This is a genomic window from Kitasatospora sp. NPDC048286 (assembly GCF_043201735.1).
In the GTDB taxonomy this organism is placed as follows: Bacteria; Actinomycetota; Actinomycetes; order Streptomycetales; family Streptomycetaceae; genus Kitasatospora.
Map to the genome: position 1 here is coordinate 460,341 of NZ_JBICZE010000001.1, position 115,343 is coordinate 575,683.

A 115,343-nucleotide genomic window follows, 5' to 3' on the forward strand; every position below is an offset into this window, starting at 1 on the left:
CCGCCCCCCCCCCCGGTCAATTACCCCAACCACCCCCCCCCCCCCATGCCCACCCCCTCCAACCCCCCCCCCCCCGGCCGCGCGCGCCCGCCGGCCCCCGCCGGGCCCCCCCCCCCCCCCGCGGCCCGGGGCTCAGAACTCGGTCGGCGTCCAAGCCTGGACCGGGGTGCGCAGCAGCAGGTCGACGGCGGCCGCCGCGCCCGGGCGCAGCTCGGTGACCAGGGCGGCCGCGGCCAGCCCGGACGCGGCCTGCCCGCCCAGGTAGAGCGAGCCCAACTCGGAGGCGCCGAGCGCCAGATCGGCGTCGTCCGCGCTCCTGACGCAGCGACCGGTGCCGTCCTCGGCCACCTCCAGGGCCCAACGCCCCGACGCGTAGCCGAGCTTGTCGTCGACCTCCAGCACCACCCGGCCGGAGGTGTTGTACGTCCGGGCGCCGAACGCGGCCTCGACGTCCAGCACCCGCAGCCACACCTCGTCGCCGTTGCCCTCGTACGGGGTGGCCGCCCGCGGCTCCTGGAGCAGCAGCGGCAGCGGGTCGTCCGGGCCGAGCCTGGACACCGTGACCCGGCCCACCCAGTCGACGGACAGCACGAAGCGCCACAGCTCGACCGCGGTGGGCAGGTCCAGCGCGATGAACTCGCCCACCTCGAGCGTGCTGTCGGGGTAGGCGCCGTCCCACTTGCTCTCGATCCGGTAGAGCACCAGGCCGGTGACCGTCCCGTCGGCGTCCCGGTGGACGGCGGCGAATGGCTCCTTGAAGTCGACACCCGGCGTCCGGAGCTCGCCGGTGGTGCGCAGCCACCACAGCTCGTCGCGCTCGATCGCGCCCGGCTGGGTGCGCCGCCAGCGCTCGTACAGGTCGGCGCCCAGCTCGCGCAGCTCCGTCATGCCCACGAAGTCGATCCGGCCGCCGGGGACCCCCGGCAGGCCGTCGCGCAGGCCCCGGGTGCGGCGCAGGTTGACGTGCAGGCCCGCGCCCCACGTCGCCGGGCCGAAGCCGAACCGGCCGTAGATGTTGTACTCGGCGGCCATCAGGACGGCGACCGCCCTGCCGCGCTCGGCGGCGGCCGCGAGGTCCCGGCGCATCATCGCGCTGAGCAGGCCGCGGCGGCGGTGGGTGGCACTCACCGTGACGTTGGTGATGGCGTCGGCCTGGACGACGGCCCCACCGGGGACGGTCAGTTCGGTGTCGAAGCTGCGGAAGGTGGCGATCTGGCGGTCGCCGTCGAAACCGGCCAACAGCCGGCCCGGCTGCCACTGCCGGCGGCGGATGTCCGTCGCCGGGGGCAGGTGCGGGCGCAGGAACCCGAAGGCGAGCGCCTTGTCCCAGTCCTCCACCTCGTCCTGCGAGACGGCTCGGACCAGGATCCCGTTCACGGTGTCGACGGCCGCGTGATCGATGCTGTTGCCCATGCGGGCCACCGTACGGCGGCCCTCCCGGGGCGGCATCCGAATTAATCCGTGCCCGATCCCAGGTGCTCACCCGGCACCACCACCCAGTGGTTGGTGCGCAGGACGCGGTCCGCGAAGTCCAGGTCCCGTTCGCCGAGCAGCCGGAAGCCGAGCGCCCGGCAGATCCCGTTGGACGGCCCGTTGCCCGCCCCCGGGTTGGCGTGCACCTCGCCCCAGCGGCCGTCCTCGGCGGCGGCGTCCAGCACCTGGCGCACGGCCGCCTTGGCGAGGCCGCGGCCCTGGTAGCCGGGCAGCACCATCCAGCCGATCTCGGAGACCGTCACGCCGTCCTCCTGGTCCGACCAGAGCGTGACCGTGCCCACCGCCTCGTCGTCCGCGGCGCCGTCGGGCACGATCATCCTGATCCAGGAGGCGTCCGCGGCCACCAGGGAGAGGTCCTTGCGCAGCCGCGCCTCCACCCGCTCCCGGGGCAGCGGGCCGCCCAGTTCGGCCATCATCACCGGGTCGCAGCGCATCCGGACGTACGCCTCGACGTCCCCCGCCCGAACATCCCGCAACCGCATGACGCCTCCTCAGTGCCGGTCCGAGCGGCCACGCTAGCGCGGCCCACCGACAGTGGCGTCCGGACGGCCCGGGCTGGCATCCTCGTGCCGGTTCAGGCACAGACGATCCGCATCCCGGGGGAATCCATGGAGGACGAGTACTTCCGCAAGCTGAAGGAGTACGAGGGCCGGTCGTCGACCGCGAAGCTCGTCGGCGCGCCGGCCGTCGCCGGCTGGCTCTGGGCGCTCTGGCTGGTCTTCGTCCCCGGCAACGGGCTCTGCGGCTCGCCGGCCTTCTACGAGCCGACCGGCTTCCACATGCAGGAGGCCTGCGACTCCGAGATGATCGGCCGGATCGGCGGCGCGGTCGCCGTCCTGCTGGTGTCGCTCCCGCTCGCCGCCGCCTGGGGCTGGGCCGTCCTGCGGCTGCGCGACAGCCGCAAGGAGCTGGCCGCCGCCCTGAACGACCGCTGACCGTCCCGCGCCGCCGCGGCACCCGACGCCGTGGACCCGACGCCGCGGGGCCCGGCGGCGCCCCGCCGACGCGAGTTCGAAGACAGGCGCTACGGCCTGGCGTAGAAGTTCGGGGTGCCCATGATCCAGAGGCTGGCCTGCTTGATCGGCATGCCGACCCGCGGGGCCTCGATCATCTGGTCGTCGCCGATGTAGAGCCCGACGTGGTGGATGTCGGCGGCGCGCCCGGTGTCGGTCCAGAAGACCAGGTCGCCGGGGCGCAGTTGGCGGTAGCCGATCGGGGTGCTCTGGGCGTACTGGTCGGCGGCGAAGTGGTTGAGCTGCCGGCCGCCCTCGCGCCAGGCCATCATCGTCAGCCCGGAGCAGTCGTAGCCGCCCGGGCCCTCACCGCCCCAGACGTAGGGCAGGCCGATCTTGGACCTGGCGAAGGCGACGGCGGCGGCCGCGCGCTCGGCGGACCACGGACGGGAGGGCGGCGGCCCCTGGGCCCTGGTGCCGGCCGGGGCGGCCTCCGCCTCCCGGGCGGCCTGCTCGGCGGCGGCCCGGGCGGCGGCCTCGGCCTCGCGGACGGCGATCGCCTCCAGGGCCTCGCGGCGTTGGCGCTCCAGCTCGACGGTGGTGTCCCGGGCGGCGGCCAGCTCGACGAGCAGCTGCTCGCGGCGCTGCGCCGCGGCCGTCACCTCGGCCTGCTGGGCCGCCAGCCGCTGTTCCGCCCGGACCTTGGCCGCGCCGACCTCCGCGGCGGCCCGCCCGGCGGCCTCGGTGGCGGCCCGGGCGGCGGCGGACGCGCTGCGGGCGGCGGCGGCCGTGGAGGTGGCGGCGTCCAGGATCTGTCGGGTGCGTTCGCTGACCTGGCCGATCGCGGCGGCGCGGTCGCCCGCCTCGCGCGGACCGTGGGAGCCGAGCAGCGCGTTGAGCGCGGAGAGTTCGGCGCCCGCGCCCTGCCGGTAGGTCTCGGCCGCGAGCCGGGCCGCGTCATCGGCGGCGGCCGCCCGCTCGGTCTCGGCGATGGCGGCGCGCCGCGCGGCGGCCGCCTCCTCGGCGCGGGCCCGGGCGAGCGCGAGCTGGGCGCCGTTGTAGGCCTCGACGGCCTGCTCGGCGGCGCGCCCGGCCCGGTCCAGCTCGGCCCGGGCGGCGGTGAGCGCGGCCTCCAGGGCGGCGGCCGAGGAGGCCTTGCCCTCGGCCTCGGCCCGGGCCCGGTCGATCTCCTCGGTGCTCGGGTACGGGTCCTCGTCCGCGGCCCGGCCGACCGTCGGCGCGGGGGCCGCGGGGACCGCGGGGGCGGCCTGGGCGGCGGGGAGCAGCCCGAGCAGGGCGGTGAGGGACAACAGGAGGGCCGGCAGGATCCTGCGCGCCACGCGGCATCCCTTCTGACGGGTCCGGAGGGGACGGCGTCGGACGGTGCACGGCCCGCGGGCGGACGGCGGCCGGGGCGGCGGGAGGTCCGATGAATCGTCCCATCACGTGACAGAACGGTCACATGACGCTCATGTTCTCAATTCCGGCGGCCTTCACACCTGGAAAATGCTCGGCTGGTCGGGTGACTATCAGATGATCTGACCAACCTCGGCATTGGCTGAGCGAACAGGCCGAGCGCGACAACCGAGCGAACAGCCGAGCACGCCGGGCCGTCGCACCGGTACGCCGGCGCGCGCGGAACGCCGCGGGCTACCGGCCGATCCGTCGGGTGTGCTTCCGCAGCCGGGGCTGCCGCTCGGGCCGGCGCTCCGGCCCGGTCGGCGCGACGGCGAAGGCCCGGCTGCGCCCGGCCCTGACGGTACGGCGGCGCTGCTGCGCCTGGCGGGAGCGGGCCGGACCGGCCTCGGCCACCCCGGGCGCCGGGTCCGCCGCACCCGGGCGCCGGTCCCCCGCCCCCGCCGCGGCCGCCGAGCGGCGGTCGGCCAGCCGGGCCTGTCGGCGGGCCAGCGCCCGGGCGGCGTGCGCGTCGAGGTGGGCGGTGGCCCGGGCGGCCATCCGCTCGGCCACCCGGTGCGCGGCCGGGTGGTTGGCCGGCACCTTGTCGGGAGCCCCGGCGATCAGGTCGAAGAGCCAGGTGCGGGCCAGGTCCGCGCGCCGGTGCAGCAGGCGCTCGCGCCGGAGCGCACGCGCCCGTCGGCGGGGGCGCGTGGCGTACCGCCAGCGGGCCCACGGGCTGCTCGGGCGGGCCAGCCGGATCGCCCCGATCCAGGACAGGCCGGGGACCATGATCCCGAGCAGGCCGGTCCACACCTTCCCCTTGATCAGGGTGATCACCGAGGCCAGCGCGTTCACCGAGAGGATCGTGACCAGGCCCCACCTGGTCTCCTCGCCGGGCACCACGCCCAGCGGCACGTACCCGACCAGCAGCAGGGAGGTGAACAGGATGCCGAAGATCACCGCGTCCACCGACTTGCGGCCCTGCTCGCTCCAGTACACGTCGTCCAGGTGCAGGATCAGCGCGAACTCGTCCAGCACCAGGCCGCAGCCGATGCCGAAGGCCAGCCCGAACCAGTCGATCCACGGGTGCCCGCCGTAGGTGGCGAACACCCCGATGCCGCCGAGCAGCAGGAAGCCCAGGCCGAACACCATGTGGTGGATGTGCAGGCCGCCCGGGGTCACGTTGCCCGGCCACCAGCTCACCTGGGCGCGGATCATCCGGACGCTGAACCGGATGCAGACGAAGGAGGTGATGAATCCGACCAACAGCAGGAACAGCGGTTGCTTGTGCGCGGCGACGATGTGCTCGCGGTAGCCGTCCAGCAGTGTCGTCATGGGTCTTACCTTCGTTCCTGGTCCTGCGTCCTGCCTGCCGTGACGTGGCCCGGGGCCCAACTCGCCCCCAACACCGGCCGACGTCCGGTCAGAATCCTCGGGTGCGCTTGGCCGCCCGGCGCGGCATGGCCGGGTAGAGCGACGGGAGTTCGGCACCGACCGGCAGCTTCATGAACAGCCGGGCGATCTCCCCGCCCAGGTTCACCCCGACCGCCAGCGCCATCGCGATCGCCGCCGCCCGGAAGACCGACACCAGGCCGGCGCTGGAGTGGCCCTGGGCGAAGGCGAGCATCCCGAGGTAGAGCGCCGAACCGGGCATCAGCGGGCCGATCGCGGCGGTCACGTACGGCAGCGCCGAACCGTTGCGGTAGCGCGCCATCAGCTGGCCGAAGAGGCCGACCAGGCCGGCCGCCACGCCGGTCGCCGCGATCGGGTTGACGCCCGCGTTGTACACCAGCGCGCCGTAGCTGGCCCAGCCGATGCCGCTGTTGACGGTGACCAGGGCCAGGGTGCGGCGGTCGGTCTGGAGCAGTGTCGCGAAGGCCAGGGTCAGCACCATCGCCGCGACCATCTGGACCGGCGGGTAGTTGACGCCCACCAGGCTCTCGTCCGGGCGCAGGTTCGCCTCGAAGCCGACGCCCAGGTAGAGGATCACCATCACGCCGATCACGATGCCCGCGACCAGGTAGACCACTTCCAGCAGGCGGGCGGCGGCGGTGATGTAGAAACCGGTCAGGCCGTCCTGCACGGCGGCGACCAGGGCGCGCCCGGGCAGCAGGGCGAACAGGCCGCCGGTGATCACGACCGAGCCGCGCAGGCCCCAGTCGTTGAACGAGAGGATGATCCCGGAGGCGGCGGCCGGCATCGCGGCCGCCACGAACTGGTAGAACTCCGGCAGCCGGCGCTTGGCCAGCGCGGAGGCCAGCCGGTCGCCGAGGACGGCCGCGACGAAGGCGCTCGCGAACACCAGCCAGCCCTTGTCGTCCATCTTCCCGCCGACCAGGAAGGTCGCCGCGCCGGCCAGCAGGCCGGTGGTCAGGGCGAGGAACCAGGCCGGGTACGGGTGCCGGTTGCGGCGGATCACCGCGAGCCGGCGGTAGGCGTCGTTGACCGTCACCTTCTCCGCGGTGATGTCCGCGACCAGCTCGTACACCGCGTCGAGCCGGGTGTAGTCGGAGGTGCGGCGGCGCACCACGCGGTCGGCGGTGACCGGCGGCTCGACCAGCGAGGGCTGGTACGAGATGCCGATCAGGGTGAAGGTGACCTGCGGCTCGCAGCGGTCCAGCCGGTAGGCGTGCGCGATGCCGAGCATGGCCGCCTCGACGTCCTCGGCGGCCTCGCCGCTGGCCAGCAGCAGCTCGCCGATGCGCAGCGTGAGGTCGAGGATGCGCGGGACGTTGCGGGTGACGGCCGAGGAGGGGTGCATCTCGCGGGCGGTGCGCTCGAAGGCGGGCCGCTCGGACATCGGGGTGCGCAGCAGGGTGCGCATCCGGTCCGGCCAGGGCGCCTCGCCGGGAGCGCCGGCGGTCAGCTCCGGAATGGGGATGCCGGTGGGCGGGGTGTAGCCGGCCGCCCGCCACTCCTCGGGGGTGAGGGTGTCCTCGGCGACCGAGCGGCGGCGGACCGGGCGCTCGGCCTCGGTCCGTCCGGCCTCGGCCCGCCCGGTCTCGGGGCGGGCCGCCGACGCGGGCACCGACGCGGGCTCGGGGGCCAGCAGTCCCTTGGTCTCCGGGACGGGCGGGGCGAGCGGGACGACGGTGGTGGGCTCGACCGGCGGGGCGGCGTGGCCGAGCAGGCCCTCGGTCGGCGGGGCGTCGGCGGGGTGCACCGGCGTCGGGGGTGCCTGCCGCGCCTGTCGGACCGCCCGGCCTCCCCTCGCCCGCTTGCCCGCTCCCGGTCGGCCCCGCTTAGGCACTTCCGCTCCTCGCCACCCCTGGCGGCCGTCTGCCGCCGCTCGATCTCGGGTTACACCTTGCCTGATCGAACAGCTCGACGCACATGTACGCGGCGTCCCGTGGCCGGAGCGGCGGACGCCTACCCGGCGCGGTGGTGGGCGGCCCGCTCCGCGCCGGAGCGGCGCGCCCGCAGCAGCTCGATCGCCACCGGGATCACCGAGACCAGCACGATGCCGACCAGGATGGCCTCGATGTTGTCCCGGACGAACGGGATCTGGCCGAGGAAGTAGCCGAGCACGGTGACGCCACCGCCCCACAGCACCCCGCCGAGCACGTTGAACACCACGAAGCTGCGGTAGTTCATCCTGCTCACCCCCGCGACGATCGGGGTGAAGGTGCGCACGATCGGCACGAAGCGGGCCAGCACGATCGCCTTGGGTCCGTGCCGGTCGAAGAAGGCGGCGGCCTTCTCGACGTTCTCCTGCTTGAAGACCCGGGAGTCGGGGCGGCGGAAGAGGCTCGGGCCGACCTTGCGGCCGAAGAGGTAGCCGACCTGGTCCCCGGCCACCGCGGCAACCACCACCAGCGCGCAGACCAACCAGAGCGGCTGGTGCAGGTAGGTGCCGCCGGCCACCAGCAGGCCGGTGGTGAACAGCAGCGAGTCACCCGGCAGGAAGAAGCCGATCAGCAGACCGGACTCGGCGAAGACGATGGCCAGGATGCCGATCAGGCCGAAGGTGGAGATCAGGGTGGTCGGATCGAGCCAGGACGGGCCGAGGGCGAGGCTGGTCACGGTGCGGCACTCCGGAAGGGTCGAGTCTTGGCAATGAAACAGTAAAGCATTGACAAAGACTCGGCGCGGGGCCGGATGGTTCCCGGGCCGGGAACGCGGACGGGACGCGGACGGAAAGCGCGCGGCCCCGGCGGGGGCCCGGGAGGGCCGGCCCGCCGGGGCCGCGTGGTCGGGGGCGGTCAGAGCCCGTAGCGCTCGACCGTCTCCTCGTGCCGGGCGAGGTCCGCGCCGGCCGCCTTGGCCAGCACCGGCCAGGCGAGCGGGTGCGCCAGGCCGTCGGTCAGCCGCAGCAGCAGGGCGTCGGCCTCGGCGGCCGAGGCGGTCGGCGGCACGCCGAGGGCCGCGTAGACGCCGGGCAGGGTGTCGCCGCCGTCCGCCGGGTCGGTGATCCGGTACTGGTCCCCGCTGTACACCCAGACCGCGTACCCGGCGTCGTGCAGTTCCTCGCGCAGGGCCGACCACCGCTCGTCCCCGGGCCAGGCGCCGTCGATCCAGTGCGTGGTGTACCCGGCCGGGTCGAGCAGGGTGAGCAGCTCGAACACCGGGCGCCAGTGCCGCCGCTCCTCCTCGGGCGCGTCCTCGGCCGGCGGGCGCTCCAGCAGGGCCGGGGCGAAGACCACCACGTCGCCGTGGTTGAGCGTGAGGTCGTCGCCGAGCACCGGCAGGATGCGGGCGGTGGCCGGGCCCGTCCGGAGCGCGGGCAGGTCGGACGTGGCGCCGTTGGTCCGGGTGGCGCGGATGGTGACGAGCTGCCACTCCTCGTCCACCGGGCCCTCGGGCTCGTCGAACTCGATGTCGAGCAGCGCGCCGGTGGAGCGGACCACGGCCCAGTCGCGGTTGGCGGTGGCCGCGGTGATCAGGTGCCACAGGTCCGGCTCCTGGACCTGCCGGTGGCCCTCCTCCTCGGCGGCGCCGTCGGCCGGCGCCGCGCGCTCCAGCAGCTCCAGGTACATCCGCTGCGCGGTGGCGTGGTCCCCCAGCTCGGTGGCGGCGTGGGCGGCGAGTCGGCGGGTGTTGATCACCTCGTCGTCCAGGGCCAGGATCGTCCGGCACCGCTCCAGCGCCTCGGCCCAGCGACCCTCGGTGGCGGCCCAGCGGGCGCGTATCCAGTGCCCGTCGGCGGGGGCGGTGACGGACACCCGGTCGGCGAGGCGGCGGATGCCCTCGGCGTCCCCGGCCTCGATCAGCATCTCGCCGAGCGCACCGGTCAGCTCGCGGTCCGCCGCGTCCTGCTCCACGTACCGCCACAGCAGCTCGGCCGCGGCCCGGGCGTGGCCGAGGCCGCCCAGCACGGTGGCCAGGAGCACCGCCAGTTCGGTGGCGCCGGCCTGCTCACCCCGGTACCGGTCCAGGGCGACGGAGAGCAGGTCGGCGCCGGTCTCGTAGGGCACCCCGGTCTCGGCCAGGTGCGCCGTCAGCTCGCCCGGCGGGACCGGCAGCTCGGGCTCCGGCAGTGCCTCGGCGGCCGCGCGCAGGGCCGCGACCTGCTCCGACACGCCGTCGGTGCGGCGCAACCGGGTGAGCTGACGCTCCCCCGTCGCGGCGAGCGTCAGCGCCACCGTGCGGGCGCCCCGGGCGAGCGCGAGCCGACCCGCCGCCAGCAGCAGGTCCACGCACGGGCGGTGCGCGCCGACGCCGTCCAGGTAGCCGACCCAGCCGGCCAGGACGGCGCCCAGCTCGGCGTCGTTCTCCCGCGCTCCGGCCGCGACCAGCAGCTCGACCGTCTGCGTCCAGGCGGGGCGCAGGTCGGCGTGGCGCTCGGCCTCGGCCCGCTCGGGCAGCAGGGCGAGCGCCTCCTCGGTGCGGCCGAGCGAGGCGAAGGCGCGGGCCCGCAGCAGGGCGCCCCAGCGCTGGTCGCGCTCGTCCAGCCGGCGCCCCCGCGCCTGCTCGGCCCGCTCGGCGGTGTCCAGCAGCTCCAACACCTCCTCGTGCCGGCCCAGCAGGTGCAGGGTGCCGGCCCGGGCCTGGTGGAAGCGGAGCGAGACCGACTGGCCGGCCGCCCGCATCCGGTTGGCCGCGGAGTCCAGGTGGTCCAGCGCCTCGCCCGCCCGGCCGTCGTCCTCCAGGGCGTCGGAGTACTCGCGGGAGAGGCAGTCGTAGCAGGCCCGGTCGGGCTCGATCCGGCCGAGCGTCTCGCCGACCACGGCGAGGCGCTCGGCCACGTACCCCGGTCCGTCGACCCGGGCGTGGCAGATCGCGAAGTCCTGCACCACGCAGACGGACTGCGGGCAGCCCGCCGTCTCCTCCCGGTGCGCGAAGTCCAGCAGGTCGACCGCCTCGGGCAGCACCGCCTCGCCCTGCTGGCGCTTGTTCAGCAGGTTCTGCATCCGCCAGTGCCGCAGGTAGACCTCGACCCAGGGCAGGCCGAGCGCCCGGGCGGCGGCCACCGCCTCCGGGTAGAGCGCGTCCAGCTGCTCGTTGCGCCCCTCGGTGGCGTGCTCGGGCAGCTCGACGATGGCGTCGGCCAGCCGGTGGTGGCCGGCCTCGGCGAGCTGCCGGTGGGTGTCGCGCACCCAGGCCCAGATGTCGGTGGTCATGCCCGTTCCCCCTGCGTCGTGCTGATGAGTTGTCTACCGCACCCCACTGACAGTCCGTCCGTCACGGCTCCTCCGAGAGGACGCCGGGGCTGTCCGGGACCTCCGGCAGACCGGCCGGGACGGCGGCGGTCAGGGCGGACACCGCCGTGCCGATGCCGCTCAGCGCGGTGGTGAGGTCGCCCTCGGACGGACCGGACGAGGCCGCGGCCATGATCACCTTGATCGAGCGGAGCAGCCCGGCCGCCGTCGCGCTGCCGGTGTGCCCGGCGCGGTAGGCGGCGAGCAGGTCGTGGACCGCCGGACTGTCCAGGTTGAGGTACAGCCGGGCCCGGACCTGGCCGTCGGTGCGGGCGGTGAAGGCGCGGGCCAGCCGCAGGGCGGCGGACGGGATCCGGGCGTCCGCCTGGTCGTCCTCGATCCTGGCCTTCAGCTCGGCCTCGCGGTCCGGCACCAGCACCAGCGGCAGGCCGGGCGGGTCGAAGCGGGCCGGGACGAGTTGCTCGCCCGGGTCGGCGAGGGCGCCCGCCAGCCAGGCCGCCTCGTGCTGCGGCAGCGGGTGCTCCGGGTCGCGGAACAGCTCGCGGTCGCCCTTCTCGCTGCCCAGCTCGACCACCCGGCAGCCGCGCAGCTCGGCGTAGCGGTGCAGGAACGGCCGGACGGCGTAGCGGTCGCCGCGCGCGATCGGCACCCGCATCGCCCGGTACAGCATCTCCTCGAAGCCGCCGCCGCTGCCGATCGCGAGGTGCACCGCGCCGCCGCCCGCCGCGCGCAGCGCGCCGGCCGTGAGGTCGCCCTGGGAGGTGGGCACCGGGACGTCGTCGGCGAGCAGGGTGAACAGCCGCTCGTCGCAGAGCGCGGCACCGAGCAGGTCGGTGCCGCGCCGGGTGAGGATGCGGCGCCACGCGGCGGGCCGCAGCCGGGCGGTCTCGTAGAGGCCGTCCACGATGGCGTCGGCGAGGACCTTCCGGAGCGCGTGGTAGTGCTCGTCGCGCTGGAGGTCCTCACGGCTGGCGGTGGGGGTGAGCCGGTTGGACTCGACCACGCCGCCGACGAACCCGGCCCAGCGGGGCAGCAGGTCGCGGGCGTCCTCGGCGAGCAGCATGCCGCGCAGGTAGACGGCGAGGTCGCGGTTGTCGCTGGTGCCGTAGCTGCCGCCGTCCTGGACCCAGAGCAGGCCGACCGCGTCGGTCACGCCCTCGACCGGCTGGACCGGGAAGGCGGTGAGCGGCTCGAAGCGGCGACCGAACGCGGCGGCGAAGCGCATCCGGGCAGCGTACTGGTCGCCGTCGGAGGGGCGGCGCGAAGCGTCTCGGCCGAGGGTGGCGGTGGGCGACGGGAGGGCCTGCTGCCGCCAGGGCACCTCGACGGAGTTGACCGGCCGCTCGTCCGCGCCGACGTACACCGGGATCGACAGCAGCACGCAGTAGCGGCCGAGCACGTCGCGCAGGACGTCCTCGTCGGCGAGGTGGCCGTGCTCGGGCTTGAGCGCCAGCTCGACCACCGTGCCCGGGTGGGGCCGGGCGGGCACCGGCTCGACCTGGTACTGCTCGCCGCCGCGGCTGCGGTAGCGGTGGCCGAGCCACGGTTCGCGGTGCGAGGTGGTGGTGACGGTGACTTCGTCGGCGACCGAGAAGGCGGAGAGGAAGCCCAGGCCGAAGGCGCCGATCAGCTCCTGGTTCCCGGTCAGTTCGCGCAGCATCCGGGTGTAGCCGGTGCCGACGGTGGCCAGGTAGGAGTGGATCTCGGGTTCGGTGAGGCCGGCGCCGGTGTCCTCGATGGCGACGGTGCGCCGGGCGGCGTCGGCACGCACCCGGATCAGCGGGCGGTGGTCGCCGTCCGGGTCCTCCAGGAGCCGGCGGGTGTGCGAGTCGTGGGCGTTCTGGACGAGTTCGCGCAGGGCGACCAGCGGGGTGGAGTAGAGGTGGGTGGCGAGGACGTTCACCAGGCCGCCGAGATCGACCTCGGTCGTCCGCAGCTCCTCGTCGGGGGTGGGCTCGGGCGGGGCACCATCAGACATGGGTCCTCAGTGTGCCAGTGCGACTATCCGTCGACCATTTCTTTCTCCTCGGCTCCTTCCTGACGGAATGGCGAAATGACGGAATGCGGTCAATTTTGAATTGACCGCCCCGCCACCATCGGGGGATTCGCCACCCGTTCGGTGGAGTTCGTCCACATCACTGGTGAATGCCGAACGGACGACGCCAGGCCACGGCGCCCGGGGCGGCCACTGCGGGCGGCGCCACGATTCGCACTTCTCGCCAGGGAGACCACCGTGTCCCGTATTCGCGCAGCCGCCGCCGTCACCGTCCTCGGCGCCTTCCTCCTCGTCGGATTCGGTGCCGCCACCGCGCACGCCGGCAACGGCGCCGGCCCGGCCGACCACTCCGGCGGCAGCGTGGTGGGCAACGCCGGCTCCGGCAACATCGTCGGCAACGTCCACGGCACCGTGGTCAACACCCAGCAGACGGCCACCGGTTCGGGTGCGGGCAACCAGCACAACGGCCTCGCGGTGACGGGCAACAGCGGGAGCGTCGGCGCCCAGCAGAGCAACGGCGGGACGGCCGGCCCCCGACAGGGCGACGACGGGAACGCGGGCACCACCCAGTCCGACCGCGGCGTCGACGCGCGGGCCCACTACCCCCGCGTCCTCCACTAGCCCCTGCGCCGCTCGCCCCTCAGGGCGCCCCTTCCCCGGGAACACCCAGCACCGCCCGGCCGAGCCGCAGCAGGCAGTCCCCGAGGTCCGGCCGGGCACTGTGCGGACGGTTCCGCACCCCGTCGTTGACCAGCGCGAACAGCGCGTGCACCCGGATCCGGGCGGTCGCCGCGTCGTACCCGGGGTGCACCTGCCGCAGCAGTCCGACCCAGGTGCGCAGGAAGTCCCGCCGGAAGTCCACCGCGGCCCGGCGGTCGGGCGGGGCCAGCCGCTCCGTCTCGCTGAGCATCGCGCCCAGGTAGTCGCCGTTGCGCAGCGCGAAGCCGACGTACGCGCCCAGCCCGGCCTCCAGCGCCGCCCCGGGCCCGGCGGCGGCCGCGATCGCGCCGTCCACCTCGTGCCAGAGCCGTTCGCGGCTGCGCACCAGCGAGGCGGCGAGCAGCTCGGCCTTGCTGTCGAAGTGCCGGTAGACGCTCGGGCCGGATATGCCGACGGCGGCGCCGAGTTGGTCGGTACTGACGTTGTCGAAGCCGCGCTGGTGGAACAGCCGCACGGCCGCCGCGAGCAGCTCCTCCCGGCGCGCCCGCGGCCTGGCCTCCGGTGCCGGCCGCGTCACCGGCCGCGTCATCGGTACGCCGACGGACCCCGTGGCCGCACTGCCCAGGGGGACCGCGCCGTCCAGGGGGACCGCGAGGACGGCCGCGACCATCTCACGCAGCAGCGCCTCGGCCCGCCGGGGCTGCGGCGCCGCCGACTGGTAGGACAGCCCGGCGCAGGCCGAGAGCGCCGACCAGCAGAGCAACTCGGCGTCATCATCGGCCAGTTCGGGCCGTTCCGCGCGCAGCACCGCGGCCATCAGCGCGACGTCGGCGCGCAGTTCACGGCGCAGCGCCGCCCGCCGGGCCGGCGGCAGCAGCCGGGCGTCGCGCTGCACCAGGGTGCCGAGCGGACGGTGGCCGACCGCGACGGCGGCCAGTGCGGTGCCGAGGTCGGCGGTGGTGCGGGCCGCGCGCAGGCCTTCGGCGAGCGCGTCCAGGCCCAGGCGGACGGCCCGGTCGAGCAGTTCGGGCTTGCCGCGGAAGTGCCGGTAGAGCGCCGGCGCGGTGATCCCGACGCCGGCGGCGACCTCGGTCATCGAGACCTGGTGGTAGCCGCTGCGGTGGAAGCGGTCGGCGGCCACGGCCAGGATCTGGGCGCGCCGCCCGGGCGGCCGTCGGACCACCATGGCGGGCCCCCTCTCCTGCGAGCGTCGACGGAAGGCTAGCAAGGATTCACTTCACGCCCCTCCAGGCCGTTCCCCACGGGCTTTTCACCCCCGGCCGACTCTGGACAGCCGAAGCTACCCCCGATTAACTTGTGGGGCCATCACCAGGCACGTTCCGCTCCGGTCGGCAGCCCCGGCCGGTGCCGTCGAAGGGAGCGCCGCCGTGCGCCGCACCGTGTTCAACGAGGACCACGAGGCCTTCCGGGAGACCATCCGGGACTTCATCGCCAACGAGGTCGTCCCGGTCTACGAGAGCTGGGAGGCCGAGGGCCACCCGCCGCGCGACTTCTACCGGCAGCTCGGCGCGCTCGGCGTCTACGGCATCGAGGTGCCGGAGGAGTACGGCGGCGCGGGCGAGAGCGGGTTCAAGTACCAGGCGGTGATCGCCGAGGAGACCGCCCGGGCGGGCGTCAGCTTCGGTTCCTCCGGCGTGCACACCGGCCTGGTGCTGCCCTACCTGCTGGAGTACGCGAACGAGGAGCAGAAGCGGCGCTGGCTGCCCGGCTTCGTCTCCGGCGACATCATGACCGCGATCGCGATGACCGAGCCGGGCGCCGGCTCCGACCTCGCGGGCATCTCCACCACCGCGCGGCTCTCCGAGGACGGCACCCACTACGTCCTGAACGGCGCCAAGACCTTCATCACCGGCGGTGTGCTGGCCGACCTCGTCCTGGTGGTCTGCCGCACCGCCCCGCACGACCCGGAGAACCGCCGGGCCGGACTGTCCATCCTCTGCGTGGACACCGCCTCCGAGGGCTACACCGTCGGCCGCAAGCTCCAGAAGATCGGCCTGCGCACCTCGGACACCGCCGAGTTGGCGTTCGACGACGTCCGGGTTCCGGTGGAGAACCTGCTCGGCGAGGAGGGCCGGGCGTTCTCCTACCTGACCCACAACCTGGTGCAGGAGCGCCTCGCGATCGCCGTCGGCGCGTACGCGGCGGCCGCGGCGGCGGTGCGGTTCGCGGTGCAGTACGTCAAGGACCGCAAGGTGTTCGGCAAGGCGGTCGCCGACTTCCAGAACACCAAGTTCACCCTGGCCGACTGCGAGGCCCAGGTGGTGGCGCAGCAGTCGATGGTGGACCGGGCGCTGGAGCTGTACCAGAACGGCGAGTTGACCGTCGCGGACGCGGCCGCGGCGAAGCTGTTCTGTACCGAGTCGGCCTCCACCGTGATCGACAAGTGCCTCCAGCTGCACGGCGGTTACGGCTACATCCTGGAGTACCCGATCGCCCGGCTCTACACCGACAACCGGGTGTTCCGGATCTACGGCGGCACCAGCGAGGTCATGCGCAGCATCATCGCCAAGTCGCTCGGCCTGTAGGGCCGTTCAGCCCGTTCAGCCAGTTCGAACGCTGCGGCGGGTCGCCCTCGGGCGGCCCGCCGTACCCGTACCGGCACCCTCACCGGCGGCCGTCCCGGCTCAGTTGGGCGAGCTGTGCTCGGCGCGCCAGGCCTCCCAGCCCGCCGTGGACGCCACCCGCGCCTCGCGCAGGGCCCGTTGGGCCATCGCGGCCGGTCGCGCCTCCAGGCCGCGCACCCACGTGCGCCCCGCGGTGAGCAGGGCCACGCAGACCATCGTCGCCCCGGCCGCGCTGAGCACCGTGCCGATCGCGGTGAGCGCCAGGCCGCCGGCCAGCACCGGACGGTTGACCTGGAAACCGCTGAACATTCTCTGGTTGGTCGCCATGCCTCCACGATGCGGGCAGTCGGCGGGGGCCGCACCTCGGACTGCTCGGGCGGGACGGCCCCGGGCCGGTCTCCTGGATTTCGTCGGATCAGGGCGCGGCGCCTCCGGGTGCGGGCCGCCCGGGCGTCCGCGACCCTGGGCACACGGAGTGCGCCCGGACCCGGAGCGAGGAGGAGGCGCGATGCCCGATCTCGAACAGCTCACCGTGGAGCACGCCGCCCGGGCGGCCGAGAGTCCGCACGGGCGCAGCGCCCACCTGGTCCTGCACGACGGGATGCTGCGGCAGACCGTGATCGCGCTGACCGCGGGCACCGCGCTGGACGAGCACAACCCGCCCACCGCGGGCAGTGTCCAGGTGTTGCGCGGCCGGGTCTCGCTGACCATCGCCGGCCGGCGGCTGGAACTGCCGGCCGGCCACCTGGAGCCCGTCCCGCAGGAGCGGCACGGGCTGCTGGCGCACGTCGACTCGGTGGTGCTGCTGACCGCCGTCACCGCGTAGCGGGCGGGGGCTCCACGGGGTTGAACACGCTGTCGCTGACCAGCCGCAGTCCGCGCAGGAAGTCCTGCCCGCTGGGCGCGAGTTCGGGCGCGGCCAGCCACTGGGCGCAGTAGCCGGCCAGCAGGGTCTGGTAGAAGGCCCCGCGGGCGACCTCCTCCTCGGTGTCCGGCACCTCGGGCACCCCCTGGAACACGGCGGCCAGCCCGAGCCGCCCCTCCTTCTGCGCCGCCGCGAAGGCCTGCGCCAGGTCGGGGGCGTGCCCGGCCTGGGCGAGCGCCTCGAACTGGGCCGCCCAGAGCCCGCGGTGCTCGACGAAGACGCCCCGCAGGCCGTCCCAGACGGCGGCGAAGCGCACCTCCGGGTCGTCCGACACCTGGTTGGCGGCGATCACCACCGCTCCCATGGCCGCCCCCATCTCCCCGATCGCCTCGACCATCGCCGCGTTGAGCAGCGCCTCCTTCGAGCCGAAGTGGTAGCCGATCGCGGCCAGGCTGACGCCGGAGGCGGTCGCGACGTCACGGGCGGTGGTGCGCCCGTAGCCCTTCTCGTACAGGCAGCGCTTGGCGCCGGCCATCAGGTCTTCGCGGTTTCCCATGCCCTGATCCTACGGAAGCCCTGGACGGATGTCTTGCACATTTGTACTAGACAAGCGTCTGACACATCCGTACCGTCTTCCCCATGACCGCAACCACCGGCCGCGCAGGCCGTCGCGAATGGATCGGCCTGGCCGTTCTCCTGCTCCCGACCCTCGTCCTCACCATGGACATGGGCGTGCTCTTCTTCGCCGTCCCGTACATCTCCACCACGCTGGCGCCGAGCGGCACCCAGCAGCTGTGGATCATGGACATGTACTCGTTCCTGCTGGCCGGGCTGCTCATCACGATGGGTGCCCTGGGCGACCGGATCGGCCGCCGCCGGCTGCTGATGATCGGCGCCGCCGGCTTCGCGGGCGCCTCGCTGCTGGCCGCCTGGTCGCACGACGCCGGCCAGCTGATCGCGGCCCGCGCGGTGCTCGGCGCGGCCGGGGCCACCGTGATGCCCTCGACGCTCGCGCTGATCCGCAACATGTTCCACGACCCCAGGCAGCGGCAGATCGCGCTCGGCGCCTGGGGCGGCGTCCTCACCGCGGGGGCCACCCTCGGCCCGGTCGCCGGTGGCCTGCTGCTGGAGCACTTCTGGTGGGGCTCGGCCTTCCTGCTCGCCGTCCCGGTGATGGCCCTGGTGCTGCTGACCGCGCCCGTCCTGCTCCCCGAGTACCGCTCCCCCGGCCGCACCGGCCGCTTCGACCTGCTCGGCGCCGTACTCTCGCTGGCCGCGATCCTGCCGCTGGTCTACGGCGTCAAGACGGTCGCCGTCGACGGCTGGAGCCCGCTGCCGGGGCTCGCCATCCCCGCCGGGCTGCTGCTGGCCGCCGCCTTCGTCCGGCGCCAGCGCACCGCCGCCGACCCGCTGCTCGACCTGAGCCTGTTCCGGATCCGCACCTTCAGCGGCGCGATCAGCGTCAACAGCATCGCGATGTTCGCGATGATGGGCTTCTCGCTCTTCACCTCGCAGTACCTCCAGCTGGTCAAGGGCATGAGCCCGCTGACCGCCTCGCTCTGGTCGCTGGTGCCGAGCCTGGGCGTCGGCGCGGCGGTCGGGATCAGCTCGGCGCTGGCAGGGAAGGTCCGCCCGGCGGTACTGATGGGCGGCGGGTTCCTGGTCGGTTCGGCGGGCTTCGCGATGATGACCCGGGTCGGGGCGCACTCCCCGCTGGCGCTCATCCTCACCGCGGCGGGCGTGCTGGCCGCCGGGACGGTCGGCACCATGACGATGACCGCCGAGATGGTCGTCTCCGCCGCCCCGGTCGAACGGGCCGGCGCCGCCTCCGCCACCTCCGAGACCGCCGTCGAACTCGGCAGCTCGCTCGGCATCGCCCTGCTCGGCGCGGCCGGCGCCGCGGTCTACCGCCACCGGCTGGACGGTGCCCTCCCGGCCGGCGTCGACGGCGAGGCCGCCCGGGCCGCCCAGGACACCCTCGGCGGCGCGGTCACCGTCGCCGGCCACCTGCCCGGCCGGGTCGGCGCCGACCTGCTGGAGACCGCCCGCACCGCCTTCACCGACGGCCTGCACGTCGCGGCCGTGGTCGGCCTGGTCTTCGCGCTGGGCGCCGCGGCCCTGGCCTACCGCCTGATGCGCCACCTCCCGGCCGCCACCACCGCACCCACCGCCGAGCCCGAGACCACCCCCGTGTGACCCACCCGGCCCGATCCACGCGAGTCATCGAGAGCCCCCGCCCACCCGGCCGGGGGCTCTCCGCCGTTCACGGGCGCCGATCATCCGCCCCCGACCCCGCCCGACCGACCGCCCGACCGCCCGAGGCCACGACAGACGCCGAACACCGCCGCCCGGGGCAACGGAGACTCCCCACCGGTCGGCACGCCCGGCCCACAGCCCCCGCCGCCACCCGGAACACCCGGAACACCCGGAACACCCGCGAGACGCCTGCCTCGGCCCGGCCGGGCGAGTCACCCGGGGGCCCACGCCCCTGCGGGACGCCCAGCCGTCGTCATCCGATCAGTCGTGGTCACCGTCCAGCATGATCGCCATTTCCTCCAGGGTGACGCAGCCTTCACGGCCCTCCGCCGCCGACTCGTCCGCGAGCCGGTTCAGCCACTCGTCCTCGGTTTCCGCAGGGCCCCGGCTCACGGTGTCCCCGGCGTTCTTCTCGCGTGTGGCCCGACGGTACGGCCTGGAGCCCGGGTGCACGTGGCCGTTGGGACCAGCCTCCGGCCAGGAGCCGTGTTCAGCGCCGAGGGCCTTGCCGACGCGGCGGCGCGGGGACTCCACCCGGAGGTGGAGCGCGGCGGGTCCACCCCCGGGTGGGTGTGCCGGCGGCCCGGTCGGAGGACCGTGGAGGCACACCTCGGATCCGACCGCCGGGAGTCCTGATGCCCCTGCCCTCCCTCCTCTCCCTCCTCGGCCTGCTCTGCTGGATCGCCTACGAGCTGCTGCTGCGCCGGCGCGAGGACGCCTCCGCCGGCACCTGGCACGCCGACCGCCGCGACCGCGGGTCGACCCGGCTGCTGCTCGGCTGCTACGCGGCCTCGGTCCTGGTCGTGGCGCTGTTCGACCGCGCCGGGATCGGCGAACTGCCCGCCTGGGCGCGCTGGTTCGGGGTCGCCATGGTGGCCGCCGGGCTGGCCCTGCGGGCCTGGGGCATGCGCACCCTGGGCCGGTACTACACCCGCACCCTGCGCACCGTGGAGACCCAGCAGCTGGTCCGCGGCGGCCCGTACCGGCTGATCCGGCACCCCGGTTACACCGGCAGCCTGCTGGTCTGGGGCGGCTACGCGGTCGGCACCGGCAGCTGGGTGGCCGCCCTGGTGGTCGCGGCGCTGCTGCCGGCCGCGTACGGCTGGCGGATCTCCGCCGAGGAACGGCTGCTGCTGGACGCCTTCGGGAGCGAGTACGAGGAGTACCGTCGGGTGTCGAAGCGTCTGGTGCCGTTCGTCTATTGAACGCGCCGAACGCACCGGCACGAGCGGCGCATGTGAGCTTCGGCACCTGTAATTCGGCCAGCTGGGCACCGCGGTCCTCGCGATCCGCCTGCACGGCACCTGGTTTTTGGCCAGCGTTTCCCGGCCGGTGTATCCGTTCGCCGTCAGGGCCAGGCATACTGGCCAGCACGGGCGCTAGCGCCCGCCATGACTCTAGACAAGAAGGGACCGGTGGCCAGGGATGCTGCGGAACGGTCTTGAGCCCTGGCACATTCTCGTGGTGCTGGCGGTCGTAGTCCTGCTGTTCGGATCGAAGAAGCTGCCCGAGATGGCCCGTGGTCTGGGCAAGTCCATGCGCATCCTGAAGGCCGAGACCAAGGCCATGCGCGAGGACGACACCCCGGCGGACGCCGCCGGTACCGCGCAGAGCACCGCCGGTACCGCGCAGAGCACCGCCGCTCCCCAGCAGAGCGCCGACCGCCCGGCCGTCACGCCGACCAACGTGACCAAGGCCACCGAGACCAAGCGGCCCGAGACGACCGCCTGATCCTCACTCCTTGACTCCGGAAAGCCCCTGGTGACCCACCAGGGGCTTTCCGCGTTCCGGGGCCGTCCGGGCACCCGGGCCCTCCCGACTGGCCGTCCGATCTGATCCGTTGTCTCCTGGTATGCACCCACCGGAGGAACGGAGTCCCGGCATGCCCACCGACGAGCCCGGCGGCGAGCGCGACGGTAAGCGTGACGGCGAGCCCGGTGCCGGCTCCGGTCCCGGCGACGGTCCCGGCGACGGGTCCGGTGACGGACTGGCCGAGCTGCGGGCCCGGCTGAGCGCCGTCGAGGCCCAGGAGGCGCGGCTCGCCGAGCAGTTGGCAGCCGGGCCGGCAGCGCGCCCGCCCCGGCACCGGGTGCGCTCCTTCTTCGCCGCCCTGCTGATCGTGCTGGCCTGTGTGCTCACCCCGCTCGGCGCCCTCGCGCTCTGGGCGAGGTCCGAGATCAGCGACACCGACCGCTACCTCGCGACGATGGCCCCGCTGGCCGAGGACCCCCGGATCAAGGCGGCCGTCACCGACCGGGTGACCGCGGAGATCATGAAGAAGCTCCCGCTCGACTCGCTGCTCGACGGCCTCGCCCCGGACGACAAGCCCAAGCTCGGCGCGCTGCTGGGCGGCGTCGGCCAGGCCCTGGAGGGCGGGCTCAGCGGCTTCGTCCACACCCAGGTCGAGCGGCTGGTGGACAGCGACGCCTTCGTCACCCTCTGGACGGACGTCAACCGGGACGCGCACGCCGCCGTCGTGCAGATGGTGACCGGGCAGGGCGGCGGCGCCGTCGAGGTGCACGGCAACACCGTGGTGCTCGACCTCGCCCCGGTGATCGCCCGGGTGAAGTCCAAGCTGGTCGACCAGGGGATCCCGCTGGCCTCCCGGATCCCGGAGATCCACACCTCCTACCCGCTGGTGCAGTCCGACGCCCTGCCGGAGATCCGCACCGCCCTGCGGGTCCTGAACCTGGCCGGGTTCTGGGTGCCGGTGCTGGCCGGCGCCTGTGCGCTCGGCGGGGTGCTGCTCGCCGCGCGGCGCCGCCGGGCCGTGGTGGTGGCGTCCCTCGGCATGGCGGGCGGGGCGCTGCTGCTGGGCGTCGGGCTGAGCGTGTTCCGGGCCGTCTACCTGGACCGGCTGCCGGCCGACGTCGACCAGGCGGCCGCCCAGGCGGTGTACGACACCCTGGTGCGGTACCTGCGCTCGGCCGTCCGGGTGGTGGTCACCCTCGGCCTGCTGGTCGCGCTCGGCGCCTGGGTCATCGGCCCGGGGCGCTGGGCGCGCACCGTCCGGGGCGGCTGGCGCGCCGGGCTGGGCGGGGTCCGGCGGGCGGCCGGACGGGCCGGCCTGCGGCTCGGGCCGGTCGGCCGGTTCGTCCACCGCTGGAAGGCCCCGCTGGGCTGGCTGGCGGTCGCGCTCACGGCACTGGCCTTCGTGCTGTGGAGCTACCCGACGGTGCTGGTGACGCTCTGTCTGGCGCTCGGGCTGCTCGCCGTCCTGGCGGTGCTGGAGCTGCTGGACGAGCCGGGGGCGGGGCGGGCCGAGCAGGCCGGGCCGGTCGGGCCTTCTCGGCCGGTGGCCTGAAGGGGAGCCCGGGGTCCGGCGGGGGCCGGCCCGATCGGAGCAGGCGGGAGGGCGGGCGGGAGCGGGTGCGGCGAGGCTGGACGGGATGTCCGAGAACCCGCCGCCGCCTACCGACCTGAGGGCCTGGTTCTGGCTGCTGTGCGCGTCGACGCTGCTGATGGTCGGGTACTTCACCCTGCCGTTGGAGTGGCTGGGCGAGCGCCGGCCGCGGCTGAGCTGGCTGGCCTTCGTGGGGGCGCTGGTCGGGATGAGCTGGCTGATGCTGGCCAAGATCGTCGGCGTGATGCGGGGCACCGCCAAGCGGCCGGTGGTCTGGCTGATCTTCCTGATCTTCCTCGCGCTGACCATCTTCGCGGGGACGTACTTCGTGCTGGGCTCGCACAAGGCGGAGTTCGACGGGCTGGAGACCCGGCTGGACGCGCTGTACTTCACGGTCGTGACGATGGCCACCGTGGGGTACGGCGACATCACCCCGGCGGGGCAGACGGCCCGACTCGTGGTGACGCTCCAGATCGGGTACAACTTCGTGTTCCTCGCGGCCGCGGCCGGGACGGCGTCCCGGGCGATCCGGGGGAACGTCGAGCAGAGGATCCGGAAGCAGGAGTGAACCCGCCGGCGTCGGCGCGGGCGGGCCCGTACCAGCGGACGGCGCGGGCGACGACCGCGTCGAACCGCGGGCCGTGGGCCGTGGGCCTGGGCCGAACCCACCGCCTTGTCCACAGGCTGTGGACAAGGCGGTGGACTCAGGAACGGCTGGTGTCGATCACGCAGAAGCGGTTGCCGTCCGGGCAGGCGAGGACCGTCCAGTCGTCCCCGACCAGGCCGCCGCGCGGGACGTAGTCGAGGGCGGCCGTCCGGAAGGCGACGGCGCGGGACATGTCGCAGACGCCGAGGGCGAGGGATCCGATCGTCAGCACGGGCCCGTTCTGGCGGGCCGTCAGTCGTCCTGGAGGTCGGCGGCGGTGTGGAGGGTGGCGAACAGGGCCGAGAGGCGGGTGTTCCAGTTGGCGTACGTCGGGACGTCGACGGCGTGCTTCTTGCCCATGTCCCGGACCACCTTCTGGGCGTTCCTGAGCTCCTGGGCGGCGTCGTCCGGGTTGCCCTCGTTGAGGCGCGCGGCGGTGGCGTCGAGGATCCTCAGCAGCTCCGCCTGCTTGTCCCGTTCCTTGCCGACCTGGGCCTGGGCGACGGCCTGGCGGAAGGACTGGATCTGCAGCGCGGCGGGCTGGTTGCGCGGGACGGCCGAGGTGGGCGTGGAGGGCGCGGTGGTGGTGGGCGCCGCCGAGGTCGGCGTGGAGGCCTTCGGGGCGGGGGTCGTGGCCTGGGTGGTGGGCGTCGCCGCCGGAGCGGTGGCCGCGGCCGGTTTGGCGGCGGCCGCACCGTCGGCCGGTCCGTCGAAGGCGGTGAGGGCCAGCGCCGTGACCCCGGCGAGGCCCGCCACGCCCAGCGCCCCGAGCACCAGCGGCTTGCGCCGGCTGCGGGCGGGGGCGGGGACAGGGGCCGGCGCCGGGGCGGGGGCGGGGATCGGCGCCATCACCGAGGTGGCGGCCGGCGGCTGGGGCGGCAGCACGGTGGTGTGCTGCTGGTTCGGCGAGGGGGCGGCGGCAACGGGCGGGAGGAACCGGGTGGCAGCCCCGGCGGTGTTCGCGAGCAGCTCGGCGGTCGGGTCGCCGACCATCAACCCCGGCACGGTGGTGAGGAGTTCGGCCCGCGCGGCGGCCGCGTCGGCCGGGCGGTCGGCCGGGTTCTTGGCCAGCAGCCGCAGCACCGCCGCGTCCAGCGCGGGCGGCAGGCCGGGGCGGCGGACGGACGGCGGCAGGGGCTGCTCGCTGACGTGCTTGAAGGCGATCGCCACCGGGGTCTCCGCGGTGAACGGGGTCGCGCCGGTGAGCATCTCGGTGAGCACGCAGCCGACCGCGTACAGGTCCGTCCGCCCGTCCAGCGCCGAGGCGGTGGCCTGTTCGGGCGAGAGGTAGGCGGCCGTACCGAGCACGCTCGCGGTCTGGGTGAGGTTGCTGGAGGAACCGGCCCGGGCGATGCCGAAGTCGACGACCTTCACCCCGCCGTCGTCGGTGATCATGATGTTCCCGGGCTTGATGTCCCGGTGCACCAGTCCGGCCGCGTGCGCGACCGACAGCGCCTCGCAGACCGCCGCCGCGATGCCGACGGCGCGCTCCACCGGCAGCGCCTGCCGCTCCGCCAGCAGGGCGGCCAGCGAACGGCCGCTGACCAGCTCCATGACGATGAACGGGGTGCCCTGGTCCACGCCGGAGTCGAAGACCATGACGATCCTCGGGTGCGCCAGCATGGCCGCGTGCTGGGCCTCGCGGCTGAAGCGCTCGGCGAAGCGGGGGTCGTCGGCGAGACCGCCGTTGAGCACCTTGACGGCCACCTGACGGCCCAGCACCCGGTCGACGCCGCGCCAGACGGTGGCCATGCCGCCGACGCCGAGCAACTCGACGAGTTCGTAACGCCCGTTCAGCGCCCGTCCGATCACCTGGAGCTCCCCTCACGTGCCCTGCCCGGGGTCCCGGGCCGCCTCGTGCACCTGTGCACGATAGCCGCACCGCCGGTCGGGCCGAACGCCCCGACCAGGGGCGGAGGGTGGCGGTCGGGGGACCGGGCAGCGGTCCCCCGGCCGCCGGCACGGGGGTGCGGCCCGCCCTGACTGCGGGCGGGCGGGCCGCACGTTTCCGGGCCGGCCGGGCCGGCGGCGCGTCCGGGGGGTGCGCCTACCGGTCCGGCCGGGGCCGGCCGGGTGGCCGGTGGGCACGGGGGAGCCGACCGGCCACCCGGGGTCTTCGGGTGGTACTGCTTCCCGCGGGTGGTGCGGGATGGTGCGGGTACTGCGGGTGGTGCTGTTCCGGGTGGTGCTGTTCCGGGTGGGCGGCGAGCCCGGGGGGAGTCGCTCGCCGCCCACCCGGAGTTCTCGGGGTTACCTCTCGGCCGACTGCTGGTTCTCGGACCGGTCGGGCTTGCTCGGGCGGACGTCCTGCGTGCCGGGGACGGTCGGGGCGGGCGGGAGGGTGACGCCGGACTTGCCCGGCCTGGTGCCGGCGCCGCCGGTGTCCTGGCCGTTGCCGTTGCCGCCGCCGTCGGCGTTGCCGTCTCCGGCGCCGCCGCTTCCGTTGCCGTTGCCGCTGCCACCGGTCCGGCCGCCGTCGCTGTTGCCCTTGCCCGCTCCCGCACCGGGCACGGTGCCGGGGCGGCCGGGCCCCCGCGTCGAGGTGGTGGCGCCCTGGTGGTCGCCGTCCTCGTCGCCGATCGCGGCCTTGCAGTAGTCCGTCACCTGGTCCGCGCCGCCGGCCGCCGTGACCAGCGGGCCGTACAGCGGGTCGCCGACCAGCTTGCTCGGGCGCTCGCCCTTGGCCGCTCGGTCGGTGAAGCCGGTGCAGAGACCGAGCAGCGCGGGCGGGGCGGCGGTTCGCAGGCCGCGCCCCTCGGCCGAGGGGGTGCCGGGCGTCGTGGGATCGGACGGGACGACCGCCTGCGGTCCGCCGGACGGACGGGCGGCGCCGGACGTCACGGCACCGAACGGGGCCACGCCCGCGGACGGACCGACGGTCGACGAGCCCGGCACGGGACCGCCGGCCGCGTCCCCACCCGCGAGCCCGTGCTCCGGCGCGGACGGGCCGCCGCCCAGCGGGGACGGCAGGTTGCCGGTTCCGGCGGCGACGGCGACCCCGCACAGCGCGGTGGTGCCGAGCACGACGGCAGTGGCCTTCGTGCTGAAGGCCCTGGCCAGCGCGGCGGTTGCCATCGATCGTCTCCGGACGGGGGTCACTGTCGGGTCGGGCGCGAGACTCGCCTTCCGGAACGCGGCCAGGGCGGCCTCCTCCCCGGCCAGTTCCTCGACCGTCGCGGGAGCGGCGGCCGCGGCGAGCACCCGGGCGAGCTGCCCGGGACCGCCGTCCGGTCCGGTGAGCGAGGCGTCCTGCCCGGCCGACGGGCCGCCCACGGCACCGCCGAGCAGCTGCTCGGCGGCATCACGGTCGATCCGACGGGATCGGTTGGTGCTCATCTCATGTCCTTCAGCGTCGCGGCCCGGCGTTCTGTCACACCCTGCGGAGAACTTTTTTTCGCGGGTTTCCCCGTGGGTCGCCCGGCGGCCTCGCCCGCGCTCACTCCGGCGGCTGTTCCGGGGGCGGTCCCGGCAGTGGTTCCGGCGGCCGTTCCGGCGGTTTCGGGCCCCGTACCGGCCTCGGCGCGGGCCGCCCGTCCGCCAGCCCGGGCAGCCGGGATGCCGCCCCCGGACGCGAGCGGCTCGACCAGCTTGGCCAGCCGCCGCAACCCCCGGTGGGCGGCCATCCGGACGCTGCCGGCCCGCTTGCCGAGCACCCGGGCGGCGCTCTCCGCGTCCAGCTCCATGACCACTCTCAGCAGCACGGCCTCGGCCTGGTCGCGCGGCAGCCGGGAGATCAGGGCCAGCGCGTCGGCGGTGCCGACCGTGGTCAGCGCGGCCCGCGCGGTGTCGTCCCCCGCCGCCAGCTCGGCCAACTGTTCGACGGGCAGGTCGGCGACCGGACGGCGACGCCGGGCGCGCAGGTGGTCGAGGGCGCGGTGGCGGGCGACGGTGGCGGCCCAGCCGCGGAAGGCGTCCCCGTCCCCGGAGAAGCCGCGCAGGTCCCGGGAGATCTGCAGCCAGGCCTCGGACGCGATGTCCTCGGCGTCCTGCGCGTCCTCCGGCCGACCTCCGACCAGCACCCGCAGGTAGCGCAGCAGGCCCGGCTGCACCGTCCGGAACAGCAGCCGGAACGCCTCCTCGTCCCCGCCCTGCGCGGCCCGGACCGCCTCGGTCAGGTCGGGGCGGGCGGAGGCCGGGCCCGGTGGCGGGCCGTCGGGTGGTACTGGTCCGGACCGGCCGACGGGGCCGTCGGTGCCCGCTCCGGGGCGCTCTGCACTCTGCACCCGCCACATGATGCGCCATTCGGGCGAACACTTCGGCTCCGGCCGAACGACCGGCGCGACCGGGGCCAAGGTCCCGAGGACTGCTGCCGTTCGCCCACGGCCCGGGCGGGCCCGTCCGCCCTACGTTGTCGGTAGGCGAAGCAACCCGGCCGCCGCCGCACCCGGACGCCGGGTTCGACGGCACTCCCGGCCCGCCACCGCGACCCCGCCCCGTTCGAGGGCGCACGCACGACCCGTACCGGCCCCGGTCGCACACCCCTCCCGGGTTTGGGCCGGCCCTCCGGAGACCAGCACCGACGGGGAACTCCCACCGGCGGGCCTCTCCCCCAGCGCAGGGGCCCGTCCCCGGCGGAGAGCACCACCGACGGGGCGCGGCTCCCCGGCGGGGACCGCCACCGGCAGCACGACGAGCAGGGAAAGACCACGATGACGACCGCCCACGAGCTCCACGAGCACCACGGGCTCCACGCGAAGGGCCTGCGCGAGCACCTCGCACCCGCCCTGCGCGCCCTGGGCCTCACCGGGTGGCGCCGGACCTTCAGCCTGCCGGACGCGAGCCACTGGCTGCTGCTCGGCCTGGTCGAGCGCCCCGCCGCCGACCGGGTGCCCTTCACCTTCGACCTCTCCGTGGTCCGCCGCACCGACTGGGCCGTCGCGGACCTCCCCGGGCACCGGCCCGACCCGCGCACCCGGTACGGCATCGAGACCTGGCGGGCCCGGATCGGCGAGGTGCTGCCGGTCGGCGAGGACGTCTGGTGGGAGGTGCTGCCCGGGCCGCGCTGGCAGCTCCCGCTGGACGACGCCGTCGCCGCCGTCCGCCACTACGGCCTGCCGGAGCTGCGGCGCCGGGCCGAGGCGGACCGCGCCCCCACCGGGGAGACCTACCTGCTCCCCGCCGAGCTGGAGGCGGTCAACGCCGCGCTGCTGACCGCCTCGGTGGCCCGGGTGCAGCGCGCCGAGCTGGCCGACCAGGCACTGGTGCTGACCGGCGCCTGGACCTCGGGCGACGGCGTCGCCCGGACCGTCCTGGCCGGGGTCGCCCGGGGCTTCCTGTCCGCCGGGGACGAGCGCTTCGGCACCGTCCGCTGCCTGGACACCCTGGGCCGCGAGCTGTGGACCTTCCCCGTCGGGGAGTAGCCCCCGGGGGCACCCCACTTCCCGGGCAAGGCAGGGAAAGCAGCAGGTCGGAGGCGGTGTCACGGCGCGCACCATGACAACTGTCACGCGGATGACGCAACGGACGGCACTGCTCTGACGGAGGGTCCGGCGGAAAGACTGGAGGCACGACGCGGGCAGTGGCCCGCGGCCACCAGCCGGGGAGGAACCCACCGTGAGCCAGACCGTCAGTGCCGCCGCCGTCACCAGCACCGCCGCTCCCGTCCTGGCCGTCACCGCCGCCCACGCCAAGACGCCCAACCCGCTGGTCTCCGGGCTCCGCCCGCTCGCCCTCGACGTGGCCGCGCCGCTGGCCGGCTACTACCTGCTGCACTCGGCCCTCGGCCTGAGCGAGTTCGCCGCGCTGGCCTGGAGCAGCGCCTTCCCGGCCGCCCGGACCGTCCTCGGCCTGCTGGGCGAGCGCAGGCTGAACCTGTGGGCCGCCCTGATGCTGACCGTCAACCTGGCGGGCCTGGCGCTGACCTTCGTCACCGGCGACGCCCGACTGATGATCGCCAAGGGCGGCGGCCTGAGCGGCACCGTGGCGCTGGCGATCCTGGTCTCCGCGCTGATCGGCCGGCCGGTGATGACCCCGATGCTGATGCCCTTCCTCACCAAGGGCCGGACGGAGCACGCCGCCGCCTGGCAGCGGCTGGTCGAGGGCCGGGCGGCCGGATCGCGGGCGTTCCGCCGCCACGAGCGGCTGTTCTCGGGCATCTGGGGCACCGCGCTGCTGACCGAGTGCGCGGCCCGGGTGGTCGGCGCCTTCACCCTGCCGGTGTCGACCATGGCCTGGCTGTCCACCGTCCTCATGATCGGCGCGATCGTGGCCGGTTCGATGCTCGGCCAGATCGCGGTCGAGCCGATGGAGCGGCTGGTCCGCGCCGAGGCCGAGGCCCCGACCGCCGCCTGAGCGCGCCGCACCCTCCCCTCCCCGTCGCTCCCCTCCCCGCGGCTCCCCTCCCCTCCGGCTTCGCTGAACAGCCGGTTCCGAGGACTCGAACAGCGAGGAACCATCCGGATCCCCCGGGAGTCGTTCATAACGAGGGGGTAACGGGACCCCCGACCGAGGAAAACGGGGACCCCATGAACCGGACGACGTACGCGCCGAGCAGCACCGAGGAACGCACCCTCGTCTGGGACGGCTGCCTGAACGTCCGCGACCTGGGCGGGCTGCCCACCGCCGCCGGCCGGCTCACCGCCCGCGGCGCGATGGTCAGGGCGGACAACCTGGACCGCCTCACCGCCGAGGGCTGGGACGCCCTCCTCGACCACGGCGTCCGCACCGTGGTCGACCTGCGCAACACCGAGGAGTACAAGCCGCTCCTCCCGCTCCCCGAGGACGTCGAGCTGGTCCGCGTCCCGCTGGACGAACTGGCCGGCCCCGCCTGGTGGGAGGCCCACGGACGACTGGACGGCACCCCGCTCGCGCTCCGCCCGTACCTGGACCACTGCCCGCACGCCGCCGCCGCGCTGGTCTCCGTGATCGCCGGCGCCCGCCCCGGTGGCGTGGTCGTGCACTGCGGCGCCGGCCGTGACCGCACCGGCCTGGCCACCCTCCTGCTGCTCTCCCTGGCCGGGGTCGACCGGGCCGCGATCACCGAGGACTACCTGATGAGCGGCCCCAACATCCGCCCGCTGTACGGGATGCTGGGCCTGCCCGACCCGTACCGCCGGATCGACACGGTGCTCGCCGAGGCCGGGACCACCGCCGAGGCCGCCCTGGCCGCCGCGCTCGACGGGTTCGACCCGGTCGGCTACCTGCTCGCGGCCGGCGTCACGCCCGAGCGGATCGCCGCCGTCCGGGAGCGGCTGCTGCCCGCCGCGTAGCGCGGGCCGCCGGAGCCCCTTCGGCGCGTCGGGACTCGTGAAAAGACCTTCGAAACCATCGTCAACCGATGGTTGACGATCCTCGGATCGACAACCTACGGTTGACGCATGGAGAATCCCGTTGTTCCCAACACCACTCCGCTGCGCCTCGACGACCTGATCGCCGCGATCAAGCAGGTCCACACCGACGCGCTCGACCAGCTCTCCGACGCGGTCATCGCCGCCGACCACCTCGGCGAACTCGCCGACCACCTCATCGGCCACTTCGTCGACCAGGCCCGCCGCTCCGGCGCCTCCTGGACCGACATCGGCCGCAGCATGGGCGTCAGCAAGCAGGCCGCCCAGAAGCGCTTCGTCCCCAAGGACCCGGGCACCCCGAACGACCTCGACCCGAGCCAGGGCTTCAGCCGGTTCACCCCCCGGGCCCGCAAGGTCGTGGTGGCCTCGCAGGAGGAGGCCCGGAAGGCGAGCAACGCCGAGATCACCCCGGTGCACGTGCTGCTCGGCCTGCTCGCCGAGCCCGAGGGCATCGCGATCAAGGCGCTCGCCGCCCAGGGCGTCACCCCGGAAGCCGTCCGCACGGCGGCCACCGCCGCGCTGCCGACCGCCGTCGAGCAGACGGTGCCCGCGCTGATCCCCTACGACGCCCAGGGCAAGAAGGTGATGGAGCTGACCTTCCGCGAGGCGCTCAAGCTCGGGCACAACTACGTCGGCACCGAGCACCTCCTGCTCGCGCTGCTGGAACTGGAGAACGGCCAGGGCGTGCTGGCCGGGCTGAAGGTGGACAAGGCCAAGACGGAGGCCTTCGTCTCCGAGGCGATCGCCGCCATCATCGCCGCCCGGAACCCGGAGTCCGAGTCGCAGGAGTGAGTCGCCCCCGATGTCCTGACCCGGGCGCGACGACCGCCCGGGGCAGGGCACTTGCGCTGCGGCTGCGGCTGCGGCGTCCGCTTCGGTGTCCCGCGCGCGCTTCCGCGTGCGCTTCCGCGTCCGCGTCCGCTCAGAACCCGGAGACGTTGGTGGTGACGATCCGGACCCGGCCGGCCTCCGCCGCCTCCAGCGCCGCCCGCAGCCGGGCCGAACGGGCCGGCCCGAGCAGGCCCATGGCCTCCTCGGTCGACACCCAGCGGTAGTCGTCCAGCTCACCGGCCGGGACGGTCACGGGGGTGTCGTCCGGGACGGTGCCGAAGTCGAACAGGAAGTGCTGGGCGGGGTGGTCGAGTTCGGCCGAGGCATGGGTCCAGGAGATGGCCAGCAGCTCGCCCGCCTCCTGGACGATGCCGGTCTCCTCCTCCAACTCCCGTACGGCGCACTCGACCGGGCCCTCCCCGAGGTCGATCGTGCCGCCCGGGAACTGCCAGTGCTCGCGGTACCCGGCCTTCACGATCAGGATCCGGCCGGACTCGTCCCGCAGCAGGCAGCCCGCCGCCGCGTAGATCCGGGGCAGGGACGCCAGCCACTCCTCGCGGGACTTCAAGGGCTCGGTCGTCACGGTGCTCCTCCTGGGGCAGGGTGGGTTCGGTCGCCCCCACTCTGCCACCCGACCGATGACTCCCGGCCGCCTCAACGGTCCTATCCGCCATGGACACCATGACGACCGCACCGCGCCGTAGCGCCCTCCTGACCTGCGACCTGGGCGCACTCACCGCCCCCGACCTGGCCGTCGTCGACGCGCTCGCCCGGCTACGGCTGGCCGCCGCCCGACACGGGGTGGCCGTGGTGCTACGGAACGTCGGCGGCCCGCTGCGCGAACTGCTGGCGTTCAGCGGGCTCTCGGCACTGCTGCCGGGCCCGGCCGACCTCGCCGACCTGCCGGGCCTGCCGGGCCTCCCGGACCTGCCGGAGCTGCCGGAGCTACCCGGCGGCGGGCTCGGCCGGCACGGCGGGCTCGGCGGACTCGGCGTCGAGCCGGGGCGGGAGGCCGAAGAGCGGGAAGAGCACGTCGGTGTCCAGGAAGTTGGTGAAGCCGGTGATCTTGTCCCCTGACACCTCCGGCACGATCAGCGCCCACGGTTCGTGCCCGCCCTCCGGGCTCGGCCGGTACTGGCCGAAGGCCGGCCCGCCGTTGGCCGTCACCGGGAGCAGCCGGGAACCGCGGCAGCCGTGCCCGGGGCCCAGCATCCACTCCCGGAGCTCGTCCCGACCGCGCAGCCACATCGCGAACGGCGGCATGTTGAGCGTGACGTCCTCGTGCAGCAGCGCGGCGAGGCCGTCCATGTCGTACGCCTCGAAGGCGCGGACGTAGCGGTCCAGCAGCGCGCGGTGCTCCTCGTCCAGCTCCGGGGCCGGCCGGACCGCCGAGCCGTCGGCGGCGAGCCCCGCCCGGGCACGCTGGAGCGCGCTGTTGACCGAGGCCACCGTGACGCCCAGCAGTTCGGCCACCTCCGCGGCCTTCCAGCCGAGCACCTCGCGCAGGATCAGCACCGCCCGCTGCCGGGGTGCGAGGCGCTGGAGCACGGCGACGAAGGCCAGCTTCACCGACTCGCGCTGGGCCGCCACGTCCGCCGGATCCCCCGTCTCGGACAGCACCCGGCCGTCCGGCGCCGGGCCGATCCACGTCACCTCGGGCAGTTGGGTGTCGTACGCGGTGGCCACCGTGACCGGCCCGGCCAGATCCATCGGCCGGGCCCGGCTGTTGCGGCCGTTCAACGCGTCCAGGCAGACGTTGGTGGCTATTCGGTACAGCCAGGAGCGCAGCGCGGACCGCCCCTCGAAGCCCCCGTGCCCGCGCCAGGCGCGGACCATCGTCTCCTGCACGGCGTCCTCGGCCTCGAAGACCGAGCCGAGCATGCGGTAGCAGTAGCCGGTCAGCTCGGTGCGGTACCGCTCCAGCTGGAGCTCGACCGGCTCCTCCGTGATCACGTCGGTCATGGTGCGCCCCGCCCCCGTCGTCCTGCCGTGCCGTGTGCCCTGGTGAACGGGAGGAACGTAGCGCACAGCACTGACAACCGCCCCTCCGGCACCACGCGGCCCAGCGGGGGCGAGGGTGGCGGTGGCGGTCCTCCTCGCGGCCCGACCCGGCAAGGCCCCTGACCGCGCGTCAGGGGCGGGCGGCCACGAACCGGCCGCCCGCCCCGCGGTGTGCCGCGACTCAGTGGGCGGAGTGCTTCTCCGCGCCGCGGTGCCGGTGCCCCTTGAGCTCGGCGTGCATCGCCGGGGTCGCGTGCATCGTCGTGCCCGGCGCGTCCCTTCCGCCGTGCCGGAAGGCCCCGCCGGCGCCGAACCCGGCGGCGGCGTGGGTCATCGCGCCGGCGCTCGGCTCCGGTGCCAGCCGGGTGGGCGGGCTCGCCATGCCCCGGCGCTCCAGCAGTTCCTGCGTTCCCTGGCGGAACTTGGCGGTACTGCCGGGCATTCGCTTGGTCATCGTCGACCTCCCTTCGTCGGCCACCGGCCGGACGGATGCCGGCCGGAGGGGCCACACGGGCGTTATGTCCGGATTTTATCCGGGTTGCGGGGCCACGCCACCGCAGAGAAGCCGTGCGGGGAGGGGAGAGCGCCTCAGTCGCCTCAGTCTCCTCAGCCGCCTCAGCCCATGAGCTCGTGGACGAAGCACCAGCGCCAGTCCTCCCCCGGCTCGTACGAGCGGATCACCGGGTGGGAGGTGTTGTGGAAGTGCGCGGTGGCGTGCCGCTGCGGCGAGAAGTCGCAACAGCCGACATGCCCGCAGTCCAGGCAGATCCGCAGGTGCACCCAGTCCCGACGGCCCTGCGCCAGGCAGTCGGCGCAGCCGTCCGCGGGCGGCCGGGGCTCGATGTTCCGAGGGGCCAGAGCGAGGTCTTCGCAGGCGCTCATGACTGAAGGCTATGCCGCCCCGGTGCGGGGCGCCCGCTCTGGGCGAGGGGCGCGGCGCCGGCCCGGGGCGCCGGCTGGTCGCGACGGCCGATGGCGACGGCCGGTGGCGACGGCACCGGTCGAAATCCGCGCCACCCGGCGGCAGTTCGCCCACCGGGGCGCGCCCGGGTCCGGGTCCTCCCGGCGCGGTCCGGCGACGGTCCCGGCAGGGCGTCCCGGGGGCGATCCCGCCGATCCCCCTGCCCCCCGATGATCCACCCCTCCCGCACCGCCGACGCCACCGGCCCGACAGGCGTGGCGCCCGTCCCGGGGACAGTGCCGAATCCCCGCTCCGTGCCCACGGACGGCATGGGAGCATGCCATCCGTGGCGATCGTGACGGGGAGAACGAACGGCGACACCGGCGGCGACCCCGGCGGTGCGCCCGCGCGGCAGCGCGGCGCGGGGACGCGGGACGGCGACAACAGCGGCGCCGACGTCAGAAGCGGCAGCCGCGACACCGGGGCCCCGGCCGGCGGCAGCGCCGCACGGGCCACCACCCGGATACCCGGGCAGAGCGGCGGCGGCCGGTTCCGGACCCGCCCGCTGCCCGCCACCAGTCGGGTCCGGCAGCCCGTCGCCCTGATCAGGCTGCTCGGCGGCCTGTTCGCCATCGCCCTCACCCTGTTGCTCGCCGACTACGCCCGCGCCACCACCAGCGGCATCGCCGCCGACGTCGCCGAGGCGGCCGCGCTGGTGCCGCGCCCGCTGTCGGGCCTGGCCGCCGGGCTCACCACCGCCGCCGTCCTGCTGCTCCCGGTCGGCCTCGCCGTCCGCCGCCTGCTGGGCCCCGACCGGCGGCGCGCCCTCCAACAGGTCTCCGACGGGCTGCTCGCCGCCGTCCTCGCCTACGGCGCCACCCTCGGCCTCGGCCTGTGGGCCGACGACCTCGCCCCGGTCTCGCTGCTCACCGCGCTCACCCAGCCACCGCCCAGCGGCGGGCTGGGGCACACCGAACCCGTCTACGGCTACCTCGCGCCCGTCCTCGCCTTCATGACCGCCTCCGGCAGCCGGGAACGCCGCCTGTCCTGGACCGTCCTCGCCCTCTCCGGCCTCGCCGGGCTGACCGGCGGGTACGCCACCCCCACCGCGCTCCTGCTCGGGCTGCTGATCGGCTGGACCGGCGCCCACGGCACCCTGTACGCCGTCGGCACCCCCGACCCCTGCCCACTACCCGGCGAGGTCCTGCGCGCCCTACGCGACAGCGGCCTGCGCCCGGTCGAGGCCAAGCCGGCCGGACCCGACCGCTACCGGGTCCGGCAGGCCGACGGCCTCCCCGAGCTCGACGTCCAGATCCTCGACCGGCAGGCCGTCACCGCGGCCGCCGTCCAGCGCGCCTGGCGCCGACTGCGCCTGCGCACCGCCCCCGACCCGCGCGTCCTGCGCTCCCCGCGCACCGGGCTGGAGCACGAGGCACTCGTCACCTACGCGGCCCTCGCGGCCGGCGTCCGCACCCGCCGCATCGCGGCCACCGCCGGCCTCGGCCAGGACACCGCCCTCATCGCGTACGAGCGGCTGGCCGGACGCACCCTGGACGAACTCGCCGACGAGGAGATCACCGACGATCTGCTCACCGACGCCTGGCGGCAGCTCGCCCTGCTCCAGCGCCGCGAGATCGCCCACCGCGCCCTCGTCCCCTCCTCCCTGCTGATCGACGACTCCGGCGCGGTACACCTGGTCGACTTCGCCGACGGCGACATCGCCGCCACCGAACTCGTCCTCTGCTGCGACCTCGCCCAGCTCCTCACCACCCTCGCCCTGCGCGCCGGCGCCGCCCGCTCCGTCCACACGGCCACCGCCGTCCTCGGCCCCGACCCCGTCGGCGCCGCCCTCCCGCTCCTCCAGCCCATCGCCCTCACCCACACCACCCGCCGCGCCCTCAAGCAGCACGCGAAGCACGCTGCCGCCGGGGCGGCCGGGGGCACGGGTGCGGTGAAGGACGCCCACGCGGCCGGCGGCGCGGCCGCAGGGGCGGCCGGGGGCGCAGGAACCGGCGCGGGCGCGGGCGCGGTGAACGACGCAGGCACGACCGGCGACGTGGCCGGGGGCGTCGGCACGGCCACCCTCGCGGCCCCGCGCGGACACGAGGCAAGCGACGCGGAAACAGCCACCGTCACGGCCGGGCACGACAACGCAGCCGACACCGACGCGGCCGACCTCGACGCCCGCGCGGCCAGCGACGCGGCCGGGGACACCGGCACAATCACCGTCGCGGTCCCGCGCGAGCGCGAGGCACGCGGCGCGGGCGCGGCAACCGTCACGGCCGGGCGCGACGACGCCGGCGCGACGGATCGCGACGCCCGCACAGCCGGCGGCGCGGCCGGAGGCACCGTCGCCGTCCCACGCAAACGCGAGGACGCCGACGCAGCGGACCGTGACGCCCGCGCGGCCGGGGGCACCGTCGCCGCCCCGGCAGGCGACGGGTCCAGCGCCCGCGCCGACGCCCGCCCGGAGCCCGGCCCGGAGGCCCCCGCCGCCACGCCCGGTGGCCTGCTCGACGAGATCCGCGCGGAGGTCCTGCGCACCCGCCCGCAGGTGGTGGGCCGGCCGGTGCGACTGGAGCGGTTGCGGCCGCGGACGCTGCTGGTCGTGGTGGGTGGGGTGATGGCCGGGTGGCTGTTGCTCCCGCAGTTGTTCGCCGCGGAGGACAACCCGGTCTCCGCCCTGGCGGACGCCGATCCCTGGTGGCTGCTGCTGGCGGTGCTGGCGGCCGCGACCAGCCACGTCGCGGCGGCCATGGGCTTCGTCGGTTTCGTTCCGGAGCGGCTGGACTTCCGCAACGCGGTGCTGGCGCAGGTGGCCGGGTCGTTCGTGAAGCTGGTGTCGCCGGGCGGTGTCGGCGGGATCGCGCTGAACACCCGGTTTTTGCAGCGGGCCGGGATCCCGACCGCCCAGGCGCTGTCCAGCGTCGGCGTGGGGAACCTGATCGGGCTGGCGCTGCACCTGTTGCAGCTCGGCGCCTTCGTCTACCTGGTGGACTTCGCGCCGGGCAGCTCCGAACTGGACGCGCTGTCCGCGGTGGTCGGCGGGCTGGCGGGTGCGGTCGCGCTGCTCGCGGTGGTGTCGGCGATCCCGGTGGCGCGGCGATGGCTGGCGACGCGGCTGCGGCCGCTGACGGCGGAGGTGCTGCCGCGGCTGCTGGACCTGCTGCGCAGCCCTTCCCGGCTGGCGGTGGGGGTGACCGGCCAGCTGCTGGTGTCGCTCTGCCTGATCGCCTGCCTGTACTGCAGTGTCCGGGCGATCGGCCGGGAGCCGTCGTTCGCCGCGGTCGCGGTGGTGTTCCTGGTGGGCAACGCGGTGGGCAGCGCGGCACCGACCCCGGGCGGGGCCGGCGCGGTGGACGGGATGCTGCTCGGGCTGCTCCAGCAGACCGCGTCGATGGAGCGGGGCGGCGAGCTGGCCGCGGTGGCGCTGTACCGACTGCTGACGCTGATCCTGCCGGTGCTGCCGGGGTGGGCGGCCTTCGTCTGGTTGCAACGCCGCCGGGCCCTGTAGCCGCCGGGGGGCACTCGCCCGCTACTCCCGGTACTCCTCCTCGTCGTGCCGCACCGGCCGGGTCTGTTCCACGACGTCGGCGACGTTGGTCGCCGGGTCCGCGCCGAGGGCCCGGCGCTCGGCCACCTCGTCGTAGGTGTCGCCCTCGGATGCCTTCTCGTCGGGCTCGACGGTCTCGGTGGTCTCCTCGATCAGGTATTCCTCGTGCTGTTCCTGCGGCATGGCATCCGTCCTCACTGTTCGGAGGCCTTCACGGGCCCGGCTGGCGGTACTGGCAGTATCCGCCGCCCGGCGCCCGGACGCGACGTGCCGACACTGCTCCGGCGTGTTGCCGGGGCTTGCGGGATTCCCCGGCCGACCGGGCGGATTGACCCACGAAACCACCTCCTGAATGACCCAGAGAGGGGGTTCATTTCGCACCTAGGGTCGTAGCCATGACGACGAACGAGAACACCGTGACCGCCCGGGCCGCCGAGATCACCGAGGCCCCCGCCCGCCTCGAGTACGCCCGCACCGTCCCCAAGGTGTTCCGCGCGATGATCGCCCTGGACGCCGCCGCCCGCGAGGGCCTGGACCCCGCCCTGGTCGAGCTCGTCCAGATGCGCACCTCCCAGCTGAACGGCTGCGCGTACTGCCTGGACATGCACGCCAAGGACGCCCGCAAGGCCGGCGAGACCGACGAGCGGATCTACCTGCTGCCGGTCTGGCCGGAGGCCCCGGCCGGGGTGTACACCGAGCGCGAGCGGGCCGCCCTGGCGCTGGCCGAGGAGATCACCCGGATCGGCGGTGGCGTCTCGGACGCGGTGTACGCCCGGGCCGCCGCGCACTTCGGGGAGGCCGAGCTGGCGCAGCTGATCTCGGTCTGCTTCACGATCAACGCCTGGAACCGCATCAACGTGGCCACCCGCAAGACCCCCGGCACCGCCTGACCGCACCACCCGGCCGCAGCTCCGTCCGGGGCGGCGGCCGGAGCGGCGAGCGGGGTGGCGAGCGGGGCGGCGGCCGGAACGCCGTCCGGGCCACCGGGGGTACGATCGGTGCCGTACAAAGGGCTAACCCACACCCACCCGGTGGCCCCGAGGCCCATACGAACGACGGGGAAATCATGTCCGGCTCGCACTACTTCACCGGTGCACCCGAGGTCGCCAGCGACCGCCGGCCGATCACGGTCTCCCTCCCGGACCTCACCCTGGAACTGACCACCGACACCGGGGTGTTCTCCCGCAGCCGGCTCGACCCGTGCACCCGGATCCTGCTGGAGCACGCCCCGCAGCCGCGGGTGCGCGGCCCGATCCTGGACATCGGCTGCGGCTACGGTCCGATCGCCCTGACCTGGGCGAGCCGCCGCAAGCGCCTCCCGGTCTGGGCGGTGGACGTCAACGAGCGCGCCCTGGAGCTGGTCCGGCTGAACGCCGAGGCGCTGGGGCTCGGCAACGTCCAGGCCTCCCTGCCCGACGACGTCCCGGAGGACGTCCGCTTCGCCACCATCTACTCCAACCCGCCGATCCGGATCGGCAAGGCCGCGCTGCGCCGCCTGCTCACGCACTGGCTCGACCGGCTCACCCCGGACGGCTCGGCGTTCCTGGTGGTGCAGAAGCACCTGGGTTCGGACTCGCTCCAGAAGTGGCTGAACGAGCAGGGCTACCCGACCACCCGGGTCACATCGGTCAACGGGGTGCGGATCCTGGAAGCGCGGCCCCGCCCCGAGGTGGGCGAGGGCTCCGAGAGTGGACGAGGTACGACGACGTGAAGCAGCTGCGCGGGACCGAACTGAAGCGTCTGCACCGCTCGTGGCGGCGCAGCAACGAGTTCCGGCTCGCGATGATCCTGGAGAACCTCCAGTCGCCGTTCAACGTCGGCTCGGTGGTCCGCACCGGCGCGGCGATGGGCGCCGAGAAGCTGTACCTGGTCGGGGACACCCCGTCGGTGCGCTCGTCCGGCGCGCAGAAGGCGGCGATGGGTACCGACAAGTACCTGAAGGTGGAGCACTTCCCGACCGTCGCCGAGGCCGTGGCGGCGGCCAAGGCGGACGGCTACAAGGTCGTCGGCCTGGAGCTGGCGGACGAGGCGGTGCCGATGTTCGCCGCCGAGCTGACCCCGGCGGTGGCCTTCGTGCTCGGGCACGAGGACCGCGGGATCACGCCCGAGGCGCTGGCGCTGTGCGACCAGGTGGTGTTCGTGCCGCAGCTGGGCCGGGTCGGCTCGCTGAACGTCTCGGCGGCCGCGACGGTGGCCTGCTACGAGGCGCGCCGGCAGGGCTACGCGATCAGCGGCACCCCGGACGGCGACCTCGCGGGTGACCTCGGCGACGACGAGTAGCGAGCAGCCGACGAGCGGCGAGCAGCGAGCAGTCGAACAGGCGGGTCGCGCGGCCGGGTGGCCGCCCGAAGCGCGCGTGGAGCCCGGTCCGTCTTCCGACGGGCCGGGCTCCCGGCTTCGGTCGACCCTTCAGTCCTTGACGTTCCGTCGGACGGAACCGACCAGGAACACCACCGCGAGCATCGCCGCGGACAGCGCCCCGACCGGCAGCGGCCCGGGCCCCGCCGGACTGCCGTTCACGCGTATGGCGCCCATGAAGTCGACGGCGGAGACGTTGTTGACGAGCATCCACCAGAGCGGCAGGTAGATCGCCTGGAAGAGCCGGTGGCTCCGACTCACCACGCCGAGCGCCATGGCCAGCGAGGGGACGAACAGCGCGCCGCCGAGCCAGCAGGCCGCCCCCGCGGCGTCGCCCGCCACCAGGATGCGGATCAGCGGGGCCACGCCCGTCACCGCGGTGAGCACCAGCCCGGACGCCCATTCGGCGAGCAGCCGGCGCCGGGCCGACGGGTAGGCGCCGAGCAGCACCTCCAGACCGTTCTCGACCTGCTGGCTGCCGAGCCGGGACCAGACCAGGACCGGCCACAGCCACGCCAGCGGTAGAAGCAGGCCGGTGACGGCGTTCAGCGGCAGCGCGAACCCGGCCACCGTCAGCCCGGCCGCGACCAGCCACCACCAGCGGGAGACGCCCTGCACCAGGATGCGGAGCTCGCCCGCGAGCAGCCGGCCGAACGCCCCCGCCCGCCGCGGTTCGGTCCGCGGCAGGGCGCCCGGCGCGGCCGCCCAGCGCGCCCCCGCGGGCTCCGGCCCGTCGAGCGCGGACGGCCCGCCCGCCGCCTCGGCGCCCGTCGGCACCGCGACCGTACCGGCCGACCCGCGCGCGGGGTCGAACCTGCCGAACCACAGGGCCGGCAGCAGCGCCACCGCGACCGCCGCCAGGAGCAGCGCCAGCCGGGCGAGGACGAATCCGGCGGACGGGTCGAAGCCGCCCCAGTGGAAGGTTCCCAGCGGGGTGTCGACCTTGGTCAGGCCGAGGCTGAACCCGCCCGGGTCGGCCGTCCCGTGCTGGGCCTCCAGTGTCGCGCCCATCGACCGCGCGACCTGGTGCACCCCGAGGCCGTCCAGCGGTGCGGAGGCCGACTGCCCGCCGATCGCGAGCACCATGGCCAGCACGAACCAGACGACGTTCCCGAAGCCGCTCCGCAGCAGCGGCACCATCTCGAACAGCAGCGCCGCCGCCGCGGTGAGCGCCATCAGGGGCAGCGAGAGCAGCAGGAACGGTTCGAGCAGGCGGATCGGGTCGACCGTGCGGTCCTCGCCGCGGGCGAGTTGCATCAGCAGCGCGGTGACGGCCAGCACGCCGACCATGGAGGCGAGCACCAGGAGGTTGCTCAGGAACTTGGCCAGGAGGTACCGGTAGGTGCGCAGCGGTGTCGCGGCGAGGATCTGGCCGACCCCGGTCGTCCCGTCCCGGGCGATGCCGCTGCGCACCACGTAGAAGCCGCCTAAGGTGAGCCAGAGCGCACCGGCCAGGGCGGTGACGACGCCGACGTAGGCGCTGTTGTAGACGCCCCGGTTGCCGCCCACGTCCATGATCGTCCAGTGGCCGCCGGCGTCCGGTACGGCCAGGTAGCCGAGCCCGACCGCGGCGAGCAGCGTCACGGCGTACACCGGCCGGCGCACCCGGTCGCGGAAGTCGCCGACCGCCAGTGCGACGAGCAACGACCCGGGCACCGCCCTCCCGGGCGCGTTCACCGCCGCGCTCATCCCCGCACCGCCCGCCGACCGGCCGGCCACCCGGCACCGCCCCGCTCCCCCGCCCCGTGGATGACGCCCAGGTAGGCGTCCTCCAGGTCGGGCGGCACCCGGACCGCGTCGGGCCGCGGCTGCTCGGCGGCGAGCAGCCGCAGCCTCACGCCGTTCCCCGTCCGCACCATCCGGCTGACCACGTGGCGGGCCTGTACCTCCAGGAGGTCCGCGGGGGCGACCACGGCCTCCCAGACCTGACCGTCGATCTCGCGGAGCAGTTCGTCGGGCGCGCCGCGGCGCAGCAGCCGGCCCCACGCGACCACGGCGATGTCGGTGGCGACGGACTCGACGTCGGAGACGATGTGGGTGGACAGCATCACCACCCGGTCCGCCGCGAGTTCGCTGAGCAGGTTGCGCAAGCGCACCCGCTCCTCCGGATCCAGACCGGCGGTGGGTTCGTCGACCACGATCACCCTCGGGTCGGCCAGCAGGGCCTGCGCGATGCCGACCCGGCGGAGCATGCCGCCGGAGTACGCGCCGAGCGGACGCTTGACCGCCTCGGTCAGGTTGACCAGTTGGAGCAGCTCGTCGATCCGGGCCCGGGCGGAGCGGACGCCGATCCCCTTGGCGGCCGCCAGGTAGGACAGGAACTCCCGCGACGTCAGGTTCGGGTAGACGCCGAAGTCCTGTGGGAGGTAGCCGAGTTCCCGGCGCAGCCGGTCCGGTTCGGCCACCGCGTCGGCGCCCAGGTAGCGGACCCGGCCGGCCGTGGGCCGGGTGACCGTCGCCACGATGCGCATGAGCGAGGACTTCCCGGCGCCGTTCGGCCCCAGCAGGCCCAGCATCCCGGGGCCGAGGTGCATGCTGATGCCGTCGACGGCCCGCTTGCCGCCCTTGTAGTCCTTGGTGATGTCGATCAGTTCGAGCATGGTCTCCGTCTTCCCGGCCTTCCCCGCGGAAGGGCTCGTCGGCTTCAGCCCTTGAGGTCCGTCTCGCGCCCGTCCCGCAGGACCGCGACGCCCTTGGGGACCTCGACCCGGTACTTGGTGTCGCAGTTCGCGAGCCCGGAGCAGCCCGCCCGGAGTTCGAGGACGCCGTCCAGCAGTGTCCAGGACTCCTTGGCGGTGCCGAGCTTGCCGCTCGTGTCGAACCAGCGGGTGACCTTGACGTCCTGGCGGTCGGCCGCGACGAGGTCGGCCGGTGCGCCGTGCGCCTTGACGTTCAGGCTGGTGCCGGCGAACGCGAAGGTCTTGTCCTCGGGCGTGGCGTCCGTGGCGTCGGCGCACCCGGCGAGCGGGACGAGGGCGGCCACCGCGAGGGCGAGCAGGACTGGTGCGGACGGGCGTCGATCCACCGGGGCCTCCTTGCGGCCGGGTTCGGCTTCGGGGCGCGCTCCCTGGGCAGGTGAGCACGCTCGCAAGCCTGGCCGATCCGCGGCCTCCTGCCATCTGCCGTTCGGCAGATATCCGGTGGGGGCGAAGGCGGTCCGCTGTGCCGAAAGGGGGAGTTCGGCGCGCCGAGAACAGCGGACGGCCCAGGGGAACAGCGGACGGCCCGGGGGAACAGCGGACGGCCCGGGTCGGATGCCGTCCGACCCGGGCCTCGCCCAACCGCCCGCCCGTGCGGGGATCCGCCCGACCGCGCGGGAACCGCCCCGCTACGCGGCCCCGGCGGGCTGCTCGGCCGGCCGCTCCTCTGCCGCCGCCGAGGCGACGGTGAGCCGCCGCAGGTCGCGGCTGAGCAGCGCCGCCCCGGTGGCCAGCACCACCAGCGCGGCACCCCACAGCAGCGCGGCCCGCACACCGATCCGGGTCGCCACCGGCCCCGCGACCATCTCGCCGATCGGCAGCGCGATGAACGACCCGAGCGCGTCGTAGGAGTACACCCGGGCGAGCCGGTCGGCCGGGATGTTCTCCTGGAGCGACACGTCCCAGGCCACGCCGAACTGCTCCAGCGCCACACCGTTCAGGAACATCGCCACCCCGAGCAGCAGCGCGCCCGGCGCCTCGGCGAGCACGACCAGCGGCGCGGCCTCCAGCACCACCAGGGCCACGCCCAGGAACAGCGCGTGCCGGGCGCGCGAGCGCGCCGCGAGGAAGCCGCCCGCGACGGCGCCCGCCATCTGCGCGGCCAGGACCGCGCCCCACAGGCCGCGCCCGAAGGTGTCGTCGGCGACGCCGAGTCCGAGCACCTGGACGCCGCCGGCCACGACGGCGTTCACCACGGTGAACTGGAGCACCACCGCCACCACCCAGGTGCGGGCGGTGAACTCCCGCCAACCCTCCTTCAGTTCGTGCAGCGGACGGGAGCGTTCGGCGGGCTCGGCGGCGTCGGCGGGCTCACCGGAGTCGGTGCCGCTCGCCGTGATCCGGACGCCGCGGAAGCACAGCGCGGCGAGGAACAGGCAGAGCGCGTTGCCGGCGAGCCCCCACCCCGGACCGATCAGCGCGGCGACCACACCGCCCAGCGAGGCGCCCACGATCATGCCGAGGTTGGTGGCCATCCGCATCAACGCGTTGGCCGGGCGCAGCACGTCCGCGGGCACGGTCTGCGGGGTCAGCGCCGCCGAGGCCGGCAGCGAGAGCGCGGACAGGGCACCGTTCGCCACGCTGAGGACGACCAGCAGCGGGATCGAGGTCCAGCCGGCCAGGACGCTCAGCGCGACCACGGCCTGCACCAGGGCGGCGCCGACCGCCGAACCCTGGAGGATCAGGGTCCGGGAGAACCGGTCGGCGACGACGCCGCCGAGGAGCAGCAGCACGACGTTGGCCAGCGAGCGCGCGCCCACGACGAACCCGAGGTCGGTCGTCGACCCGGTGAGGTCGAGGACCGCGAAGCCGAGCACCACGGGTGCCATCGCGTTGGCGAAGTAGATCAGCAGCCGCCCGCCGGCGAGCTGCCGGAACGCCCGGTGCCGGAGCGGTAGGAACGTCTGGCTGCCTGCCGGGGACAGACTCATGCGGTCGGGCTCCCAGGGCTTCGGCCGGTGCCGGCCGAAGCCGGCGGGGAGGACGGGGAGGACGGGGAGGACGGGGAAACGGTGAAGTGCACGCGCCGGGTGGAGATGCCGAGGTCGTGCACCGCGTACGGGGTGAAGTAGTACGCCTGGGGCGTGGCCTCGGCGGCGATCTCGACCTCGAAGTCGCACCGGGCGCTCTCCCCGGCCCGAACTTCCTTGCGGCTCAAGGCCGGACGCGCACGGGCGTTCAGGTACATGGGCAGCACGATACCCGTGTTGACGGTGCCCGCCCGGTGCGGAGCGACGGTGATCGAGACGCGCAGGGTCGTCCCGGCCTCGACCGTGTCGGGCGCCGACACCCGCAGTTCCGTGCCGTCCACCGGGGAGTTGACCACGTCGCCGCACCGCGCGCAGAGCCCCTGCACCGTGTCGGCGATGACCGGGACCAGTCCCCGCCGGGTGTAACTGCGCAGCGGACGGCCGCAGTTGCACAGCCAGTCGAGGTCGACGGGCTCCTCGGCGAGGCTGCGCTCGCCGAAGTAGGTCGGGAACTGCAGCACGGCGTCGTCGTGGTGCTTGGCGATCCGGTGGGCCAGGGCGAGGTCGAGGGACTTCGTCTCCTCGGCGATCGCGGCCAGCGCGGGCGGGCCGTCCTGGGGCGACAGCGCGACGATGCGCGACGCGTAGCGCAGCACGCCGTCGGAGAGCTGCCGCAGCCGCGGGCGCAGCGGGTAGTCCTCGCCCAGCAGGCCGCTGTCGAGCAGGCCGGACAGCCGGGCCCCGACGGCGTGCAGCGGGAAGTCGGTCGCAGCGGAGACCCCGGCCGAGGCCACCGGGGCCGCCTCGACGCCGGCGGCCGGCTCCGCCCGCTCGGCGACCCCGCCGGACCGCAGCCCGATCTGCACGAAGGACGGGTAGGGGTTGATGTCCTTCAGCCGTTCGTTGATCGCCCTGGCCGCGTTCCGCTCGCCGGAGCTCTCGGTGAGCCAGGCGAGGTTCTCCGGGCGCGCGCCGTCGCAGGCCGTCAGGGTGGCGACGACGGTCTGGGCCGGGCCGTCCAGCGCGTCGAGCAGGATCACGTACTTCGGGTCGTACATCGCGTGGTCGGTGAGCGGGCCGCTGAAGCAGTTGGCGAGCACCAGTTCCGCGGCCCTGATCCGCCGGGCGGGGATCAGCTTCTCCTCGGGCTTGGTGCAGCCCAGCCCGTAGGCGCACTTGGGGCCCGCCAGGTTCGGGTCCCGCTCGCCGACCGGGCTCAGCCCGCAGAGGGTGAACTGCCCGAGGTTGAGCTGGTCGTCCTTGCCGTTCCCGTGGAACAGCACCCGGCGCCAGACCCGGTCCAGGGCGATGCCCTGGATGTCCTTGTGCCGGACGTCCTCGGCGCCGAACCAGACGGTGCCGGGTGCCGCCGGCAGGGCGTCCAGCTCCGAGATCACGCCGATCCCGCCGTCCGGCGAGGCGTCCGCGTACTGCTTGGCGACGACCCAGCTGACGGTGTGGGCGTCCCGGCCGGTGAGCAGGAACAGGTCCCGGCCCTGGGCGTAGGTCTGCTCGACGACGTCCTGGACGTCGTCCGCGCGCAGGTCGGCGTAGCTGCCGAGGACGAGGACGGAGCCGGTGTCGGGCAGGTCCTCCACCTTCGTGACCCAGGTGCGGGCCAGCGGCCCGGCGAGGCGGCGGACCTCCTCGGGCAGCGAGGCGCCGACCACCACGCCGGTCCCGGCGGGCTCGGGGGTGCGCCGGCCGGCGTAGACGGACCGGGCCAGCGCGATCCCGTCGAGCAGGTCGCGCCGCGCGCCGGTCCACACCGGGATCGCGGCGGTGCCGGTGCCGTCGGCCAGCCACGCGGTGACGGCCTCGGCGTAGCCCGGCAGGGCCTCGTGGGCGACGAACGGGGATTCCTGTGCCGGCTCGGTCACGCGTCCGCCACCTTGAGCTCGAAGTGGTCGAGCACGGCCTGCATGCGCTGCTCGACCTCGTCGGCGGTGGCGCCCTCGACGTGGACGTAGCCGGTGCTGGCGTGCGAGGCGCGCGGCGGGTCGAGCAGGTCGCCCGGCTGGGCGGTCAGGTGGGCGCCGATGACTCCGGGCAGCCGGAGCAGCTCCTCCTCGGTGCTGATGCTCACCAGGAGGCCGGGCCGGGTGGGCAGCAGCAGGTCGCCGACCGCGCGGTCCAGGGTGTAGTCGGGCACCGGGACCCGGTCGATGTAGGTGTCGAGGATGACGCGCAGGAAGTCGAAGCCGTACGCGAGCCCGTGGTTCATCGGCACCTCGCAGCCGCTGAGGCGGGCCGCGACCTCGCTCATGTGGAACTCGCCCTCCTCGGTGAGGAAGAACTCGCCGTGCAGGTAGCCGTACGGGATGCCCAGCCCGTCGGTCAGCCGCTGGGCCAGCTCCTTGGCGTCGACCGGGAGTTGCTCGCTCGGCGCGTAGGTGATGTTGGCGTTGATCGCCCCGTCCAGGACCTCGATGATCGGGCGGGGGTTCTTGGACAGGTAGGCGTCCACGACCCGGCCGCGGGCGATCACCGCGCAGAGCTGGAACTCCCGGCCGGAGATGTACTGTTCGACCATCCACTCCAGCTGCGGGTCCAGCGGCGGGACGTCCGCGAGCCCGGCCGGCGAGTCGATCCGGTAGGTGCCGATGCAGGAGTCGGAGTCGATCGGCTTGAGGATGACCGGCCAGCCGTGGTCGGCGCCGAAGGCCTCGACGTCCGCCAGGACGGTGACCGGGCGGTAGGCCGCGTGCGGGATGCCCAGCTCGGCGTACCGGTCCTTCATGGTCTTCTTGTTCCGCACCCAGGCGACCTGCTCCTCGCTCAGGTGCGGCAGGCCGACGAGGGCGGCGAAGCGCTGGGCGGAGGCCTGGAGGGCCTCGTTCGGGTTGCAGAAGTACTGCGGGCGCTCGCCGACGGTCTCGATCCAGGCCAGGTAGCGGGCGGCCTCCTCCTCGAGCGGGGCGGCGGTCGCCAGGGTGAAGGTCGGCACGTCGGCGGTGCGCTCGACGTACTCCGGGGTGAGCTGGACGGAGTCGAACCGCAGCAGCACGACCGAGACGTCGTCGCGGCTGAGCACGCTGTCGGTGAAGGTCGCTCGACGGCTCTCGACCAGAAGGACGACGGGGCGCTGGGGCGTGGTCATATGGCTTCCTCGCTGGAGCGTTGCTGGGGAGGGGAGTTTGGGGACGGCGGGCCGGTCAGCCGATGACACGGGTCGAGCCGTCCAGGCGCCCGGGGCGGGTGCGCCGCAGGTCGCGGACGACGTTGACGCGCTTGAGCCACCGGTCCTCGCCGTCGTAGTCGGCCCGGAACGCGCGGCGGCCGTGCACCACGTTGCGGTTGTCGACGAAGCAGACGTCGCCGGTGCGGATGAAGACGTCCGTCAGGTTGGCGTCCAGGTGCGCGATCACCCAGTCCAGGGCCCGCGCGGCCTCGGTGTCGTCCGCCCGGGCCCGGAAGAAGTCACGGTCGATGCGCAGCACGGGGGCGTCGGCGTGGCCGCTGAGGATGGCGACCGGGTCCGCCGGCGCCTCGTCCTCGGCGAACTCGTGCGAGGAGTCGGGGATCGCGACGAACCTCGGCTGGGCGAGCACCCGCGCCACGTCCGCGGGCATCCGCCGGACGTCGACGTGCGAGACGGTGGTGGCCACCTCGGTGCTGTTGCGCAGCGCGAACAGGCCGACCCAGTCGGCGCGGTGGGGGGAGAAGGCGTCCTCGGTGTGCCAGCCCAGCTCGAGTTCGCTGGAGGCGGAGACCAGGCTCTGCTCGTAGCCGCGGCTGGGCAGCACGTCGGTGACCAGCCGGCCGGACTGCTGGGTGGCCCAGCCGATGATGTCGCCGAGCAGGGCGGAGTACAGCACCAGCAGGGCGCCGTAGACGTGGCTCGGCTCGGTGTCGGCCTCGCTCCAGTGGGCGGGGGTGTGGCCCAGTGCGCGCTGGTCGACGATGTTGCCGCTGATCATGGTCGCGTGCGTCCGCTCGTCCCGGCGCGCGGCGTTGAGGTGGCGGCGCACCGCGAGCGGCAGCTCCTGGGCGAGCACCGGGGCCTCGTCCAGGAAGCGCAGGTCGTTGGCGGCCTTGAAGGTCCTGACGCAGTCCGCGGCCAGCTCGTGGGCCGCGCGGGCGTCCTGCTCGGTCAGTTCGAGGATGTGGTGGAACCGGCCCTGGGTGTCGGCCTGTCCGTCAGCTGCAGGGATGTGTGCCATCGCAGTCATGGATGAACCTTGTGTTCGTGAGGGGTTTGGAGCGCGGGAGGCGGGAGGCGGGAGGTGTGAGGCGGGATCAACCGCCGGGCCGGAGGCCGGCCGCCGCGTGCTCGTTGAGGAAGTCAAGACACAGGTCGCGCAGGTCCTCGGGGTGAACCACCCGCCAACCGGTCGGCACCGGAACGGAGTTGGGCCACAGGGCCGGAAGGTCACGGTCGTCGGCGAGGACGACGAAGGTCCCGTACTCGTCCTCGAAGGGGTCCTCGGACCACGGCTCGTCGAGGATCTCCAGGCTCCCGTCCGAGCCGTGCCGGGCGGCGCGGGCGGCGCGCCACATGCGCTCGCCGGAGGCCTCGAAGGGGTCGGGGACGAAGCGGTCGCCGGTCGCGTCGGGCCGGCCGGCGTACCCGAGCGCGAGGCTCGCGCCCGCCAGGTACAGCGCGCCCGTCCCGCCCGGGGGCACCGGGCGCAGCTGGGCGTCGAGCACGTGGACCCGGTGGTTCCAGGCCGGACGCGCGACGGCGCCGGACCGGTGGACGACCACCGTACGGGCCTCGGGGCGGCCGGCCCGGACGGTCAGCGTGAGGCCGTGGGCGTCGGCGAGGGCGTGCGTCCCGGGGCTCGCGCCGTCCCGGTCGGTGGACACCGTGAGGAAGGCCGGCGAGCCGGCGGCGAGGCCGGATTCGGCGTACGCGTCGACCAGTGCGGCCGGCAGCGGGTCCGTGGACACGACGTGGTCGGCGCCGCCGTCCCGCAGCCAGTCGGCCAGTCCGGACGGGTCGTCGTACCGCTTCGCGTCCGGCACCAGCACCGTGGCTCCGGCGGCGAGCGCCTCCAGCAGGTCGTGCGCGGCGGCGAGGCCGGGGTAGCCCGGGTGCAGCCAGGCGCTGCGCGTGCCCGGCTGCTCGGCCGCGCGCCAGGCGGCGGCGGTGGCGATGCCCTCGGCGCCGATCAGCACCTCGCCGACCTGCGGGGTGCCGGTGGCGGCCAGCAGCACCGGGCGCTGCGGGGCCGGCTCCCCGACCGGCGTCCCGACCGGCGTCCCGACCGGCTCGACGGCCTGGTCCGGGCGGCCGTCGTCGAGGGCGTCGCCGAGCACCAGTCGGACGGCCGGGGCGCCCTGCTCCGGCACGGCCCGCTCGGCGTCGGCGTCGAGGAGGAGCACCCCGGCCCGCTCCGCGAGCGCCGCCGGGAGCGCCGCCGGGTCGACGGGCCAGCAGACGGCGCCCGCCTTCGCGACCGCCAGCACCGCCGTCGCGAACCCGAGCGGGGAGGCGATCGCGGTGGCCACCACCGTGCCCGGCCCGGCCCGGTGCCCGGCGAGCGTACGGGCGAGCCGGTCGGAGCGGCGGTCCAGTTCCGCGTACGTCAGCATCCGGGAGCCGTCGTCGAGGGCGACGGCGTCGGCCTGCTCCCGGACCCGGTCCGCGAACAGCTCGGGCACCGTACGGAGCGGGACGGATCGGCGTTCCCCGGCCCACGAGGGCCGGGAGCGCTCCAGGGCCTGGTCCGAGAGCAGCCGCAGCGCTCCGATGCCCTGCTCGGGGTGGTCGAGGGCCGAACCGAGCAGCGTCACCAGGCCGTCGAGCAGCGCCGAGACCGCCCCGGAACCGATCACGTCGGAGCGGTACGAGGCCTCGACCTCGATCCCCAGCGGCTCGCCGGTCGCGCTCTGCCGCTCGGTCAGCACCAGCGCCAGCTCGGCGTCCGGGTGCGGCCGGCGGGGCTGTTCGGCCCGGACCACCAGGCCCGCGGTCTCGAAGGTCGCACCGGCCTGCGGGGCGACGGAGAGGACCACCCCGCCGGGACGGGCCGGGACGGGCTCCTGGCGGAACGCCGCCAGCTGGGCCGCGTGGACCCGCTGGAGCAGTGCGCCGAACGACGGGTCGCCCGAGGTGTCCGTCCGCAGCGGCACGGTACGGGTGTACTGGCCGACGGCGTGCCGCAGGTCGTCGTCGCCGCGCACCGGGACGGGGGTGGCCAGCACCAGGTCGGTGCCCGCGTCGAGCCGGGTGAGCAGGGCCGCCAGGGCGGCGTGCGCCACCATCAGGGCGGTGGCGCCCCGCTCGGCCGTGAAGAGGTCCAGCCTGCGGTGCAGTTCGGCGTCGATGGCGGCCGCCGCCCGGCCGACCGGGGCGTGGTCGACGACATCCCGCGTCGCGTCCGCCGACGCGGCACCCGCCTGCGCGGCGCCGAGCGCGGCCGTCGGCAGCGGGGTCGGCTCGGGGGCGTCCGCCGTCGGCTCGGGCCTCACGGCGCCGCCGGGAAGGACGGCGGTCGGCCAGCGCGGCGCCTCGTCCACCGAGCGGGCCTCGTACGCCCGGACCAGGTCCGCGGCGAGCGGCAGGTACGAGGAGGCGTCGACCAGTTCGGGGCGGAGCGTGAGCAGCAGCAGGTGGTCGTCCGGCGCGAACGCGAACAGCCGTGCGGTGGCCGGGAGTTCGTCGCCGAGCGGGCGCCGGGCGGCGTCCGCCACCAGCTCGTCCTGGCCGGTCTTCCCCGGCGGCTCGGCCGTCAGCGCGTCGACCCGCAGGCCGGCCAGCGGCCGGTGCCGGTGGGCCAGGTCCTTCAGCGCGGCTTCCAGCGCCCTGACGTCCAGGGCCCGCTCGAAGCGCACGGGCAGCACGAGGTTGCCGGTCCCGCCCCCGGCCCCGACCGGTCCGCCGGAGCGGTCCGGGTCACCGGAACGGTCCGGGTCGCCGGCCAGGGCGGCCAGCCCCCGTACCGTGGGCGCCTCGTAGAGCGCCCGGGTGCCGGGGTCGACCTTGAGGGTGGCCCGCAGGCGGGCGACCAGCCGCGCGGCGATCAGCGAGTGCCCGCCGAGGGCGAAGAAGTCGGAGTCCGCGTACACCGCGCGCTTCGGCAGCCCGAGGACCTCCGCGAACAGGTCGCGGACGATCTCCTCGATCGGCGTCCCCGGCAGGGTGCCGGGCATGGCGGCCGCGAGGGTCGGGGCCGGCAGGGCGCGCCGGTCGACCTTGCCGTTCGGGGTGAGCGGCAGGGCCTCGACCGTCATCAGCGCGGCCGGGACCATGTAGTCCGGCAGTTGCCGCTGGAGGTAGCCGCGCAGGGTCACCGCCAGGTCGACGGTGCTGTCGAAGGCGGTGGGGGTGTTGGCGCAGTCGCCGACCGCGGGGGTCGCGGCGGCGTCCGGGGCGTAGCCGTCCGCCAGCGGGCCGGCCTCGGTGCCGGGGGCGAGCAGGAGGACGTCGACGGCCTCGGCCGTGTCGGCCGACCAGGTCGCGAACGCCCGGTACCCGGCGCGCTCGCCGAGGGCGCACAGCTCCTCCGGATCGGGCCCGGTGTCCGTCCGCGTCGCCCGCTCGACGGCCTCGGCGAGGCCGAGGCCGGAGTCGAGGCCCCGCATCACGGTCCACTCCCGGTGGATCCGGGCGTTGGGCACCCCGGCGATCCGCAGGGCGGCGGGCGCCTCGGCCCGCAGGTGCGCCTCGAGCTCGGCGGTGGAGCGCAGGTCCGTGCCCCAGTCGAGCCGCGGCGCGTCCCGGAGGTCCGCGGCCGGCTCGCCGGTGCTCAGCACGGCCTCGTAGCGGTAGCGGCTGAGCTCGTTGTGGTGGGTGCCGCGCTTGATCCGGACGTCGACCGCGCGGATCGCCGGCAGCTCGCGGGCCAGCGCGGTGAACAGCGAGGGGGAGAGCAGGAGTTCGGTCTCCAGTTCGATCCGCTGGCCGATCGACCGGCGGGTGCTCTCGACGTCCCGGTCGCGCCCGGCGGCGCCGGAGCGGGCCAGCTCGACGCCGGTCTGCATGCAGCGCAGCAGGTCCAGGTTCCGCAGGTCACCAAGGAAGAACGAGCCGCCGGGGGCGAGCAGCGGCAGCACCCGCTCGACGACGGTCCGCAGGTACTCGACGTTGGGGAAGTACTGGACGACCGAGTTGATCACGACCGTGTCGAAGTGGCCGGCGGGCAGCTCGTCCACGACGTCCGCGGCCCGGCAGAACAGCTTGACCCGGCCGCGCAGGCGGGGGTCCGACCCGGTCTGGGCGCGCAGCGCCTCGATCGCCGCCGGGGAGAAGTCGCTGCCCCAGTACTCCTCGCAGTCCGGGGCGAGTTCGGACATCAGCAGGCCGCTGCCCACGCCGATCTCCAGCACCCGGCGCGGCCGGAGCTCGCGGATGCGGTCCACCGTCGCCGCGCGCCACTCCCGCATCTGGTCGAGCGGGATCGGCAGGTCGTCGTAACTGCTGTTCCAGCCCACGAAGTTCTCGCCGAGGTCGGTGGACCCGGCGTCGTCGTAGAGGGTCTCGTAGATCTCCCGCCACTCGGTGACCTGGCTGTCCGACTCCGCGGCGGCGGCGGCCGCCGGCACCACGTGGGCGACCAGCCGCCGGTCGTCCTCGGCCTGCTGGTACACCGAGACCACGGCCTCGGAGACGGCGGGGTGCGCGGTGAGCACCGCCTCGATCTCGCCCAGCTCGATCCGGAATCCGCGCAGCTTGACCTGGTTGTCGACCCGGTCGAGGAACTCGATCGCGCCGTCCTCGCGCAGCAGGACGTGGTCACCGGTGCGGTAGAGCCGGCCCGTACCGGGCTCGACCGGGTTGTCGACGAAGCGCTCGGCGGTGAGCTCGGAGCGGTTGAGGTAGCCGAGGGCGACGCAGGGCCCGCCCAGGTACAGCTCGCCGGAGCCGCCGGGGGCCACCGGCCGGAGGTCCTCGCCGAGGACCAGGGCGACGGTGGCGCCGATCGGCCGGCCGATCGGGATCGTCCTGGTGTCCTCCGCGACCTCGGTGATCTCGTACCAGGTGGCGAAGGTCGTGGTCTCGGTGGGCCCGTACACGTGCAGCAGGTGCTCCGGCGGCTCGGCCGCCAGCACCTGGCGCACCCGCCGGGGGTTGCTCGCCTCGCCGCCGAACAGCAGCACCCTCAGCGGCCCGAAGGCCCACGGCCGGTCCCGGGCGATCTGGTTGAACAGCGCGGTGGTCAGGAACAGCACGGTCAGCCCGTGCTCCTTGACGGCCAGCTCGAACGCGGCCGGGTCCACCACCGCCTCCTTCGGCAGCCCGACCAGCCGGGCGCCGGCGGTGAGGGCGCCCCAGATCTCGAAGGTGACCGCGTCGAAGGCGGGGTTGGCGGCCTGGGCCATGACGTCCCGCGAGGTCAGCTGCACGTAGTCGGTGGAGTGCAGCAGGTCCAGTACGGCGCGGTGCGGAACGACGACTCCCTTGGGAGTGCCGGTGGTTCCGGAGGTGTAGCAGACGTAGGCGGCGTCCTCGGGGCCGGGCGTCACGTCCGGCAGGTCGGCCGGCAGCGCGGCGATCTCCCCGGCGAGGGCGTCCACCGCGACCACGTCCGCGCCCAGGCCCTCGCAGTCCGCCGCGTAGTCGTCCCGGGTCACCACGGCCCGCGCGGCGCAGTCCGCCAGGATCAGCCGCCGGCGCTCCACCGGGTGCGACGGGTCCAGCGGCACGTAGGCGGCGCCGGCCCGGACGATCGCGAGCAGGGCGACCACCAGCTCGGGGCCGGCCGGCAGACAGGTGACCACGTGGTCGCCGATCCCCACGCCCCGCGAGCCCAGGTACGCCGCCAACCGGTTCGCCCGACGGCTCAACTCGCCGTAGCTCAGGACGATTCCGGTGTCCGGATAATCCACGGCCGGCGCCTCGGGGTCGTGGACCGCATGCCACTCGACGAGGCCTGAAAGAGAGTCGGCGACAGAGCCATTCCCAGCAATTCGCATACCAACTGCCAAGCCAGTCATACCCGTATCCCCCATGGCAAAAGAATTGCACCCGAACGTGCGCGGACTCCCGCGGTTCGATGACGCCCCCCAGCCGCTGCGTGAGCAGTCGCCGCCGGAGGCCCAGTGCCCGATTTCGGTGCTGCCTCGTCAGGCTATGCGCTGAGGTGGACATGGTCAATGGTCAAAAATCTTGCTCTCGAAGGCGCCGAACCACCCCGCCCGCGGCGCGCCCACCCGGCCTGGATGGCCGCCAAAACCCGCCCCCGAAACGCGAGTTGGAGCCAACTCCCCGGCATCCCCGGCAGTCGACACCCCCGTCGCCCCCACGCCCCCGCACCCCGGGGCACCCGATCCCCATGACCACGGGCCCGCCCCCGCCCGCACGGAAAGACCCCTCTCCCCGAGGCTCCCCCCCCCCCGGTGGTCTACTCCCGGATCCCGACGAGCCGAGGAGGACCACCCGGGAAATCGGTCCGGTGGATCCGGGCTCAGTGGTCGAGGTAGGCGAGGACGGCCAGGACCCGGCGGTTGTCGGTCTCCGAGGGCGGCAGGCCGAGCTTGGTGAAGATGTTGCCGATATGCTTGGCCACCGCCTTCTCGGAGATGTAGAGCTCCTCCGCCGTCCCGGCGTTCGAGCGGCCCTGCGCCAGGCACTCCAGCACCTCCCGCTCGCGCGCGGAGAGCGCGGTCAGGCGCTCGTCGCGCACCTTGCGGGTGAGCAGTTGCTGGATGACCTCCGGGTCCATCGCCGTGCCGCCCGCGGCCACCCGCTCGACGGCGTCGATGAACTGGTCGCCGTTGGTGACCCGGCTCTTGAGCAGGTACCCGACGCCCGAGGAGCCGGTGGCCAGCAGCTCGTGGGCGTAGAGCGGTTCGACGTACTGCGACAGCAGCAGCACCGGCAGGTCGGGGATCCGGGTGCGGGCCTCCACCGCCGCGCGCAGCCCCTCGTCGCTGAGGCCCGGCGGCAGCCGGACGTCCACCACCGCGACGTCCGGACGCTTCTCGGTGAGCGCGCGCAACAGCATGGGGCCGTTGTCGACCGCCTCGACCACCTCGTGACCGTAGGCGGTGAGCAGTTGCACCAACCCGTTCCTCAGGAGGAAGTGGTCTTCGGCCAGGACAATTCGCACGGCAGCTCCATGGTGATCAGGGTGGGTCCTTCCGGCGGGCTGCTGACGGCCAGGATGCCGTCGAAGGCCGCCAGCCGACGTTCGATCCCACGCAGTCCGGTCCCCCCGGCCGGGTCGGCACCGCCGCGCCCGTCATCGGTGATGTCGATGCGGAGCATGCCGCCCTCGTGACGGACGTCGATCCAGGCGCGCTCGGCACCGGAGTGCTTGGCGGCGTTGGTGAGGATCTCCGAGACGGCGAAGTAGGCGGCGGACTCGACGGGAGGCTCCGGCCGGCCGTCCAGGTCGATGCTGACCTCCGTGGACAGCGGGCAGAGCAGGGCGAGGGAGCGGATCGCGTCGCCCAGGCCGCGGTCGGCCAGCACCGGCGGGTGGATGCCCCGGACCAGGTCCCGCAGTTCGTCCAGCGCCTTGGTCGAGGACTCGCGGGCCTCGGCGAGCAGGGCCGCCACCGCGTCCGGGTTGGTCTTGAGCAGTCGTTCGGCCGCGTTGAGGGTCATGCCCATCGCGACCAGGCGGGCCTGGGCGCCGTCGTGCAGATCGCGCTCGATGCGGCGGATCTCGGCCATCTGGGTGTCCATCGCGTCGGAGCGCGTGGTGGTCAGGTGCTCGATGCGCTCGGCCATCGCCTCGTCCGCCCCCGGCGCCAGCATCCGGAACACGTACCGGGCGTGGCGCGACGCGGTGCGCGGCGCGTCCCACAGCGCGAACAGCGCGACCACGACGGCCAGCAGTCCGGCGAGCACCGCGGTGACGGGGCCGTCGACCGGGATGAACAGGTACCAGATGCTGCCCAGGTCGTGCGACAGCCGGGTGCCGAACACCGCGGTCGTCAGCCCCCACAGGCTGCTGAGCAGAAGTGCCGCCGGAACGAACGCGATCACGCCGCCGAGCAGCGGGTCGATGACGACGAACCGCCAGTCCCGCCACACCTGGTTGTCCCGCGCGACGAGGAGGGCGTGGAGCGCCTGGCCCTGCCGGCTGTCCGGGAGCGGCGGATAGCGCGCGGGCACCGACACCCCGGACCACTGCGCCGCCAACTCCCGCTGCCGGTCGACCAGTCGGCGGACGGCGCGCTGGGTGCCCGGCAGCAGCGACACGCCCAGGCCGACGGGCAGGAAGACGTACAGGCTCGACAGCCACAGGCCGAGCACCAGCCCGCGCATGGAGAGGCCGAACAGCACGAGGGAGCGCCGCAGGCCGGTGACCGAACCGCCCGGCGATGGGGGTGCCGGCGTGTGTGCGGTCATCGATGCGCCCTGCTGCCTGGTGTTCATCCGGTGCCCCCTGGGGTTCCGCATCCCTGATTGATGCGCCGCCCTCCATTATTGGAACGGCGACCGCCCGCCACAGGGGAGGAATATCCACTTTATGGCCAAGGGACGGCCAGCGAACGGGTTTCGGCCACACAGGCCACACCGGACTCACCCTCCACCTCGACCTCCATGCGGAGCCCGAACAGACAGCCGGACGGAAGCCGTCTCGCGGTCAGCAGGGTGGCGTCCGCCCTGATCCGCCGCCCGACCCGCACCGGACGGTGGAAGCGCACGGAGTCCAGGCCCACGTTGAGGATGTGCCGGGTCCCGCCGATGGACAGGACGCTGTCCGTCATGGCGGTCAGCAGGCTGAGCGTCAGGTAGCCGTGGGCGACCGTCCCCCCGAAGGGGCCCTCGGCGGCGCGCTCGGGGTCGGTGTGGATCCACTGCTCGTCGCCGACGACGGAGGCGTACCGGTCGACCAGGTCCTGGGTGATCGGGATCCAGTCGCTCCGGCCCAGGTGCCGGCCGGCGGCGGCGGCGAACGCTTCGACATTCGGGAAGGCTGTCACGGCGCACATCCTCATGGGCCGTCCCGGGCGGGGCAAGCGTCCGCGGCGGGCGGTCAGCGCGGGATCAGCGCGGGGTCAGCGCGGTGTCAGCAGGCCGGTGGAACGTGTTCCCATGACGGCGATATCGGCGGTTGCCAGCCACCGCCCCACCACGGTGCCGCTCGCCCGGCTGCAGCGGGACGTCGGCATGTCCGACGGCCAACTGCGCCAGTACGAGCGGTACTACGGCCTTGCGGAGATCTGCCGCGAGCCCGGCGAGGGCGAGACGCGACTGCTGCGACGGGCCGTGGCGGCACTCGCGGAGCTGCGCGGGCGGGAGTCCGACGTCCGCTACGTGCTGCAGGCGCGGACGATGCCGTCCCCGATGCCCTACCCGCACACCTCGACGGCCCCGCTGCTGGAGGAGCTGGGCCTGCGGCACGCCACCGGTTTCGTGGTCTCGCAGCACGCCTGCGCATCCGGCCTGCTCGCCCTCGACATGGCCGGGACACTGCTGACGGCGGACGGCGACCCGGACGCCCTCGCCCTGGTCCTGGCCGGCGAGAAGGTCGGGTCCAGGCAGTCGCAGTCCATCCCGGGCGTCACGGTGATGGGCGAGGCCACCGCCGCGGTGCTGCTGAGTGCGAGCGGAACCGGTGACCGCCTGCTCGGTTACGCGGCCCACACCCACAGCCGCTTCCACGACCAGTTCCTGATGGAGGACCCGGAGGCCGCGAAGGAGTTCCAGGCGCTGTACGCACCGGCGCTCTGCGAGGTGGTGCGCGCCGCCCTCGACCAGGCCGGGTGCACGCTGGACGAGGTGGCACTGGTGCTGCCGCACAACGTCAACCGGCTCTCGTGGGTGGCGGTGTGCCGGATGCTCGGCATCCCGATGACCCGGGTGTACCTCGACCTGGTCGCCCGAACCGGGCACTGCTTCTGCGCGGACCCCTTCGTCAACCTGCAACAGGCCACCCGGGACGGCCGGTTGGCCGCCGGGGACCGCTACGTGATGACCAGCGTGGGTCTGGGAGCGACCTTCGCGGCCATGGTCCTCGAACACTGAGAGCGCTCCGGCACCGCCCTCTCAGGCACCCCCTCCGACGCCACCCTCTCCGACACCGCCCCGTCCGACACCGATCCCTCCGGCACCGACAGTCCTCCTGACAGCCGTCCACCCACGCAAGAAAGGCAAGGTCGAGCCTTGGACGAGACCGACAGCGGCTTCCGCTCCCGACTCGGGCGGGCGGTCACCGGCTCCGCGGACACCCCACTGCTGTTCCTCGGCAACTTCGAGGTCGAGAACAACTGGGCCGAGGGCGAGCCCGCGCTGCCCCGGGTCGCCTCCCACGCCGGGAGCGCGGTGGTGAACCGGATGGACGAGTTCGCCCTGCTGCTGGGCGGCGAGCAGGACCACGTCGTGCTGAAGGCGGCACCCGATCCGGACTACCTCGACCAGTTGCGCGGGCTCGGCATCGGCACGCCCACCGTGCACGTTCCGGCCCGGCAGGACCCGCTGCGCGCGGTCACCGAGGACGTACTCGCCGACGACGCCCTGCTGGACGCGCTGCGGCAGCGGCTGGCACCGCTCGGCGTCCAGGTCGTCGCACACGGCGTGTCCGAGGCCGAGGAGCGGCTCGCCGCGCGCACCGCACTGCGGCTCGCCGCGCCGCCCGCCGCCCTGTGCAAGCGCGTGAACAGCAAGGTGTACAGCCGGAAGCTGGCCGACGAGCTGGGGCTCCGCCAGGCCCCCGGCCGTACCTGTGAGACGACGGCGGAGCTGGCGGAGGCGGTGGAGTGGGCCGGCGGACGGCTGGCCGAGGGCCGCCGGATCGCGGTCAAGGACGCCTACGGGGTGTCCGGCAAGGGCATCGTGGTGCTCGACGACCCGCGGCGGCTGGAGCGGCTGCAGCGGATGGCCGCGGGGCAGGCCGCGCGGGCCGGCGGCGACCGGCTCGCCCTGGTGCTGGAGGAGTGGGTCGCCAAGACCGCCGACCTCAACTACCAGTTCACCGTGAGCCGCGACGGCTCGGTGCGGTTCGACTTCGTCAAGGAGGCGCTGACCGAGCGCGGCGTGCACAAGGGCCACCGGATGCCGGCCAGGCTCACCGCCGCGCAGGACGGCGAGGTGCGGGAGGCGGCGGCGCGGCTGGGCGGGAAGCTGGCCGCCGACGGCTGGTTCGGTGTCGTCGGCATCGACGCCATGGTCGACCCGGACGGCGGCCTCTACCCCGTGGTCGAGATCAACGCGCGCCACAACATGTCGACCTACCAGGCCGTGCTGACCGAGGGACTGATGGCACCGGACGGCATCGCCGTCGCCCGCCAGTACCCGCTGCGCATCGCCCGGCCGATGTCGTTCGCCGAGCTGCGGGACGCGCTCGACGGGCTGCTGCTGACGGAGCGCGGCGGCACCGGGCTGTTCGTCAACAACTTCGCCACGGTCAACGCCGCCGCCGCGGCGGGCGGCGAGGGGCCGTTCGAGGGGCGCCTGTACGGCGTGGTGGTCGCCGGCGACGACGACGCGGCCGCGGCCCTCGACGAGGAAGTGTCCCGCCGGCTGGCGGGGCTGCTGCACACCGTGGAAGGGAGTCCGGCATGAGCCGGGAGTTCGCTGTGCAGGGCGTGGGGATCACCGCCCTGGCCGAGGAGTTCGGCACCCCGCTGTACCTCTACGACGGCGACGGGATCGCGGACCGGTTCCGGGAGCTCAAGTCGCTGCTCCATCCGGCGCTGGAGATCTTCTACTCGCTCAAGGCCAACCCGAACATCTCCGTCTGCGGGCTGCTGCACTCCGCCGGCGCCCGCGCGGAGGTCTCCTCGCTGACCGAGCTGGTCACCGCGCTCCGGGCCGGCGTCCCGCCGCACGACATCCTCTTCCTCGGCCCGGGCAAGAGCCGGGCGGAGCTCGCCGCCTGCCTGGACGAGGGCGTCGCCGCCGTCGTCTGCGAGTCCCTGGACGAGCTGGAGCTGATCGACGAACTCGCCCGGGAGCGCGGTGTCCTGGCCCCCGTGGTGCTACGGGTCAATCCGGAGTTCACCGTCAAGGGCTCGGGCCTGACCATGGGCGGCAAGCCCCGGCAGTTCGGCATCGACGAGGGGCAGCTGCTCTCCGCGCAGGAGGTGCTGGACCGCTGCGGCGCGGTCCGGGTGCACGGCGTGCAGGTCTACCTCGGCACCCGCATCCTGGACCCGGCCGTCGTCGCGGACAACGCCCGCCGCATCTTCGAACTGGCCGAGCTGCTGTCCGCCAAGCTGGGCTTCCCGCTGGAGCTGGTGGACATCGGCGGGGGCCTGGGGGTGGCCTACTTCGACAACGAGCAGGACCCCGACCCGGCGGTGCTGGCCGAACTGCTCAACCCGCTGGTCGCGGACTTCGCCGACCGGCACCCCGGCGTCCGGCTGATCATGGAGCTGGGCCGCTACCTCGTCGCGGTGCACGGAACCTACGTGGTGCGGGTCCGCTACACCAAGAGCTCCATGGGCGAGCGCTTCGCGGTCGCCGACGGCGGCACCAACCACCACATGGCGGCGGTCGGCATCGGCTCGTTCGTCAAGCGCAACTTCCCCATCACGGCGCTCCAGAAGCTCGACGAACCGGACGGCGGCCCGTGGAACATCACCGGCCCGCTGTGCACGCCCAACGACCTGCTGGGCAAGAAGGTGTCACTGCCCGAACTGCGCCCCGGCGACCTGCTGGGCGTGGAACGGTCCGGCGCGTACGGCCCGACCGCCTCCCCCGTGCACTTCCTCAGCCACGGCTATCCGGCCGAGGTGCTGATGCTCGGAGGGCGGCCGCACCTGGTCCGGGAACGCGACGACACCGAGTCGATGCTCGCGCGCCAGCACCTCCACCTGCCCGCGGACGCCGCGGGATCGACCCCGGAGAGGAACCAATGACCAACGACATCGCAGCCGTGTCCGCCCCGGAGAAGCGGGCGGCCTGCCTCGCCGCCGTGCGCGAGGCCCTGGCACAGGTACTCAACCAGGACACCGCGGAGATCGGTGAGGAGGCCAGGATCTTCGACGACCTCGGCCTGGACTCCAGCAGCGCCCTGGAGATGCTCATCGTCATCGAGGACGAACTCGGCCTGCAGTTCGACGTGGAGAGCCTGGACATGGGCGACTTCGCGACGGTGGGCACCCTGGTGGACTTCGTCGTGAACGAGGCGGGCTCGTAGCCATGTTCCGCGCCACCGCGCCGCTTTCCCGAACCGTGCCCGCCACCGCCGACGCGGTCGCGGGCACGGTCCCACGCCTGCTGCGGGCGGGCTGGTACCGGCCCACCGACCAGGGGGGACTCCGCGGCGCGCCACGTCCCGCGGTCCAGGAGGTGCACCGGCGGACGGCCGAGCTGTACGGGACGCGGGTGCTGCGCGAGGGGTTCACGGACTCCCCGCTGCGGCCGATGCCCCGGCTGGCCGCCGGAGCCCTCGACGCGCTCGGTCCGCTCGCACCGGCCGAAGTGCCGCAGGTGGCCGTACTCGCCTACACGACACCGGACTTCGAGCACACCACGCTCACCGCGTCGCTGCTGCAGCACCGGCTGCCCGGGGAGCCGCTCTGCTTCGCGGTCTCCGACCAGGGGGTGCTGGCCCCGTTCACGGCGCTGCGGATCGCCGTCGAGTACGCCCGCCGCTCGCACTGGAGCCGACTGCTGCTGGTCGTCGTCGACCAGAGCTCGCAGCCGTACCCCGGGCCCGCGTCCGGCCAGTACGCCGCCGAGCACGACTCGGCGGTGGCACTGCTGCTCGCCTGGGACGGCGGGGCCGCGCCCGTCGCCGGAATGGGACAGGGCCGCGCCGACCAGGCGCTGCCCGGGCTGCGCTCGGACCTCTCCGGGGCCGCCCTGCTCGCGGCAGGCACCGGGCTGGCCACCGGCCCCGGGCTCGCGCCGTCCCCCGGCACCCGGCGCCGCGACGCGGAGCCGGGGCTGCCGTGCACCGGGGTCTGGGCGGCACTGCGGGAGGCGCCGGGCGGGCGGGCGGTGATCGCCGACCACGACCACGAACTGGACCGCCTGGCCCACTGCACCCTGGAGCTGCCGGCCGGAGAGGGCGGAGTCCGATGACGGCGCCGGTCGACGTCAACCGCTGCTGGCGGGAGTGCCGCGCCCGTGCCCGCCGCGACGGCATCGTCGAGGCCGTGCGCGGACTGAACACGGCGCTGTCCCCGCACGCCCCGCCCCGGGGCCCCGGCGGCCACGCCCTCGTCCCGGCCGACGCCGTGCCGCTGCCGGGGGGCCAGGACGGTCCTGGCCTCGGCGCCGCGGCCGCCGAACCCGCGGCCGCCGCCGGAGCCAGGGCCTCGGTGGAGTGGCAGGCCGGACTGGTGTGGGTGCGGCTCGGCACGTCGGAGGGCCTCCGGGACGCGGTCGTCGCCAGGCTCGCGAAGCGCACCACCGACGGCACCCCCCTCCTGATGAAGCAGCTGGTCCAGGGCGCCCTGGCCGACGTGCTGATGGAGCAGTTGGAGGCGGAGTGCGTGCTCTCCGAGTCCGACGTCCCGCCGGACGCCGCCGCGATGGGGCGCCTGCACGACCGGATCACCCTGGCCGACCGGGCGCTGCTGCGTCTTCTCGGCGCGCACGGCTTCACCGTCCCCGGCCCCGGATGGGACGCCCACCTCTCGGAACTCCTCGCCGACGTGCACCGGGAACCCCGCTCCACCACGCCCCCGGAGGAATCATGACCCGGCTCCCCGCGCACCTGGAGGAGCTGCGCCACCTCGCGCGCGGCTGGGCCGGGGACCTGCGTGCGGCGGCCCTGGGGCTGGACCGCGACCCGGAGGCCGTCCACGACCTGCTCCACCTGCCGGCCGTGCGCCACCTGGCCGCCCGGGTCCGGTCGGCGGACTCCGGCGACACCCTGGAACGGGCGGTGCTGGTCGAGGAGCTCGCCCGCGGCGACGCCGCCCTGATGCTGGCGTCACCCGGTCCGTCGATGACCGGTGTGCTGGTGGACGTGCTGGGCAGTCCGGAGCAGCAGGACTGGTTCCGCGACCGGCTCACCCAGGGGCCGACCTGGACCTGCTTCGCCCTCACCGAGCCCGAACGCGGCTCGGCCATCGGCGAGATGAGCACCTCGCTCACCCCCCTGGGCGACGGGTCCTTCCGGCTCGACGGCGCCAAGCGCTACGTCGGCAACGCCACCCGGGCGTCGGTCGCGGCGGTCTTCGCCCGGGTCGCCGGCGCCGACCGGCTCGGGGTGAGCGCCGTCCTGGTGGACACCGCCGACCCCGGTTGGACGGCCGAACCGCTGCCGACCCTCGGCCTGCGCGGCGTCCGGCTGGGGGCGATCGCGCTGGACGGCGTTCGCGTCCCGGCGGACCGGGTGCTGGGACGCCATCTGCCGCCGACCCGCCGCGGCATGTGGGGCGTACTCGCGGTCTTCAACCGGCTCCGGCCCAGTGTGGCCGCCATCGCCCTAGGGATCGCGGGTGCCGCACACGACTACGTGGCCGAGCACCGACGGGAGTTGCGGGGCACGGAGCTGGCGCTGTTCGAGGAGCTGGGCCGGCGGATCCACGCGACCCGGCTGCTCACCCACCGCGCCGCCGTCGCCGTGGACCGGCGCCCGGCGGACGGCCACCTCGCCTCGGCCGCGAAGGCCCGGGCCTGCGAACTCGCGGAGGACGCCACCCTGTCGGCGCTCTCCTTCTTCGGCCCGGCGGCCCGCCTGGAGCATCCGCTGCTGGACAAGTACGCCCGCGACGCCCGGGGCGTGGAGTTCATGGAGGGCACCGGCACCATGCAGCGGCTCAACCTGTTCCAGGGCCTGCACACCGGCCGGGTGGGACGAGCCGAAGCGTGCTGACGCCGCCCGTCCCCGAGGACGTGGAGGTGTGGACCGTGCCCCTGGGCGCGGCACCGGGCCCCGTCCCGTCCGCTCTCGGCGCGCTCCTCGACGACGAGGAGCGCGCCCGCGCCTGTCGGCTGCCGGACCCGCTCCGCAGGTCCCGCTTCGTCACCGCGCACGCGGCGCTGCGCACTGTCGTGGGCGCGCGGGTCGGCCGCCCGCCGGAAGCCGTACGGTTCACCAGGGGGCCGAACGGGAAGCCCGAACTCGCCGACGGCAAGGGGCTGTTCGTCAGCCTGTCGCACTCGCACGGGATCGCGTTGGTGGCGCTGGCGGAGCGGCCCGTCGGAGTGGACGTGGAACGGCTGGCCGACGCGTCCGCCGCCACCCGGATCGCCGAACGCTGCTTCCCGCCGGGCGAGTTCAGGTCGGTGGCGGCCGCTCCGGCGGGCCGCGGGCCGGACGGCCGGGCGGCGGTCTTCGCCCGCCTGTGGACGCGCAAGGAGGCCTGCGTCAAGGCGGAGGGCGGTCGGCTCGGCCAGGGCCTCGGCCTGTGGGTGCGCGGCCTTGGCCCGCTGACGGTCCACGGCCGCGGCGGGGCCCTGGCCGGCCCCTGGCGCGTCGCGGATCTGACCCCGGCGCCGGGTTACGCCGGCGCCGTGGCCCTGTCCGGACCAGGGCCGTTCCGGGTCGCGTCCCGATGCTGGCAGCCGCCGGCCGGCGACGGTGGGGGAGAAAAGTCCACCAGCATCAGGGAACTTTCCCCCGCGATCACATGACGGTCCGTCGATAGCTTGGTGACACGAAGGCGGAAGCCGGGACACCGAACGGCCGGCACGTGAAGCACCTGGTCCCGTTCTGCTTCTCCACCGCCTGGGTGCGGATCACTTCTGGATGCAGATCTCTTCGCGGGAGTCCGCGAGAATGAGGAGAGGGACGTGGGAAACCGAAATGTGCTGACGAGGTCGGCGCGGTGGAGTGCGACCCACCCGTGGTGGGCGCTGGTGATCTGGGTCGTCTTCGTGGTGGTCGCGCTGGCCGTCGGCGGCAGCACCGGAACGAAGGTCGCCACCAACACGGACCTCTCGATCGGGCAGTCCGCGCAGGCCACCGCGATCGCCAAGAGCGGTGGTCTGGCGCAGCCTCCGACCGAGGCGCTGCTGGTGACCGCCCTCCACGGCGAGCTCGACCGGCAGGCCGCCGACCGTGCCGCCACGGACGCGGCGAGCCGGCTCAAGGGCCTGCCCGACGTGGCCTCGACGGGTGAGCAGGTGCCGGCCTCGAACGGGCAGGCGCTGCTGGTGCCGGTGGTCATGACCGGCGACCAGGACACCGCTCCGGACCGGGTGCAGCCGCTGGTCGACGCGGTGCAGGCCGCGCAGCGCGACAATCCCGCGGTGCGGGTCGAACTGGTCGGCCCCGACACCGTCCGGGCCGCCCTCAACACGATGCTGGGCGAGCAGGTGCAGCAGGCGACCGTGCTGAGCCTGCCGATCACCCTGCTGGTGATGATGTTCGTCTGCGGCGCCATCGTCGCGGCCGGCGTCCCCGTGGTGCTCGGCCTGTCCGCGGTGCTGGCCGGCCTCGGCCTGTGGGGCGCCGCCTCCCAACTCGTCCCGGACCCCGGTGCGGTGAGCGAGCTCATCGTGCTGATGGGCATGGCCGTGGGCGTGGACTACTCGCTGTTCTACCTCAAGCGCTTCCGTGAGGAGCGTGCCCGGGGCCTGGGCAAGGTCGACTCCGTGGAGCTGGCCGCCGCCACCTCCGGCCACTCCGTGGTGGTCTCCGGCACCGTCGTGATGCTCTCCATGGCGGCGCTCTACCTGGGCGGGAACCTGGCCTTCACGGCGATGGCGACCGGCAGCATCCTGGTGGTGGCCATCGCGATGTCCGCCTCGCTCACCGTGCTGCCGGCCCTGCTGGTGCTGTTCGGCAGGGCGCTGGAGCGGCCGCGGGTGCCGCTGATCTGGCGGCTGCAGGGCCGCGGGGACCGCGGCAGGGTGTGGTCGGCGCTGCTCCGGCCGGCGCTGCGGCACCCGCTGATCAGCCTGCTGCTGTCCGCCGTGGCGCTGCTGGCGCTGGCGGCTCCCGCCCTCAACCTGAAGCTGAAGGCGACGGGCGTGGACGACCTGCCCCGGAGCATGCCCGCCATGCAGGCCGAGGCGCGGCTGACGCAGTTCTTCCCGATCCAGTCCGACACCCAGCTGGTGGTGGCCCAGGTGCCGGAGGCCGGCGTCGGGCAGCTCCGCACCGCGCTCGAGACCCTGGTGCAACGCACCGGCCAGGACCCGCTGTTCACCTCCACCCCCGCCCCCGAGATCATCACCTCGCACGGCGGCCAGTACGCCTCCGTCGGCATCGGCACCCGCCTCAGCAGCGGTTCCGCGGAGGCCAGGGAGTCGCTCAGCCGGCTGCGGAACGACCTCGTGCCCGCCACGGTGGGACAGGTGCCCGGCGTGAAGTGGGCGGTCGGCGGCAGCGACGTGGCCTACGACGTGGACTACCGGGCCCAGGTGGTGGACAAGATGCCGTGGGTCCTGGGCTTCGCCCTGGCCCTGACCTTCGTGGTCACGGCGCTGGCGTTCCGGTCGATCGTGCTGGCCGTGGTGACGGTCGTGCTCAACGTGCTCTCCGCGGCGGCCTCGTTCGGCGTGCTGGAGCTGGTCTTCCAGCACACCTGGGCCGACGGGCTGCTGCACTTCCAGTCCACGGGCAAGGTGGTGGCCTGGCTGCCGCTCACCCTGTTCGTCATCCTGCTCGGGCTGTCGATGGACTACCACGTGTTCGTCGTCGGCCGGATCCGTGAGGCGGCCGCCTCCGGGCTGTCCGTCCGGGCGGCCGTCGAGCAGGGCATCACCCGCTCCGCGGGCGTGGTCACCGGCGCCGCCCTGGTGATGATCTCGGTGTTCGCCCTGTTCGCCTCGCTGACCTTCATCGAGATGAAGCAGCTGGGCGTGGGCATGGCCTGCGCCGTGCTGCTGGACGCGACGCTGATCCGGATCGTGGTGCTGCCCTCGGTGATCGCCCTGCTGGGCCGGTGGGTCTGGTGGCCGGCCCGGCTGGGGCAGCGGCCCGAGGCCCCGGCCGGCCCGGTCGCGGGAGACGGCGAGCCGGTCGGCACCTCCGCCCTGGCAACCGCAGGGGAATCGGTGTGAAACCTCGCGTGGGGCGGGTACCGGACCTGGTCCGGTACCCGCCCCACGTGCGGTCAGCGCGACAGCGACGCGTCCTGACTGATGATCGCCTGGTAGAGCCGCTGCAGTTGACGGCTGGGCAACAGCCCCATCTCGTCGTCGAGTTGCTTGCGCGTGCGGTGGAAGGTGGCGATCGCCTCGGACTGCCGGCCGGTCCGGTACAGCGCGAGCATCAGCTGCTCGCTGAACCGCTCCCGCTCGGGGTGTTCGGCGTGCAACTGCTTCAGCTCCGGTACGACCGCCCCGGCCTCGCCGGCCTCCAGCTGGGCGGAGATCAGATCCTCCTGGACGAGCCTGCGCTGTTCGTCGAGGCGCAGTGCGGCGGCACGGCAGCGCTGACCGTCGCCGACGTCGACCAGCGCCGGTCCGTACCACATGGCGAGCGCGCCGCGGAGCAGTTCGGCGGCCTTCTGCGGCGACCGTCCGATCAGGCCGCGGCCCTCCGCGGCCTGCCGCAGGAAGCGGTCGGCGTCGAGCCGGTCCGCGGGCATGTCCAGCACGTAGCCGTTGCCGACGGTGCGGACGGCGCCCTGGTCGGTCGGGTCCAGTTCGATGCGTCCGAGCGATCTTCTCATCCGGGCCACAATGCCCTGGAGTGAGTTTCTCGTGTTCTTGAGCGGGGCCTCCCCCCACAGTTCGTCGATGAGTTCGTCGAAACTGACCACCTGGCCCGCGCGCAGGGCCAGCACGGCCAGCGCTATGCGGACCTTCTTGGCATCCAAAGCGGCAGATCCGGTTCCGCTTGCGGCGCGCAGCGGTCCCAGCATTGTGATGTACATGAAATTCCCCCGCGTCCCAGTGGCACCCCTGGAGGGGCCGAATCAATGGGCGACCTGACGGCGAACATTACAGCCGAAATCAGATGGGACGCCAAGGCACCTGTGCGATTTCCATGGCGCACGGAAGCAGCGCAGGGGGCGTCCTGTCCCGCCGGCGGGACAGGGCGGGGCGGCCGCCGCCACGACAGCGAAGGGCGTATAGGACCGTATGGCCGCTTTTAGGCACGCCTACTGGCGAGTATTCACGGCGGCGGGCGACTTCGCCCGCCGCCGATCGAGCGCGATTGGCGGATCGGGCGGAATACCACGGCCATTCCAAGATCGTGGATCTTGGAATGCGGGCATTCACCCTGCCAATCGGTGAACGGGAACGTGCGGTAGCGGAAACTGCCTGGTGGAGAGCCGGGCTTACGAGGGGCGGGGAAGCGAAATTGACTGCAATCGAGAAATGGAACGCAGGCTCTCGGATCCTGATGACGAAGGTGGGACTGCGGGTTCCCGGGGCGGTGTCGTTCGAGGACTGGGAGCGGGCCGGCGTCGGCCTCGCGCGCATGGCCGACTCCTCCGCCTGGTGCCTCGGCGACTGGGTGCTCTTCGGCCGGAACCGTTTCCCCGATCGCTACCGGCGGGCCATGGAGGCGGCGGGGCTGGACTACCAGACCATCCGCAACTACGTCTGGGTGGCGAGGCGGTTCGAGCCGCCGCGGCGCCGGGAAGGACTCAGCTTCGGGCACCACGCCGAGGTGGCCGCCCTCCCCGACTACGAGCAGGACCTCTGGATGGCCCTCGCCGAGTACCACCAGTGGTCGAGGAACCGGCTGCGTTCGGAGATCAAGGGCGGTCGCCGGGCCGTCCCCGAACCGCGCGAGACGGCCTCGCTCCCCCGGATGGTGGTGGACCGCGACCGCCTGGGCCAGTGGCAGCGGGCGGCCGAGCGCTCCCAGGTGACGCTGGGGGAATGGGTGGCCCGCCAACTCGACTCGGCCGCGGCGGAGTTGCTGGGACGAACAGACGTCGGGGCGGATGGCCCCCCCGGCCCCTCATAGCGGTCCGAGCGTCGATGACCGAACGCCCGAAGCGGAGGCGGTTCCCGTCACCCGTGCCGGTGTGAGCCTCCGAGGAACACGCCACGCACCCGGTGGGGGCACCGCCTCCGGGCGCGCGGACAGTGGACGTCCGGGCCGCTCGGCAGGCCCCGGCGACGCCACGTCAGCATCGTGTCAGCGCCCGGTCAGAGCCCGGTCAGAGCCCGGATGGAAGCTCGAGGCTGTCGACGTCACGACGTACCGCCGACGGCCGGGAGCTTGCCATGCCTGTCATATCTGCGCCGCACGAATTCGACGTCAGCGATCTGTTCGTCGATCTGCATCCGATCTTCGCCCGACAGCTCTACCTCAAGGTGGAGGGGTTCAACTTCGCCGGATCGATCAAGCTGAAGGCCGCCCGCGAGATCGTGGCCCAGGCCGAGGCGGCAGGGGTCCTCGGCCCCGGCTCGACCCTGGTCGAGTCCTCCTCGGGGAACATGGGCGTCGCCCTCAGCATGCTCGCCGCCGACCGCGGCTACCGCTTCGTGTGCGTGACGGACTCCCGCTGCAACGCGGCCACCCGCCGCACCATGAAGGCGTTCGGCGCCGACGTCCACGTCATCACCGAGGCGCACCCCACCGAGGGCTACCTCGGCGCCCGGATCCGCTACGTCCAGGAGATGTGCGCCGCCGACGAGAAGGTGGTGTGGCTCAACCAGTACGAGGCGCCGGGCAACTGGATGGCCCACTACCGCACCACCGCGCCCGCCATCGCCGACCGCTTCCCCGCACTCGACGTCCTGGTGATCGGCGCCGGCACCACCGGCACCCTGATGGGCTGTGCCCGCTACTTCCACGAGCACCGGCCCGGCGTGCGGGTGGTCGCCGTCGACTCGGTCGGCTCCGTCACCTTCGGCGGGGCCCCGGGCCCGCGGCACATCCCCGGTCTCGGCACCAGCATCCGGCCGGCGCTCCTGGACGAGTCCTTCGTCGACTCCGTCGTCCACGTCGACGAGGAGGAGACGGTGCGGATCTGCCGCCGGCTGGCCGCGCACGGCTACCACTTCGGCGGATCGACCGGGACCGCGGTCGGCGGCGCACTCGCCTGGCTGCGGGAGAACGGCGCCGACCGCCGCACCACGGCCGTCACCATCGCCCCCGACCTGGGCGAGCGCTACCTCGACACCCTCTACGACGACAACTGGGTCCGCGGCACCTTCGGCGACGCGGCGCTGGCCGGCGGCGAGGACCGGAACGAAGGGCGGGCAGCGCGTTGACCGTGTCCCCTGGCGGCAACCTGCCGCTCACCGCCGCGCAGTCCGAGATCTGGTACGACGAGCAGTTCACGACCGGGCCGCTCGGCTACGCCATGGGCGACTACGTCGACCTGCGCGGCCCCCTCGACCCGGCACTGCTGGAACGCGCCCTGCGACGGCTGTCGGTGGAGGCCGAGGGCCTGCGGGTGCGCTTCACCGAGCACGACGGGGTGGTCGGCCAGTCCGTCGCACCGCCGGCGGACGGCTCCCTCGCGCTGGTCGACCTCGGCGCCGAACCGGACCCGGTGGCCGCCTCCGAGGCGTGGATGCTCCGCGACCTCGACCTGCCGATGAAGGCCGCCGAACCGCCGCTGCTGCGCACCGCGCTGCTCCGCCTCGGCCCCGAGCACCACCGGCTCTACCTGTGCATGCACCACATCCTGTCCGACGGGTACAGCCGCAACCTGGTCCACCCGCGCCTCGCGGCGATCTACGGCCACCTCGCGGCCGGCGGCGACGAGGCGGGTCTCGCCCCGTCGGCGCCGCCGCCGTTCCGGCTGCTGCTGGACGCGGAGACCGCCTACCGGGAGTCGCCGCGCCTCGCCAAGGACCGCGCCTACTGGACCACCCGGCTCACCACCGGCTCGCCCGAGCCGTCCTCGCTCTCCACCCGCGAACCCGCCCCCGGCCTCGTCGCCCTGCGCCGCACCGAGGTGCTGGACGCCGCCGACGCGGACCGGCTGCGCGCCGCCGCCACCGGGGCCGGGGCCACCCCGGCCGTCCTGGTGGCCGCGGCGATGGCCGCCTACGTGCAGCGGATGACCGGCCTGGAGGAGCCGCTGCTCACCCTGCCGGTCACCGCCCGGGTCGGTGCGGCCGCCCGCGGCGTCCCCGGGATGGTCGCCAACTACCTTCCGCTGGCCGTACCGGTGCGCCACGGCGCGACCCGCGACGAACTGCTGCGCGCCGCCTGGGTCGAGATCGCCAACGCGCTGCGGCACCAGCGCTACCGGGGCGAGCGGATCCGCCGCGACCTCGGCCTGCGCACGGACGACCGGCGCCCCTTCGGGCCGTTCGTCAACGTGCTGGACCAGGAGCCGGTGCTGGAGTTCGGCCCGTGCCGCGGCCAGGTGGTGAACCTGTCCACCGGCATCGTCAACGACCTGATCCTGACCGTCCTCAACACCGGCGACGGCTCCCTGGAACTGCACCTGGACGGCAACAGCGAGCTGTACGACGGCGACGAACTGGCCGCGCACGCCGCCCGGTTCGGGGCCTTCCTGCGCGCCTTCGCGAGCTGCCCGCCGGACACGGTCGTCGACCGCCTGGACGTGGTGCTTCCCGGGGAGCCGGGCGGGCTGCTCACCGGCCCCGCCGCCGGGGCCACCCGGGAGGACACGATCGCGCTGGTGCGGGCCGCCGCCGCCCGTACGCCCGACGCCGTCGCCGTGGTCGACGGCGCCCGCCGGCTGACCCACGCCGAACTGCAGCGCCGCGTCGAGGGCGTGGCCGCCCGACTGCGCGCCGCGGGCTGCGGCCCGGACACGGTGGTCGCCCTGCTGACCCGGCCCGGCGCGGGCTACCTCGCCGCGATCCTCGCCTGTCAGACGGTGGGGGCGGCCTGGCTGCCGCTGGAGGTCGCCGCGCCCGCCGCCCGCACCGCCTCGCTGCTGGGCGACGCCGGGGTCACGGTGCTGCTCACCGGCGACGGCTTCGACGAGCAGGGCCGGGAGGCCGCCGAACTGGCCGGAGCCGTCCCGGTCCTGCCGCTGGAACCGGCCTCGGACGGCCGGACGGCGCATGGCCGGGCCGTGCCCCCGGTCGGATCGGGCCAGGACCTCGCCTACGTGATGTTCACCTCGGGCTCCACCGGCCGCCCCAAGGGCGCGATGGTGCACCGGGACGGCATGCTGAACCACCTGCGGGCCAAGGTGGACGACCTGGCGCTGCGCCCCGGCGAGGGGGTCGTCGCCAACGCCCCGCTCACCTTCGACGTGCACGTCTGGCAGCTGCTGTCGCCGCTTCTGGTCGGCGGCTGCACCGTGGTCGCCGACCCGGAGACGGCCGCCGACCCCGACGCCCTGTTCGCCCTGGCCGTCGACGAGGACGTCGCCGTGCTGGAGGTGGTGCCCTCCCTGCTGCGCGCCGCGCTCGACCTGTGGGACGCCCGCGGGGAGGCCCCCCGGCTTCCGGGCCTGCGCCGGCTGATGGTCACCGGGGAGGCCCTGCCGGCCGACCTGTGCTCCCGCTGGTACGCCCGCTTCCCGGGGATCGGCATGGTCAACGCCTACGGGCCGACGGAGTGCTCCGACGACGTGACGCACGCCTTCGTCACCCCGCAGGACGCGGCCGCCGGGCGGGTGCCGATCGGGCGCCCGGTGCGCGGCACCCGGCTGTACGTGCTCGGGGACGGGCTGCGCCCGATGCCCGTCGGCGTGCCCGGGGAGCTCTGGGTGGGCGGTGTCGGGGTGGGCCGCGGCTACGTGGGCGACCCGGTCCGCACGGCCTCCGTCTTCCCGGCCGACCCGTTCGCCGGCGGCGGCACCCGGATGTACCGCACCGGCGACCGCGTGGTGCTGCGTCCGGACGGACAGCTGGAGTTCGTCGAACGGCGCGACTTCCAGGTGAAGGTCCGCGGCCGGCGCGTCGAGCTGGGCGAGATCGAGGCGGCCGTGCGCGCGGTACCGGGTGTCCTGGACGCCGTCGTGGTCGCGCACGGCTCCGGACTGGCCGGCTACGTGGCCGCCCCGAGTGGCGTCGACGCGGCCCTGCTGCGGGACCGGGTCGGCGCGGTCCTGCCGGCCTGGATGGTGCCGGGCTGGTGGGTCGTCCTGGACGCGCTTCCGCTGACCGCGAACGGCAAGGTCGACCGCAAGGCGCTGCCCGCGCCCGGCGGAAACGTTTCGGCACCGAGCGGCCCGGCCGTGGGCGACGCCATGAACGCCACCCCCGCCGACCCGGCGCACGGGCCGCACAACGGTGCCGAGCAGACCCTGGGCGCGGTGTTCGCCCAGGTCCTCGGCCTGCCCGGGGTCGGCGCGGACGACGACTTCTTCGCCCTCGGCGGCGACAGCATCCGCGCCATCGAGGTGGTCGGCGCGGCCCGCCGCGCGGGCCTGGTGCTCAGCACCCGCGACGTCTTCACCGGGCGCACCGCCCGCGTCCTCGCCCGGATCGCCCGACCGGCCACCGGCGCCGGGCAGGACGGCGGGCAGGTGGAGCCGGTGGGCGTCCTCGACCTCACCCCCATCGCCGCCCGCCTCCAGGAGGACACCGGCTCGACGACCGGCCCCGCCGCCGCCTTCAGCCAGCACATCGCCGTCCGGGTGCCCGCCGGGCTGGACGCCGACCGGCTGACCGCCGCGCTGCAGTCCCTGATCGACCACCACGACGCCCTCAGGACGCGGCTCACCGAGCCGGCCCCCGGCCTGTGGCAGACGGAGGTGCTCCCGCGCGGCGCGGTCCCCGCCGACGACGGCCTGGTCCTCACCCTGCCGGACGAGCGGCCGCCCGCGGACCGGTCGGCGCTGCTCCGGCTGATCGACCGGCAGGCCGCGGCCGCCCGCAGCCGGCTCGACCCCGCGACGGCCCGGATGGTCCGCGCCGTCCTGATCCCCGGCCCCGCGGCGGCGCCGGACGAGCAGGTCCTGCTCCTGGTCGGGCATCACCTGGTCGTCGACGGAGTGTCCTGGCGCATCCTGCTGACCGACCTGTCGGCCGCCTGCGCCGCCCTCGCCGAGGGCCGCCGGCCCGAGCTCCAGGCGGTCGGCACGTCCTTCCGGGCCTGGAGCAGGCTGCTGACCGACCGGGCCCGCACCGAGCTGCGCGGCGCCGAACTGGCCGTGTGGCAGCGCGTCCTGACCGGCCCCGACCCGCTGCTCGGCCCCCGCCGGCTGGACCCGGCGCGGGACGTCAGGGCCACCGCCGGCACCCTGCGCACCGAGCTCCCGCCCGAGGTCACCGGGCTGCTGCTGAGCACCGTCCCCGCGGCCCTGCGGGCCGAGGTCAACGACGTCCTGCTGACCGCCCTGGCGGTCGCCGTCGCCGACTGGCGGCTGCGGCGCCACGGCGACGGCACGAGCGCCACGCTGATCGAACTGGAGGGCCACGGCCGCGAGGAGATCGCGGACGGCCTGGACCTGTCCCGCACCGTCGGCTGGTTCACCAGCATCCACCCGGTCCGGCTCGACCCGGGCCCCCGGCCCCACGAGGCACTCGGCCGGGCGGTCAAGCTGGTCAAGGAGCAGCTGCGGGAGGTGCCCGAGCACGGGATCGGCCACGGCCTGCTGCGCCACCTCAACCCGCAGGCCGCGCGGCTGCTCTCCCGGTACCCCCGGCCGCAGATCGGCTTCAACTACATGGGCCGCTTCGACGCCCGGGAGGACGTGCTCTGGTCACCGGTCACCGGGGACGGCATCGTCGGCACCGGCACCCAGCCGGCCATGCCGCTGGAGCACGTCCTCGCGCTCACCCCGGCCACCGAGGACCGCGCCGACGGCCCGCACCTGGTCGCCAACTGGACCTTCGCCGACGGCATCCTCGACCGGGAGTCCGTCGGGGAACTGGCCGACGCCTGGTTCCGGGCGCTGCGCGCCCTGGCCGAGTACGCCGCGTCGCCGGACGCCGGCGGCGCCACCCCGGCCGACTTCCCGCTGGTCGCCCTCGACCAGGAGGAGATCGAACGGTACGAGGCCGAGCTGGCCGGGTCGAGCCCCGCGCTCACCCCGGGGCAGGCGCTCTCGGACGTGCTGCCGCTCACCCCGCTGCAGCGCGGGCTGCTGTTCCACCACGAGGCCGAGCAGGACGGGGTGGACGTCTACACCCTGCAGATCGCCGCCGACCTGGAGGGCGAGCTCGATCCCGCGGCACTGCGGGCCGCGGGCCGGACGCTGCTGCGGCGCCACCCGGCGCTGCGGGCCGCCTTCCTCCACCGCGCCTCCGGGGACCCCGTCCAGCTGATCCCCTCGGACGCCGAACTCCCCTGGGAGGAAGTCGATCTGACACATCTTCCGGAGTCGGAGCGGGCAGCCGAGACGGAGCGCCTGACCGACGAGGAGCGCACCCGCCGGTTCGACCTGGCGGCCCCGCCGCTGCTGCGCTTCACCCTGCTCAGGACCGGGCCGCAGCGGTACCGGTTCCTGTGGACCAGCCACCACCTGCTGGTCGACGGCTGGTCGATGCCGATCCTGGTCGAGGAACTGCTCGCCCTGCTCGCCGAGTACAGCGAGGGCGGCGAGTACAGCGACGGCGGCGAGGGCGGCGCGGGCGGCGCGGGCGCCACCGTCACCGAGAAGGCCGAGCTGCCGGGGCCCGCCCCGCACCGCCGGTACCACGCCTGGCTCGCCGCCCGCGACCGCGAGGCGGCGCGCGAGGCCTGGCGGCGCTCGCTCGCCGAGCTCCCCGGCCCGACCCTGGTCGCCCCGGCCGCGGACGCGGCGGCGCTCTCCCTCCCGGAGTCGCTGCACCTCGACCTCGACCCGGAGCTCACCGCCCGGCTCCTCGCCACCTCCCGCACCGCCGGCCTGACCGTCAACACCGTGGTGCAGGGCTGCTGGGCCCTGCTGCTCGGCGAGCTGACCGGCTCCCAGGACGTGGTGTTCGGCGCGATCACGGCCGGCCGACCCGCGGAGGTCCCCGGGATCGAGTCGATGGTGGGCATGTTCCTCACCACCGTCCCCGTACGGGTCCGGCTGCACCCCGACGCCACGCTCGGCGGCCTGCTGCGCACCCTGCAGGACGAGCGCGCCGAGCTCCTGCCGCACGAGCACCTCGGGCTGGCCGAGATCCACCGGGCCGCCGGGCTCGTCGGCGAGGCCTTCGACACCGTGCTGCTGTTCGAGAACTTCCCGATCGGCTCCGGTGCGGCCTCGGGCGGCGCCGGAACGGACCGGGTGCGGGTGCTGCGCGCCGAGGCCCGCGACGCCCGGCACCACCCGCTGAGCATGGCGGTGCTGCCGGACGGCGACCGGCTGCGGCTGCGGCTGGACTACCTGCCCGCCGCCTTCCGGCCCGAGCGGGTGGCCGCGGTCGCCGAGCGGTTCACCGCGCTGCTGCACCTCGCCGCCACCGCCCCCGGCACCACGCTGGCCCGCACGGGCTCGCCGCTGCGGCCGCGGGCCGGTGCGGCGGCCGCCCCGGCGCCGGCCGCCGCACCGGGCGGCCCCGCCGCCGCGCCGCGCGCGCCCCGGACCGCCCGCGAGGAGGCCCTGTGCGCCGTCTTCGCGCAGGTGCTGGGCGTCGAACGGGTGGGCGCGAACGACGACTTCTTCACCCTCGGCGGCGACAGCATCCGGGCGATCCAGGTGGTCAGCCGGGCGCACCTCGAAGGCCTGGTGTTCGCCGTGCGGGACGTGTTCGCCGGCCGGACGGTCGCGGCCCTGGCCGAGGTCGCCGAGGCGCACCGGCCCGCGCCGCCCGCCGCGCCGGAGGAGCCCCTACTGGCCCTCGACGACGACGAACTGGCCCTGATGGAGAACGACTTGAACGAGGACATGCTGTGACGGGCAAGCCGAGGATCGTCGAAGCACTGCCGCTCTCCCCGCTCCAGCAGGGGCTGCACTACCTCGCCGCCGAGGGAAGCGGACCCGACCCGTACGTCCTCCAGCTGTCGGTGCGGGTCGAGGGCGAGCTGCCCGTCGACCGCCTCCGGGAGGCGGCGGCGGCGCTGCTGGGCCGCCACCCGCACCTGCGGAGCTGCTTCCGGCCCCGCCGCAACGGCGAGATCGTCCAGGTGGTCCTGGACGAGGGCTCGGTCCACGCCCCCTGGCGGGAGGTGGACCTGGCGGGCCTCCCGTACCGCAGGCGCCGCGCCGAGTCCGACCGGATCGCCGACCAGGACCGGCTGGAGCGCTTCGACCCGGCCCGGCCGCCGCTGATGCGGTTCACCGCGATCCGGCTCGGCCGGCGCCGCTACCGGCTGCTGTGGTCGGTGCACCACCTGCTGCTGGACGGCTGGTCGATGCCGCTCGCCGCGCGGGAGCTGCTCGCCCTGGCGGGCCTCGCCGGGGCCGAGCCGCTGCCCGAGCCCGCCCCGTACCGGACGTACCTGCGCTGGCTGGCGGGGCAGGACCGGGAGGCCGCCCGCGCCGCCTGGGCCGAGACCCTGGCCGGCCTCGACGGCCCGCTGCGCCTCGCGCCGCACTCCGTCGGACAGGACGCCGGTGCGCTGCCCGAGGTCCGCTCGGCCGCCCTCTCCCCCGCGCTGACCCGGGCACTCTCCTCCTGGTGCGCGGCCGAGGGCGTCACCCTCAACTCGGCCGTGCAGGCCTGCTGGGCGGTGGCGATCGGCTACCTGTCCGGCCGCCAGGACGTGGTCTTCGGCACCGTCACCTCCGGCCGTCCGGCCGAGCTGCCGGGCGTCGAGACGATGATCGGGCTGTTCGCCAACACGGTGCCGGTGCGCGCCGAGCTGCGTCCCGACCGGACCGTCGCCGAGCTGGTCCGCGCCCTGGCCCGGCAGCAGGTGCACCTGCTGCCGCACACCCACCTGCCGCTCGCCGAGGTGCAGGCCGCGGCCGGCCTGCGCGGCGAACTGTTCGACACCGCGGTCGCCTTCCAGAGCTACCCCATGGCACGGACGGCGCCCTCCGACGACCGCGCCCTGGTGCTCGACGACATCAGGGTGCGCACCGCCACCCACTTCGCGCTGGGCCTGACCGTGACCCCGGGCGACGGGCTCGACTTCTCCCTCGCCCACGCGCCCGGCGCGTTCGACGGCGACGGCGCCCGCACGGCCGCCCGCGCGCTCGACCTGTTCGTCGACGCCCTGGAGCGGACGGCCGCGGCCCCCGACACCCCGCTGGCCCGGATCGTCGGCGGCGGCGAGGCCCCCGAGGGGCCGGGCGCCGGCCCCGACCTGCGCGACGACCGCACCCGCGGCGCCACCCTGCACGAGCTGTTCCGGGGGCACGCGGAGCGGAACCCCGGGGCACCCGCCCTGATCGTCCCGGACGAGGACCGGCCGGACGACCCGGCCGCGGCGCGCACCCTGGACTACGGGCAGCTCGACACCGCCTCGGACCGGCTGGCCGAGCGGCTGGCGGCGTCCGGCGCGCGCCCCGGCACCTTCGTGGCCCTGGCCCTGCCGCGCGGCGCCGACATGATCGTCGCACTGCTCGCGGTGCTCAAGGCCGGGGCCGCGTACCTGCCGGTCGACCTGGCCTATCCGCCCGAGCGGATCGCCTACATGCTCGCCGACGCGGCCCCCACGCTGGTGGTCACCACCTCGGCGACCCGGCTGCCGGACGGCTGCGCCGCGCCGCGCGTCGACCTCGACCTGCCGGACTCCCGGCCGGCGCCGGACCCGGGGGCCCCGGTGCGCCCGGCCGTCGCCGCACCGGGCAGCCCCGCCTACGTCGTCTACACCTCCGGGTCGACCGGTCGCCCCAAGGGCGTCGTGGTCCCGCACGAGGGTGCCGTCAACCTGGCGGCCCACCACGCCGTCCGGCTGGGCGCGGGGCCGGGGGCCAGGGCCCTGCAGTTCGCGTCGTTCAGCTTCGACGCCACGGTGTGGGAGCTGTGCGCCTCGCTCTACACCGGCGGCGCCCTGGTGCTGGCCACGGCGGAGAGCCGGATGTCCGGGGAGGCTCTGGCCCGCCTGTTCCTCGCGCACCGGATCAACCACGCGGTGCTGCCGCCGACCGTCCTGGCCGGCCTGCCCGGGGACGCCGAACTGCCGTCCGACCTACGCCTGTTCACCGCCGGTGAGGCGCTGCCCGCGGCCCTGGCCGAACACTGGTCGGCCCGGGTCGAGCTGCGCAACGCCTACGGGCCGAGCGAGACCTCGGTCTGCGCGAGCGTCAGCGAACCGCTGCACGGCGCGGGCAGGCCGCCGATCGGCACACCGGTCTCGGCCTTCCGGCTGTTCGTCCTCGACTCGGCCCTGCGGCCGGTGCCGACCGGTGTGGCCGGCGAGTTGTACGTGGCCGGCCCCGGGCTGGCCGGCGGCTACCACGACCGTCCCGGCCTGACCGCCGCCCGGTTCCCCGCCTGCCCGTTCGGGCCGCCCGGCGCCCGGATGTACCGCACCGGCGACGTGGTGCGCCGACTGGAGGACGGCGCGCTGGACTACGTCGGCCGCGCCGACCAGCAGGTCAAGCTGCGCGGCTTCCGCATCGAGCCGGGCGAGATCGAGGCCGTGCTCGGGGGCCACCCGTCCGTCGCCCAGGTCGCGGTGACGGTCCGGGAGGACCGGCCCGGGGACCGCCGCCTGGTCGGCTACGCGGTGCCCTCCGGCCGCGCCGGGCTGGACGTGGAGGAGCTGCGGGCGCACGCCGCCGCGGCCCTCCCGGCCCACATGGTGCCCGCCGCCCTGGTCGTGCTCGCGGCGCTGCCGGTCACCCCGAACGGCAAGGTGGACGTCCGGGCACTGCCCGCCCCCGAACACACCGCCGCCGGCCGGCTGCCCGAGACCGCCGAGGAGCGGGAGCTGTGCGCGATCCTCGGCGAGGTGCTCGCCCTCGACCCGGTCGGCGCGGACGACGACTTCTTCGCCCTCGGCGGGCACTCGCTGCTGGCCGCGCGGGTGGCCAACCTGGTGCGGGCCAGGCTCGGCAGCCCGCTGTCGGTGCGGGAGGTGTTCGAGGCCCCCAGCGCCGCCGCCCTGGCCGCCCTGCTGGCCGCCCGCCCGGAGCGCTCCGACGCGGACGGCGCGGAGCCCCGCGCGCTCCCCGAACTCGTCGCCGGGGAGCGGCCGGCGTCCGTCCCGCTCTCCCACGCGCAGGAGCGGCTGTGGTTCCTGCAGCGGCTCGGGGTGCCCGACGGGCTGTACGCCGTCCCCTTCGCGGTGCGGATGCGCGGGGCGCTGGACGCCGACGCGCTGCGGGCGGCGCTGCGCGACCTGGTCACCCGCCACGAGTCGCTGCGGACCGTCTTCCCCGCCGTCGGCGGCGACGGCACCGGCGCCGAGCAGCGCGTGCTCGCCCCGGAGGCCGTCGACCTGCCGCTGCCCCTGGTGGACTGCACCGAGGAGGAGCTGCCGCGGGCGCTCGCCGCCGAGGCCGCCCGCGGCTTCGACCTCGCCGTCCGCCCCCCGCTGCGGGCCACGCTGTTCGCGCTGGCACCCGACGACCACGTGTTCGCGCTGGTGCTGCACCACATCGCGGCCGACGGCTGGTCCCTGGGTCCGCTGGCGAACGACCTGGCCGAGGCCTACCGGTCCCGGCTCGCCGGACGGGCCCCCGCATTCGCCCAACTTCCCGTACAGTACGCCGACTTCACGCTGTGGCAGCGGCAGCTGCTCGGCTCGGAGCAGGACCCGCACAGCGAGCTGTCCCGCCAACTCGCCCACTGGAGCCGGGCACTGGACGGACTGCCGGTCGAGATCGGGCTGCCCTTCGACCGACCCCGGCAGGCCCTCGCCACCCACCGGGGCGGCACGGTGCACCTGCCCCTGCCCGCCGAACTCGTCCGCGCGCTGAGGGCGTTCGCCCGCGACTCCGGCACCAGCCTGTTCATGGTGGCGCAGGCCGGGCTCGCGGCCCTGCTCACCCGCTACGGCGCCGGCACCGACATCCCCCTCGGCAGCCCGGTCGCGGGGCGCGGCGACGCCCGACTGCACGGCCTGGTCGGCATGTTCGTCAACACCCTGGTGCTGCGCACCGACACCTCGGGCGATCCTTCGTTCTCCGAACTCCTCTCCAGGGTCCGGGAGTTCGACCTGGCCGCCTACGAGAACCAGGACCTGCCGTTCGAGCGCCTGGTGGAGACGCTCAATCCGGAGCGGTCGCTGTCCCGCAATCCGCTGTTCCAGGTCATCCTGGACTGCCGGGACGCCGATCCCGTCCCCGACACCGGCCCGGACCTCACGATGGAGCCGGTACCGACCGCGGGCAGCACCGCCAAGTGGGACCTGTTCGTCCAGCTGACCGCGGGCCCCGAGACCGACCGGATGGACCTGGCGGTCGAGTACGCGAGCGACCTGTTCGAGGAGCGCACCGTGCGGCGCCTCGCCGCCGCGCTGCTGCGGCTGCTGGCCTCGGCCACCGACGCGCCCACCCGCCCGCTCTCCCACCTGGAGGTCCTCACCCCCGAGGCGCGCGGCGACCTGCGCGCCCTGGGAGAGGGGCCGGTGGACACGCCCCGCACCACGGTCACCGCCCTGTTCGACGCCCACCTGGCCACCGCGCCCGAGGCGACCGCGCTGCTGTTCGCCACCGGCACCGGGACCGGCCTCGACGGCGCCATGACGTACCGCCGACTCGACGCCGCCGCCAACCGGACCGCCCGCCATCTGGCGTCCCGCGGCGTCGGCCGGGGCGACGTCGTGGCGCTGTGCCTGGAACGCGGGCCGGACGCGGTCGTCGCCATGCTGGCGGCGGCAAGGCTCGGTGCCGCCTACCTGCCGCTCGACCCGGCCTACCCGGCCGCCCGGCTGCGCCACATGGTCACCGACAGCGGCGCCCGGGTGCTGCTCACCCAGCGGTCCCTGGCCGCCGAGGCGGCGAGCGCCGACCCGGAGGGCGGCTGCGCGGCCGTCTGCCTGGACGACCCGCGCACCCGCCGGGAGATCGACGCCCTCCCCGAGACCGCCTCGGCGGGCGGGCCCGACCCGGACGACCTGCTCTACGTCATCTACACCTCCGGCTCGACCGGCACCCCCAAGGGCGTCGGCGTCTCCCACCGGGCCACCGCCCGGCTGGTGCACGGCATGCCCGCGCTGGGCTTCGCCCGCGCGGACACCTTCCTGTGGAACGCCTCGCCGGCCTTCGACGCCTCGGTGTTCGAGGTGTGGACGGCCCTGGCACACGGCGCCCGGCTGGCGGTGAACCCGCCGGGGCCGACCGACCCCGGACGGCTCGGCGCGCTGCTGCGGGAGAGCGCCGTCACCGTCTCCCTGCTCACCCCCCGGCTGGTCAACGTCATCGCCGACCTCGACCCGGCCTGCCTCGCCCCGCTGCGGCTGCTGCTCACCGGCGGCGAGGCCGTCTCGGCGGAGCACGTGCGCAAGCTGCGCCAGGCCCTGCCCGGCACCGAGGTGGTGGACGCCTACGGGCCGACCGAGGCCGCCGTCATCGCCACCGTCCACCAGGTGCGCGAGCCTGCGCCCGAGGCCTCCTCCGTCCCCATCGGCCTGCCGATCGGCGACACCTCGGTGTACGTCCTGGACGAGGCCCTGCGCCCCGTCCCGTACGGCGCCGTCGGCGAGCTGTACGTGGCCGGCCCCGGACTGGCCCGCGGCTACCTCGGCCGCCCCGGGCTGACCGCCGGGCACTTCGTCGCGAACCCCTTCGGCCCGCCCGGCACCCGGATGTACCGCACGGGCGACCTGGTCCGCTGGGACGTGGACGGCCGCCTGGACTTCACGGGCCGCAGCGACCACCAGGTGAAGGTCCGCGGCTACCGCATCGAGACCGGTGAGGTCGAACGGGCCCTGGCCGCGCACCCGTCGGTCGCCCGGGCCGCCGTCACCGTCCGGGACGACGGCTCCGGGGACCGCCTGCTGGTCGCCTACCTGGTGCCCGCGTCGAACGGCCCCGACCCCGACCCCGAACCGGCGGACCTCCGGCGGGACCTGGGCCGGACCCTGCCCGCCCACGCCGTCCCCGGCGCGTTCGTGCTGCTCCCGGAGCTGCCGCTGACGCCCAACGGAAAGCTGGACACCGCGGCGCTGCCCGCCCCGGCGCCGGTGGACACGGCCCCCGCCCTGCCCCGCACACCGGCCGAGCGGGTGATCTGCGAGGCGGCGGCCGAGGTGCTGGGGCGGGCGGCGGTCGGCCCCGACGACGGGTTCTTCGCGCTCGGCGGCGACAGCCTCAAGGCCATCCGCCTGGTGAACGCCGCCGGACGGGCCGGGCTGCGGCTGGACCTGGCCGCCGTCTTCCAGTACCGCACCCTGGCGGAACTGGCCGTGGCGGGCCGCCCCGACGAGTCCGGCCGGCCGGCCGCCGCCGCCGACCCGGTCGACCTGCTCGCCCCGCTGCTGCCGATCCGCTCCGGCGGATCCCGGGCACCGCTGTTCTGCGTGCACGGCGGCCTGGGCTTCGGCCTGCCCTTCGCCGAACTCGCCCGTCACCTCGACCCGGAGCAGCCGGTCCACGCCCTCCAGGCGCCCGGCCTCGCCCGCGAGCAGACCCCGCCGGGCGACCTCGCCGCCGTCGCCGAGGACTACGTCGCCCGGATCCGGACCGTCCGGCCCAGCGGCCCCTACCACCTGCTCGGCTGGTCCTACGGAGGCATCGTGGCGCAGGCGATGGCCGTGCGGCTGCGCGCCGAGGGCGAGGAGGTCGCCTTCCTCGCCAACCTCGACGCCTACCCGGACTCCGCCCCCGAGTCGCAGCCCACGGACGAGGAGTTCCTCACGGACTTCCTCACCGAGGCGGGCCTCGGCGCCGACGTGCTGCCCCGGCCCACCGTCGAGGCCGTCGCGGCCCTGCTCGCCCGGACCGGCGGCCCGCTCGCGGCCTTCGACGAAGCCGCCCTGGCCCGGCTGCTCACGGTCATGCGCGCCAACGTCGACCTGTTCCGCGGCCACACCCCGGAGACCTTCGACGGCGGGATGACCCTGCTGGTCGCCACCGGGTCCCTGGACGGGCAGGACGTACGGATCCGCGCCAAGACCTGGGAGCGGTACGTGACCGGTGGGGTCGACGTCCACCCGGTGCCCTGCGCCCACGCCGACATGCTGGGCCCGGGCCCGGCCGCCGCGATCGGCCGGTTGGTCGAACACCGGCTGGCCGCCCTGCACTCCCCCGCCGCCACCCACCGCACGACCTCCGACGACCTGGGAGACAACTCATGAGCAACCCCTTCGACAACCCCGAGGGCCGCTTCCTCGTGCTGGTCAACGAGGAGGACCAGCACTCGCTGTGGCCGTCCTTCGCGGACCTGCCGGACGGTTGGACCGTCGCGCTCGCCGAGACCGACCGGGCCGGCGCCGTCGAGCACATCGAGCGGCACTGGACCGACATGCGACCGCTGAGCCTGCGGAACCGGGGCTAGCCGGTGGCCACCGACAAGGCGATCCTCGCCGAGGGGCTGAGCAAGCGCTACGCCACCCACACCGCCCTGCACGGCATCGACCTGGCCGTACCGACCGGGACGGTGCTGGGCGTGCTCGGCCCGAACGGCGCCGGCAAGACCACCACCGTCCGGATCCTCGCCACCCTCCTGCAACCGGACGGCGGCCGTGCCGTGGTGGCCGGACACGACGTCGCCCGCGACCCCCGCGCGGTGCGCCGCCGCATCGGCCTGGCCGGGCAGTACGCCGCCGTGGACGCGCTGCTGACCGGCCGGGAGAACCTGGTGCTGCTGGGCCGGCTCCTGCGGCTCGGGCGACGCGGCGCGGCGGCGCGCGCCCAGGAACTGCTCGACCGCTTCGGGCTGCTGGACGCCGCGGAGCGGACGGTCGGCACCTACTCCGGCGGGATGCGCCGCCGGCTCGACCTGGCCGCCTGCGTCGTCGGAGAGCCCGAGGTGCTGTTCCTCGACGAGCCGACCACCGGCCTCGACCCGGTCAGCCGGAACGTGCTGTGGAACGAGGTGCGCGGCCTGGTCGCCGGCGGCGTCACCGTCCTGCTGACCACCCAGTACCTGGAGGAGGCGGACGAGCTGGCCGACCGCGTCGTGGTCATCGACACCGGCCGGGTCGTCGCCGAGGGCAGCCCCGACGAGCTGAAGCGCAAGGTCGGCACGGACAGCCTGGAGGTGACCGTGGCCCAGCCCGGACAGCTGCGGGCGGCGGCCGCCGCCCTCGCCGCGCTCGGCGGCCGCGCCCCCACCGTCCACGAGGACGGCTGCCGGGTCACCGTCCCGCTCGAACACGGGCTGGACGACGTCGCGTTGGCCGCCTCCGAGCTGCGCGGCCGCGGCATCACCGCCGCGGACTTCCAGGTCCGCAGGCCCTCGCTCGACGACGTGTTCTTCGCCCTCACCGGGGCCGCCGCCCCGACCGGCGCCCCCTCCTCGGAAGGAACCGATCAGCCATGACGGCGCTGGCCGCCTATCTGGCCGACACCGCAGTCCTGACCGGCCGCCACCTGCGCCATCTGCGCCGGTCGCCGGGCAGGCTGCTGCTGGTCACCATGACCCCCGCCGTCATGCTGATCGCCATCGGCTACCTGTTCCGCGACTCGATCGCCATCCCCGGCGTGGCCTCCTACGAGGACTACATCATGGCCGGGATCGCCGCCCAGGTCGCCCTGGCCGGGGTGGGGCCGACCGCCCTGGGCGTGGCCGTCGACCTGCGCGACGGACTGGTCGACCGCTACCGCTCGCTGCCGATATCGGCCAGCAGCGTGCTCGTCGGCCGCGCCCTGTCGGACATGCTCACCGCGGCGGCCGGGCTGGCGGCCGTCTCCGGTCTCGGCCTCCTGCTCGGCTGGCGCCCGCACGGAGGGCCGTGGCGGATCGCGGCCGGCTTCGCGGTGCTGCTCGCCTTCTCCTTCGTCATGCTGTGGGTCGGCATCCTGCTCGGCACCACCATGCGGAACGTGGAGGCGATCGACGGCACCGGGGCGCTGATCCTGGTCGTGCTCTCCTTCCTGTCCAACGCCTACGTCTCGGTGAGCGGGCTGCCGGGCTGGCTCCGCCCGGCGGCCGAGTGGAACCCGGTCAGTTCCGTCATCACCGTCTGCCGCCACCTGTGGGGCAACGAGCCGACCGGGCCGGCAGCCGCCGGGTTCCCGGCGACCCACCCCGGGGTCGTCGTCGCCTGCTCGCTCGGAGTCGTGCTGCTGGCCGTCGTACCCGCCGCGCTGCGCGGATTCCGGCGCGCCGTCGGGCGGTGATCCAACGTCAGCGGGATGTCAGTTGCCAATCATCGGAGCCTCCTAGGTTGGCGTCCGGAACCACCGGGGCCTGAAGCGTCGAGCTCAAAGGAGAACCATGTCCACCGTCACCCCTGAGCACTACACCCGGATCAAGGAGATCGTCGCGAAGCAGATCGGCGTCGAGTTCTCCGCCCTCGGCGACTCGACGCACCTGGTCGACGAGTTGGGCGTGGACTCGCTGAAGCTCATCGACGTCCTCAGCGCGATCGAGATGGAGTTCACCATCGTCATCGACATGGAGGAACTGCCCGAGATGGTCAACGTCGAGGCGATCCACCGGGTCACCGCGCGCGCGGCGGGATGGTAGGGAGTCCCTTGTCCACTGCTTCCCGGCCGGCGGCCCGCAGCCGCCGCACCGTCGTTGTCACCGGCATCGGCGTCATCAGCAGCATAGGCACGGGTGCCGACGAGTACGCCGTGGCACTGCGGGAGGGCCGTTCCGGAGCCCGCCCGCTCACCCGGATCGACACCACCGGATTCCTGCGGAAGAACGCCGCCGAGGTCGAGGACTTCGAGCCGGCCCGCTGGATCCGCAACATCCCGCTCGACTACACCGGTCGCGCCGGGCACTTCGCCGTCGCCGCGGCCCGTCAGGCCGTCGAGAACGCCGGGCTGACGGACGAGGAGCTCGCGGCCCGGCACGTGCTGATCAGCATCGGCACGACCGACGGCGAGTCCCACGACCTCGGCACCCTGGTCGAACAGGAGCTGGGGGACGGCGGCCCCGACGCGTTGGACCCGGTGCTGGCCCGGCGCCTGGGCTCGGGCCGGCTGTCCACCGCGGTCGCCCGCGAACTGCGGCTGCGCGACGCGGAGGCGGTCACCCTCACCACGGCCTGCGCGGCCGGCAACTACTCCATCGGCTACGGCCTGGACGTCATCCGCTCCGGTGAGGCCGACATCGCGCTGTGCGGCGGCGCCGACGCCGTGTGCCGCAAGACCTTCGCCACCTTCCAGCGGCTCGGCGCCATCACCCCCGACGTGGTGCGGCCGTTCGACGTGCACCGCAAGGGCATCCTCACCGGCGAGGGCGGCGGCGTCCTGGTGCTGGAGTCCCTGGAGTCCGCCCTCGCCCGCGGTGCCCGCATCTACGCCGAGGTCCTGGGCTACGGGCTCTCCTGCGACGCGCAGCACCCCACCGCGCCCAGCCGGGACGGCGTCGCCCGGGCCATGGAACTCGCCCTGGCCGACGCGGGAGTCAAGAAGGACCAGGTGGACTACATCTCGGCGCACGCCACCGGCACCCGCGCCAACGACGCCGCCGAGGCCGGCGCCATCGTCGACGTCTACGGCGAACACCCGCCCCGCACCATCGGGTTGAAGTCGATGCTGGGCCACTCGATGGGCGCGGCCAGCGCCCTGGCCGCCGCCGCCTGCGCGCTGTCGATCCACAACGGGTTCATCCCGCCGACGATCAACCACCAGGAGACCGACCCGCAGTGCCCGGTGGACTGCGTCCCCAACCACGCGGTCACGGCTGACGTGCGGATCGTCCAGAACAACTCCAGCGCCTTCGGCGGCAACAACGCCGTCCTGATCCTCGGTTCCCTCAAGGAGCGTGTCTGATGTCCGCGCCCGCGGAAGCAGTCCCCGTGCCGGCCGACGGTCTCGTCATCACCGGCTGGTCGGCGGTCTCGGCGCACGGCCTCTCCCGGCGGGACTTCGCCGACGGGGTGCGCTCGGGCCTGGCCGCGGCCCGCACCGAGCCCGACGGCCCGCGACTGCCCCGCCCCGACGCCTGCCTGGTACCCGACCTCGACCGTCCCGGTCTGCTCGGCCAGGACTACAGCTACACCCTCGACCGGCTGGCCGTCATGGCCCTGCTCGCCACGGACCAGCTGCTGGCCGACCCGGACGGCGGGCCCGTACCGCGCACCGACGAACGCACCGGCCTGGTCATGGGGACCACCATGGGCGGCAAGGAGACCATGGCCGCGGTCATCCGGGGCTCGCTGACCAACGCGCGGCCCTTCTACGTCGACGTCGGCCTGATCCCGGGCTGCGTGATGAACCACTCCGCCGGGGCCGCCGCGATCCGGCACGACCTGCGCGGCCCCAACGCCACGGTCGGCGGCGGCCGGGTGAGCGGCCTGCTCGCCCTCAACTACGCGCGCCGCCTGCTCGACCAGGGCCGCGCCGACAACTGCCTGGTCGGTTCCGCGGAGGAGTTCGCCCCCACCCAGGCCTGGCTGGAGCAGGCCGCCGGCACCCCCGGGGAGCCCGCCCCGCTGCTCGGCGAGGGCTGTGGGCTGCTGCTGCTGGAACCGGCCCGAACCGGCCAACTGCCGCCGCTCGCCGTGGTGTTGGACGTCTCCACCGGCATCGACGTGGACGACGACCCGCAGGCGGCCGTCGCCTCCTGCGCGCGCCGCGCCCTCGACCGGGCGGGCGTCGCCCCGGAGGAGGTGTGGGCCGCCGTCCCCACGGCCGCGCCGACCCCGGAGGGCGCGGCCGAGCACGCCGCGCTGGCCGGGCTGGTGCCGCCGGAGGCACTGGACCGGATCCCGTCGATGGCACTGCTCGGCGACACCGGCGCCGCGTCCGCGACGCTGCAGATCGCGGCGCTGCTCGTGATCGCCGGGGCCGACCCGACGGCCGCCGGCCGCGTGGCGCTGGTCTCGGCGGTGGACCGGGACGGCGCCGTCGCCGTCGCCGTACTGCGACTCCTCGAGGTGACGTCATGACCGCGCTGGTGACCGGAGGTTCGCGGGGCATCGGACGGGCGGTCGTGCTGCGGCTCGCCCGGGACGGCCACGACGTGGCCTTCTGCTACCGCTCCGACGAGGCCGCCGCCGAGTCGCTGCTGAAGGAGACGGCGGAGCTGGGCACCCGGGTCGTCGCGGCCCGCTGCGACACCTCGGACGGTGCCGCCGTACGGGCCTGGGTGCGCGAGGCGGAGCGCGAACTGGGGCCGGTGGACACCGTGGTGGCGTCGGCCGGCATCACCCGGGACCGTCCGCTGGTGCTGATGGGCGACGAGGACTGGCGGCAGGTGCTGAACGTCAACCTGGACGGGGTCTACCACCTGTGCCGGGCGGCGGTGCCCGGCATGGCCAAGCGCGGCCGCGGGTGCGTGGTCAACCTCTCCTCGGTCTCCGGGATCTCCGGCAACGCGGGGCAGGCCAACTACGCCGCCTCCAAGGCCGGGATCATCGCCTTCACCAAGAGCCTGGCGAAGGAACTCGGTCCGCGCGGCGTACGGGCCAACGCCGTCGCGCCGGGCCTGATCGACACCGACATGGTGGGCGGTGCCTCCGAGGCCGCGATCGGGCGGATCCTGCAGAACGTGCCGCTACGTCGGCTGGGCCGTCCCGAGGAGGTCGCCGAACTGGTCGGCTTCCTCGCCTCCGACCGTGCGGCCTACGTGACCGGATCGGTGTTCGAGGTGCACGGCGGCCTCACCCTCTGACCCACCCACCCCTAGCCCGTGGAGAAGTGACCATGTCCCGGATTCCCAGTTTCGCCGTGATCTCCGGCGCCCAAGTGCACCACGCCACGGCCGGCCAGGAGCAGGCCGTCATCACGGCGGTCGAGAAGGCGTACCGGCTGCACGGCGCCGGTGAGACCGTCAACCCCGACTCCTACTTCCTGCGCTTCCCCGACCGGCCCTCGTCCCGGATCATCGCCCTGCCCGCCTCGGTGGGCGGGGAGGTGGGCGTGCACGGCATGAAGTGGATCTCCAGTTTCCCGGAGAACGTGGCCGCCGGCATCCCGCGCGCCTCCGCGGTGCTGGTGCTGAACGACGCCGAGACCGGTTACCCGTTCGCCCTGCTGGAGAGTTCGATCATCAGCGCGGCCAGGACCGCCGCGTCGGCCGCCCTGGCCGCCCGCGCCCTCGGCGAGGCACGCGGCACCAAGCCGCGCCGCCTCGGCTTCGTCGGGGCCGGGCTCATCGCCCGCTACGTGCACACCTACCTCGCGGCGGCCGGGTTCAACTTCGACGAGATCGGCGTGCACGACCTGTCCGCCGAGCACGCCGCGGGCCTCTCCGACCACCTGCGCGGGGCGCAGCCCTCGGACGTCACCGTGCACGACACGGCCGAGGACCTGATCCGGTCCAGCGACCTGGTGGTCTTCGCCACCGTCGCGGGCGAGCCGCACGTCCACGACCCGGCCTGGTTCGACCACGCTCCGCTGGTACTGCACCTGTCGCTGCGCGACCTGTCGACCGAGGTGATCCTCTCGGCCTGGAACGCGGTGGACGACGTCGAGCACTGCCTCAAGGCCGGCACCTCCCCGCACCTGACCGAACAGGCCGTCGGCAACCGCGAGTTCATCGCGGGAACACTCGACGACGTGCTCGCCGGGCGGATCGCGCCGCCCGCGGACCGGCCCGTGGTGTTCTCCCCGTTCGGCCTCGGCGTGCTCGACCTGGTGGTCGCCAAGCACGTCTACGACGCGGTCGACGCCGCCGGAGAACTCCGGACCGTCCCCGACTTCTTCCACGACACCGACCGCTACGGCCGGACACTCGCGGATCCGGCGCCCACGGAAGGCCGACAGTGACCCTGCCGCGGCGCGTCCGGCGCACCGCCGTCGCCTCCGCCGTCGCGGTCATCGCCGTCGTCGGGCCGGCCGGCTGCGACGCCGGCGACGTGACCGGCGTCGGCGACGGACCCGCCCACGTGGCGGAGTTCGAGTTCACCGAGCAGGTCACCGAACTGGTGGTGACCACCAACCACGGGAACATCGTCACCCGTCCCGCCGGCGGCAGCACCACCAAGGTCACCGAGACGGTGCGCTACCGGTCGACGAAGCCGACCACCACCCGCACCCAGAACGGCGGCACCCTCACCCTGTCGGCCGGTGGCTGCGGCTCCGTCCTGGGCGCGAACGCGACCTGCTCGGTGGACTACACCGTCGAGGTGCCCAAGGGGGCCAAGGTCAACCTCCGCGGCTCGGCCGGCGACGTCACCCTGACGGGAACGACCGGCGGCGGCGAACTCCACAGCGAGGCGGGCGACATCAAGGCCGACGGCGTGTCGGGCGCGCTGACGGCGAGCACCGACGGCGGCGACATCAAGCTGACCTTCGCCGCGGCACCGGGCAACGTGAAGGCCACCAGCTCCGCGGGCGACGTCACCCTCCGCGTCCCGAACGGCCACTACGCCGTGGAAGCCTCGACGGACGTCGGCGACCGCACCGTACGGGTCACCAACGACCCGTCCGCGGCCAGCCGACTGAACCTGCACTCCGACGTCGGCAACGTCTCCGTCCTCGCCACCCCCTGACACCCAGCGGCCCCGCCCGCCCAGCCCGCGGGCCCGGGCCCGCCCCGGCCCACGACTCCCGGCCCTCGGAACGAGAAAACCCCAGGTCAAAGATCTGACCTGGGGTTTCACCATGGAGCCGCCTGCGGGATTCGAACCCGCGACCTACGCATTACGAGTTTGCTCAATCACTGTCCGCGACCGTCCGTGCTCGTCCGCACTGCTGGTCAGGGGACCGCACGGGACTGTCCCGGACCGTCACGGAGACGGTGGACTGAGACCAGAACTGAGACCCGAGGGTTCGGCAGGCCACCCCGCTCCAACTGCACTGCCGGATGCCGCCGTCCGAACTGTCAGCGCTGCCGTCTAGGCTCCTGTCGGAGTCAAGGAGGGGCGTTGTCGATCAACATCCGAGCGCTGACCGATGCTTCGGCAGTCTTGAAGGCGATGGCCGAGCATGACGAGCTCGGCCAGAGTGCATTTCTCGCCCGATACAAGTACGGCACGGCCGATCAGTACTTCGTCCAGTACGACGGCCGGCTCTACGGTGCGAAGGCCATCGCAGGCGCCGCCTACGGCTTCCAGTACCCGGACGCCGGCGCACCCCCGCGAGCCGAGTTCAGCGGGGGCGAGGCGCACACCAACGATGCTCTGCGTGCGCTCGGGTTCACAGTGGTGAGCAGAGTCCCAGCGGACGAAGAGTTCGGAGCGTGGCTCGCAAGGCAGATACGCAACAAGGGCATGTCACAGTCAGAGTTGGCCCACGAGTTGGGGGTTACTCGTGCTGCCGTAACTGCGTGGGTCGTTGGTCGGGCTCGTCCTCAACCCGCGACCATGAGCCAGTTGGCAGAGGTGCTGGGGTCCGGCACAGCGCCCGTGGACGTTCCAGTGGACTCCCCTCAGGAAGCTACCGCAGTTCTGGGCGCCCTTCGGGAACGCCCAGCGAACCAGTCGCCTCAGCCCAAGCGAGACGCAGCGACCACCCCGAACGAGATTCGGCCCGGTGACATCCGCACCCGCGCTGAAATCAAGCCAGTCTTCGGTGGCAGCCCCCAGGGCGGCATCTGCCCCGCGGATGAGGAACGCAACGTCCTGCTGTTCTCCGATGAGAGCGCCGGCGCCCTGTACGGCTACAAGGACGGCTGGCTTGCAGAGGAGGACGAACTCGGCCGCGTCTTCGAGTACACCGGCGCCGGCCGGCGCGGTGACCAGACGTTCGGCGGCCTCTATGGGAAGGGCAACTCGGCCGTTCTTCGGCACGCGGAGATGGGCCGCACGTTGCGCCTGTTCATTGCGGCCGGAGACGACCCGAACAGCGAAGCCAAACTGCACCGCTACGTCGGCCCATTCAAGCTTGATGAGGACAAGCCTTACATCGTCCGAATCGCCCGTGACGAGAACAACGCCGAGCGGCGGGTGATCGTGTTCCGGCTGCGGGAGGCTGGTCAGGTCGACGTCGCGGAGGCGGACAAGATCAAGCCCGCGCCGAAGACCATCGCCAAGCCGGTGCCGGCCGACACCACCGCGGCAAAGGTAGTGGAGCCAGAGCGGAACAAGAACAAGAAGGGCTTCCGTTCCGCCGCCCCGGAGACGGAAGCCGAGCGGCGTGAGGCTGTCCTCAGCGACGCGTTCGAGGCGTACCTGAAGGCCAAGGGTCACGAGGTCTGTCGCTTCGAAATCCGGGTCAAGGGCAAGACCACGAGGCTGCTGACCGACCTCTACGACATGACCGACCACGTGCTGTACGAGCTCAAGGGCACCAACCGTCGAGAGGCCGTGCGAATGGCGCTCGGCCAACTCCTCGACTACGGGCGGTACGTCAAGACCGACGATCACCCCGAGGTGCCCCGACGCGTGGTGCTGCTGCCTGCCCTGCCAGACGAGGACATGCAGGACCTGCTCGGTGAGCACGGCATCGGTGTCGCGTATCAGGACGGCGGCACCTTCCTTGGCGTGCCGCCGTCATTCAACTGACTTGCACCCGCGTCCCCAGTCGAAGGGCGGGTATCGGGAGCTTGCCGATACCCGCCCTGCACGCCACGACAGTTTTCAAGAACAATTCCGTCGCAGCGTCCGCACCGCTTCTGACCAGGGCCAACACCGTATCAACGCTGCCGATGACAGGTCATCGCCCACGGCCGGTCAACACTCACGGGATCCGGCAGAACGCGACTGCCGCATCATCGCCTCTCTTGTAGCGCGGCCAGCGAACGCCGTCCGGGTCCGTGGCCTCGACATCACGCACAGCGGAGATCAGCCCATCGGCGCCGGCCGCCCTCAATGTCGCGAAGACCTCTGGCCAGGAAGCCATGCCATAGTCGGTCACCAGCCTGGAGGCGCCATCCGACATGACCGCGACCGCGCTGACGCCAGCAGTCGGCACCGCCCCCGTGAAGGCATGGTCGGCCGCCTCGCCGTTGGACGCTGCTACCCAGTAGCCATCCGCCGTGTTGCGCGTGAGCCTTTGTGCCGCGACCATGCGGCGCACACTCTCCGTGTGCTCCGGCGTTCCGGTGGCGAAGCGCTCAGTCTCGGCCCGGAGTTCCGGCACGACGGTGTTCACCCGCAGATCCGTCTTCACCAGGTACTCGCCGTTCCGCTCGAAGACGATCGGCGAGTCGGCCAGCACCAGGTAGTCGAGTTGCTCGCCACCAGCCCGGAGGATCGAGACTGTCGCCGACGGCGTCCCCGGGCTAGCCAGATCGCAGGTGGGGTGCAGCGCCGCCACGTGCTCCAGGGCTTGGGCAAGCCCATCAACCAGCGGACGCTCGGCGTCGGCCAGCGCGGCCATCAGGTGGCCGCCAAGTTGGGCGACGTACCAGGGGACGCCGTGCTTGCAGCCGGTGTCGAGTCCGACCGTGCTGAGCCCGTCCAGGACGATGGCCAGCGACGGGGTGGCACCCACCCAGTCCTCGTTAGGCCCCAGACCGCCGGGCGCGGTAGCAAGAGAGACGCGCATGTCAGGCCTCGTGTCGGTAGATCGGGGTAACCCTGCTGCTCTCCAGAACCTCAAGGGTCTTCGGGTCGTAGCGGCACGAGATGAGCGTGGAGAAGCGCTTCATTCTCACCTCGCGGTACAGCTCACCAAGGTGGTTCTCCAGGTAGTGGACGACGCCATTCGCGCCGATCGCGTGAATACCTGCGATGTACAGGAACGTGCCCTTGCCGTCGAGTCGGGGCAACCGGGCGAGGTAGCCGACGTCGCCGGCCGTTCCGTCCTCGTCGAGCGGCGAGCGGTACTCTGCCTCGGTACGCAGGTCCACGAGATGCCAGGCGCGATCCTTGCGGAACCGCAGGTTGTCGTCCCCTTCGAGCACCTGCGCCACGATCGGCGACAGCCGTGGCCCGCAGATGACCACCAGGTGGTCGCGGTTCAGGTTCACGATGCCGGACGGCGGGATCACCTCTGAATCGGAGTCGAGCTTCAGGCTGGCGAACAGCTTGCGCAGGTGCTCGTAGTTGCTGAGGTCTTCCCTGGTCACGACCTCGCTGGGGTTCTCGTCCTGCGACTTCCCGGCTTCGTACTTGCCGCCGAGCGCCACAGCCATCGGGCCCAGGCCGAAAAACGCGCGCTCCGGGGCGGGACCGGCGGACGCGAGCTGACCGACACGCCCACGGCTGACACCGAGCAGGGCTGCGATCTCCGTCTGCGACATGCCCGACGCCGACGCCTCTTCGATGGCCTCGCGGCGGACACGGGACAGCTCGACCACCCGGTTCTGATAGTCGGCCATCAGCGAGATTGCCGCTTTGGCCCGCTCGATCGGGACGGCGACGTTGGCCACCCGTTCCAGTTCCTCGTGCATGGTCATCCCTTCGCTGCTTAGGGGGGCGAAGCAAGGATACCGCGAGGGGGACTTGACGCCCAGACGGCCACTGCCTACCTTGGGTATCAGGCAAGCACGAAAGCCCCCCTAAGCAATTTGGCGGGGAGCTTCTCGCTTCTCTGACCTGCACAAACAAGCCCGGAGGGGTGGGGTGACATCCCCCCGAAGGCAGCGCTTGATCCTTAAGAACTCCACAGAGTGACTATCGCGACGAGGGGTCTTCCCTCGTCCCCGCTGCGGACCGGGAGATGTCCGCCCTTCGGCGACCACTTCCTGTCGCACCGGCTCTGGAGAACACCTCGTTCGCGGGGTGCCACCCGGTGCGCGTCGCCCTGCTGGCGCCAGAGCAGTGACCATGGCGCGCCCGATCACGGGCTCGGGACCGGCCGGCGTGGCAACGACGGCTCGGTGAAGCCCAGCGTTCCGAGTGTCTTTGGGCCCCGATCCGCCCCGCATCCATGACTGCGGGCGCGGGTCGGAGCCCATGGCTTCTCGTGACGTGACGAGTAGCTGGGCCCGCATAAGTCGGGCCGCCGCGCTCCCGGCCAAGGATCGCGCGGCGGCCCTCGAGCCCACCCCGATTGAGAGAAGAGGTAGACCCGTGAGGTCGATTGTTGCAGGCCAGATGGCCTTGAACGAGGACGAGTTCGCCGAACTGGCGCTCGGCCTCGTCACGGACTCGGAGTTCACCCGGCTGTTCACCGGCGTGCCCGGTGAGAGCGCGGCCGACCGCGCCGCCCGGATGGACGCCGCGGACGACATCGTGGCGGACCTGCGCCGGGAGGACCCGGAGCTCGCCGCCTACGCCGAGCGGCTGCTGAGCATGGCTCCGGTGCCGCTGCGGCGCCCGGCCGTGATCCGCCGCGACACGGCCACCGGGCGGGTGGCGGCGTGACGACGAGCCTCGCGCTCACGGCCGCTCACCGCTCGCTCACGATGCGCTCGCCGCGCACCCGGCGGTGGTCGCGGTGAAGGTGCCGATGAACCAGGATCAGATCCGGTCCGCTGAGAAGGCGTTGGCCGTGGGGACGTGGACGATCACGCTCGGCGCGGTCCTCTACAGCATGCTCACGGTGACTCCGCTGATGTCTCACCACAGCCCGAAGGGCTGGGAGTGGACGGCCCCGATCCTGCCGCTGGTCGTGGATGCGGCGGTGGTGATCGTGGTCCGCATGGACAGCACGCTCGCCCGCCTGAACGGCGACGGAGGCCGGTGGCCGGTCGTGCTGCGCTGGATGACCGGCGTGATGACGGTGCTGCTCAACGTGGGTCTGTCCGCCCTGGACCGGGATGCGGTCGGGGTGGCGGTCCACGCGGTGGCGCCGTTGCTGCTGATCGTCACGGCGGAGACCTCGCTGGCCTACCGGCGGGCGATCGCCGCCGCGCTGGCCTCCCGTGAAGCCCGTGAGCGCGATGAGCGGGCCGAGCGCGAGCGCTGCGCCGACGAGCGCCGCCTGCGGGAGCGCGAGGACCGGTTGGCCGAGTACGAGCGGGCCCAGCGGGCCGAGCGTGAGCGCCGTGAGCACGACGAGCGGATGGCCGGTCAGCAGCGTGAGCACGAGCAGAGGATGGCCCGCGAGGCGCGCGAGGAACAGGTCCGCCGAGAGGCCGCCGAGCGCGACGAACGGCGGCGCCGTGAGGATGCCGAGCGGGTCGAGCGTCAGCGTCGTGAGCGCGAAATGAGCGAGCGTGAGCGCCGTGAGCGCGAGCGTGAGCAGACCGCCGAGCAGGAGGCCGAGCGGCTTCGGCAGGAACTCCTCTCCGCACCCGCGACGACCGAGCGCCTGCCCGAGGACGAGGCCCGGCTGACCGTCCAGACCGCCGTGACGCTCGGTATCCCGCAGCGCCGTGCGGTCGAACTGACCGGCTGGTCGACCGGATGGGTCGCCGCCCGCTACCGGGAGGTCGGCACGGCCGGCACGGAGCGCCCCGCCCTGCACGCCGTCCCGGCCGGCACCGAAGAGACCGCCACACCGAACACCGAGGAGCAGGCATCGTGACCACCGACACCGACACCCGCCCCACCGCCGCTGACCAGATCAACGCGGCCGGCGTGCTGCTGTCCCTCCTGAGCGCCCACTCGGCGCTGCCCACCGCGACCGCCCAGCTCCAGTTCCTGCGGGTGCCCGACACGCACGACTTCCTGTGGGGACTGGAGATCGCCCTGCACAACGGTCTCGACCACTTCGAGCAGTGGCGCCAGGCCCTCGGCATCGACCCGGGCGCTATCAACCACGACACCGCCGTGTCCGGCACGCTCGCCTGGCTCACCGCCACCATCACCCACGGCGGCGTCCCGGTGAAGCTGATCGGCTACTACTACCGGCCCGAGCCCGCCACCACCGAGGCCTCCGCCGCCCTGACCGCGATCCTCGCCAACTGACCGGAAGGACACGCGACATGAACCGCTGTGACTACTGCGACGAGGTCAAGCCGGACGTGAAGCGCCGCGTGGACCCGTTCGACCTGGAGATCAACGACCGGGAGCGGATCATCCCCCTCTGCGACGACTGCTACCAGCTCCGCTGCGACGAGATCTGACCCTCACCACGTACGGCGCCCCCACTTCGTGCGGAGGCGCCGTACGGTCCCCTGCCTGCTCCGATCGCTCAGCTAGGAGTCATGCCGTGACCAGCGTTCGCGCTGCCCGCTTCGCCGTCGCCGCCGTCCTGTTCCGGGCCGCCGGTGACGTGGCGGACCACTGGATCCAGACCGACCACCAGGCCACCACCAAGGGCCACCACGACCACAACGGGCAGTCCAGCGCGGCCGGCCGCCGCGCCTGCGCCGCCCACGTCGCCACCTACACCGCCACCCAGGCCGCCGCCCTGCTCGCCGGGTCGCGCCTGCTCGGTGTCCGCCTGCGGCCCGGCCCCGTCGCCGCCGCCCTCGCGCTCAGCGCTGTCACGCACTACATCGCCGACCGGCGCGAGCCCCTGCGCCGCCTGGCCGACGCCACCGGAAAGGGCGCGTTCGTGCGGCTGACGGACCACGGCATGAACGGTGCCTACACCTTGGACCAGGCGTGGCACCACGCCGCCGAGACCGTCGCCGCCATCATCGCCTCCGCCTGACCGGCGCTGACGATTGCCCGTCCTCGCCCGGCCCTTCGGGGTCGTGCGGGGGTGGGGAGTCGGGACAGCCCCGGCCCACCAGGAGGCCCGCGATGACCGTGAACACCACGTCGCCGAACAGCGACGGGAACAGCAACGGCCGCACCCGGAACGGCTTCGGCTCGGGGGCGACGTTCGCCCCCGGGCTCAACATCAACGTCAACAAGACCTCCGGCGGCGCCGGTGGTTTCGGTGCCCCGCAGATGGGCGCCGCCGCGAACCCCGGCACCGGTGCGGCCCGTACCTCGCCGCTGGCCCTGCCGGAGCCCGCGTTCTACTCCACCCCCGACGTGCGCTCCTACTGCGAGGCACTGAGGGCGTTCGGCGCCTACGCCGCGATCGAGGTGGAGGTGGGGGCGGAGATCCTCAAGGCCACCCTCGCCGAGGCCCCCGGCGCGCCGGGCGACCGCACGTACCACCGCAAGCGGCGGGCCAACGAGGTGGCCAAGAAGCTCTCCAAGGCCGCCGAGGCCCTGACCGACGCGGCCAGGGAAGCCGCCGCCGCGTGGGCCACCTACGAGCGCGAGTACGCCGACGTCATGGCCCCCCGCCCCGCCCAGCAGCGCCGTCCGTTCCAGTTCTGAGAGGAGCACCACCGTGCCGAAGAAGGACACCGACCCGGAGGTGCAGCACCGGGAGACCCTGGAGGGCGCCAGCACCGGCAAGGGCGTCGCCGCCTGGCTGGCCCACCGGGCCAAGCCCTACACCCCGCCGTGGATCACGGTGGCCGCGACCGGCGTGGCCGGCACGCTGGCGTGGGTGCCCGCCCACGACTCCGCCGGATACGCGGTCGGCCTGACCCTCGGATCGGTCGGCCTCACCGCCGTGACCGCGTGGGCGGGCAGGACCACCTCGCCGCAGCGGCGCCTGCACTCGGCCGTGACCGTCGCCGCCGGGTCCGGCTGGTTCACCAGCGTCGCGCTGGCCGGCTGGACGGACTTCACGTTCGGCGCGTTCTGGCTCGGCGGCAGCATCCTCGCCCTGTCCTGGAACGTGCGGCAGATACTGCGCCGGAACCCGGACGCCGTGCAGGCCGCCGAGAACGCGGACGCGTCGCTGCTGGAGAAGGTGAAGCTCGCCGGGGCGAAGATCCGAAAGACCGAGATCGAGCCGAACCGGGTCACCGCCGAACTCACCCTCCCCGCCGGGGAGATGACCAACGACGACGTGACCAGGGCGCTGCCGAACATCGCCTCCGCCCTGGACGTCTCCACCACCGCTGTCCGCTACCTGCCCGACCCCGGCTCCGCCCGGCGCGGGGACCTGGTCGTGGTGCCCCGGGACATGCTCGCCGAGGTGGTCGAGTGGGAGATGCCGACCGGTGTCGGCGGGTCGATCGCCGACCCGCTGGTCATCGGCCGCTACGACGACGGGTCCCCGCTGCAGCTGTGGCTGCCCGGCGACCCGGAGATCGGCCGCAACGGCACCCACCTGCTGATCTGCGGCATGACCGGCTCCGGCAAGGGCGACGGCGCGCTCAACGTCCTCACCGAGATCATGGGACGGCGCGACGTCATCGTCTGGCTGTCCGACCCCAAGAGCTTCCAGGACTTCGGCCCGCTGCGGCCCGGCCTGGACTGGGCTGTCGAGGGCGGCGCGGAGACCGAGACCATGGTCAGCGCCTTCCAGGCCGTCATCCCCGCCCGCACCCGCTGGCTCGGCGCCCACGGCTACCGGCAGTGGGTGCCCGCCGCCGCCGAGCAGCAGAACGACCCCAAGCACTCGTGCCAGAAGCGCGGTGCCTGCGGCTGCCCCGGGATGCCGTTCCTGGTCGGCTGGTTCGAGGAAGCCGCGGCAACCATCCGGTTCATGGGAGACGAGGGCTTCACCGAGATCGCCCAGCTCGCCCGCGCCGCCGGCGCCGCCCTGGTCATCAGCCTCCAGCGGCCCAGCCACGACCAGATCAGCACCAGCACCCGGGCCTCGCTGCCGTCGGCCCTGGTGTTCGGCCTGGACGCCCGCGACGAGGGTATGGCCCTGCCCGCCCCGGTCCTGGACGCCGGCGCCCACCCGGGAGCGTGGGCCAACCGCCGCCCCGGCTACTGCTACCTCGTCACCCCCGGCGTGGGCGAGCAGCGCTACAGCTCGCCCGGCCGGACCTTCCGCTTCACCGGCCAGGCCGCCCGCGTCATGGAACAGCTCGCCGCGTGGGCGCTGCGCCACGGCGCCAAGGTCGACCCCGTCACCGCGAAGGCCGCCGCCGCCACCGCCGGCAAGGCCTACACCGACCGCCACCAGGACGACGCCAACCAGGACGGGGACAGCGTGTACGCGGACGGCGACGGCGGCGAACAGGACGACACCGACACCGAGCGGCGGGTCGACCCCGAGGACGAGGGCATCGACCCGCACGCCGAACTCCCCCCGGTCCCCGAGGCCCTGGCCGGCATCACCTTCGGCTCCGAGTCGAGCGCCCCGGACTTCACCCCGGAGGAGGCCCGCGCCGCGATGGAGGCGATCGTCGCGCAGTTCGAGGCGCAAGGCGTGATGGTGATCGGCCCGAAGGACGTGATGGACCAGGCCGCCGCGCTCGGCCGCTCCCGCCCGTGGGTCTCCGGGGAGTTCCGCCGCCTGGTCGAGGAGGGCCGCCTGGTGCCCTCCGCGCAGAAGGGCCGCTACCGGATCGTGCCCGCCCCGGCGCTGGTCTGACACCCCCTGACGCCTGACACCCCCTGACACCCCTGACACCCATTCCCCTAGGCAGACGCGGGTGTCAGGGGCCCTGACAGCGGCGCTGACACCCGCTGACACCGGCCCCTGACACCCCGCGCGCCGTCCGCCCTCCAGACCCGGAAGGGAGGCCCCCATGCCCCCGCACACCATCCGCCCGCTCGCCGCGACCCACCTGCGCGAGGCCCTCCAGGCCGCCGCCGACCGCGAGCCCGCCACCGCCCTCGCCGCCCTCATGCACATCGACCCCGACTCCTGGCAGGCCATCGAACACCGCCTCGCCGCCCTCGGTACCGACCTGCTCGACGTCCTCGCCCACACCGCCAGCACGGGAGGCCCCCGATGAGCACCACCAGTGACCTGATCACCGCCGCCGTCCTCATCGGCCCCGGCGCGCTCCTCAGCATCCCCGTCCTGGCCTCCCAGCGCGGCGCCGCCGCCGACAGCGCCACCGTCCGCCGAGCCCTCGCCGCCTCCGCCGCCGAACGCGCCGCCCGCACCACCGCCACCGACACGGCCCCGCCCGACGGCGGCGAAGGCGCCCCCGCCCCGACCGCCGCCGCGCCAGCGGTCCGGCTCGCCACCGTCCACCAGCTGCCCGCCGCCCGCCGCGCCGCCTGACCGGAAGGCCCGCCCGTGTACGACGACTACGACCACGACCCCGACGAGTACGCCAACGAGGGCATCGGGGACTGGGCCCCGGGCGAGTGCGACAACTGCGCCTGCGGCCCCGACCAGGACTGACTTCGCCCGGAGCGGCCGGCACATCCCGGCCAAGGAACCCGGCCGCTCCGGTTCCCCCGCCCCATCGAGACGAGGAGAACCCCCAGCATGACCCAACTGACCCTGATCCGGGGAGAGCAGCTGCTCGCCGCGCTGGCCTTGGCGGCCTCCGGCGTGCCCGTGCTGCCGCTGCGGGCCGGGAAGGTGCCGTTCGGCAACTGCCGGCGTTGCATCGGCAACGCGTGCGGCGGCCGGCCGAACATGAAGACCCCGGGCCCCTGCACCTGCCCGCTGCCGTGCCACGGCTGGGCCGCCGCCACGGTCGACCCCACTGTCATCAACTCGCCCGCGTGGGCGCGGGCGTGGCGCGAGGCGGCGGCGGTGGCCTACCACCCCGGCGGCGCCGGCGTGACCGTCGTCGACCTCGACAACGCCGCCGCCATCGCGTGGGCCCGGGCCACCCTGCCCGCCACCCGGACCGTGCCCACGACCCGGGGCGAGCACTGGCTCTACCGGGGCGCCATGACCTCCGCCAACGCGGTGCGGCCCGACGTGGACATCAAGTCCACCATGGCCTACGCCCGGTGGCTCGGCCCCGGCACCGGCACCATGGCGGACCTGCCGGACGCGGTCCGCGCCCTGGTCGTGAAGAAGCCCGCCGTCGTCCGGCCGGCGGCCGTCGCCGTGCCCGCACCGGCCCGGGGCGGGACGTGCCCCCACCGCACCCCGGCGTACCTGGCCCGTGGCATCGCCATGGCCGAGCAGCGCATCGCCGAGGCGTCCAGCGCGGTGCACAACACGGTGTACGAGACGTTCCTCGCCGTGCTGGCGACGCACGGCCGGTGCGGCTGCCTGGCTGAGGCGGACGTCGAGCGACTGTTCACCGCCGCGCAGGCCAAGGGCGAATCGCCCCGGCACTGCGCCGACGCCTGGACCAACGCCCTGACCAGGCTGGGGCTGTAGCCGTGGCCGACGACGAGAAGAACCCCGCGCGCGAGATCATCGCGGATTACGCCCGCCGGCACTTCCGATACTTCCGGACCGCCGACGGCACCGTGTACGCGCAGCGAATGGGTCACCCGGTGGCCCGGCCGATCCGCTCCCAGGGCACGACCGGCAGTCACCGCCAGGAGCTGATGGTCGGTCTGTACCGGGACGGGGTTGGCGTGTTCAACGGGTCTGCGCTCAAGGAGGCGCTGGACTTGATCGAGGCGCTGGCCCTGTCCGAGGACGTGCAGGGCGTCCACATCCGGGTTGCCCCCGGGTTCGACGGGGCCACGTGGCTCGACTTGGGCCGCGCCGACGGCCTGTCCGTGCGCATCCACCCCACCGGCTGGGACATCGCTACCCCGGATCCCCAAGAGGTCTGCTGGCGGCGCACCCAGCTCACCGGCGAGCTTCCGGTCCCGGCCAAGGACACCGACGGCAAGGGCATCGACCTTCTGCTCAGGTTGACGAACTTCGCCGACGCGGCGACCGAGTGCCTGGCCCTCGCCTGGCTGATCGGCTGTCTCGGGCCGTCCGTGCCCGTCCCCGCCCCGTTCCTCACCGGCCCGCAGGGCGCGGGCAAGTCCACCGGCGGCCGGATGCTGGTGAGGATCATCGAGGGCATGAGCGGTGACCTTCGCCGGGCGCCGAAGGACGAGGAGAACCTCGTCGCGGCGGTGGCGGCCGGGTGGGTCACCGCCCTGGACAACCTCTCCCACATGACCCCGGACCTGTCCGACGCCATGTGCTGCATTGTGACCGGCGCCGAGAGCGTCAAAAGGGCGCTCTTCACCGATGGGGACGTGCACCGCTCCAGCTACCGCCGGCCCCTGCTCCTGACCGGCATCGACGTCGGCGTCATCCGGCCCGACCTCGCGGAGCGCCTGCTGCCCCTGCGGCTGGAGCGGCCCCACATCCGGCGCACCGAGGCCGAGCTGTGGGCCGAGTACGCGGAGGTGCTGCCCGTCGTCCTCGGGTCCCTGCTCGACCTCACGGTCAAGGTCCGCGCCGCCGAGGCGGAGACCCCCACCGACCTGCGCATGGCGGACTTCGCCCACCTGTGCGCGCAGCTCGACGCCGCGACCGGCCTCGGCGTGCTCGCCGCCTACCGGGCCAGCCTGGACGACCTGAACGACGACGTGATCGAAGGCGATTTGTTGGCGCAGACCGTCCTCAAGCACGCCGACACCATCGAGCCCGGCGGAGCCCAGCGCATGACCTCCACCGAGTGGCTGAACTGCCTCAGCCGCCTCTACAGCGGCGACGACTCGCGCCCGCTGCCCAAGGGCTGGCCGACCACCGGGAAAGTCCTCTCCGACCGGCTCAAGCGCCTCCAACCCACGCTCGCCGCCCGCCGGGTCCTCATCGACTCGGGCCGCACGAAAGAGGGCCGCTACCTCGAAATGGCCCGCCCCGCCCCCGCCGTCCCGCACGAACAGCTCCAGATGCCCTGACCCGGCCAGGACAAGCAAGAAGAGCACCCGGGCTGGTGCTCTTCTTGCTGTTCGGCGAAGCCGCCAAAGGGTCGTGCCGCGCAGCGGCTCCTTCTTCACGCTCTGAGGCGCACCAACCACTACAGAACCCCCTCTTTTGTCCTAAGAGGGAAGACGCTGCGTCACCTGCGTCACGCGGGACGGAAAACGGCCCCTGACCTGCCCAGGAACCGGTGACGCAGACGAAGGCCGCTGCGTCATCCTGCGTCACCTGCGTCACCCGGTGCGTCACGCGGTGACGGAGCCGGTGACGCACGGGTGACGCAGGCCCCAACCGCTGCGTCACCCAAAACCCCAGGTTAGGGAGCCCAGGTGACGCTGATGACGCGGTGACGCAGAAATCCGCACCTAGGACAAACGCGCACACCAGGAAGCCCAGGAAGGAACCACCGTGACCGTGCCCGCCACCACAATTCACCCGGTTCTGCTGACCGCCGAGGAAGCCGCGAAGATGCTCCGCATCGGACGCTCGACGCTCTACCAGCTCTTGGCAGAGAGGGAGTTGGCGTCCATCAAGATCGGTCGCTCTCGCCGCATCCGACCCGCTGACGTCGAGGCGTACATCGAGCGTCAGGCCACCAATGTCGTCTGACCATCACCACCAACCACCCCATCGAGGGCGCCGGGCAGCATCTTTCCCGGCGCCCTCGCCGTTTCAGGAGCACCACGTGAGCGAGCGCAAGACCCGCCTGCCCAACATGGAATCGACCATCTACCAGGGCGCGGACGGCCGTTGGCACGGCCGCGTAACCATGGGCGTCAAGGCGGACGGAAGCCCCGACCGCCGCCACCGCAGCGCCAAGACCGAGCCCGAAGTGCGGCGCAAGGTCAAGAAGTTGGAGGCCGACCGCGACGCGGGCCAGGTGGCGGCGGCCGGCCGGGCTCCGACGGTCGAGCAGTGGATGACCACCTACCTGACCACCATCGCGAACCAGAGGCTGAAGCCGCGCAGCCTGGACGACTACTGGTCGAAGACCCGGAACCACATTATCCCCGGCATCGGCAAGCACCGGCTGGACCGACTGCTGCCGGAGCATCTGGACGAGCTGTACGGGCAGCTCCGCGCCGAGGGCCGGGCCGGCTCGCACATCCTCAAGGTGCACCGGATCATCTCCCGCGCGCTGAAGATCGCCCACCGCCGCGGCAAGGTCGCCCGCAACGTCGCCACCTTGATCGACTCCCCCACGATGGAGGAGACGGACGCGAACCCGTTCACCCAGGAAGAGGCCCGGCGCTTCCTGGTCGCCGCAATGAAGCGCCCGACCCGGGTCCGGTGGGTGATCGGCGTCGGCCAGGGCCTTCGCCAGGGCGAAGCGCTGGGCCTGCGCTGGAAGTACGTCGATGAGGACGCCGGGCAGATGGACACGTCCTGGCAGCTCCAGCGGCTGAAGTGGCGGCACGGGTGCGACGACCCCCACGCGTGCGGCGCCCGGCTGCACCGGGATGCGTGCGAGCCCGGGTGCACCAAGCACCGTCGCTACACGCGCGGATGCCCGAAGCCGTGCCCGCCGAAGTGCGACCGGCACGCCAGCACCTGCCCGAAGCGGCATGGCGGCGGTCTCGCGTTCACCCGCCCGAAGACCAGGGGCAGCCGTCGCACGACCCCTTTGCTGCCGCCGTTGATTCCGCTGCTGCGCGAGCAGCGCCAGCAGCAGGAGGAGTGGAGGACCGCGGCCGGCGAGGAGTGGCAGGACTATGGGCTCGTGACCTGCCGTCCCGACGGTCAGCCGATCGACCCTCACGCCGACTGGGAGGAGTTCAAGGAGCTGCTGACCGAGGCCGGGATCGAGGACCGGCGCCAGCACGACGGCAGCCGCCACTCCGCCGGGACGATCCTCAACGAGCTGGGCGTGGACCCGTTCACCATCATGGAGATCCTCGGCCACTCGCAGATCAGCATGACCCGCCGCTACGTCAAGACGACCACGCCGACGACCCGCGAGGCGGCCCGGCGGATGGGCAACGCGCTCTGGCCCCAACCGGCCGGAAGTGAGACCACAACTGAGACCACGAACACGCGAGCGGCCCGCGCCCGTCGTCGTCGCCGCATGATGTAGACGACAAAAGGCCCGGTCAGAGCATCTGACCGGGCCTTCCACTTCTGAGCCGCCTGCGGGATTCGAACCCGCGACCTACGCATTACGAGTGCGTTGCTCTGGCCAACTGAGCTAAGGCGGCACCGCTGCCGTGTGTGGCGGCAACGCGGGCCAGTCTACACAGGTTCGCGGGTGATCCGTACCCGGGTTTCCCGGGGCGGGGTCAGGCGGAGGAGACGGCGAGCTTGGCGGCGAAGCCGGCGAAGAGGACGGCGACGCCGCTGGTGAGGGTGGCGGAGAGGCGCTTGCGGCGGCGGAAGGCGGCGGCGAGGTTGGTGCCCGCGAAGATCAGCAGCGAGAGGTAGAGGAAGCTGAAGGTCTGGATGATGCCGCCGAGGAGGGCGAAGGAGAGGGCGGGCCGGCCGTAGGAGGGGTCGACGAACTGGGTGAAGAACGAGAGCAGGAAGATGATCGCCTTCGGGTTGAGGAGGCTGATCACCAGGGCCCGGCGGAACGGGTTCTCGGTGCTCTCGGGGGCCGCTTCGCCGGTGGGGTCGGCCTCGGCCCGGCGTTCGCGCCAGAGCTGGCGGGCGGCGCGGAGCATGCCGTAGCCGATCCAGAGCAGGTAGGCGGCGCCGCCGAACTTGACCACCGCGAAGACGGCCGGGTTGGCCTTGAGCAGGGAGGCCGCGCCCAGCGAGGTGAGGCTGATCAGGGTGAGGTCGCCGAGGAAGACGCCGGCCGCGGCCCGGTAGCCGGTGCGGATGCCCTTGCGGGCCGCGACGGACAGGACGTACAGGGAGTTGGGGCCGGGCAGCAGGATGATGACGAGGGCGCCGAGAACGTACGTCGCCAGGTCGTTGACTCCGAGCACGATGAGCTCCGGTGCAGGAGAGGGTGGCAGGGGGCGCTCATCGTAACGTCGTACCGGTGATCGGTTGAAGTGGCAACCACCTGTCGGACGGCCGGCCCCCGGCCCGCCCTACCGCTCGCAGCGCTTGCCCTGCTCGGGGGCCTCCCCGGCCAGCAGGAAGCGGTTCACCGCGCCGTCCACGCAGGCGCTGTGCCGCCCGTACGCGGTGTGGCCGTCCCCGTCGAAGGTGAGCAGGCGGCCGGACTCCAGCTGGCCGGCCAGCGACTGCGCCCAGGCGTACGGGGTGGCCGGGTCACGGGTGGTGCCGATGACCACGATCGGGGCGGCGCCGGCGGCCCGGATGGTGTGCGCCGCGCCGGTGGCCCGGACCGGCCAGTAGGCGCAGGTCAGCGCCATCCAGGCCATGTCGCGCCCGAAGTGCGGCGAGACCCGCTCGAACTCCGGCACCGCCCGCTGGACGTCCTCCGGCCCGCCGAACGGGGCGGGCAGGTCGAGGCAGTTCACCGCGGTGTTGGCGAACATCAGGTTGGGGTACGAGCCGTCGGCCTCGCGCCCGTAGTAGTCGTCCGAGAGCCTCAGCAGCCCGGTGCCGTCGCCGGCCTCGGCGTCGGCGAGCGCGGTGCGCAGCTCGGGCCAGAGGAAGTCGGCGTACATGGCCTGGATGACGCCGGTGGTCGCCTGGGACTCGGTCAGCGGGCGGCCGCCGCCGGTGGTGGGCAGCGGGGCGGCGCGGACGCCCGCGAGCAGGGCGGTGAGCCGCTCGCCGACCTGCTGCTCGGTACGGCCGAGCGGGCAGCCCTCGCGCCTGGCGCAGTCCTGGGCGAAGGCGGCCCAGGCGGTCTCGAAGCCGCCCGCCTGGGTGCGGTTGCCGGTGACGGAGTCGAGCGCCGGGTCCATCGCGCCGTCCAGCACCAGCCGCCCGACCCGGCTCGGGAACAGCCCGGCGTAGGTGGCCCCGAGGAAGGTGCCGTAGGACTTGCCGACGTAGTTCAGCTTCTCGTCGCCGAGCAGGGCGCGCAGCACGTCCATGTCGCGGGCGGCCTCCACGGTGCTGAGGTGGCCGAGCGCCGCCCCGGCCTGCTTCCGGCAGCCCTCGGCGAACTCCCGGTCGGCCGCGATCAGCGCGTCGATCCCGGGCTGGTCGCCGGGGGTCAGGCCGACGGCGGTGTAGGCGTCCATCCGGTCGCCGCTCAGGCAGCTGACGGGGTTGCTGCGGCCCACCCCGCGCGGGTCGAGGCCGACCAGGTCGTACTGGGCCCGCACGCCGCGGTCGTACGTCCGGGCGGCGGTCTCCAGGTACTCGATCGCCGAGCCGCCCGGCCCGCCCGGGTTGAGCAGCAGGGAGCCGAGCCGAGTGCCGCCCGGGGAGGCGGACGGGGCGGGAGAAGCGGAGGCGGAGCCCGACGGTTCCGCCGCCGCGCGGGCGGCCGCGAGCGTGAGGTCGCCCTCGCCCGGGCGGTCGTAGTCCAACGGCACCCGGAACGTCGTGCACTCGAACCCGCTGTCGCAGGGCTGCCAGACCGGGCGCTGCGCGTAGTACGGCGCGAGCGCGGCCGGGACGGCGGCGGGCAGCGGCTCCAGCGGGGTCGCCGCGCCCGCGACGGCCGCCCGGTCCGCCGGGGCCGCCGAGCCCGAGGCGGACGCCGTCGGCGCCCCGGACGGGTCCGGGCCGCACCCGCCCGCCAACAGCCCGGCGACGACCAGCACCGCGGCCGATCCCCGCGCCCGCGCCCGCGCTCGCGCCCGTCCCGGTACCCGGGCCCGCTCGAAGGTCCTCATCCGCCACCTCTCCGCCATCGACCAGCACTGGAACAACCGGGGAAGCCCCCCGGAGGAAACGCCGCTGCCCGGCACCCCGCCCCGGGGTACCGGGCAGCGTAGCGCCGACGAACCCGCCCTCAGGACGCCTTGGCCAGCGCCTCGGCCAGGAACTGCGCCGCCTGCCGGACCAGCCGCAGCCGCTCCCGGTCGGGGGTGAAGTCCTGCACGTTGTCCGAGATCCGCACCTCCGCCTTGGCCGCCGCTCCGGGACCGGCCTTCAGCGCGGCCTGGAGCTTGCGCGCGGCGTCCAGCCCGGCGGAGTCGCCCTTGGCGGCGGCCAGCAGCAGCTTGGCCGCGCTGCCGGCCGGGGCCTCGGCGCCGGTCTGGGCGAGCGCGAGGGCGTCGTAGCGGCCGGAGACCGCCGCGGCCACGCCGTACAGGTCGGGCCGGGACAGTCCGGCGGCGGCCGCGCAGGGCGCGCCGCCCTCGACGCCGAGGACGCCCCAGGAGGCCGGGCCGGGCGGCAGGGCGCGGAAGGAGGTCGCGACGGTGGTGCGCAGCATCGCGTCGTCGGCGACGGCGGCCGGGGCGGCGGCGACCAGCTCGCAGGGGTGCGCGGTGCCGTTCGGCGCCTCGGGGGCGACCAGGATGAACGGGTGGGTCTTGCCGCTCTGGAGGGCCGAACCGACGCCCTCGAAGACGTCCGGAACCTCGGAGTCGGCGGTCTTCTGGGGCGTGGCCGCGTGCATCACGACGACCGGGAAGCGGGCGTTCGGTTCCTTGGCGTACTGCGGCGGGAGCCAGACCCGGATGTTGCGGGGCTGGCCGTCCGGGCCGAGCACGGCGGACTGGAGCAGCTCGCCGCCGCCGGGGTGACCGACGCTGTCGAAGCGGCTGGCGGCAACGGGGGCCGGGGCGGCCCCACCGGCGGCCGCAGCGGCGGCGGGCTCGGCGGCCGCGGGCGGCGCCGCCTGCTGCTGCCGGACGGCCGCCCCCGCACCCGACCCGCCGCCCGACCCCGCGTCCGCACCCACACCTTCACCCGCACCGGAGCCGGAGCCGGAGCCCGCGGTGTCCATGAACGGCTCCACCCGGTCCGGCTGCTGGGTGCTCCGGCCGAGGCCGCCGAAGGCGCCGAGCGCGGTGAGCACCGTCAGAGCGGTGACGCACACCCCGCAGACCATCGCCCCGGCCGCCCGCACCAGCATCGGCCAGCGGTCACCGGCCAGTTCGTAGGTCTGGGCGGCGCGTAGGTCGCGCCAGCGCAGTTGGGCGCCCCTGGCCAGCCAGATTCCGCCGAGGGCGGCGGCCAGCAGGGGGATGACGAGGAGCGAACGAACCACGGGACGCACCGCCTCTGGAGGGGCCGCGCCGAACCGGAACCGGCGCGTAGGGGAGACGACCGCCCCGGCAGCGGGCGCAGTCGGCCCCCAGCGTGCACAACGGGCCGACGGTCACACGACGGTGTTCCCGGCGAGTGTCGCTCGTTCACTCGAAGGTGGGACGGCGCACCGCCTCCGGGAGGCGTACGGGCGCCAGGCCCGCGGCCTGCGCTCGGACCGGGCTCGGACCGGGCTCAGCCCGCGCGCAGCGCCACCGTCATCGCCTCGACCGCGAGCAGCGGGTCCACGTTGCGGTCCAGCGCCTGACGGCAGGCCAGCACCGCCTCGATCCGCCGCAGCGTGCTCTCCGCCGGCCCGGCCTGGGCCACCCGGTTCAGCGCCTGCCGCTGGTCCTCGTTGGCGAGCGCGCCGGTGGAGCCGAGCTGGATGGCGAGCACGTCCCGGTAGAAGCCGAGCAGGTCGAGCAGGGCGACGCCGAGGGTCTCCCGGCGGGTGCGGGTGGCCCGGCTCTTCTGCCGCTTCTCCAGCTCCTTGACCGCGCCGGCCATGCCGCGCGGCGCCTTGCTGCCCTCGGCGGCGCCGTAGGCGGCCTTGAGGTCGTCCGTCTCCTTGGCGTCCTGGGTCTCGGCGAGCGCCTCGGCATCGGCCTTGGCGGTGTCGACCAGGCGCTGGGCGGCGGCCAGGCAGCCACCGATGTCGCCGACCTCCAGCGGGATGCGCAGCACCTCCGCCCGACGCGTCCGGGCCTGCTCGTCGACGGCGAGGCGGCGCGAGCGCTCGATGTCGCCCTGCCCGGCGAGCGCGGCGAGGCGGGCGGTCTCCGGGTCGACGCCGTCCCGGCGGACGAGGGTGTCGGCGACCGCCTCGGCCGCGGGGGTGCGCAGCACCAGCAGGCGGCAGCGCGAGCGGATGGTCGGCAGCACGTCCTGGACGGAGGGGGCGCAGAGCAGCCAGACGGTGCGCGGGGAGGGCTCCTCCACGCCCTTGAGCAGCGCGTTCGCGGCGGCCTCGGTGAGCCGGTGGGCGGCGTCCACCAGGATCACCGACCAGCGGCCGCCCGTCGGGTAGCTGGAGGCGCGCATCACCAGGTCACGCATGTCGCCGACGCCGATGGAGAGGCCGTCCGTCCGGACGTACTTCACGTCGGCGTGGCTGCCGGCCAGCACGGTGTGGCAGCCGTCGCAGAACCCGCAGCCGGGCGTGCCGCCGAGCGCGAGGTCGGGGCTGGTGCACTGGAGGGCGGCGGCGAAGGCACGCGCGGCGGTGACCTGCCCGGCGCCGGGCGGGCCGGTGAACAGCCAGGCATGCGTCATCAGGGAGGCGTTCGTACCCTCGGCCGGGGCGGCTCCGCGACCGGCCTCGACCGTCGCCCCGGCCGCCCGGGCGGCGGCGGTCAGCTGCTCGACCACCCGCTCCTGGCCCACCAGGTCGTCCCAGACGGCCACTGCTGCTCCCAAGCTCCGTACGGCAGCGCTCGTGGCGCCTCTTCCCCGCCGTCGAGCATACGTCTCCGCTCCGACACCCACTGCTCCGTCCGGGTCACGGCGGGCGGGGGGACCGGCTCAAGGACGCCAGGCCGGCGCCCGACGAAACGCGGCCCCACCGGAGGGCGGCCCCACCGGAAGGCGGTCCGCCCGGAACACGCCTGCCCGGAACGCGGCGGCGCCGCCGGGAACCGGTCCCGGCGGCGCCGCCCACGCGTGTCCGGTCAGCCCCGGCGGCCCCAGCGACGGCCCTTGCCCTTGCCGTCGCCCTTGTCCGTGGCGTCGTCACGGCCCTCGGGCCGCTCCGCGCCGCCCTGCGGGCCGCCGTGCGGAGCGCCCTGGCCCGGGCCGCCGCGCTCCCAGCGCGTCCACTCGTCGTGCGAGCCGAGCAGGGTGTCGGTGAGGCTCGGCAGGTCGTCCAGCGGCGTCTCCTCGGCCCACTCCGGCCGCGGCCGATCGGCACCCGGCTGCCGCTGCGACCGCGGCTCGGCAGCCGGCTCCGCGCCGACCACCGGCAGCTCGCGGGTGCTGTCCACCGGCTCCGCGCGCCGCGGCCCCTGCGCCGGCCGGCCCTCGGTACGGCCTTCGGTACGACCATCGGTACGGCCCTCAGTGCGGCCCTCGGTACGGCCCGGCTCGATCCGCGGCAGCACCTCGGTGCGGTCGGCCTCCGCCGGGACCTTCGGCAGCACGGCCGTCTCGTCCACCGCCGAGGCCGGCACCACCGGCAGCTTGGCGGTCTCGGCGACCGCACCGGCGCTCGCGCCGGCGTCCGCGACCCGGCGCGCCTCAGCAGCCTTGCGCGCCTCGACGGCCTCCGCCGCCCGGACGGCCGCCTGCCGGTCCCGCGACGACAGCTCGCGCGTCGCCTCGTCCCCGAGCCCGCCACCCGACGGAGCCTGAGCCTGAGCCGACGGATCAGGCGAGTCCTTCGGGACGTCCCGGACCGCCCGCAGCTCCGTGGTCGTCTCCCCGGCCGCCGAGCCCAGACCAGAGCCCGAGCCCGAACCGTCAGCCGGTCCCGAACCCGATTCCGATTCCGATTCCGACCCCGCGGCCGGCCCCGACCCCGGCCGCCCCTCGGCCCGGCCCTCCGCCGACTCCGCCGCCGCGGCCGCGGCCGCCAGCGCGGCGGCCTGCGCCAGCCGCGCCTCCTCGGCCCGCTGGAGCGCCTCCTCCGCCCGGCGGCGCTGCTCCTCGCGGGCGAGCTCGCGCTGCCGCTGGAGCTCGGCCTGGGCGGCCGCCTCGTCGGCGATCCGCTTGCGCTCGGCGGCCTCCGCGGCCAGTCGGGCCTCCTCGGCGGCGCGGCGCTCGGTCTCCTCGGCGGCGCGGCGCTCGGCCTCCTCCTCCGCCCGGCGGCGTGCCTCCTCCTCGGCCTTGCGCCGGGCCTCGGCGGCGGCCCGCTCGGCCTCCTCCTTGGCCAGCCGCTCCTGCTCCGCCTGCTCGGCCCGCAGCTGCGCCAGCACCTCCTGCCGCTTGCGCTCGGCGGCCTCCTCCTCGGCCTTCCTGCGGGCCTCCTCGGCGGCGCGGCGCTCGGCCTCCTCCTTGGCCAGCCGCTCCCGCTCGGCGCGGGCAGCCTTCTCCTGCTCGGAGAGCGGCAGCTCGCGGTCGAGCCGGTGGCGGATGGCGGTGGTGACGAAGTCGGGGGCCTGGCTGCCGTCCACGACCAGGTAGCGCGCCGGGTCGGCGGCGGCGAGGGCGAGGAAGCCGGCCCGGACCCGCTGGTGGAACTCGGTGGGCTCGGACTCCAGGCGGTCCAGCGCCTCGGTGAAGCGCTCGCGGGCCCGGGTCGGGTCGACGTCCAGGACGACGGTCAGGTCGGGCAGCAGCCCGCCGGTGGCCCAGCGGGAGATCCGGGCGACCTCGGTCGCGGCCAGGTCGCGGCCGGCGCCCTGGTAGGCGATGGAGGAGTCCATGTACCGGTCGGTGATCACCACGGCGCCGCGGGCGAGGGCCGGCCGAATGACGTTCTCGACGTGCTCGGCGCGGTCGGCGGCGTAGATCAGCGCCTCCGCGCGGTGCGACAGGCCGGTGTTGCCGACGTCCAGGACGAGGCCGCGCAGCCGCTGGCCGACCGGGCTGCCGCCGGGCTCGCGGGTGAGCACGACCTCGTGCCCCTTCCCGCGGATCCACTCGGCGAGCGCCTGGGCCTGGGTGGACTTGCCGGCGCCGTCGCCGCCCTCCAGCGCGATGAAGAAGCCGGTGCCCGTGCCCCGGTGCGGCACCGGGCCGCCCGGGCCGCGCACCGAGTCCACCAGGTCCCGGACGAACGGCGCGGTGCCGCGGCGGTCGTCGGTGCGCAGCAGCACGACCGCGGCGAGCACCAGGGTGAGCAGCCCCGCGGTGGCGACGGCCAGGGCCGCGCCGCCGTGGATGAAGGTGAAGGAGCCGGGCTCGACGGTGCCGTACTCGACGTCCCCGTAGGCGGCGGCGATCAGCGGGACGGCGACCAGCGCGGCGGCGACCACGGCCCGGAGCACCGCGAACAGATGCTCGGTGACCTTCGGCAGCCGGGCCTCCTCGACCTCCTGGGCGAGCAGGGTGCGCCCGGCCGAGACCACGATCCCGGTGGCCAGACCGGCCAGCACGGTGAGCAGCAGGACCAGCACGAAGTCGAGCACCAGCCCGGCCAGGATCAGCGCGACGCCCTGGGTGAGCAGCGCCAGCGCGAGCAGTCGGCGGCGGGACAGCGAGGGCAGCGTGGCCCGGGTGAGCCGGGCGCCCAGGGCGGGCGTCCCGCTGGCGGCGAGCACCAGCAGGCCGTAGCCGATCGGCCCGGCGCGGTGCTCGGCAGCAATGAGCAGGGCGAGCGCGGCGACGCCCGCCATCGAGGCGTAGCCGGCCGCGACGGCGAAGGTGAAGTACGGGGCGCTGCCGGTGCGGCCCTTGCTCAGCGCGGGGCCGGGGGCCGCGTCGGTCGGGGCGCGCAGGCCCTGCAGCGGGGAGACCGGCGCGACGGACACCGGGCCGCCGGGCAGCTGCTGGAGGTGGCCGCGGACCGCCGCGGCGGCGAACAGCCCGGCCGCGCCGAGCGCCGCGAAGGTGAGCTGGTGGGCCCGGAGCCAGTCGGAGCCGAGCGCCGCGCCGATGTTGTTGAGCAGGGTGAAGGCCACCAGGCCGACGGCGCCGAGCGGCACCGTCACCCAGCCGGTGAAGCGGTCGATGCTCCGGACGCTCTCCAGGTTGGCGGCGGAGGGGCGCTGCTCGGCGACCGGGAGGTGGGGGTCGGCGGACGGCAGCAGGCCCGGGACGACGGCGGACCTGGCGATCCCCCGGACCCGCTCGGCGGCACCGGTCACGAACACGGTGGCGAGCAGGACGTAGGCGGCGGCCCCGGAGGGCTTGGCGGCGGATCCCAGCCAGACGCTCCACCAGGGCGCGAGGCCGATCAGCAGGGCGCACAGCACGTCGGCGCCGAACATCGTCCAGCGCCGGTCCAGCCGGCCCGCGACCAGCCGGTGCACCGGGCCGAGCAGCGCGACGCCGACCAGCCCGGTGGCCAGCACCCGGACGGCGAGGACCGCGGCGAGGGCGAAGGCGAGGCTGCGCGGCAGGCTGCCGAACTGGCCGCCCTGGGCGGCGGCGATCACGGTGAGCGCGAGCAGCACCAGCAGACCGAGCCGGTCGGCGGTGCCGCCGACCAGCTGGGTGGTCCACAGGCGCCGGTAGGCACGTGTCCGCAGCAGCGCCCGGGCACGGTCCACCGGAGTCCCGGCGGGCGCGACCTCGGGCAGGTCGGTCGCCCGGGCTCTGGCGGCCGGGGCGGCGCTGGGGGTGGGCTGCTCCTCGCTCGTCATACGGTCAGC

93 protein-coding genes, 1 tRNA gene and 1 pseudogene are annotated in these 115,343 nt (G+C 74.3%); 54 read left to right on the forward strand and 41 right to left on the reverse strand.

Features of this window, described 5'->3' with window-relative positions; all coding sequences use genetic code 11:
• Window positions 1-132: 132 nt before the first annotated feature.
• Both ACGF13_RS02185 and ACGF13_RS02190 read right to left on the reverse strand, forming a co-directional pair.
• Entirely contained in the window at window positions 133-1,413 is a 1,281-nt protein-coding gene (locus ACGF13_RS02185) for a GNAT family N-acetyltransferase (protein WP_392867947.1), read from the reverse strand.
• Between the two features lie 41 nt (window positions 1,414-1,454).
• A complete protein-coding gene (locus tag ACGF13_RS02190; RefSeq protein ID WP_392867950.1) occupies window positions 1,455-1,976 on the reverse strand; it encodes a GNAT family N-acetyltransferase in 522 nt (173 codons plus the stop codon).
• A 126-nt stretch (window positions 1,977-2,102) separates the two neighbouring features.
• Between ACGF13_RS02190 and ACGF13_RS02195 the strand changes: the two genes are divergently transcribed.
• Complete coding sequence (locus ACGF13_RS02195; RefSeq protein ID WP_392867953.1) at window positions 2,103-2,429, forward strand: hypothetical protein; 327 nt, start codon at window positions 2,103-2,105, stop codon at window positions 2,427-2,429.
• An 89-nt stretch (window positions 2,430-2,518) separates the two neighbouring features.
• On the opposite strand, the gene ACGF13_RS02200 is transcribed toward ACGF13_RS02195, so the two are convergent.
• The 6 genes from ACGF13_RS02200 to ACGF13_RS02225 form a co-directional block, all read right to left on the reverse strand.
• A complete protein-coding gene (locus ACGF13_RS02200; protein WP_392867954.1) occupies window positions 2,519-3,787 on the reverse strand; it encodes a C40 family peptidase in 1,269 nt (422 codons plus the stop codon).
• 310 nt (window positions 3,788-4,097) lie between these two features.
• On the reverse strand, window positions 4,098-5,180 hold the full coding sequence (locus tag ACGF13_RS02205; RefSeq protein WP_392867957.1) for a hypothetical protein: 1,083 nt from the start codon (window positions 5,178-5,180) through the stop codon (window positions 4,098-4,100).
• 88 nt (window positions 5,181-5,268) lie between these two features.
• Complete coding sequence (locus ACGF13_RS02210; RefSeq protein WP_392867960.1) at window positions 5,269-7,008, reverse strand: threonine/serine exporter family protein; 1,740 nt, start codon at window positions 7,006-7,008, stop codon at window positions 5,269-5,271.
• Window positions 7,009-7,214: 206 nt separating this feature from the next.
• Window positions 7,215-7,868, reverse strand: a complete 654-nt coding sequence (locus tag ACGF13_RS02215) for a DedA family protein (RefSeq protein ID WP_392867963.1) — start codon at window positions 7,866-7,868, stop codon at window positions 7,215-7,217.
• 179 nt (window positions 7,869-8,047) lie between these two features.
• Window positions 8,048-10,405 carry a hypothetical protein gene (locus tag ACGF13_RS02220; protein ID WP_392867966.1) on the reverse strand — a complete coding sequence of 786 codons (2,358 nt, stop codon included), beginning with the start codon at window positions 10,403-10,405 and terminating at the stop codon, window positions 8,048-8,050.
• A gap of 61 nt (window positions 10,406-10,466) precedes the next feature.
• Window positions 10,467-12,422: an ATP-binding protein gene (locus tag ACGF13_RS02225; protein WP_392867968.1), complete on the reverse strand. Its 1,956-nt coding sequence runs from the start codon at window positions 12,420-12,422 to the stop codon at window positions 10,467-10,469.
• A gap of 255 nt (window positions 12,423-12,677) precedes the next feature.
• Here ACGF13_RS02225 and ACGF13_RS02230 point away from each other — a divergent pair, with 255 nt between their 5' ends.
• Window positions 12,678-13,061 carry a hypothetical protein gene (locus ACGF13_RS02230; RefSeq protein WP_392867970.1) on the forward strand — a complete coding sequence of 128 codons (384 nt, stop codon included), beginning with the start codon at window positions 12,678-12,680 and terminating at the stop codon, window positions 13,059-13,061.
• A 19-nt stretch (window positions 13,062-13,080) separates the two neighbouring features.
• Here ACGF13_RS02230 and ACGF13_RS02235 read toward each other — a convergent pair whose 3' ends face one another.
• Window positions 13,081-14,286 (reverse strand): TetR/AcrR family transcriptional regulator, encoded by a 1,206-nt coding sequence (locus ACGF13_RS02235; RefSeq protein WP_392867972.1) that lies wholly within the window; start codon window positions 14,284-14,286, stop codon window positions 13,081-13,083.
• A gap of 202 nt (window positions 14,287-14,488) precedes the next feature.
• Here ACGF13_RS02235 and ACGF13_RS02240 point away from each other — a divergent pair, with 202 nt between their 5' ends.
• A complete protein-coding gene (locus ACGF13_RS02240; protein ID WP_392867974.1) occupies window positions 14,489-15,646 on the forward strand; it encodes an acyl-CoA dehydrogenase family protein in 1,158 nt (385 codons plus the stop codon).
• A 99-nt stretch (window positions 15,647-15,745) separates the two neighbouring features.
• Here the strand turns inward: ACGF13_RS02240 and ACGF13_RS02245 are convergent, their stop codons facing one another.
• Window positions 15,746-16,012 carry a hypothetical protein gene (locus ACGF13_RS02245; RefSeq protein ID WP_392867977.1) on the reverse strand — a complete coding sequence of 89 codons (267 nt, stop codon included), beginning with the start codon at window positions 16,010-16,012 and terminating at the stop codon, window positions 15,746-15,748.
• 181 nt (window positions 16,013-16,193) lie between these two features.
• Here ACGF13_RS02245 and ACGF13_RS02250 point away from each other — a divergent pair, with 181 nt between their 5' ends.
• The gene (locus tag ACGF13_RS02250; protein ID WP_392867979.1) at window positions 16,194-16,511 is read left to right on the forward strand and encodes a cupin; all 318 of its coding nucleotides are present in this window, start codon (window positions 16,194-16,196) and stop codon (window positions 16,509-16,511) included.
• Here the strand turns inward: ACGF13_RS02250 and ACGF13_RS02255 are convergent.
• On the reverse strand, window positions 16,501-17,106 hold the full coding sequence (locus tag ACGF13_RS02255) for a TetR/AcrR family transcriptional regulator (protein ID WP_392867982.1): 606 nt from the start codon (window positions 17,104-17,106) through the stop codon (window positions 16,501-16,503). The genes ACGF13_RS02250 and ACGF13_RS02255 overlap by 11 nt on opposite strands.
• 83 nt (window positions 17,107-17,189) lie before the next feature.
• On the opposite strand from ACGF13_RS02255, the gene ACGF13_RS02260 reads away from it, so the two are divergent.
• Entirely contained in the window at window positions 17,190-18,746 is a 1,557-nt protein-coding gene (locus ACGF13_RS02260) for an MFS transporter (RefSeq protein ID WP_392867985.1), read from the forward strand.
• A gap of 321 nt (window positions 18,747-19,067) precedes the next feature.
• On the opposite strand, the gene ACGF13_RS02265 is transcribed toward ACGF13_RS02260, so the two are convergent.
• Window positions 19,068-19,199 (reverse strand): hypothetical protein, encoded by a 132-nt coding sequence (locus tag ACGF13_RS02265; protein WP_392867988.1) that lies wholly within the window; start codon window positions 19,197-19,199, stop codon window positions 19,068-19,070.
• 242 nt (window positions 19,200-19,441) lie between these two features.
• On the opposite strand from ACGF13_RS02265, the gene ACGF13_RS02270 reads away from it, so the two are divergent.
• The 4 genes from ACGF13_RS02270 (at window position 19,442) to ACGF13_RS02285 (ending at window position 22,717) form a co-directional block, all read left to right on the forward strand.
• Window positions 19,442-20,011: a methyltransferase family protein gene (locus ACGF13_RS02270; protein ID WP_392867990.1), complete on the forward strand. Its 570-nt coding sequence runs from the start codon at window positions 19,442-19,444 to the stop codon at window positions 20,009-20,011.
• A 220-nt stretch (window positions 20,012-20,231) separates the two neighbouring features.
• Complete coding sequence (tatA, locus tag ACGF13_RS02275; protein WP_392867992.1) at window positions 20,232-20,537, forward strand: Sec-independent protein translocase subunit TatA; 306 nt, start codon at window positions 20,232-20,234, stop codon at window positions 20,535-20,537.
• 151 nt (window positions 20,538-20,688) lie between these two features.
• Window positions 20,689-22,110, forward strand: coding sequence for a hypothetical protein (locus ACGF13_RS02280; protein WP_392867994.1), 1,422 nt, complete (start codon window positions 20,689-20,691; stop codon window positions 22,108-22,110).
• Between the two features lie 85 nt (window positions 22,111-22,195).
• Window positions 22,196-22,717, forward strand: coding sequence for an ion channel (locus ACGF13_RS02285; protein ID WP_392867997.1), 522 nt, complete (start codon window positions 22,196-22,198; stop codon window positions 22,715-22,717).
• 136 nt (window positions 22,718-22,853) lie between these two features.
• Here the strand turns inward: ACGF13_RS02285 and ACGF13_RS02290 are convergent, their stop codons facing one another.
• The 4 genes from ACGF13_RS02290 to ACGF13_RS02305 all read right to left on the reverse strand — a co-directional run bounded on the left by ACGF13_RS02290 (window position 22,854) and on the right by ACGF13_RS02305 (window position 27,018).
• A complete protein-coding gene (locus tag ACGF13_RS02290; protein ID WP_392867999.1) occupies window positions 22,854-23,027 on the reverse strand; it encodes a hypothetical protein in 174 nt (57 codons plus the stop codon).
• A 20-nt stretch (window positions 23,028-23,047) separates the two neighbouring features.
• A complete protein-coding gene (locus ACGF13_RS02295) occupies window positions 23,048-24,607 on the reverse strand; it encodes a protein kinase (protein ID WP_392868002.1) in 1,560 nt (519 codons plus the stop codon).
• A 438-nt stretch (window positions 24,608-25,045) separates the two neighbouring features.
• Window positions 25,046-26,131 (reverse strand): hypothetical protein, encoded by a 1,086-nt coding sequence (locus tag ACGF13_RS02300; RefSeq protein ID WP_392868005.1) that lies wholly within the window; start codon window positions 26,129-26,131, stop codon window positions 25,046-25,048.
• The gene (locus ACGF13_RS02305) at window positions 26,128-27,018 is read right to left on the reverse strand and encodes an RNA polymerase sigma factor (protein WP_392868008.1); all 891 of its coding nucleotides are present in this window, start codon (window positions 27,016-27,018) and stop codon (window positions 26,128-26,130) included. The genes ACGF13_RS02300 and ACGF13_RS02305 overlap by 4 nt, the downstream gene beginning before the upstream one ends.
• Window positions 27,019-27,444: 426 nt before the next feature.
• Here ACGF13_RS02305 and ACGF13_RS02310 point away from each other — a divergent pair, with 426 nt between their 5' ends.
• The 4 genes from ACGF13_RS02310 (at window position 27,445) to ACGF13_RS02325 (ending at window position 30,873) form a co-directional block, all read left to right on the forward strand.
• Complete coding sequence (locus tag ACGF13_RS02310; protein ID WP_392868011.1) at window positions 27,445-28,155, forward strand: hypothetical protein; 711 nt, start codon at window positions 27,445-27,447, stop codon at window positions 28,153-28,155.
• Window positions 28,156-28,348: 193 nt separating this feature from the next.
• Window positions 28,349-29,086 (forward strand): VC0807 family protein, encoded by a 738-nt coding sequence (locus ACGF13_RS02315; protein WP_392868014.1) that lies wholly within the window; start codon window positions 28,349-28,351, stop codon window positions 29,084-29,086.
• Window positions 29,087-29,259: 173 nt separating this feature from the next.
• On the forward strand, window positions 29,260-30,003 hold the full coding sequence (locus ACGF13_RS02320; RefSeq protein WP_392868016.1) for a tyrosine-protein phosphatase: 744 nt from the start codon (window positions 29,260-29,262) through the stop codon (window positions 30,001-30,003).
• A gap of 108 nt (window positions 30,004-30,111) precedes the next feature.
• On the forward strand, window positions 30,112-30,873 hold the full coding sequence (locus tag ACGF13_RS02325) for a Clp protease N-terminal domain-containing protein (RefSeq protein WP_392868019.1): 762 nt from the start codon (window positions 30,112-30,114) through the stop codon (window positions 30,871-30,873).
• 130 nt (window positions 30,874-31,003) lie between these two features.
• Here the strand turns inward: ACGF13_RS02325 and ACGF13_RS02330 are convergent, their stop codons facing one another.
• Window positions 31,004-31,495, reverse strand: coding sequence for an NUDIX domain-containing protein (locus ACGF13_RS02330; RefSeq protein ID WP_392868022.1), 492 nt, complete (start codon window positions 31,493-31,495; stop codon window positions 31,004-31,006).
• 98 nt (window positions 31,496-31,593) lie between these two features.
• Between ACGF13_RS02330 and ACGF13_RS02335 the strand changes: the two are divergent.
• Window positions 31,594-31,764, forward strand: a pseudogene (locus ACGF13_RS02335) (hypothetical protein); the annotation flags it as partial.
• Between the two features lie 93 nt (window positions 31,765-31,857).
• Here ACGF13_RS02335 and ACGF13_RS02340 read toward each other — a convergent pair.
• From ACGF13_RS02340 to ACGF13_RS02350, 3 genes are all read right to left on the reverse strand, one after another.
• Window positions 31,858-32,874: a sigma-70 family RNA polymerase sigma factor gene (locus ACGF13_RS02340; protein ID WP_392868025.1), complete on the reverse strand. Its 1,017-nt coding sequence runs from the start codon at window positions 32,872-32,874 to the stop codon at window positions 31,858-31,860.
• Window positions 32,875-33,094: 220 nt separating this feature from the next.
• Window positions 33,095-33,367 (reverse strand): hypothetical protein, encoded by a 273-nt coding sequence (locus ACGF13_RS02345; RefSeq protein WP_392868028.1) that lies wholly within the window; start codon window positions 33,365-33,367, stop codon window positions 33,095-33,097.
• Between the two features lie 161 nt (window positions 33,368-33,528).
• Complete coding sequence (locus ACGF13_RS02350) at window positions 33,529-33,795, reverse strand: UBP-type zinc finger domain-containing protein (RefSeq protein ID WP_392868030.1); 267 nt, start codon at window positions 33,793-33,795, stop codon at window positions 33,529-33,531.
• 365 nt (window positions 33,796-34,160) lie between these two features.
• On the opposite strand from ACGF13_RS02350, the gene ACGF13_RS02355 reads away from it, so the two are divergent.
• Window positions 34,161-37,328, forward strand: a complete 3,168-nt coding sequence (locus ACGF13_RS02355; protein ID WP_392868032.1) for a lysylphosphatidylglycerol synthase domain-containing protein — start codon at window positions 34,161-34,163, stop codon at window positions 37,326-37,328.
• A gap of 21 nt (window positions 37,329-37,349) precedes the next feature.
• Here the strand turns inward: ACGF13_RS02355 and ACGF13_RS02360 are convergent, their stop codons facing one another.
• A complete protein-coding gene (locus tag ACGF13_RS02360; RefSeq protein WP_392868035.1) occupies window positions 37,350-37,550 on the reverse strand; it encodes a hypothetical protein in 201 nt (66 codons plus the stop codon).
• 212 nt (window positions 37,551-37,762) lie between these two features.
• Here ACGF13_RS02360 and ACGF13_RS02365 point away from each other — a divergent pair, with 212 nt between their 5' ends.
• The 3 genes from ACGF13_RS02365 (at window position 37,763) to ACGF13_RS02375 (ending at window position 39,647) form a co-directional block, all read left to right on the forward strand.
• Window positions 37,763-38,257: a carboxymuconolactone decarboxylase family protein gene (locus ACGF13_RS02365; protein WP_392868037.1), complete on the forward strand. Its 495-nt coding sequence runs from the start codon at window positions 37,763-37,765 to the stop codon at window positions 38,255-38,257.
• 176 nt (window positions 38,258-38,433) lie between these two features.
• Window positions 38,434-39,078 (forward strand): class I SAM-dependent methyltransferase, encoded by a 645-nt coding sequence (locus tag ACGF13_RS02370; protein WP_392868040.1) that lies wholly within the window; start codon window positions 38,434-38,436, stop codon window positions 39,076-39,078.
• Complete coding sequence (locus ACGF13_RS02375) at window positions 39,075-39,647, forward strand: TrmH family RNA methyltransferase (protein ID WP_392868042.1); 573 nt, start codon at window positions 39,075-39,077, stop codon at window positions 39,645-39,647. Before ACGF13_RS02370 ends, ACGF13_RS02375 begins: the two co-directional genes overlap by 4 nt.
• A 129-nt stretch (window positions 39,648-39,776) precedes the next feature.
• On the opposite strand, the gene ACGF13_RS02380 is transcribed toward ACGF13_RS02375, so the two are convergent.
• The 11 genes from ACGF13_RS02380 to ACGF13_RS02430 all read right to left on the reverse strand — a co-directional run bounded on the left by ACGF13_RS02380 (window position 39,777) and on the right by ACGF13_RS02430 (window position 57,219).
• The gene (locus ACGF13_RS02380; protein ID WP_392868045.1) at window positions 39,777-41,414 is read right to left on the reverse strand and encodes a hypothetical protein; all 1,638 of its coding nucleotides are present in this window, start codon (window positions 41,412-41,414) and stop codon (window positions 39,777-39,779) included.
• Window positions 41,411-42,325: an ATP-binding cassette domain-containing protein gene (locus ACGF13_RS02385; protein ID WP_392868048.1), complete on the reverse strand. Its 915-nt coding sequence runs from the start codon at window positions 42,323-42,325 to the stop codon at window positions 41,411-41,413. The genes ACGF13_RS02380 and ACGF13_RS02385 overlap by 4 nt, the downstream gene beginning before the upstream one ends.
• Before the next feature lie 44 nt (window positions 42,326-42,369).
• Window positions 42,370-42,750: a hypothetical protein gene (locus tag ACGF13_RS02390; RefSeq protein WP_392868051.1), complete on the reverse strand. Its 381-nt coding sequence runs from the start codon at window positions 42,748-42,750 to the stop codon at window positions 42,370-42,372.
• A 303-nt stretch (window positions 42,751-43,053) separates the two neighbouring features.
• Window positions 43,054-44,355, reverse strand: a complete 1,302-nt coding sequence (locus ACGF13_RS02395) for an MFS transporter (protein WP_392868054.1) — start codon at window positions 44,353-44,355, stop codon at window positions 43,054-43,056.
• Window positions 44,352-46,274, reverse strand: coding sequence for a hypothetical protein (locus tag ACGF13_RS02400; protein WP_392868056.1), 1,923 nt, complete (start codon window positions 46,272-46,274; stop codon window positions 44,352-44,354). Before ACGF13_RS02400 ends, ACGF13_RS02395 begins: the two co-directional genes overlap by 4 nt.
• Window positions 46,271-47,494, reverse strand: a complete 1,224-nt coding sequence (locus ACGF13_RS02405; RefSeq protein WP_392868058.1) for an ATP-grasp domain-containing protein — start codon at window positions 47,492-47,494, stop codon at window positions 46,271-46,273. The genes ACGF13_RS02400 and ACGF13_RS02405 overlap by 4 nt, the downstream gene beginning before the upstream one ends.
• A gap of 55 nt (window positions 47,495-47,549) precedes the next feature.
• Window positions 47,550-48,566 (reverse strand): guanitoxin biosynthesis L-enduracididine beta-hydroxylase GntD, encoded by a 1,017-nt coding sequence (gene gntD / locus ACGF13_RS02410; protein WP_392868061.1) that lies wholly within the window; start codon window positions 48,564-48,566, stop codon window positions 47,550-47,552.
• 67 nt (window positions 48,567-48,633) lie between these two features.
• On the reverse strand, window positions 48,634-54,291 hold the full coding sequence (locus tag ACGF13_RS02415) for an amino acid adenylation domain-containing protein (RefSeq protein ID WP_392868063.1): 5,658 nt from the start codon (window positions 54,289-54,291) through the stop codon (window positions 48,634-48,636).
• Window positions 54,292-54,746: 455 nt separating this feature from the next.
• Window positions 54,747-55,391, reverse strand: coding sequence for a LuxR C-terminal-related transcriptional regulator (locus ACGF13_RS02420; RefSeq protein ID WP_392868065.1), 645 nt, complete (start codon window positions 55,389-55,391; stop codon window positions 54,747-54,749).
• Window positions 55,355-56,641 carry a sensor histidine kinase gene (locus tag ACGF13_RS02425; RefSeq protein ID WP_392868068.1) on the reverse strand — a complete coding sequence of 429 codons (1,287 nt, stop codon included), beginning with the start codon at window positions 56,639-56,641 and terminating at the stop codon, window positions 55,355-55,357. Before ACGF13_RS02425 ends, ACGF13_RS02420 begins: the two co-directional genes overlap by 37 nt.
• 119 nt (window positions 56,642-56,760) lie before the next feature.
• Complete coding sequence (locus ACGF13_RS02430) at window positions 56,761-57,219, reverse strand: MaoC family dehydratase (RefSeq protein ID WP_392868069.1); 459 nt, start codon at window positions 57,217-57,219, stop codon at window positions 56,761-56,763.
• Window positions 57,220-57,331: 112 nt separating this feature from the next.
• Between ACGF13_RS02430 and ACGF13_RS02435 the strand changes: the two genes are divergently transcribed.
• The 9 genes from ACGF13_RS02435 to ACGF13_RS02475 all read left to right on the forward strand — a co-directional run bounded on the left by ACGF13_RS02435 (window position 57,332) and on the right by ACGF13_RS02475 (window position 67,150).
• Window positions 57,332-58,264 (forward strand): 3-oxoacyl-[acyl-carrier-protein] synthase III C-terminal domain-containing protein, encoded by a 933-nt coding sequence (locus ACGF13_RS02435; RefSeq protein ID WP_392868072.1) that lies wholly within the window; start codon window positions 57,332-57,334, stop codon window positions 58,262-58,264.
• Window positions 58,265-58,402: 138 nt separating this feature from the next.
• Entirely contained in the window at window positions 58,403-59,800 is a 1,398-nt protein-coding gene (locus tag ACGF13_RS02440) for a hypothetical protein (RefSeq protein WP_392868074.1), read from the forward strand.
• Complete coding sequence (locus ACGF13_RS02445; protein ID WP_392868076.1) at window positions 59,797-61,098, forward strand: type III PLP-dependent enzyme; 1,302 nt, start codon at window positions 59,797-59,799, stop codon at window positions 61,096-61,098. Before ACGF13_RS02440 ends, ACGF13_RS02445 begins: the two co-directional genes overlap by 4 nt.
• Entirely contained in the window at window positions 61,095-61,379 is a 285-nt protein-coding gene (locus tag ACGF13_RS02450; protein WP_392868078.1) for an acyl carrier protein, read from the forward strand. The genes ACGF13_RS02445 and ACGF13_RS02450 overlap by 4 nt, the downstream gene beginning before the upstream one ends.
• 2 nt (window positions 61,380-61,381) lie before the next feature.
• Window positions 61,382-62,269 carry a hypothetical protein gene (locus tag ACGF13_RS02455; RefSeq protein WP_392868081.1) on the forward strand — a complete coding sequence of 296 codons (888 nt, stop codon included), beginning with the start codon at window positions 61,382-61,384 and terminating at the stop codon, window positions 62,267-62,269.
• Entirely contained in the window at window positions 62,266-62,889 is a 624-nt protein-coding gene (locus ACGF13_RS02460; RefSeq protein WP_392868083.1) for a hypothetical protein, read from the forward strand. The genes ACGF13_RS02455 and ACGF13_RS02460 overlap by 4 nt, the downstream gene beginning before the upstream one ends.
• Window positions 62,886-64,013: an acyl-CoA dehydrogenase family protein gene (locus ACGF13_RS02465; RefSeq protein ID WP_392868086.1), complete on the forward strand. Its 1,128-nt coding sequence runs from the start codon at window positions 62,886-62,888 to the stop codon at window positions 64,011-64,013. The genes ACGF13_RS02460 and ACGF13_RS02465 overlap by 4 nt, the downstream gene beginning before the upstream one ends.
• Entirely contained in the window at window positions 64,007-64,774 is a 768-nt protein-coding gene (locus ACGF13_RS02470) for a 4'-phosphopantetheinyl transferase family protein (protein WP_392868089.1), read from the forward strand. The genes ACGF13_RS02465 and ACGF13_RS02470 overlap by 7 nt, the downstream gene beginning before the upstream one ends.
• A 159-nt stretch (window positions 64,775-64,933) precedes the next feature.
• Entirely contained in the window at window positions 64,934-67,150 is a 2,217-nt protein-coding gene (locus ACGF13_RS02475) for an MMPL family transporter (RefSeq protein WP_392868092.1), read from the forward strand.
• 53 nt (window positions 67,151-67,203) lie between these two features.
• Here the strand turns inward: ACGF13_RS02475 and ACGF13_RS02480 are convergent, their stop codons facing one another.
• Window positions 67,204-67,911, reverse strand: a complete 708-nt coding sequence (locus ACGF13_RS02480) for a BTAD domain-containing putative transcriptional regulator (protein ID WP_392868095.1) — start codon at window positions 67,909-67,911, stop codon at window positions 67,204-67,206.
• A 530-nt stretch (window positions 67,912-68,441) separates the two neighbouring features.
• Between ACGF13_RS02480 and ACGF13_RS02485 the strand changes: the two genes are divergently transcribed.
• The 14 genes from ACGF13_RS02485 to ACGF13_RS02550 all read left to right on the forward strand — a co-directional run bounded on the left by ACGF13_RS02485 (window position 68,442) and on the right by ACGF13_RS02550 (window position 93,200).
• Window positions 68,442-69,014, forward strand: a complete 573-nt coding sequence (locus ACGF13_RS02485) for an LmbU family transcriptional regulator (RefSeq protein ID WP_392868097.1) — start codon at window positions 68,442-68,444, stop codon at window positions 69,012-69,014.
• Window positions 69,015-69,277: 263 nt separating this feature from the next.
• Window positions 69,278-70,270 (forward strand): 2,3-diaminopropionate biosynthesis protein SbnA, encoded by a 993-nt coding sequence (gene sbnA, locus ACGF13_RS02490; RefSeq protein WP_392868099.1) that lies wholly within the window; start codon window positions 69,278-69,280, stop codon window positions 70,268-70,270.
• A gap of 2 nt (window positions 70,271-70,272) precedes the next feature.
• Complete coding sequence (locus tag ACGF13_RS02495; protein ID WP_392868767.1) at window positions 70,273-76,749, forward strand: amino acid adenylation domain-containing protein; 6,477 nt, start codon at window positions 70,273-70,275, stop codon at window positions 76,747-76,749.
• Entirely contained in the window at window positions 76,746-83,987 is a 7,242-nt protein-coding gene (locus ACGF13_RS02500; RefSeq protein ID WP_392868102.1) for an amino acid adenylation domain-containing protein, read from the forward strand. The genes ACGF13_RS02495 and ACGF13_RS02500 overlap by 4 nt, the downstream gene beginning before the upstream one ends.
• Complete coding sequence (locus tag ACGF13_RS02505; RefSeq protein WP_392868104.1) at window positions 83,984-84,187, forward strand: MbtH family protein; 204 nt, start codon at window positions 83,984-83,986, stop codon at window positions 84,185-84,187. Before ACGF13_RS02500 ends, ACGF13_RS02505 begins: the two co-directional genes overlap by 4 nt.
• A gap of 3 nt (window positions 84,188-84,190) precedes the next feature.
• Window positions 84,191-85,174, forward strand: coding sequence for an ATP-binding cassette domain-containing protein (locus ACGF13_RS02510; protein ID WP_392868106.1), 984 nt, complete (start codon window positions 84,191-84,193; stop codon window positions 85,172-85,174).
• Window positions 85,171-85,974, forward strand: a complete 804-nt coding sequence (locus ACGF13_RS02515; protein ID WP_392868109.1) for an ABC transporter permease — start codon at window positions 85,171-85,173, stop codon at window positions 85,972-85,974. Before ACGF13_RS02510 ends, ACGF13_RS02515 begins: the two co-directional genes overlap by 4 nt.
• A gap of 97 nt (window positions 85,975-86,071) precedes the next feature.
• Window positions 86,072-86,323, forward strand: coding sequence for an acyl carrier protein (locus ACGF13_RS02520; RefSeq protein WP_392868112.1), 252 nt, complete (start codon window positions 86,072-86,074; stop codon window positions 86,321-86,323).
• Entirely contained in the window at window positions 86,317-87,582 is a 1,266-nt protein-coding gene (locus ACGF13_RS02525; RefSeq protein ID WP_392868115.1) for a beta-ketoacyl-[acyl-carrier-protein] synthase family protein, read from the forward strand. The genes ACGF13_RS02520 and ACGF13_RS02525 overlap by 7 nt, the downstream gene beginning before the upstream one ends.
• The gene (locus tag ACGF13_RS02530; RefSeq protein WP_392868117.1) at window positions 87,582-88,700 is read left to right on the forward strand and encodes a beta-ketoacyl synthase N-terminal-like domain-containing protein; all 1,119 of its coding nucleotides are present in this window, start codon (window positions 87,582-87,584) and stop codon (window positions 88,698-88,700) included. Before ACGF13_RS02525 ends, ACGF13_RS02530 begins: the two co-directional genes overlap by 1 nt.
• Window positions 88,697-89,425 carry a 3-oxoacyl-ACP reductase FabG gene (gene fabG, locus ACGF13_RS02535; RefSeq protein WP_392868119.1) on the forward strand — a complete coding sequence of 243 codons (729 nt, stop codon included), beginning with the start codon at window positions 88,697-88,699 and terminating at the stop codon, window positions 89,423-89,425. The genes ACGF13_RS02530 and fabG overlap by 4 nt, the downstream gene beginning before the upstream one ends.
• A gap of 32 nt (window positions 89,426-89,457) precedes the next feature.
• The gene (gene sbnB / locus ACGF13_RS02540; protein WP_392868121.1) at window positions 89,458-90,522 is read left to right on the forward strand and encodes a 2,3-diaminopropionate biosynthesis protein SbnB; all 1,065 of its coding nucleotides are present in this window, start codon (window positions 89,458-89,460) and stop codon (window positions 90,520-90,522) included.
• Window positions 90,519-91,247: a DUF4097 family beta strand repeat-containing protein gene (locus ACGF13_RS02545; RefSeq protein WP_392868124.1), complete on the forward strand. Its 729-nt coding sequence runs from the start codon at window positions 90,519-90,521 to the stop codon at window positions 91,245-91,247. Before sbnB ends, ACGF13_RS02545 begins: the two co-directional genes overlap by 4 nt.
• Window positions 91,248-91,622: 375 nt before the next feature.
• Window positions 91,623-93,200 carry a helix-turn-helix domain-containing protein gene (locus tag ACGF13_RS02550; RefSeq protein WP_392868125.1) on the forward strand — a complete coding sequence of 526 codons (1,578 nt, stop codon included), beginning with the start codon at window positions 91,623-91,625 and terminating at the stop codon, window positions 93,198-93,200.
• A gap of 175 nt (window positions 93,201-93,375) precedes the next feature.
• Here ACGF13_RS02550 and ACGF13_RS02555 read toward each other — a convergent pair whose 3' ends face one another.
• The gene (locus tag ACGF13_RS02555) at window positions 93,376-94,131 is read right to left on the reverse strand and encodes a hypothetical protein (protein ID WP_392868127.1); all 756 of its coding nucleotides are present in this window, start codon (window positions 94,129-94,131) and stop codon (window positions 93,376-93,378) included.
• A 55-nt stretch (window positions 94,132-94,186) separates the two neighbouring features.
• The gene (locus tag ACGF13_RS02560; RefSeq protein ID WP_392868129.1) at window positions 94,187-95,038 is read right to left on the reverse strand and encodes a sigma-70 family RNA polymerase sigma factor; all 852 of its coding nucleotides are present in this window, start codon (window positions 95,036-95,038) and stop codon (window positions 94,187-94,189) included.
• 640 nt (window positions 95,039-95,678) lie between these two features.
• Here ACGF13_RS02560 and ACGF13_RS02565 point away from each other — a divergent pair.
• From ACGF13_RS02565 to ACGF13_RS02625, 13 genes are all read left to right on the forward strand, one after another.
• Window positions 95,679-95,948, forward strand: a complete 270-nt coding sequence (locus tag ACGF13_RS02565) for a hypothetical protein (protein WP_392868132.1) — start codon at window positions 95,679-95,681, stop codon at window positions 95,946-95,948.
• 85 nt (window positions 95,949-96,033) lie between these two features.
• The gene (locus tag ACGF13_RS02570; protein ID WP_392868135.1) at window positions 96,034-97,053 is read left to right on the forward strand and encodes a DUF2637 domain-containing protein; all 1,020 of its coding nucleotides are present in this window, start codon (window positions 96,034-96,036) and stop codon (window positions 97,051-97,053) included.
• Window positions 97,050-97,436 carry a hypothetical protein gene (locus ACGF13_RS02575; protein WP_392868136.1) on the forward strand — a complete coding sequence of 129 codons (387 nt, stop codon included), beginning with the start codon at window positions 97,050-97,052 and terminating at the stop codon, window positions 97,434-97,436. Before ACGF13_RS02570 ends, ACGF13_RS02575 begins: the two co-directional genes overlap by 4 nt.
• Before the next feature lie 17 nt (window positions 97,437-97,453).
• Complete coding sequence (locus tag ACGF13_RS02580; RefSeq protein WP_392868139.1) at window positions 97,454-97,594, forward strand: hypothetical protein; 141 nt, start codon at window positions 97,454-97,456, stop codon at window positions 97,592-97,594.
• Between the two features lie 86 nt (window positions 97,595-97,680).
• Window positions 97,681-98,127, forward strand: coding sequence for a hypothetical protein (locus tag ACGF13_RS02585; RefSeq protein WP_392868141.1), 447 nt, complete (start codon window positions 97,681-97,683; stop codon window positions 98,125-98,127).
• A gap of 92 nt (window positions 98,128-98,219) precedes the next feature.
• Window positions 98,220-98,750 carry a plasmid transfer protein TraA gene (traA, locus tag ACGF13_RS02590; RefSeq protein WP_392868143.1) on the forward strand — a complete coding sequence of 177 codons (531 nt, stop codon included), beginning with the start codon at window positions 98,220-98,222 and terminating at the stop codon, window positions 98,748-98,750.
• 13 nt (window positions 98,751-98,763) lie between these two features.
• Window positions 98,764-100,815 (forward strand): plasmid transfer protein TraB, encoded by a 2,052-nt coding sequence (gene traB, locus ACGF13_RS02595; RefSeq protein ID WP_392868146.1) that lies wholly within the window; start codon window positions 98,764-98,766, stop codon window positions 100,813-100,815.
• Between the two features lie 157 nt (window positions 100,816-100,972).
• Window positions 100,973-101,182 carry a hypothetical protein gene (locus ACGF13_RS02600; protein WP_392868149.1) on the forward strand — a complete coding sequence of 70 codons (210 nt, stop codon included), beginning with the start codon at window positions 100,973-100,975 and terminating at the stop codon, window positions 101,180-101,182.
• Window positions 101,179-101,457, forward strand: a complete 279-nt coding sequence (locus tag ACGF13_RS02605) for a hypothetical protein (RefSeq protein ID WP_392868151.1) — start codon at window positions 101,179-101,181, stop codon at window positions 101,455-101,457. The genes ACGF13_RS02600 and ACGF13_RS02605 overlap by 4 nt, the downstream gene beginning before the upstream one ends.
• A gap of 210 nt (window positions 101,458-101,667) precedes the next feature.
• Complete coding sequence (locus tag ACGF13_RS02610; RefSeq protein WP_392868154.1) at window positions 101,668-102,522, forward strand: bifunctional DNA primase/polymerase; 855 nt, start codon at window positions 101,668-101,670, stop codon at window positions 102,520-102,522.
• Window positions 102,523-102,524: 2 nt separating this feature from the next.
• Complete coding sequence (locus tag ACGF13_RS02615; protein WP_392868157.1) at window positions 102,525-104,000, forward strand: ATP-binding protein; 1,476 nt, start codon at window positions 102,525-102,527, stop codon at window positions 103,998-104,000.
• A 430-nt stretch (window positions 104,001-104,430) separates the two neighbouring features.
• The gene (locus tag ACGF13_RS02620) at window positions 104,431-104,631 is read left to right on the forward strand and encodes a helix-turn-helix domain-containing protein (RefSeq protein WP_392868160.1); all 201 of its coding nucleotides are present in this window, start codon (window positions 104,431-104,433) and stop codon (window positions 104,629-104,631) included.
• A 106-nt stretch (window positions 104,632-104,737) separates the two neighbouring features.
• Window positions 104,738-106,096, forward strand: coding sequence for a tyrosine-type recombinase/integrase (locus ACGF13_RS02625; RefSeq protein WP_392868769.1), 1,359 nt, complete (start codon window positions 104,738-104,740; stop codon window positions 106,094-106,096).
• Window positions 106,097-106,143: 47 nt separating this feature from the next.
• Here ACGF13_RS02625 and ACGF13_RS02630 read toward each other — a convergent pair.
• From ACGF13_RS02630 to tmk, 6 genes are all read right to left on the reverse strand, one after another.
• Window positions 106,144-106,217 (reverse strand) — tRNA-Thr (locus ACGF13_RS02630).
• Between the two features lie 81 nt (window positions 106,218-106,298).
• Window positions 106,299-106,949, reverse strand: a complete 651-nt coding sequence (leuE, locus tag ACGF13_RS02635; RefSeq protein ID WP_392868163.1) for a leucine efflux protein LeuE — start codon at window positions 106,947-106,949, stop codon at window positions 106,299-106,301.
• 108 nt (window positions 106,950-107,057) lie between these two features.
• Window positions 107,058-108,728 carry an alpha/beta hydrolase gene (locus tag ACGF13_RS02640; protein WP_392868166.1) on the reverse strand — a complete coding sequence of 557 codons (1,671 nt, stop codon included), beginning with the start codon at window positions 108,726-108,728 and terminating at the stop codon, window positions 107,058-107,060.
• 119 nt (window positions 108,729-108,847) lie between these two features.
• Window positions 108,848-110,053, reverse strand: coding sequence for a hypothetical protein (locus tag ACGF13_RS02645; RefSeq protein WP_392868169.1), 1,206 nt, complete (start codon window positions 110,051-110,053; stop codon window positions 108,848-108,850).
• Between the two features lie 233 nt (window positions 110,054-110,286).
• On the reverse strand, window positions 110,287-111,498 hold the full coding sequence (locus ACGF13_RS02650; protein WP_392868770.1) for a DNA polymerase III subunit delta': 1,212 nt from the start codon (window positions 111,496-111,498) through the stop codon (window positions 110,287-110,289).
• 263 nt (window positions 111,499-111,761) lie between these two features.
• Entirely contained in the window at window positions 111,762-115,334 is a 3,573-nt protein-coding gene (gene tmk / locus ACGF13_RS02655) for a dTMP kinase (RefSeq protein ID WP_392868172.1), read from the reverse strand.
• Window positions 115,335-115,343 lie beyond the last annotated feature (9 nt).

Coding starts and splice junctions, on each gene's coding strand:
- fabG (WP_392868119.1), top strand. CDS start 88,697: ATGACCGCGCTGGTGACCGGAGGTTCGCGGGGCATCGGACGGGCGGTC.
- ACGF13_RS02185 (WP_392867947.1), bottom strand. CDS start 1,413: ATGGGCAACAGCATCGATCACGCGGCCGTCGACACCGTGAACGGGATC.
- ACGF13_RS02450 (WP_392868078.1), top strand. CDS start 61,095: ATGACCAACGACATCGCAGCCGTGTCCGCCCCGGAGAAGCGGGCGGCC.
- ACGF13_RS02640 (WP_392868166.1), bottom strand. CDS start 108,728: ATGAGGACCTTCGAGCGGGCCCGGGTACCGGGACGGGCGCGAGCGCGG.
- sbnB (WP_392868121.1), top strand. CDS start 89,458: ATGTCCCGGATTCCCAGTTTCGCCGTGATCTCCGGCGCCCAAGTGCAC.
- ACGF13_RS02245 (WP_392867977.1), bottom strand. CDS start 16,012: ATGGCGACCAACCAGAGAATGTTCAGCGGTTTCCAGGTCAACCGTCCG.
- ACGF13_RS02280 (WP_392867994.1), top strand. CDS start 20,689: ATGCCCACCGACGAGCCCGGCGGCGAGCGCGACGGTAAGCGTGACGGC.
- ACGF13_RS02610 (WP_392868154.1), top strand. CDS start 101,668: ATGACCCAACTGACCCTGATCCGGGGAGAGCAGCTGCTCGCCGCGCTG.
- ACGF13_RS02345 (WP_392868028.1), bottom strand. CDS start 33,367: ATGACCAAGCGAATGCCCGGCAGTACCGCCAAGTTCCGCCAGGGAACG.
- ACGF13_RS02300 (WP_392868005.1), bottom strand. CDS start 26,131: ATGAGCACCAACCGATCCCGTCGGATCGACCGTGATGCCGCCGAGCAG.
- ACGF13_RS02325 (WP_392868019.1), top strand. CDS start 30,112: ATGGAGAATCCCGTTGTTCCCAACACCACTCCGCTGCGCCTCGACGAC.
- ACGF13_RS02415 (WP_392868063.1), bottom strand. CDS start 54,291: ATGGGGGATACGGGTATGACTGGCTTGGCAGTTGGTATGCGAATTGCT.
- ACGF13_RS02260 (WP_392867985.1), top strand. CDS start 17,190: ATGACCGCAACCACCGGCCGCGCAGGCCGTCGCGAATGGATCGGCCTG.
- ACGF13_RS02190 (WP_392867950.1), bottom strand. CDS start 1,976: ATGCGGTTGCGGGATGTTCGGGCGGGGGACGTCGAGGCGTACGTCCGG.
- tmk (WP_392868172.1), bottom strand. CDS start 115,334: ATGACGAGCGAGGAGCAGCCCACCCCCAGCGCCGCCCCGGCCGCCAGA.
- ACGF13_RS02455 (WP_392868081.1), top strand. CDS start 61,382: ATGTTCCGCGCCACCGCGCCGCTTTCCCGAACCGTGCCCGCCACCGCC.
- ACGF13_RS02360 (WP_392868035.1), bottom strand. CDS start 37,550: ATGCCGCAGGAACAGCACGAGGAATACCTGATCGAGGAGACCACCGAG.
- ACGF13_RS02270 (WP_392867990.1), top strand. CDS start 19,442: ATGCCCCTGCCCTCCCTCCTCTCCCTCCTCGGCCTGCTCTGCTGGATC.
- ACGF13_RS02340 (WP_392868025.1), bottom strand. CDS start 32,874: ATGACCGACGTGATCACGGAGGAGCCGGTCGAGCTCCAGCTGGAGCGG.
- ACGF13_RS02320 (WP_392868016.1), top strand. CDS start 29,260: ATGAACCGGACGACGTACGCGCCGAGCAGCACCGAGGAACGCACCCTC.
- ACGF13_RS02365 (WP_392868037.1), top strand. CDS start 37,763: ATGACGACGAACGAGAACACCGTGACCGCCCGGGCCGCCGAGATCACC.
- ACGF13_RS02460 (WP_392868083.1), top strand. CDS start 62,266: ATGACGGCGCCGGTCGACGTCAACCGCTGCTGGCGGGAGTGCCGCGCC.
- ACGF13_RS02195 (WP_392867953.1), top strand. CDS start 2,103: ATGGAGGACGAGTACTTCCGCAAGCTGAAGGAGTACGAGGGCCGGTCG.
- ACGF13_RS02560 (WP_392868129.1), bottom strand. CDS start 95,038: ATGACCATGCACGAGGAACTGGAACGGGTGGCCAACGTCGCCGTCCCG.
- ACGF13_RS02405 (WP_392868058.1), bottom strand. CDS start 47,494: ATGACCACGCCCCAGCGCCCCGTCGTCCTTCTGGTCGAGAGCCGTCGA.
- ACGF13_RS02380 (WP_392868045.1), bottom strand. CDS start 41,414: ATGAGCGCGGCGGTGAACGCGCCCGGGAGGGCGGTGCCCGGGTCGTTG.
- ACGF13_RS02605 (WP_392868151.1), top strand. CDS start 101,179: ATGAGCACCACCAGTGACCTGATCACCGCCGCCGTCCTCATCGGCCCC.
- ACGF13_RS02220 (WP_392867966.1), bottom strand. CDS start 10,405: ATGACCACCGACATCTGGGCCTGGGTGCGCGACACCCACCGGCAGCTC.
- ACGF13_RS02250 (WP_392867979.1), top strand. CDS start 16,194: ATGCCCGATCTCGAACAGCTCACCGTGGAGCACGCCGCCCGGGCGGCC.
- ACGF13_RS02565 (WP_392868132.1), top strand. CDS start 95,679: ATGGCCTTGAACGAGGACGAGTTCGCCGAACTGGCGCTCGGCCTCGTC.
- ACGF13_RS02370 (WP_392868040.1), top strand. CDS start 38,434: ATGTCCGGCTCGCACTACTTCACCGGTGCACCCGAGGTCGCCAGCGAC.
- ACGF13_RS02515 (WP_392868109.1), top strand. CDS start 85,171: ATGACGGCGCTGGCCGCCTATCTGGCCGACACCGCAGTCCTGACCGGC.
- ACGF13_RS02425 (WP_392868068.1), bottom strand. CDS start 56,641: ATGACCGCACACACGCCGGCACCCCCATCGCCGGGCGGTTCGGTCACC.
- traA (WP_392868143.1), top strand. CDS start 98,220: ATGACCGTGAACACCACGTCGCCGAACAGCGACGGGAACAGCAACGGC.
- ACGF13_RS02600 (WP_392868149.1), top strand. CDS start 100,973: ATGCCCCCGCACACCATCCGCCCGCTCGCCGCGACCCACCTGCGCGAG.
- gntD (WP_392868061.1), bottom strand. CDS start 48,566: ATGACTGCGATGGCACACATCCCTGCAGCTGACGGACAGGCCGACACC.
- tatA (WP_392867992.1), top strand. CDS start 20,232: ATGCTGCGGAACGGTCTTGAGCCCTGGCACATTCTCGTGGTGCTGGCG.
- ACGF13_RS02435 (WP_392868072.1), top strand. CDS start 57,332: ATGACGGCGATATCGGCGGTTGCCAGCCACCGCCCCACCACGGTGCCG.
- ACGF13_RS02205 (WP_392867957.1), bottom strand. CDS start 5,180: ATGACGACACTGCTGGACGGCTACCGCGAGCACATCGTCGCCGCGCAC.
- ACGF13_RS02235 (WP_392867972.1), bottom strand. CDS start 14,286: ATGGTGGTCCGACGGCCGCCCGGGCGGCGCGCCCAGATCCTGGCCGTG.
- sbnA (WP_392868099.1), top strand. CDS start 69,278: ATGCCTGTCATATCTGCGCCGCACGAATTCGACGTCAGCGATCTGTTC.
- ACGF13_RS02520 (WP_392868112.1), top strand. CDS start 86,072: ATGTCCACCGTCACCCCTGAGCACTACACCCGGATCAAGGAGATCGTC.
- ACGF13_RS02570 (WP_392868135.1), top strand. CDS start 96,034: ATGAACCAGGATCAGATCCGGTCCGCTGAGAAGGCGTTGGCCGTGGGG.
- ACGF13_RS02625 (WP_392868769.1), top strand. CDS start 104,738: ATGGAATCGACCATCTACCAGGGCGCGGACGGCCGTTGGCACGGCCGC.
- ACGF13_RS02525 (WP_392868115.1), top strand. CDS start 86,317: ATGGTAGGGAGTCCCTTGTCCACTGCTTCCCGGCCGGCGGCCCGCAGC.
- ACGF13_RS02350 (WP_392868030.1), bottom strand. CDS start 33,795: ATGAGCGCCTGCGAAGACCTCGCTCTGGCCCCTCGGAACATCGAGCCC.
- ACGF13_RS02580 (WP_392868139.1), top strand. CDS start 97,454: ATGAACCGCTGTGACTACTGCGACGAGGTCAAGCCGGACGTGAAGCGC.
- ACGF13_RS02385 (WP_392868048.1), bottom strand. CDS start 42,325: ATGCTCGAACTGATCGACATCACCAAGGACTACAAGGGCGGCAAGCGG.
- ACGF13_RS02485 (WP_392868097.1), top strand. CDS start 68,442: ATGACGAAGGTGGGACTGCGGGTTCCCGGGGCGGTGTCGTTCGAGGAC.
- ACGF13_RS02255 (WP_392867982.1), bottom strand. CDS start 17,106: ATGGGAAACCGCGAAGACCTGATGGCCGGCGCCAAGCGCTGCCTGTAC.
- ACGF13_RS02225 (WP_392867968.1), bottom strand. CDS start 12,422: ATGTCTGATGGTGCCCCGCCCGAGCCCACCCCCGACGAGGAGCTGCGG.
- ACGF13_RS02445 (WP_392868076.1), top strand. CDS start 59,797: ATGAGCCGGGAGTTCGCTGTGCAGGGCGTGGGGATCACCGCCCTGGCC.
- ACGF13_RS02310 (WP_392868011.1), top strand. CDS start 27,445: ATGACGACCGCCCACGAGCTCCACGAGCACCACGGGCTCCACGCGAAG.
- ACGF13_RS02395 (WP_392868054.1), bottom strand. CDS start 44,355: ATGAGTCTGTCCCCGGCAGGCAGCCAGACGTTCCTACCGCTCCGGCAC.
- ACGF13_RS02530 (WP_392868117.1), top strand. CDS start 87,582: ATGTCCGCGCCCGCGGAAGCAGTCCCCGTGCCGGCCGACGGTCTCGTC.
- ACGF13_RS02285 (WP_392867997.1), top strand. CDS start 22,196: ATGTCCGAGAACCCGCCGCCGCCTACCGACCTGAGGGCCTGGTTCTGG.
- ACGF13_RS02505 (WP_392868104.1), top strand. CDS start 83,984: ATGAGCAACCCCTTCGACAACCCCGAGGGCCGCTTCCTCGTGCTGGTC.
- ACGF13_RS02465 (WP_392868086.1), top strand. CDS start 62,886: ATGACCCGGCTCCCCGCGCACCTGGAGGAGCTGCGCCACCTCGCGCGC.